The organism is Rubrivivax gelatinosus IL144 (assembly GCF_000284255.1).
GTDB lineage: Bacteria > Pseudomonadota > Gammaproteobacteria > Burkholderiales > Burkholderiaceae_C > Rubrivivax > Rubrivivax gelatinosus_A.
Map to the genome: position 1 here is coordinate 4,139,144 of NC_017075.1, position 113,609 is coordinate 4,252,752.

General features: G+C 71.5%; 106 protein-coding genes and 1 riboswitch (2 of these 107 running past the window's edge). Of the genes, 70 read left to right on the forward strand and 36 right to left on the reverse strand.

Annotated features, from left to right (window positions below; translation table 11 throughout):
• The 5 genes in view from rsfS to RGE_RS18835 are tightly spaced (each overlapping or abutting the next) and all read right to left on the reverse strand, a layout consistent with a single transcriptional unit that may run on beyond the window.
• Window positions 1-302: the beginning of a ribosome silencing factor gene (gene rsfS / locus RGE_RS18815; RefSeq protein ID WP_014430040.1), read on the reverse strand. It extends 370 nt beyond the left edge of the window; the window shows 302 of its 672 coding nt (coding positions 1-302); its start codon is at window positions 300-302; the stop codon falls past the left edge of the window.
• Window positions 303-923 carry a nicotinate-nucleotide adenylyltransferase gene (gene nadD, locus RGE_RS18820; RefSeq protein ID WP_014430041.1) on the reverse strand — a complete coding sequence of 207 codons (621 nt, stop codon included), beginning with the start codon at window positions 921-923 and terminating at the stop codon, window positions 303-305.
• Window positions 920-1,846: an oxygen-dependent coproporphyrinogen oxidase gene (gene hemF, locus RGE_RS18825; protein WP_014430042.1), complete on the reverse strand. Its 927-nt coding sequence runs from the start codon at window positions 1,844-1,846 to the stop codon at window positions 920-922. The genes nadD and hemF overlap by 4 nt, the downstream gene beginning before the upstream one ends.
• Window positions 1,843-3,096, reverse strand: a complete 1,254-nt coding sequence (gene purD, locus RGE_RS18830) for a phosphoribosylamine--glycine ligase (RefSeq protein ID WP_014430043.1) — start codon at window positions 3,094-3,096, stop codon at window positions 1,843-1,845. The genes hemF and purD overlap by 4 nt, the downstream gene beginning before the upstream one ends.
• Entirely contained in the window at window positions 3,093-3,818 is a 726-nt protein-coding gene (locus RGE_RS18835) for a YebC/PmpR family DNA-binding transcriptional regulator (protein ID WP_014430044.1), read from the reverse strand. Before RGE_RS18835 ends, purD begins: the two co-directional genes overlap by 4 nt.
• Window positions 3,819-4,028: 210 nt before the next feature.
• On the opposite strand from RGE_RS18835, the gene RGE_RS18840 reads away from it, so the two are divergent.
• Window positions 4,029-5,543: a helicase HerA-like C-terminal domain-containing protein gene (locus RGE_RS18840; RefSeq protein WP_014430045.1), complete on the forward strand. Its 1,515-nt coding sequence runs from the start codon at window positions 4,029-4,031 to the stop codon at window positions 5,541-5,543.
• Window positions 5,544-5,553: 10 nt separating this feature from the next.
• Here the strand turns inward: RGE_RS18840 and RGE_RS18845 are convergent, their stop codons facing one another.
• Genes RGE_RS18845 through RGE_RS18855 form a run of 3 tightly spaced genes read right to left on the reverse strand, consistent with a single transcriptional unit; the run spans window position 5,554 to window position 7,830 of the window.
• Window positions 5,554-5,970: a BLUF domain-containing protein gene (locus RGE_RS18845; RefSeq protein ID WP_014430046.1), complete on the reverse strand. Its 417-nt coding sequence runs from the start codon at window positions 5,968-5,970 to the stop codon at window positions 5,554-5,556.
• Between the two features lie 34 nt (window positions 5,971-6,004).
• On the reverse strand, window positions 6,005-6,802 hold the full coding sequence (locus RGE_RS18850; protein ID WP_014430047.1) for a MipA/OmpV family protein: 798 nt from the start codon (window positions 6,800-6,802) through the stop codon (window positions 6,005-6,007).
• Window positions 6,799-7,830, reverse strand: coding sequence for a chorismate transformation enzyme, FkbO/Hyg5 family (locus tag RGE_RS18855; RefSeq protein WP_014430048.1), 1,032 nt, complete (start codon window positions 7,828-7,830; stop codon window positions 6,799-6,801). Before RGE_RS18855 ends, RGE_RS18850 begins: the two co-directional genes overlap by 4 nt.
• 169 nt (window positions 7,831-7,999) lie before the next feature.
• Between RGE_RS18855 and RGE_RS18860 the strand changes: the two genes are divergently transcribed.
• The 3 genes from RGE_RS18860 to RGE_RS18870 all read left to right on the forward strand — a co-directional run bounded on the left by RGE_RS18860 (window position 8,000) and on the right by RGE_RS18870 (window position 10,822).
• Entirely contained in the window at window positions 8,000-9,784 is a 1,785-nt protein-coding gene (locus RGE_RS18860) for a glutamine--tRNA ligase/YqeY domain fusion protein (RefSeq protein WP_014430049.1), read from the forward strand.
• Between the two features lie 86 nt (window positions 9,785-9,870).
• Window positions 9,871-10,365, forward strand: a complete 495-nt coding sequence (locus RGE_RS18865; RefSeq protein ID WP_014430050.1) for a DUF3016 domain-containing protein — start codon at window positions 9,871-9,873, stop codon at window positions 10,363-10,365.
• A gap of 16 nt (window positions 10,366-10,381) precedes the next feature.
• Window positions 10,382-10,822, forward strand: coding sequence for an FKBP-type peptidyl-prolyl cis-trans isomerase (locus RGE_RS18870; RefSeq protein WP_014430051.1), 441 nt, complete (start codon window positions 10,382-10,384; stop codon window positions 10,820-10,822).
• 13 nt (window positions 10,823-10,835) lie between these two features.
• Here RGE_RS18870 and RGE_RS18875 read toward each other — a convergent pair whose 3' ends face one another.
• Complete coding sequence (locus tag RGE_RS18875; RefSeq protein WP_014430052.1) at window positions 10,836-11,753, reverse strand: DUF808 domain-containing protein; 918 nt, start codon at window positions 11,751-11,753, stop codon at window positions 10,836-10,838.
• Between the two features lie 59 nt (window positions 11,754-11,812).
• Complete coding sequence (locus RGE_RS18880) at window positions 11,813-12,031, reverse strand: hypothetical protein (RefSeq protein WP_043784284.1); 219 nt, start codon at window positions 12,029-12,031, stop codon at window positions 11,813-11,815.
• 208 nt (window positions 12,032-12,239) lie between these two features.
• Here RGE_RS18880 and RGE_RS18885 point away from each other — a divergent pair, with 208 nt between their 5' ends.
• Entirely contained in the window at window positions 12,240-13,136 is an 897-nt protein-coding gene (locus tag RGE_RS18885; RefSeq protein WP_014430054.1) for an HDOD domain-containing protein, read from the forward strand.
• On the opposite strand, the gene RGE_RS18890 is transcribed toward RGE_RS18885, so the two are convergent.
• A complete protein-coding gene (locus RGE_RS18890) occupies window positions 13,111-13,902 on the reverse strand; it encodes a ParA family protein (RefSeq protein ID WP_014430055.1) in 792 nt (263 codons plus the stop codon). The two genes, RGE_RS18885 and RGE_RS18890, sit on opposite strands and share 26 nt — an antisense overlap.
• A gap of 82 nt (window positions 13,903-13,984) precedes the next feature.
• Window positions 13,985-15,394 carry an aminotransferase-like domain-containing protein gene (locus tag RGE_RS18895; protein WP_014430056.1) on the reverse strand — a complete coding sequence of 470 codons (1,410 nt, stop codon included), beginning with the start codon at window positions 15,392-15,394 and terminating at the stop codon, window positions 13,985-13,987.
• Between the two features lie 156 nt (window positions 15,395-15,550).
• Here RGE_RS18895 and RGE_RS18900 point away from each other — a divergent pair, with 156 nt between their 5' ends.
• Window positions 15,551-15,895, forward strand: coding sequence for a hypothetical protein (locus RGE_RS18900; protein WP_014430057.1), 345 nt, complete (start codon window positions 15,551-15,553; stop codon window positions 15,893-15,895).
• Window positions 15,853-17,001: an aminotransferase class V-fold PLP-dependent enzyme gene (locus RGE_RS18905; protein ID WP_014430058.1), complete on the forward strand. Its 1,149-nt coding sequence runs from the start codon at window positions 15,853-15,855 to the stop codon at window positions 16,999-17,001. The genes RGE_RS18900 and RGE_RS18905 overlap by 43 nt, the downstream gene beginning before the upstream one ends.
• Window positions 17,002-17,014: 13 nt before the next feature.
• Here the strand turns inward: RGE_RS18905 and RGE_RS18910 are convergent, their stop codons facing one another.
• The 5 genes from RGE_RS18910 to RGE_RS18930 all read right to left on the reverse strand — a co-directional run bounded on the left by RGE_RS18910 (window position 17,015) and on the right by RGE_RS18930 (window position 20,188).
• Window positions 17,015-18,223, reverse strand: a complete 1,209-nt coding sequence (locus RGE_RS18910) for a GGDEF domain-containing protein (protein WP_148280236.1) — start codon at window positions 18,221-18,223, stop codon at window positions 17,015-17,017.
• 202 nt (window positions 18,224-18,425) lie between these two features.
• A complete protein-coding gene (locus tag RGE_RS18915; RefSeq protein WP_014430060.1) occupies window positions 18,426-18,812 on the reverse strand; it encodes a VOC family protein in 387 nt (128 codons plus the stop codon).
• Between the two features lie 36 nt (window positions 18,813-18,848).
• Complete coding sequence (locus RGE_RS18920) at window positions 18,849-19,055, reverse strand: hypothetical protein (RefSeq protein WP_014430061.1); 207 nt, start codon at window positions 19,053-19,055, stop codon at window positions 18,849-18,851.
• A 108-nt stretch (window positions 19,056-19,163) separates the two neighbouring features.
• The gene (locus RGE_RS18925; RefSeq protein ID WP_148280237.1) at window positions 19,164-19,445 is read right to left on the reverse strand and encodes a hypothetical protein; all 282 of its coding nucleotides are present in this window, start codon (window positions 19,443-19,445) and stop codon (window positions 19,164-19,166) included.
• A gap of 92 nt (window positions 19,446-19,537) precedes the next feature.
• Window positions 19,538-20,188, reverse strand: a complete 651-nt coding sequence (locus RGE_RS18930) for a uridine kinase family protein (RefSeq protein ID WP_014430063.1) — start codon at window positions 20,186-20,188, stop codon at window positions 19,538-19,540.
• Between the two features lie 44 nt (window positions 20,189-20,232).
• Here RGE_RS18930 and RGE_RS18935 point away from each other — a divergent pair, with 44 nt between their 5' ends.
• Window positions 20,233-20,511, forward strand: coding sequence for a hypothetical protein (locus RGE_RS18935; protein WP_014430064.1), 279 nt, complete (start codon window positions 20,233-20,235; stop codon window positions 20,509-20,511).
• 49 nt (window positions 20,512-20,560) lie between these two features.
• Here RGE_RS18935 and RGE_RS18940 read toward each other — a convergent pair whose 3' ends face one another.
• A complete protein-coding gene (locus RGE_RS18940; protein WP_014430065.1) occupies window positions 20,561-21,031 on the reverse strand; it encodes a GNAT family N-acetyltransferase in 471 nt (156 codons plus the stop codon).
• 154 nt (window positions 21,032-21,185) lie between these two features.
• On the opposite strand from RGE_RS18940, the gene RGE_RS18945 reads away from it, so the two are divergent.
• Window positions 21,186-21,506 (forward strand): hypothetical protein, encoded by a 321-nt coding sequence (locus RGE_RS18945; RefSeq protein WP_014430066.1) that lies wholly within the window; start codon window positions 21,186-21,188, stop codon window positions 21,504-21,506.
• Between the two features lie 25 nt (window positions 21,507-21,531).
• Here the strand turns inward: RGE_RS18945 and RGE_RS18950 are convergent, their stop codons facing one another.
• Window positions 21,532-22,152, reverse strand: a complete 621-nt coding sequence (locus tag RGE_RS18950; RefSeq protein WP_148280238.1) for a hypothetical protein — start codon at window positions 22,150-22,152, stop codon at window positions 21,532-21,534.
• A 549-nt stretch (window positions 22,153-22,701) separates the two neighbouring features.
• Between RGE_RS18950 and RGE_RS24455 the strand changes: the two genes are divergently transcribed.
• Window positions 22,702-23,508, forward strand: a complete 807-nt coding sequence (locus RGE_RS24455) for a transposase (RefSeq protein WP_198408832.1) — start codon at window positions 22,702-22,704, stop codon at window positions 23,506-23,508.
• Complete coding sequence (locus RGE_RS24460) at window positions 23,391-23,855, forward strand: transposase (protein ID WP_198408833.1); 465 nt, start codon at window positions 23,391-23,393, stop codon at window positions 23,853-23,855. The genes RGE_RS24455 and RGE_RS24460 overlap by 118 nt, the downstream gene beginning before the upstream one ends.
• Before the next feature lie 236 nt (window positions 23,856-24,091).
• Here RGE_RS24460 and RGE_RS24155 read toward each other — a convergent pair whose 3' ends face one another.
• A complete protein-coding gene (locus RGE_RS24155) occupies window positions 24,092-24,691 on the reverse strand; it encodes a hypothetical protein (protein ID WP_148280239.1) in 600 nt (199 codons plus the stop codon).
• Window positions 24,692-24,879: 188 nt separating this feature from the next.
• Between RGE_RS24155 and RGE_RS18960 the strand changes: the two genes are divergently transcribed.
• Window positions 24,880-25,896 (forward strand): IS110 family RNA-guided transposase, encoded by a 1,017-nt coding sequence (locus tag RGE_RS18960; RefSeq protein WP_014427406.1) that lies wholly within the window; start codon window positions 24,880-24,882, stop codon window positions 25,894-25,896.
• Between the two features lie 615 nt (window positions 25,897-26,511).
• Here the strand turns inward: RGE_RS18960 and RGE_RS24160 are convergent.
• The 3 genes from RGE_RS24160 to RGE_RS18965 form a co-directional block, all read right to left on the reverse strand.
• Complete coding sequence (locus tag RGE_RS24160; protein WP_148280240.1) at window positions 26,512-27,453, reverse strand: hypothetical protein; 942 nt, start codon at window positions 27,451-27,453, stop codon at window positions 26,512-26,514.
• Between the two features lie 53 nt (window positions 27,454-27,506).
• Window positions 27,507-28,373: a hypothetical protein gene (locus tag RGE_RS24165; RefSeq protein WP_014430071.1), complete on the reverse strand. Its 867-nt coding sequence runs from the start codon at window positions 28,371-28,373 to the stop codon at window positions 27,507-27,509.
• 541 nt (window positions 28,374-28,914) lie between these two features.
• Window positions 28,915-31,353 (reverse strand): YgiQ family radical SAM protein, encoded by a 2,439-nt coding sequence (locus tag RGE_RS18965; RefSeq protein ID WP_014430072.1) that lies wholly within the window; start codon window positions 31,351-31,353, stop codon window positions 28,915-28,917.
• Between the two features lie 182 nt (window positions 31,354-31,535).
• Between RGE_RS18965 and RGE_RS18970 the strand changes: the two genes are divergently transcribed.
• On the forward strand, window positions 31,536-31,901 hold the full coding sequence (locus RGE_RS18970; RefSeq protein WP_232504957.1) for a hypothetical protein: 366 nt from the start codon (window positions 31,536-31,538) through the stop codon (window positions 31,899-31,901).
• 12 nt (window positions 31,902-31,913) lie between these two features.
• Here RGE_RS18970 and RGE_RS18975 read toward each other — a convergent pair whose 3' ends face one another.
• Entirely contained in the window at window positions 31,914-33,770 is a 1,857-nt protein-coding gene (locus RGE_RS18975; protein ID WP_014430074.1) for an ABC transporter ATP-binding protein, read from the reverse strand.
• Between the two features lie 224 nt (window positions 33,771-33,994).
• On the opposite strand from RGE_RS18975, the gene RGE_RS18980 reads away from it, so the two are divergent.
• Both RGE_RS18980 and RGE_RS18985 read left to right on the forward strand, forming a co-directional pair.
• Entirely contained in the window at window positions 33,995-35,581 is a 1,587-nt protein-coding gene (locus tag RGE_RS18980; protein WP_014430075.1) for a GMC family oxidoreductase, read from the forward strand.
• The gene (locus RGE_RS18985) at window positions 35,581-36,606 is read left to right on the forward strand and encodes an LLM class flavin-dependent oxidoreductase (RefSeq protein ID WP_014430076.1); all 1,026 of its coding nucleotides are present in this window, start codon (window positions 35,581-35,583) and stop codon (window positions 36,604-36,606) included. Before RGE_RS18980 ends, RGE_RS18985 begins: the two co-directional genes overlap by 1 nt.
• Here RGE_RS18985 and bluB read toward each other — a convergent pair.
• On the reverse strand, window positions 36,549-37,628 hold the full coding sequence (gene bluB, locus RGE_RS24465; RefSeq protein WP_014430077.1) for a 5,6-dimethylbenzimidazole synthase: 1,080 nt from the start codon (window positions 37,626-37,628) through the stop codon (window positions 36,549-36,551). The genes RGE_RS18985 and bluB overlap by 58 nt on opposite strands.
• Window positions 37,629-37,824: 196 nt before the next feature.
• On the reverse strand, window positions 37,825-39,174 hold the full coding sequence (locus RGE_RS18995) for a metallophosphoesterase family protein (protein WP_014430078.1): 1,350 nt from the start codon (window positions 39,172-39,174) through the stop codon (window positions 37,825-37,827).
• Window positions 39,175-39,371: 197 nt separating this feature from the next.
• Between RGE_RS18995 and RGE_RS19000 the strand changes: the two genes are divergently transcribed.
• Entirely contained in the window at window positions 39,372-40,211 is an 840-nt protein-coding gene (locus tag RGE_RS19000) for a GNAT family N-acetyltransferase (protein WP_014430079.1), read from the forward strand.
• Between the two features lie 500 nt (window positions 40,212-40,711).
• Here the strand turns inward: RGE_RS19000 and RGE_RS19005 are convergent, their stop codons facing one another.
• Window positions 40,712-42,265: a UbiD family decarboxylase gene (locus RGE_RS19005; protein ID WP_014430080.1), complete on the reverse strand. Its 1,554-nt coding sequence runs from the start codon at window positions 42,263-42,265 to the stop codon at window positions 40,712-40,714.
• A 275-nt stretch (window positions 42,266-42,540) separates the two neighbouring features.
• On the opposite strand from RGE_RS19005, the gene RGE_RS19010 reads away from it, so the two are divergent.
• From RGE_RS19010 to tolA, 19 genes are all read left to right on the forward strand, one after another.
• Window positions 42,541-43,410, forward strand: coding sequence for a lytic transglycosylase domain-containing protein (locus tag RGE_RS19010; protein ID WP_014430081.1), 870 nt, complete (start codon window positions 42,541-42,543; stop codon window positions 43,408-43,410).
• Between the two features lie 54 nt (window positions 43,411-43,464).
• Window positions 43,465-43,583: riboswitch (ZMP/ZTP riboswitch) on the forward strand.
• 54 nt (window positions 43,584-43,637) lie between these two features.
• Window positions 43,638-44,888: a serine hydroxymethyltransferase gene (gene glyA / locus RGE_RS19015; RefSeq protein ID WP_014430082.1), complete on the forward strand. Its 1,251-nt coding sequence runs from the start codon at window positions 43,638-43,640 to the stop codon at window positions 44,886-44,888.
• Window positions 44,889-44,904: 16 nt separating this feature from the next.
• On the forward strand, window positions 44,905-45,348 hold the full coding sequence (gene nrdR / locus RGE_RS19020; RefSeq protein ID WP_014430083.1) for a transcriptional regulator NrdR: 444 nt from the start codon (window positions 44,905-44,907) through the stop codon (window positions 45,346-45,348).
• A 99-nt stretch (window positions 45,349-45,447) separates the two neighbouring features.
• The gene (locus RGE_RS19025; protein ID WP_014430084.1) at window positions 45,448-45,984 is read left to right on the forward strand and encodes a GspH/FimT family pseudopilin; all 537 of its coding nucleotides are present in this window, start codon (window positions 45,448-45,450) and stop codon (window positions 45,982-45,984) included.
• 91 nt (window positions 45,985-46,075) lie between these two features.
• Window positions 46,076-46,561, forward strand: coding sequence for a type IV pilin protein (locus RGE_RS19030; RefSeq protein WP_014430085.1), 486 nt, complete (start codon window positions 46,076-46,078; stop codon window positions 46,559-46,561).
• Window positions 46,558-47,157, forward strand: a complete 600-nt coding sequence (locus tag RGE_RS19035; protein ID WP_014430086.1) for a prepilin-type N-terminal cleavage/methylation domain-containing protein — start codon at window positions 46,558-46,560, stop codon at window positions 47,155-47,157. Before RGE_RS19030 ends, RGE_RS19035 begins: the two co-directional genes overlap by 4 nt.
• Window positions 47,151-47,900, forward strand: a complete 750-nt coding sequence (locus tag RGE_RS23400; RefSeq protein ID WP_014430087.1) for a PilW family protein — start codon at window positions 47,151-47,153, stop codon at window positions 47,898-47,900. Before RGE_RS19035 ends, RGE_RS23400 begins: the two co-directional genes overlap by 7 nt.
• Entirely contained in the window at window positions 47,897-49,279 is a 1,383-nt protein-coding gene (locus RGE_RS19045) for a PilX N-terminal domain-containing pilus assembly protein (RefSeq protein ID WP_014430088.1), read from the forward strand. The genes RGE_RS23400 and RGE_RS19045 overlap by 4 nt, the downstream gene beginning before the upstream one ends.
• Window positions 49,276-50,460 (forward strand): type IV pilus modification PilV family protein, encoded by a 1,185-nt coding sequence (locus RGE_RS19050; protein ID WP_014430089.1) that lies wholly within the window; start codon window positions 49,276-49,278, stop codon window positions 50,458-50,460. The genes RGE_RS19045 and RGE_RS19050 overlap by 4 nt, the downstream gene beginning before the upstream one ends.
• 41 nt (window positions 50,461-50,501) lie before the next feature.
• Complete coding sequence (ribD, locus tag RGE_RS19055) at window positions 50,502-51,623, forward strand: bifunctional diaminohydroxyphosphoribosylaminopyrimidine deaminase/5-amino-6-(5-phosphoribosylamino)uracil reductase RibD (RefSeq protein WP_014430090.1); 1,122 nt, start codon at window positions 50,502-50,504, stop codon at window positions 51,621-51,623.
• Between the two features lie 92 nt (window positions 51,624-51,715).
• On the forward strand, window positions 51,716-52,513 hold the full coding sequence (locus RGE_RS24725; RefSeq protein ID WP_014430091.1) for a PEP-CTERM sorting domain-containing protein: 798 nt from the start codon (window positions 51,716-51,718) through the stop codon (window positions 52,511-52,513).
• A 104-nt stretch (window positions 52,514-52,617) separates the two neighbouring features.
• The gene (gene ribBA, locus RGE_RS19065) at window positions 52,618-53,715 is read left to right on the forward strand and encodes a bifunctional 3,4-dihydroxy-2-butanone-4-phosphate synthase/GTP cyclohydrolase II (protein ID WP_014430092.1); all 1,098 of its coding nucleotides are present in this window, start codon (window positions 52,618-52,620) and stop codon (window positions 53,713-53,715) included.
• An 8-nt stretch (window positions 53,716-53,723) separates the two neighbouring features.
• Window positions 53,724-54,188 (forward strand): 6,7-dimethyl-8-ribityllumazine synthase, encoded by a 465-nt coding sequence (gene ribH, locus RGE_RS19070; protein WP_014430093.1) that lies wholly within the window; start codon window positions 53,724-53,726, stop codon window positions 54,186-54,188.
• On the forward strand, window positions 54,185-54,664 hold the full coding sequence (gene nusB, locus RGE_RS19075; RefSeq protein ID WP_014430094.1) for a transcription antitermination factor NusB: 480 nt from the start codon (window positions 54,185-54,187) through the stop codon (window positions 54,662-54,664). The genes ribH and nusB overlap by 4 nt, the downstream gene beginning before the upstream one ends.
• Entirely contained in the window at window positions 54,664-55,845 is a 1,182-nt protein-coding gene (locus tag RGE_RS19080) for a pyridoxal phosphate-dependent aminotransferase (protein ID WP_014430095.1), read from the forward strand. The genes nusB and RGE_RS19080 overlap by 1 nt, the downstream gene beginning before the upstream one ends.
• Window positions 55,846-55,905: 60 nt before the next feature.
• A complete protein-coding gene (gene ybgC, locus RGE_RS19085) occupies window positions 55,906-56,310 on the forward strand; it encodes a tol-pal system-associated acyl-CoA thioesterase (protein WP_014430096.1) in 405 nt (134 codons plus the stop codon).
• The gene (gene tolQ, locus RGE_RS19090; protein ID WP_014430097.1) at window positions 56,307-56,990 is read left to right on the forward strand and encodes a protein TolQ; all 684 of its coding nucleotides are present in this window, start codon (window positions 56,307-56,309) and stop codon (window positions 56,988-56,990) included. Before ybgC ends, tolQ begins: the two co-directional genes overlap by 4 nt.
• 1 nt (window position 56,991) lies before the next feature.
• A complete protein-coding gene (locus tag RGE_RS19095; protein ID WP_014430098.1) occupies window positions 56,992-57,432 on the forward strand; it encodes an ExbD/TolR family protein in 441 nt (146 codons plus the stop codon).
• A gap of 4 nt (window positions 57,433-57,436) precedes the next feature.
• Entirely contained in the window at window positions 57,437-58,339 is a 903-nt protein-coding gene (gene tolA, locus RGE_RS19100; RefSeq protein WP_014430099.1) for a cell envelope integrity protein TolA, read from the forward strand.
• On the opposite strand, the gene pcp is transcribed toward tolA, so the two are convergent.
• Complete coding sequence (gene pcp, locus RGE_RS19105) at window positions 58,340-58,993, reverse strand: pyroglutamyl-peptidase I (RefSeq protein ID WP_014430100.1); 654 nt, start codon at window positions 58,991-58,993, stop codon at window positions 58,340-58,342. It lies immediately after the preceding gene.
• A 41-nt stretch (window positions 58,994-59,034) separates the two neighbouring features.
• Between pcp and RGE_RS19110 the strand changes: the two genes are divergently transcribed.
• Both RGE_RS19110 and RGE_RS19115 read left to right on the forward strand, forming a co-directional pair.
• Window positions 59,035-60,678, forward strand: coding sequence for a phosphoethanolamine transferase (locus RGE_RS19110; protein WP_014430101.1), 1,644 nt, complete (start codon window positions 59,035-59,037; stop codon window positions 60,676-60,678).
• A gap of 1 nt (window position 60,679) precedes the next feature.
• Window positions 60,680-61,357, forward strand: a complete 678-nt coding sequence (locus RGE_RS19115; RefSeq protein WP_014430102.1) for a phosphatase PAP2 family protein — start codon at window positions 60,680-60,682, stop codon at window positions 61,355-61,357.
• Here RGE_RS19115 and RGE_RS19120 read toward each other — a convergent pair.
• Window positions 61,339-64,944, reverse strand: a complete 3,606-nt coding sequence (locus tag RGE_RS19120; protein WP_014430103.1) for a hydantoinase B/oxoprolinase family protein — start codon at window positions 64,942-64,944, stop codon at window positions 61,339-61,341. The genes RGE_RS19115 and RGE_RS19120 overlap by 19 nt on opposite strands.
• Before the next feature lie 223 nt (window positions 64,945-65,167).
• Here RGE_RS19120 and RGE_RS19125 point away from each other — a divergent pair, with 223 nt between their 5' ends.
• The 5 genes from RGE_RS19125 to RGE_RS19145 all read left to right on the forward strand — a co-directional run bounded on the left by RGE_RS19125 (window position 65,168) and on the right by RGE_RS19145 (window position 70,997).
• A complete protein-coding gene (locus RGE_RS19125; RefSeq protein ID WP_014430104.1) occupies window positions 65,168-67,672 on the forward strand; it encodes a GspE/PulE family protein in 2,505 nt (834 codons plus the stop codon).
• Window positions 67,673-67,807: 135 nt separating this feature from the next.
• Complete coding sequence (locus RGE_RS19130) at window positions 67,808-68,530, forward strand: ABC transporter ATP-binding protein (protein WP_014430105.1); 723 nt, start codon at window positions 67,808-67,810, stop codon at window positions 68,528-68,530.
• Window positions 68,527-69,411: an ABC transporter permease gene (locus RGE_RS19135; protein WP_014430106.1), complete on the forward strand. Its 885-nt coding sequence runs from the start codon at window positions 68,527-68,529 to the stop codon at window positions 69,409-69,411. Before RGE_RS19130 ends, RGE_RS19135 begins: the two co-directional genes overlap by 4 nt.
• Window positions 69,412-69,473: 62 nt before the next feature.
• Entirely contained in the window at window positions 69,474-70,511 is a 1,038-nt protein-coding gene (locus RGE_RS19140; RefSeq protein ID WP_014430107.1) for a substrate-binding domain-containing protein, read from the forward strand.
• Between the two features lie 78 nt (window positions 70,512-70,589).
• Complete coding sequence (locus tag RGE_RS19145) at window positions 70,590-70,997, forward strand: hypothetical protein (RefSeq protein WP_014430108.1); 408 nt, start codon at window positions 70,590-70,592, stop codon at window positions 70,995-70,997.
• Here RGE_RS19145 and RGE_RS19150 read toward each other — a convergent pair.
• Window positions 70,994-73,150, reverse strand: a complete 2,157-nt coding sequence (locus RGE_RS19150) for a TonB-dependent receptor family protein (RefSeq protein ID WP_014430109.1) — start codon at window positions 73,148-73,150, stop codon at window positions 70,994-70,996. The genes RGE_RS19145 and RGE_RS19150 overlap by 4 nt on opposite strands.
• Before the next feature lie 262 nt (window positions 73,151-73,412).
• Here RGE_RS19150 and RGE_RS19155 point away from each other — a divergent pair, with 262 nt between their 5' ends.
• The 7 genes from RGE_RS19155 to RGE_RS19185 all read left to right on the forward strand — a co-directional run bounded on the left by RGE_RS19155 (window position 73,413) and on the right by RGE_RS19185 (window position 80,245).
• The gene (locus RGE_RS19155; protein ID WP_014430110.1) at window positions 73,413-73,880 is read left to right on the forward strand and encodes a (2Fe-2S)-binding protein; all 468 of its coding nucleotides are present in this window, start codon (window positions 73,413-73,415) and stop codon (window positions 73,878-73,880) included.
• Between the two features lie 10 nt (window positions 73,881-73,890).
• Window positions 73,891-76,236 (forward strand): xanthine dehydrogenase family protein molybdopterin-binding subunit, encoded by a 2,346-nt coding sequence (locus tag RGE_RS19160; protein WP_014430111.1) that lies wholly within the window; start codon window positions 73,891-73,893, stop codon window positions 76,234-76,236.
• Between the two features lie 10 nt (window positions 76,237-76,246).
• Window positions 76,247-77,044 carry an FAD binding domain-containing protein gene (locus tag RGE_RS19165; protein WP_014430112.1) on the forward strand — a complete coding sequence of 266 codons (798 nt, stop codon included), beginning with the start codon at window positions 76,247-76,249 and terminating at the stop codon, window positions 77,042-77,044.
• 6 nt (window positions 77,045-77,050) lie between these two features.
• Window positions 77,051-77,962, forward strand: a complete 912-nt coding sequence (locus RGE_RS19170; RefSeq protein ID WP_014430113.1) for an AAA family ATPase — start codon at window positions 77,051-77,053, stop codon at window positions 77,960-77,962.
• 23 nt (window positions 77,963-77,985) lie between these two features.
• A complete protein-coding gene (gene sodC, locus RGE_RS19175; protein WP_014430114.1) occupies window positions 77,986-78,507 on the forward strand; it encodes a superoxide dismutase family protein in 522 nt (173 codons plus the stop codon).
• On the forward strand, window positions 78,494-79,672 hold the full coding sequence (locus RGE_RS19180) for a vWA domain-containing protein (protein ID WP_043785754.1): 1,179 nt from the start codon (window positions 78,494-78,496) through the stop codon (window positions 79,670-79,672). The genes sodC and RGE_RS19180 overlap by 14 nt, the downstream gene beginning before the upstream one ends.
• Before the next feature lie 96 nt (window positions 79,673-79,768).
• Entirely contained in the window at window positions 79,769-80,245 is a 477-nt protein-coding gene (locus RGE_RS19185; protein ID WP_232504958.1) for a hypothetical protein, read from the forward strand.
• 216 nt (window positions 80,246-80,461) lie between these two features.
• On the opposite strand, the gene RGE_RS19190 is transcribed toward RGE_RS19185, so the two are convergent.
• The 3 genes from RGE_RS19190 to RGE_RS19200 are packed head-to-tail and all read right to left on the reverse strand — an operon-like array spanning window position 80,462 to window position 83,447.
• The gene (locus RGE_RS19190) at window positions 80,462-81,658 is read right to left on the reverse strand and encodes an SUMF1/EgtB/PvdO family nonheme iron enzyme (protein ID WP_014430117.1); all 1,197 of its coding nucleotides are present in this window, start codon (window positions 81,656-81,658) and stop codon (window positions 80,462-80,464) included.
• A complete protein-coding gene (locus RGE_RS19195) occupies window positions 81,655-82,290 on the reverse strand; it encodes a response regulator (RefSeq protein WP_014430118.1) in 636 nt (211 codons plus the stop codon). Before RGE_RS19195 ends, RGE_RS19190 begins: the two co-directional genes overlap by 4 nt.
• A 23-nt stretch (window positions 82,291-82,313) precedes the next feature.
• On the reverse strand, window positions 82,314-83,447 hold the full coding sequence (locus RGE_RS19200; protein WP_043784294.1) for an ATP-binding response regulator: 1,134 nt from the start codon (window positions 83,445-83,447) through the stop codon (window positions 82,314-82,316).
• Between the two features lie 215 nt (window positions 83,448-83,662).
• On the opposite strand from RGE_RS19200, the gene RGE_RS19205 reads away from it, so the two are divergent.
• The 9 genes from RGE_RS19205 to RGE_RS19245 all read left to right on the forward strand — a co-directional run bounded on the left by RGE_RS19205 (window position 83,663) and on the right by RGE_RS19245 (window position 98,235).
• A complete protein-coding gene (locus RGE_RS19205; RefSeq protein ID WP_014430120.1) occupies window positions 83,663-84,124 on the forward strand; it encodes a hypothetical protein in 462 nt (153 codons plus the stop codon).
• Between the two features lie 54 nt (window positions 84,125-84,178).
• Complete coding sequence (locus RGE_RS19210; RefSeq protein ID WP_014430121.1) at window positions 84,179-84,541, forward strand: response regulator; 363 nt, start codon at window positions 84,179-84,181, stop codon at window positions 84,539-84,541.
• Window positions 84,542-84,581: 40 nt separating this feature from the next.
• Window positions 84,582-86,729 carry a chemotaxis protein CheA gene (locus RGE_RS19215; protein WP_014430122.1) on the forward strand — a complete coding sequence of 716 codons (2,148 nt, stop codon included), beginning with the start codon at window positions 84,582-84,584 and terminating at the stop codon, window positions 86,727-86,729.
• 122 nt (window positions 86,730-86,851) lie between these two features.
• Window positions 86,852-88,465, forward strand: coding sequence for a methyl-accepting chemotaxis protein (locus tag RGE_RS19220; protein ID WP_014430123.1), 1,614 nt, complete (start codon window positions 86,852-86,854; stop codon window positions 88,463-88,465).
• Between the two features lie 58 nt (window positions 88,466-88,523).
• The gene (locus RGE_RS24950) at window positions 88,524-90,305 is read left to right on the forward strand and encodes a methyl-accepting chemotaxis protein (RefSeq protein ID WP_014430124.1); all 1,782 of its coding nucleotides are present in this window, start codon (window positions 88,524-88,526) and stop codon (window positions 90,303-90,305) included.
• Between the two features lie 40 nt (window positions 90,306-90,345).
• Window positions 90,346-91,968, forward strand: coding sequence for a methyl-accepting chemotaxis protein (locus tag RGE_RS24955; RefSeq protein ID WP_014430125.1), 1,623 nt, complete (start codon window positions 90,346-90,348; stop codon window positions 91,966-91,968).
• Between the two features lie 93 nt (window positions 91,969-92,061).
• The gene (locus tag RGE_RS19235; protein WP_014430126.1) at window positions 92,062-92,619 is read left to right on the forward strand and encodes a chemotaxis protein CheW; all 558 of its coding nucleotides are present in this window, start codon (window positions 92,062-92,064) and stop codon (window positions 92,617-92,619) included.
• A 293-nt stretch (window positions 92,620-92,912) separates the two neighbouring features.
• Entirely contained in the window at window positions 92,913-94,844 is a 1,932-nt protein-coding gene (locus RGE_RS24875; RefSeq protein ID WP_014430127.1) for a methyl-accepting chemotaxis protein, read from the forward strand.
• An 85-nt stretch (window positions 94,845-94,929) separates the two neighbouring features.
• Window positions 94,930-98,235 carry a PAS-domain containing protein gene (locus RGE_RS19245; protein WP_014430128.1) on the forward strand — a complete coding sequence of 1,102 codons (3,306 nt, stop codon included), beginning with the start codon at window positions 94,930-94,932 and terminating at the stop codon, window positions 98,233-98,235.
• A gap of 7 nt (window positions 98,236-98,242) precedes the next feature.
• Here RGE_RS19245 and RGE_RS19250 read toward each other — a convergent pair whose 3' ends face one another.
• Window positions 98,243-100,774 carry an ABC transporter permease gene (locus RGE_RS19250; protein ID WP_043784295.1) on the reverse strand — a complete coding sequence of 844 codons (2,532 nt, stop codon included), beginning with the start codon at window positions 100,772-100,774 and terminating at the stop codon, window positions 98,243-98,245.
• Window positions 100,775-100,858: 84 nt separating this feature from the next.
• On the opposite strand from RGE_RS19250, the gene RGE_RS19255 reads away from it, so the two are divergent.
• Together RGE_RS19255 and RGE_RS19260 are read left to right on the forward strand one after the other, a co-directional pair.
• Window positions 100,859-101,701, forward strand: coding sequence for a dioxygenase family protein (locus RGE_RS19255; protein WP_014430130.1), 843 nt, complete (start codon window positions 100,859-100,861; stop codon window positions 101,699-101,701).
• 46 nt (window positions 101,702-101,747) lie between these two features.
• Complete coding sequence (locus tag RGE_RS19260; protein WP_014430131.1) at window positions 101,748-102,104, forward strand: hypothetical protein; 357 nt, start codon at window positions 101,748-101,750, stop codon at window positions 102,102-102,104.
• Here the strand turns inward: RGE_RS19260 and RGE_RS19265 are convergent, their stop codons facing one another.
• Window positions 102,105-103,118: an adenosine deaminase gene (locus RGE_RS19265; RefSeq protein ID WP_014430132.1), complete on the reverse strand. Its 1,014-nt coding sequence runs from the start codon at window positions 103,116-103,118 to the stop codon at window positions 102,105-102,107.
• A gap of 138 nt (window positions 103,119-103,256) precedes the next feature.
• Between RGE_RS19265 and urtA the strand changes: the two genes are divergently transcribed.
• The 7 genes from urtA (at window position 103,257) to RGE_RS19300 (ending at window position 109,524) form a co-directional block, all read left to right on the forward strand.
• Entirely contained in the window at window positions 103,257-104,540 is a 1,284-nt protein-coding gene (urtA, locus tag RGE_RS19270) for an urea ABC transporter substrate-binding protein (RefSeq protein WP_014430133.1), read from the forward strand.
• A 64-nt stretch (window positions 104,541-104,604) separates the two neighbouring features.
• Window positions 104,605-106,176, forward strand: coding sequence for an urea ABC transporter permease subunit UrtB (gene urtB / locus RGE_RS19275; RefSeq protein ID WP_014430134.1), 1,572 nt, complete (start codon window positions 104,605-104,607; stop codon window positions 106,174-106,176).
• Entirely contained in the window at window positions 106,173-107,300 is a 1,128-nt protein-coding gene (gene urtC, locus RGE_RS19280; protein WP_014430135.1) for an urea ABC transporter permease subunit UrtC, read from the forward strand. Before urtB ends, urtC begins: the two co-directional genes overlap by 4 nt.
• The gene (gene urtD, locus RGE_RS19285) at window positions 107,297-108,175 is read left to right on the forward strand and encodes an urea ABC transporter ATP-binding protein UrtD (RefSeq protein WP_014430136.1); all 879 of its coding nucleotides are present in this window, start codon (window positions 107,297-107,299) and stop codon (window positions 108,173-108,175) included. Before urtC ends, urtD begins: the two co-directional genes overlap by 4 nt.
• 4 nt (window positions 108,176-108,179) lie before the next feature.
• Complete coding sequence (gene urtE / locus RGE_RS19290; protein ID WP_014430137.1) at window positions 108,180-108,872, forward strand: urea ABC transporter ATP-binding subunit UrtE; 693 nt, start codon at window positions 108,180-108,182, stop codon at window positions 108,870-108,872.
• Window positions 108,873-108,925: 53 nt separating this feature from the next.
• Window positions 108,926-109,201: a ribbon-helix-helix domain-containing protein gene (locus RGE_RS19295; RefSeq protein ID WP_014430138.1), complete on the forward strand. Its 276-nt coding sequence runs from the start codon at window positions 108,926-108,928 to the stop codon at window positions 109,199-109,201.
• Window positions 109,198-109,524 (forward strand): type II toxin-antitoxin system RelE/ParE family toxin, encoded by a 327-nt coding sequence (locus RGE_RS19300; protein ID WP_014430139.1) that lies wholly within the window; start codon window positions 109,198-109,200, stop codon window positions 109,522-109,524. The genes RGE_RS19295 and RGE_RS19300 overlap by 4 nt, the downstream gene beginning before the upstream one ends.
• A 14-nt stretch (window positions 109,525-109,538) precedes the next feature.
• On the opposite strand, the gene RGE_RS19305 is transcribed toward RGE_RS19300, so the two are convergent.
• Window positions 109,539-109,988: a MarR family transcriptional regulator gene (locus RGE_RS19305; RefSeq protein WP_014430140.1), complete on the reverse strand. Its 450-nt coding sequence runs from the start codon at window positions 109,986-109,988 to the stop codon at window positions 109,539-109,541.
• A gap of 89 nt (window positions 109,989-110,077) precedes the next feature.
• On the opposite strand from RGE_RS19305, the gene RGE_RS19310 reads away from it, so the two are divergent.
• From RGE_RS19310 to RGE_RS19320, 3 genes are all read left to right on the forward strand, one after another.
• Window positions 110,078-111,721, forward strand: a complete 1,644-nt coding sequence (locus RGE_RS19310) for an MFS transporter (protein ID WP_014430141.1) — start codon at window positions 110,078-110,080, stop codon at window positions 111,719-111,721.
• 53 nt (window positions 111,722-111,774) lie between these two features.
• On the forward strand, window positions 111,775-112,533 hold the full coding sequence (locus tag RGE_RS19315) for a hypothetical protein (RefSeq protein WP_014430142.1): 759 nt from the start codon (window positions 111,775-111,777) through the stop codon (window positions 112,531-112,533).
• A 73-nt stretch (window positions 112,534-112,606) separates the two neighbouring features.
• Window positions 112,607-113,609 carry the 5' portion of an alkaline phosphatase gene (locus RGE_RS19320; protein ID WP_014430143.1) on the forward strand. 809 nt of this gene lie beyond the right edge of the window, so 1,003 of the gene's 1,812 nt are visible here — the first part of the coding sequence; the start codon lies at window positions 112,607-112,609; its stop codon lies off the right edge, out of view.

Sequence of the window (113,609 nt, forward strand, 5' to 3'; positions counted from 1 at the left end):
TCGAGGTGGTAGTACTCGCGGATGGCCGGCTGCATGATGTGCGCGACCGCCTGGCCGCAGTCGACGATGATCCACTCGCCGTTGTCCTCGCCCTCGGTGGACAGGACTTCCATGCCGCGCGACTTGACGGTCTCGCGCACGCTGGAGGCCAGCGCCTTGGTCTGACGGTTGCTGGTGGCCGTCGCGATGATCACGCGCTCGAACAGCGGCGACAGCGCCTCGGTGTTGAAGACGGCGATGTTCTGCGCCTTGACGTCTTCCAGGCCATCGACGATGGCCCGTTGCAGCTTGCGAATGTCCATTCAACTCCCGGGTGCGGCCCGATACAGGGCGTGCTGGTCAATATAGCGTGCCACCTGCGGTGGCACCAATTCGGTGATGTCCAGGCCGCTGGCGGCCCGGCGACGGATTTCGGTGGCCGACACGTCGACCGCCAGCGGCACCAGCGCCAGCGCGTGCGGATGCCGCGCCAGCTCGGCGTCGGCCACCGGCGCGACGCCCGGCCGTGCGGCGACGGCCAGCTCGACACGCGCCAGCAGCTCGCGCCAGCCGTTCCAGGTGTGCAGCCCGGCGTACTGGTCGGCGCCGATCAGCAGCACCCAGCGCATGTCGGGCTCGCGCCGCTGCAGCTCGCGCACGGTGTCCAGCGTGTAGCTGGGCCCCGGGCGGTCGAGTTCGATGCGGTCGACGGCGAAACGCGCTTCGCCGTCGATCGCCGCTTCCAGCATCGCGACGCGGTGCTCGGGCGCCGACAGCGCCCTCGCCTTCTGCCACGGCTGGCCGACCGGCACCCAGCGCACACCGTCCAGCGCCAGGCGGTCCATCGCCTCGTGCGCCAGCGCGACGTGGCCACGGTGCACGGGGTCGAAGCTGCCGCCGAACAGCCCGATGCGGCGGCCGGCGGCGGCAGGTGCGGTGTTCACTCGGCGAGCCAGTCGCGCGGGCGCAGGAAGTCGGTGTACAGCCGCGCTTCCGGCGTGCCCGGCTCGGGCTTGGCGTCGTAGCCCCAGTGCACGACCGGCGGCATCGACATCAGGATGCTCTCGGTGCGTCCGCCGCTCTGCAGCCCGAACAGCGTGCCGCGGTCCCAGACGAGGTTGAACTCGACATAGCGCCCGCGGCGCAGGCACTGGAAGTCGCGTTCGCGCTCGCCGTAAGGCGTGTCGCGGCGGCGTCGCACGATGGGCAGCCAGGCGTCGAGGAAGGCCTCGCCGACCGAACGCACCATCGCGAAGTCGGCGTCGAAGCCGCCTTCTGCGAAGTCGTCGAAGAAGACGCCGCCGATGCCGCGCGGCTCGTCGCGGTGCTTGAGGAAGAAGTACTCGTCGCACCAGCGCTTGAAGCGCGGGTACTTGTCCTCGCCGAAGGGCGCCAGCGCGTCGCGGCAGACGCGGTGGAAGTGGCGCGCGTCGTCCTCGACGCCGTAGTACGGCGTCAGGTCCATGCCGCCGCCGAACCAGCTGACCGGCGCGCGGCCGGCGGGGAAGGCGGCGAACAGGCGCACGTTCATGTGCGTCGTCGGCACGTGCGGGTTGCGCGGGTGCATGACCAGCGACACGCCCAGCGCCTCGAAGGGCGAACCGGCGAGCTCGGGCCGGTGCTGGGTGGCCGTCGGCGGCAGCGCCGCGCCCTTGACGTGGCTGAAGTTGCAGCCGCCGCGTTCGATCAGCGGCCCGTCTTCGACGAGCTGGGTCAGCCCGTCGCCTTCGAGCCGGCCGCCGGCCGGGCGCTGCCAGGCGTCACGCAGGAAAGGCGTGCCGTCCTCGGCCTCGACCGCGGCGACGATGCGCGATTGCAGCTCCAGCAGCCAGCGGCGCATCGCCGCCGTGTCGACGGCGGCGCTCAATGGCGGATGGCCCGGTGGCCGATGTCGTTGCGCCACTGCGCGCCGTCGAAGGCGATCGCACGCACGCCTTCCAGCGCCCGCTGCTGCGCCAGCCGCACCGAGTCGCCCAGCGCGGTGACGCAGAGCACGCGCCCGCCGCTGGTGACGGTGCGGCCGTCGACGGCCTTGGTGCCGGCGTGGAAGACGACGAGGTCCTCGCGTTCGGCCGGCAGCCCGCGGATGACGTCGCCGGCACGCGGTTCGGCCGGGTAGCCGGCGGCGGCCATCACGACGCCGAGCGCGACGCGGCGGTCCCACTGCAGCGCGACGTCGGCGAGCTTGGCTTCGGTGGCCGCGAGCAGCAGTTCGACCAGGTCGGTCTTCAGGCGCATCAGGATGACCTCGGCCTCGGGGTCGCCGAGCCGGCAGTTGAACTCCACCGTGCGCGGCTGGCCCTGGGCGTCGATCATCAGCCCGGCGTAGAGGAAGCCGGTGAACGGATGCCCGTCCTTGGCCATGCCCGCCAGCGTCGGCTGGATGATCTCCTGCATCACCTTGGCGTGCACGTTGGGCGTGACCACCGGGGCCGGCGAATAGGCGCCCATGCCGCCGGTGTTGGGGCCGCGGTCGCCGTCGAAGATGCGCTTGTGGTCCTGGCTGGTGGCCAGCGGCAGCACCGTCGTGCCGTCGGCGACGACGATGAAGCTGGCCTCCTCGCCTTCCATGAACTCCTCGATGACGACACGGCCGCCGGGCACGCCCAGCATCGTGTCGATCGCGGCGTGGGCCTCGTCCAGCGTCATCGCGACGACGACGCCCTTGCCTGCCGCCAGGCCGTCGGCCTTGACGACGATCGGCGCGCCCTGCGCAGCGACGTAGGCGTGCGCCGCGGCGGCTTCGGTGAAGCTCTCGTAGCGCGCCGTCGGGATCGCGTGGCGCTTCATGAAGTCCTTGGCGAAGGCCTTGGAGCTTTCCAGCTGCGCCGCCGCACGCGTCGGGCCGAAGATGCGCAGCCCGCGCGCGCGGAAGACGTCGACGACGCCCGCGGCCAGCGGCGCCTCGGGGCCGACGACCGTCAGCGCCACCTTCTCGGCGACGACGAAGTCGGCCAGCGCCGCCGGGTCCGTGATCGCGACGTTGCGCAGCCGTGCGTCCGCCGCCGTGCCGCCGTTGCCCGGCGCCACGTAGACGTGCTGCACGCGCGGGGACTGCGCGAGCTTCCACGCCAGGGCGTGCTCGCGGCCGCCGCCGCCGATCACGAGAACCTTCATGCTTCGATTTCCGCGTTGTGGAAGACGTCCTGCACGTCGTCGAGGTCCTCGATGACGTCCAGCAGCTTCTGCATGCGCGCGGCGTCTTCGCCGGCCAGCGCGATGGTGTTCTCGGCGCGCATCGTGACCTCGGCGATCTCCGCCGTCAGCCCCTTGGCTTCGAGGGCCCCCTTCACGGCCTGGAAGTCGGCCGGCGAGGTGAGCACCTCGATCGAGCCGTCCTCGCCGGTGACGACGTCTTCGGCGCCGGCTTCGAGCGCGGCTTCCATCACCGCGTCCTCGTTCGTGCCGGGGGCGAAGATCAGCTGGCCGCAGTGCTTGAACTGGAAGGCCACCGAGCCTTCGGTGCCCAGGTTGCCGCCGTACTTGCTGAAGGCGTGGCGGACCTCGGCGACCGTGCGCACGCGGTTGTCGGTCATGCAGTCGACGATGATCGCCGCGCCGCCGATGCCGTAGCCTTCATAGCGGATCTCCTCGTAGTTGACGCCTTCGAGGTTGCCGGTGGCCTTGTCGATGTTGCGCTTGACGGTGTCGGCGGGCATGTTGGCCGCCTTGGCCTTGTCGACCGCCAGCCGCAGCCGCGGGTTGGCGTTCGGGTCACCGCCGCCTTGGCGGGCGGCGACGATGATCTCGCGGATCACACGGGTCCAGACCTTGCCGCGCTTTTCGTCCTGGCGGCCTTTGCGGTGCTGGATGTTGGCCCATTTGGAATGTCCGGCCATGGGGGGAATCTCCTGTAGCGCCGTTCGGGGTCGGGGTGACGGAAAGTCGGCGCGCTTCCTCAGCGAAGGGCGCGATTTTAGCGGTGGCCCCCGGGTGCCCCCGGCCCCCGGACGCAAGGGTGGGCGTCGGGCCCGTTGCTAGACTCGCGCGACCCGTGCCGGCGCCCTGCCGGCCGCCTAGACACGAGACCAAGAACCGGGGGATCCACGATGTCCGAACCGATCCTCGTCGCCCGCCACGGCGACGTCGTCTGCGAGTTGCTGCCCGCGCTCGCCAACCGCCACGGCCTGATCACCGGCGCCACCGGCACCGGCAAGACGATCACGCTGCAGACGCTCGCCGAGAGCTTCAGCCGCCTGGGCGTGCCGGTCTTCATGGCCGACGTGAAAGGTGACCTGACCGGCATCACGCAGCCCGGCACCGTCTCGCCCAAGCTCGCCGCGATCCTCGCCGAACGCGGCCTGGACACGCCCGAGCCCAAGGCCTGCCCGGCGACGCTGTGGGACGTCTTCGGCGAGCAGGGCCACCCGGTGCGCGCCACGGTCTCCGACATGGGGCCGCTGCTGCTGTCGCGCATGCTGGCGCTCAACGAGACCCAGCAAGGCGTGCTGAACCTCGTGTTCAAGATCGCCGACGACCAGGGCCTGGCGCTGCTGGACATGAAGGACCTGCGTGCGATGCTGCAGCACGTCGGCGAGAACGCACGCGAGTTCACCACCGAGTACGGCAACGTCAGCAGCGCCAGCATCGGCGCCATCCAGCGCGGCCTGCTGCAGATCGAGGAACAGGGCGGCGACCGCTTCTTCGGCGAGCCGATGCTGGCCATCGACGACTTCATGCAAACGGTCGACGGCCAAGGGGTGGTCAACATCCTCGCCGCCGACAAGCTGCTGAACGCGCCGCGCCTGTACGCCACCTTCCTGCTGTGGATGCTGTCCGAGCTGTTCGAGGCGCTGCCCGAGGTCGGCGACCTGGACAAGCCCAAGCTCGTCTTCTTCTTCGACGAGGCGCACCTGCTGTTCAAGGACGCGCCGGCGGTGCTGGTCGAGCGCATCGAGCTCGTCGTGCGCCTGGTGCGCAGCAAGGGCGTCGGCGTCTATTTCGTCACCCAGAACCCGCTGGACGTGCCCGAGACCGTGCTCGCGCAGCTGGGCAACCGCGTGCAGCACGCGCTGCGCGCCTTCTCGCCGCGCGACCTGAAGGCGGTGAAGGCGGCGGCCGAGACGATGCGCGCCAACCCCAAGCTCGGCGACCTGACGACGGCGATCACCGAGCTCGGCGTCGGCGAGGCGCTGGTCAGCTTCCTCGACGCCAAGGGCCGGCCCTGCGTCACCGAACGCGTCTTCGTGCTGCCGCCGGGCAGCCGCATCGGCCCGGTGACGCCGGCCGAGCGCCAGGCGCTGATCGCCGGCTCGCTGGTCGCCGGCGTCTACGAGAAGACCGTCGACCGCGAGTCGGCCTACGAGCGGCTGAGGGGCCGCGCGACCGCGGCGCCCGCCGGCGGCGCGCCGGGTGGCGCGGCCCCGGCCGGCGACGCCGGCGGCGGCCTGATGGACGGGCTCAAGGACGTGCTCTTCGGCAGCACCGGCCCACGCGGCGGCAAGCGCGAAGGCCTGGCCGAAGCCGCGGCGCGCTCGGCGATGCGCAGCATCGGCTCGGCCGTCGGCCGCGAGCTGATCCGCGGTGTGCTCGGCTCACTGGTCGGCGGCAGCCGGCGGCGCTAGACGCGGCCCTTCAGCCGACGTCGCTGCCTTCGACCAGTTCGCGGAAAGCGGTGAGCTGGGCCAGCGCCGGCGCCTGCGCCGAGACCAGCCGGGCACCGACTTCCTCCTCCTCGGCCCAGCCGCAGACCCAATGCTCGAACAGGCGCGGGAACGCACCTTCGAGGCGCAGGCGCACGTCGACCTCGGCATGGCGCGCATCGGCCTCGATGCGCGCGGCCAGCGGGAAGACCACCGCGGGATCGCCTTCGAGCAGCTGCGCGAAGTGCTCGCCGTCGAACAGCAGCGCCCCGGTGATGCCGTGCTGGCGGTTGAAGGCGCGCGAGACGCGCAGCAGTTCCGCGATGACGGTGACCGGTTGCCCGGGCGCCAGGCGGCTGACGTAGAAGAAGCGGCAGCCGACGGTGGGCGTGACGAGCGATTCGGGCATGGCGCGCCCGAGGGCAAGCGGCGCGCCCGGTGCGTCAGCGCGACTCGGCCGCCTCGCGTTCGGAGCGCGCGAACACGCGCACCAGCGCGATGCCGGCGCCGACGTTGGTGTCGCGCCGCACCAGCGGGCTGTCGGCGAAGACCGCGCCGCCCACGCTGTCGGCACGCACGAAGGCCGCGAACCACCACGGCCCGGCACGGCGCGACAGCGCCGCAGTCGCCTGCCAGCCGGCGTAGCCACCGCGGGCCGCATACGCCGGGCGGCCGGGCGCCGCTTCGTCGGGCCGGACCTCGTAGTAGTGGCGGTGCAGGCGCCGGTCGCCCCAGATCGGCCCGGCCTGCAGGCCCCAGCCGAAGCCGGCACGTTCGCCGTCGACGGCCAGCGCCGGTGCGGCGGTCCAGCCCAGCAGGCTGGGCGAGCGGTCGACGCCGATCACCGCGCGCAGCGGCAGCCGCAGTTCGGTCTTCCAGTCCGCACCCTTCGCGAGGGCGACGCGCAGCCGCGGGCCGACTTCGACCGTCGGCTCCAGGTCGTCCATGCCGCGGCGCGCCTCGTCGTCGTCGCTGCGCGTCGGCGTGCCGGCGGCAAAACCCAGATCGAGGTCGACGCGCTCGGTCTCGAACAGGCGCGCGCGGGCGCCGTCGCGGTCGGCGCGCAGCACCTCGCCGCGGTAGACGAACCAGGGCAGCGGCAGCACCCAGGTGCTGGAATCGGCGGCGCCGCGGTAGTGCGGCAGGCGCAGCACGGTGGCACCGGCGCCCAGCTCCCACAGCGGCTCGGCGGCGGCAGGCACGACCGCCGCGGCGAGCAGCAGCGCCGCCAGCGGCTTCATCGCGCCAGCACTCCGGCCAGCAGCGCGTGGCCTTCGATCTCGACCAGCAGCTCGCGCCGGCAGACGTCGGCCTCGACGTAGACCGCGCGCCGCGCGGCCGCCGAGTCGGCGCCGACGGCGGCCTCGAAGGCCGTGCGCACCGCGGCGTAGTCCTCCGGGTGGCGCAGGTAGACGACGCAGTCCAGGTCGGCCGGCGACACCGCGGCGGCGCCGTGGGCGCGGGCCTGCGCGCACAGCGCCTCCAGGTTGCGCAGCGTCTCGGCCAGCTGGGCCAGCACGTCGCCTTCGTGCATCGAACGTTCGCCGACGATGCTGGCCGTGCCGCTGACGAAGAAGGCCAGCCGGCCGCCCGCCGCATCGGCCAGCGCGGCGCGCGAGAAGTTCGGGCTGCGCGGGCCGAAACGCTGCGAATAGCGGTACGGCGGCACCTGGCGCGGGTTGTCCAGCGGCCGCACCGCGCCGCGCGAGGCGAGGAAGCGGATCGCCAGCGTGCCTTCGTGCGGCCCCAGCGCGCAGGCCGCCGGCGCGCCTTCGAAGGCGTCGAAGCCGGCTTCGGAGAACGCGCGGAAGCGGCCGACGTTGAACTGGCGGTAGCGCTCCAGCCCGCCGCCATCGTCGTTGATGCGTGGCAGGAAGTTCCAGACCTTGACCAGCGGCGGCCGGCCGCGCGCGTCCAGCACCTCGAACAGGTCGCGGTAGGCCTGCCAGGCGGCGTCGGTCAGGTCGGCCACCGCGTCGGGCAGGTCCAGCCAGCCGTAGAGCCAGTGGCCGTCGTCGCGCCAGCGCACCGGGCCGTGCGTGCCGCTGGCCGCCGCGCCGGCGGTGAACAGGTCGACGACCGGCTCCGCGGGCGCCACCAGGCGCGCGGCCAGGCCCGGGGCGGCGCTGCTCGCGCCCGCACCCCAGGCCAGGCCACCGAGCGCGGCAGCGTCCAGCAGCGCCGCCTCGGCGGCGGGCAGGCGCAGCAAGCGCAGCGGGGTGGCGGTGCGCGACGGCGTCGCGGCGGCGGACAGGGTCGCCTCGGGCATCGGGTCGGGGGCGCGGGCGGCGGACGCCGCGGCAGGAGGGGAAGGCCGGCCGATTATTCCAAAGCGGGCCGCCGGCGCCGCACGGCCCCGGCGAAAGGCCGTCGATAGAATGGCCCGTTGGCCGCGGCAGCGCCCGCGGCCTCTTCTCCGCAGCTCCCGACACCGCCGCATGGCCCACGATCCGACTACCCCCGACGCCCCCAAGCCGAGCAACTTCCTGCGCGGCATCATCGAGCGCGACCTCGAGGCCGGCACCTGGAGCCAGCGCCACTTCGGGGGCAGCCCGGGCGACGGCGCGCACCACCGCGCGGGGCCGTTGGATCCGGCGAAGATCCGCACCCGCTTCCCGCCCGAGCCCAACGGCTACCTGCACGTCGGCCACGCCAAGAGCATCTGCCTGAACTTCGGCCTGGCGCGCGACTACGGCGGCGTCTGCCACCTGCGTTTCGACGACACCAACCCCGAGAAGGAAGAGCAGGAGTACGTCGACGCGATCATCGAGGCCGTGCGCTGGCTGGGCTTCGACTGGGAAGCCAACGGCACCGCCCACCTCTACTGGGCGAGCGACTACTTCGACTTCATGTACCGCGCCGCCGAGGCGCTGATCGAAGCGGGCCTGGCCTACGTCGACGAGCAGAGCGCCGAGGAAATGCGCGCCAACCGCGGCGACTTCACGACGCCGGGCACGCCCAGCCCCTTCCGCAGCCGCACGCCGGCCGAGAACCTGGCGCGTTTCCGCGAGATGCGCGACGGGAAACACGCCGACGGTTCGATGGTGCTGCGCGCCAAGATCGACATGGCGTCGCCGAACATCAACCTGCGCGACCCGACGCTCTACCGCATCAAGCACGCCACGCACCACAACACCGGCGACAAGTGGTGCGTCTACCCGATGTACACCTTCGCGCACCCGATCGAGGACGCGCTGGAGAACATCACCCACAGCATCTGCACGCTGGAGTTCGAGGATCAGCGCCCGTTCTACGACTGGCTGCTGGACCAGCTGGCCACACTCGGCCTGCTCGCGCGCCCGACGCCGCGCCAGCACGAGTTCGGCCGGCTCAACCTCAGCTACGTCATCACCAGCAAGCGCAAGCTGAAGGCGCTGGTCGACGAGAAGATCGTCGAAGGCTGGGACGACCCGCGCATGCCGACGATCTTCGGCATGCGCCGCCGCGGCTACACGCCGGAAGCGATCCGCGCGATGGCCGACGGCTCGGGCGCGAGCAAGACCAACATCTGGCTCGACTATTCGGTGCTCGAAGGCTGTCTGCGCGAGGACCTGGAAGGCAAGGCCGCGCGTGCGATGGTCGTGCTCGACCCGCTGCCGTTGAAGCTCGTCAACTGGGACGAGGTCTTCGGCGCCGGCCACATCGAGCCCTGCCACGCGCCGGCGCACCCGCACCACCCCGAGCTGGGCGAACGCCGCTTCGGCCTCGGCCCCGAGGTCTGGATCGAGCGCGACGACTTCGCCGAGACACCGCCCAAGGGCTTCTTCCGCCTGTTCCCGGGCAACAAGGTGCGGCTGAAGTACGGCGTCGTCGTCGAGTGCACGGGCTGCGAGAAGGACGCCGACGGCAAGGTCACCGCGGTGCTCGCCAAGGTCGTGCCCGACACCAAGAGCGGCACGCCGGGCGCCGACGCGATCAAGGTCAAGGGCACGATCACCTGGGTCGCACGGCACGACGCCGTCGCCGCCACCGTGAACCTCTACGACCGCCTGTTCACCGAAGCCCAGCCCGACGCCGCCGGCCGCGACTTCCGCGAGGTGCTCAACCCCGACAGCAAGCGTGTCGTGCAGGCCTGGCTGGAGCCGTCGCTGGCGTCGGTTGCGGCCGAGACGCGGCTGCAGTTCGAGCGCCACGGCTACTTCGTCGCCGACCGCGTGCTGCACCGCGCCGAGGCGCCGGTGTTCAACCGCATCACCACGCTGCGGGACAGCCGCACGAAGTAAGGTTGCGGCAGGTAATGTTTCGTCGCCGGTGCTGGTGCCCGGCGGCGTTCCGTGCCAGATTGACGGCTCCCCTTTCAGGAGGCCTCATGTCGCACTCCCATGCTTTCCGCCGCGCGGCCCTGGGTGCCGCGCTGGCCCTGGCGGCGCTGGCCGGCAACGCCCACGCCGCCGGTGTCCTGACGGTGAACTTCGTCGAGCCCGAGCACTACAGCGACGTCGGCTTCGGCAGCGTCGAGCGCGAGCGCACGACGGCCCGGCTGGCCGCGATCTTCAAGGACCTCGGCCGGCGCCTGCCCGACGGCCAGACGCTGAAGGTCGACGTGCTCGACGTCGACCTCGCCGGCCGCGTGCCGCCGAACGCCGTGCACGACACGCGCGTGCTGACCGGCGGCGCCGACTGGCCGCGCATCAAGCTGCGCTACAGCCTGGATGCCGGCGGCACGGTGCAGACGCGCGAAGAGACCGTCTCGGACATGAGCTATCTGCAGACGCCGATCCTCGGCAGCCGCGCCGACGAACCGCTGGCCTACGAGCGCCGCATGCTCGAACGCTGGTTCGAGGAACGTTTCCTCACCCCCTGACCTCCGGAGAACCCTCTTGTCCCTGCACCGCCTGTGCCTGCTGGCCGCCGTCGTGGCCGCCGCTCCCGCCTTCGCCGCCGCGCCGGCCGACCCGCTGAAGGCCGCCGCCGCCGAACCCGGCGCCGTCGTCACCGCCAGCGGGCTGATCTACCGCTCGCTGAAGGACGGCAACGGCGCCAGCCCGACGGCCACCGACACGGTGCGCGTGCACTACCGCGGCACCTTCCCCGACGGCAAGGAGTTCGACAGCTCCTACCGCCGCGGCGAACCGATCGAGTTCCCGCTGAACCGGGTGATCCCGTGCTGGACCGAAGGCGTGCAGAAGATGAAGGCCGGCGGCAAGGCCAAGCTGACCTGCCCGAGTGCGATCGCCTACGGCGAACGCGGCGCCGGCGGCGTGATCCCGCCGAACGCGACGCTGCAGTTCGAGGTCGAACTGCTGGGCATCCGCAAGTAAGGCATCCGGTCGTTCAAGCCGGCGCGCGGCCGAAGAGCTTGCGCGCCAGCGTCACCCCGGCCAGCACGACGGCGCCGGCCGCGACGCCCAGCAGCGCGTTGGCCAGGGCCGGCAGCAGCGCGCCGGCCAGGCCACCGAAGCCGCCCAGCGTGTGCTCGATGGCCTCGGCCATCGGGTGCACGCCGTGCACCAGGATGCCGCCGCCGACGAGAAACATCGCCGCGGTGCCGGCCACCGACAGGAATTTCATCAGCCAGGGCGCCGCGGCCAGGATGCCGCCGCCGATCGAGCGCACGGCGGCGCTGCCCGCGCGCTGCAGCCGCAGGCCCAGGTCGTCGAGCTTGACGATGCCGGCGACGACGCCGTAGACGCCCACCGTCATCAGCAGCGCGACGCCGGACATCACCAGCAAGCGCGTCATGAAGTCGGCCTCGGCCACCGTGCCCAGCGTGATCGCGATGATCTCGGCCGAGAGGATGAAGTCGGTGCGGATCGCGCCCTTCACGCGGTCCTTCTCGAAGGCGACGAGGTCGACGTCGGGCTTCTCCAGCGCCGCGCGCAGCTCGGCCTCGTGCGGCTCGTCGTCGCCGCCGCGGTGCAGGAACTTGTGCGCCAGCTTCTCGAAGCCTTCGTAGCAGAGGAAGGCGCCGCCGATCATCAGCAGCGGCGTCACGGCCCAGGGCGCGACGGCGCTGATCGCCAGCGCGGCCGGCACCAGGATCGCCTTGTTCAGCAGCGAGCCTTTGGCCACTGCCCACACGACGGGCAGCTCGCGTTCGGCGCTGACGCCGGTGACCTGCTGCGCGTTGAGCGCCAGGTCGTCGCCGAGCACGCCCGCGGTCTTCTTCGCGGCGAGTTTGCTGAGCAACGCGACGTCGTCGAGAACCGTCGTGATGTCGTCGATGAGAGCGAGGAGACTGCTGGTGGCCACGCGGGCGATTGTCACCGCCCGCAAGCCGCCGGCGCCGAGGCCCCGCCCGACCCGGTGGTTCAGGACGCGAGGTCGGGCACCACGGCCGGCGTCGCGTACTCGCGGCCGACGACGGCGCGGGCGTAGAGGTAGTTGCAGCGCGCGCGCTCGCTCAGGTCGTCCATCGGCACATGGCCTTGCGCGTCGCACGGGAAGGCCAGCGCCCGGCCCTGCTGGAACAGGGACTGGAAACGCAGCTGGAAGCGGCCCGTGGCGGCGACGGCGGCGAGAGTGCTCATGTTCACGACCCCTGTTGGCGTCCTCGATGATCTGAAAGGTAGTCGGCCGCAGCCGGGGCCGCCTTCGGTGGGGCGCCATGCGCGGCGTCGGACGGCGGCTGCAGCGCGTGTCGGAAGAGCGCTGACGCAGCACAAGCGCATCGGTAACACGGCACTACAGTCCGCCACGCCACGGCCGATAAGACGTGTGGACGCGCCCGCCCCTGCCATGACCGCCATCGCCGCACCGCTCCCCACCGACACCTCGCGCACTGCCGCCATCGCCCGTGAAATCGATCACGCCCGCACCCGCGGTGCGCTGCAGCACATCGTCGTGCCGCCGTGCCCGGCGCTGCTGGCGCGGCTGCAGGCGGTGATGCTGGAGGCCGAACCCGACCTCAACGAAGTCGCGCGCATCGCCGCCAGCGACGTCGCGATGTCGGCGACGCTGATCCGCAACGCCAACGGCCCGCTGTACGCGGTGGGCCAGCCGGTGCAGACCGTCGGCCAGGCGATGAACCGCCTGGGCCTGCGCCAGACGGCGGCGGTGATGACCGGCTTCCTGGTGCGCAACGCCATCGTCGCCGACAACCGCCACCTGCGCCGCTTCTGGGAACGCTCGGCGCAGCGTGCGATCGCGATGACCTTCATCGCGCGCCAGTTGGTCGGCCTGTCCTCGGACGTCGCCCACACCTACGGCCTGTTCTGCCACGTCGGCATGCCGGTGCTGCTGCAGAGCGTGAAGGGCTACGGCTCGACGATGGTCGAGGCCGCGGCGCGCATCGACCGCAGCTACGTCGCCACCGAGAACGCCAACCACCGCACCGACCACGCCGTCGTCGGCGCGCTGGTGGCGCGCGTCTGGCGCCTGGCACCCGAGGTGATGGCCGCGATCCGGCTGCACCACGACCTGGAGTCGCTGGGCAGCGAGGAAACCGAGCCCGAGGTGCAGACGCTGATGGCCGCCGGCCTCGTCGCCGAGCACCTGGTGCGCCGCCAGGAAGCGCAGCTGCCCGAGCGCGACTGGACCGACCACTCGGCCGCGGCGCTGGCCTGGCTGCAGGTCGACGAAGCCGAGGTCGCCCAGTGGGGCGAGGAGCTCAGCGCTTCGCTGAGCGCTTTCTAGGCTTGGCGATCGCCTCGTAGAGCGCGACGAACTGCTGCGTCAGCTTGTGCCCGGGGTCCAGGTGGATCATCGGGCGCGCGAGTTCGTGCGACTCCTTCACGCGCACGCTGGCACCCAGGTAGGGTTCCAGCACCGGCAGGCCTTCGTCGACCAGCTCCTGCACCGTGCGCCGCGGCAGGCTGGCGCGCGCCTGGAACTGGTTGACGACGATGCCCTCGACGGCGAGCTTGTCGTTGTGGTCGGCGCGGATCTCTTCCACCGCCTCGAGCAGGCCGTACAGCGCGCGGCGCGAGAACTCGTCGCAGTCGAACGGGATCAGGCAGCCGTCGGCGGCGATCAGCGCCGAGCGCGTGTAGAAGTTCAGCGCCGGCGGCGTGTCGATCCAGATCTCGTCGTAGGTCCCGGCGAACTCGGCCAGCGCGTCGCGCAGCTTGAAGATCTTGTAGCGGCTCTCCAGCTTGGCGTGCAGCTCCTCCAACGCGGCGCTGGCGGGCATCAGGTCCAGCCGCTCCCAGGGTGTGGCGGTGACGAAGTCGGCGGTGGCCGTGGGGCGCACGCTGAACTTCAGCGTCGACTCGAAGAACTCGGCCGCGCCCGGGCGCGGGTCGACGGCGGCTTCGCCGAGCAGGTAGTGCGTCGAGTTGGCCTGCGCGTCCAGGTCGACAAGCAGCACGCGCCGCCCCTTGGCGGCCGCGATCGCGGCCAGGTTGCTGGCGATGGTGGACTTCCCGACCCCGCCTTTCTGGTTGAAGACGACGTGCCGCATCGGAGCGCTCCGTGGAAGGACGGTGCATTGTGCACCGCAGCACTGGAGGCGGAACCCTAGATTCGGCGGGCCCGTCCGGCGCTCAGACGAGCGTGCCCAGCGTGCGCAGCGCCGCGGCCAGCGTGTCGTCGGGCGGGCGGCCGACCCCCAGGCGCACGAAGCCGTCGAAACGTGCGCCGGTGCTGAACATCGAACCCGGCGCGATCTTGATGCCGCGCTCCAGCGCCGCGGCGAACAGCCGGTCGCCGCTGGCGCCGTCGGGCAGCTGCAGCCACAGCAGCAGGCCGCCGTCGGGCAGCGTGACTCGGGTGCCCGACGGGAAGTGCGCCGCGACGAGGTCGGCGTAGGCATCGCGGTGCACGCGCAGCTGCTCGGCCAGCCGGCGGCGGTGGCGGTCGTAGGCCGGGCTGTCGACGTACTCGGCGACCACCGACTGCGGCAGCTCCTCCGGGAAACGGCTCTGCGTGTACTTCAGCATCTCCACACGCGCCTGCCAGCGCCCGGCCAGCATCCAGCCCAGGCGCAGGCCCGGCGCCAGCAGCTTGTTCAGCGAGTTGCAGTGGATGACGCCGCCATCCTGGTCCCAGGCCTTCAGCGGCCGCGCCGGCTGCGCCGTCATCTCGCCGTAGATGTCGTCCTCGATCAGCGCCACGCCATGCGCCGCGCACAGCGCCACCAGCTCGGCCTTGCGCTCGTCGGGCATCGTGCAGCCCAGCGGGTTGTGCAGCGTCGGCTGCACGACGACGGCGCGGATCGCCGTGCGCTGGTCCAGCGCGAAGGCCAGCGCCTCCAGCGACAGCCCGGTCTTCGGGCTGGTCGGCAGCTCGATCGCACGCAGGCCCAGCGCCTCGACGATCTGCAGCAGGCCGTAGAAAGTCGGCGACTCGACGGCCACCGTGTCGCCCGGCTGGGTGACGACGCGCAGCGCGAGGTTCATCGCCTCGGTGCAGCCCTGCGTGACGACGATCTGCTCGGGCGCCGCGGCGACACCGCGCTCCAGCGCGCGCCGCGCCAGCGCCGCCCGCAGCAGCGGGTGGCCGTGGCGGCGCGTCATCGTCGTCAGCACCTGCGGCGCCAGGCGCAGGCGGCGCTGCATCGCACGCGCCAGCGCCTCGGCCGGGTACATCGCCGGCGGCGCGACGGCCAGCGCCAGGTTCAGCTCGACGGCATGGCGCTGGCCGCGCGCCAGGATGCCGGAGATGTGCTCGGAGATGCCGACGTAGGCGGCGGCGTCGATCGCGCGCGGCGCCGCTTCGGACGCCGGCGGCAGCGCCGCACGGCGCGGGTGGCGCACGAAGTAGCCCGAGCGAGCCCGCGCTTCGAGCAGGCCGTCGTCCTCCAGCCGGCGGCAGGCCTGCAGCGCGGTCGACAGGCTGACCTCGTGGCGGCGCATCAGCTCGCGCACCGACGGGAAACGGTCGCCGCTGCGCAAGGCGCCGGCCTGGATGGCGCCGCGGTAATGCTCGGCGATGCGGTGGTACAGCGTGCTCATGGGCAAGGACCACTATGCCGCGCGCCCCGGCACCAAAACAGATACAGAAACCCGGGACGGACACCGAAACAGTTGCCCGCCGCCGCCGCTGTTGTGCCCCGCCGCGTGCGCCGCTGTGGCTGCCGCCGCCAGGCGCGGCGCCGCACAGTGGCCGCCATGGACACCCGCACGATCGAACTCGCCGCCGGCCAGACGCTGGCCCTGGCGCTGCGCCGCGGCGACACGCTGCAGCTGGCACACGGCCGCCTGCAGGTCTGGGCGCCGGCCACGGAACTGGCCGGCACGCAGCACCGGCCGATGCAGCGCTGGGACGAAGGCCAGGCCCTGCTCGCCGACGACTCCGGCACCTGGCAGGCCCAGGCGCTGACGGCGGCGACGCTGCTGCTGCAGCGGCACGCGCCGGCCTGGCGCCGCCGGTGGCCGGCCCCGCCCGCCCCGGCCGGCTCTAGACTGGCCCGATGCGCGACCTCTTCCTGCTCGCCCCCGACCTCGTCTTCCTGAACCACGGCTCTTTCGGCGCCTGCCCACGCGAGGTGCTGGCCAAGCAGCAGCGCTGGCAGCTGGAGATGGAGCGCAACCCGGTCGAGTTCCTCGGCCGGCGCTCGGCCGAGCTGCTGCATCAAGCGCGCACGGCACTCGCCGGCGAAGTGGGTGCCAACCCGGAGCACCTGGTCTTCGTGCCCAACGCGACCACCGGCGTCAACGTCGTCACGCGCTCGTTCGCACTGGCGCCGGGCGACGAGGTGCTGTCCACCGACCTGGAGTACGGCGCCTGCGACGCCGCCTGGCAGCAGGCCTGCGCCGCGCGCGGTGCTCACTACCGGCGCGTTGAAATCCCCCTGCCCTTCGAGCGCGAGCGTTTCGTCGAGCGCCTGATGGCCGCGGTGACGCCGCGCACGCGGCTGATCTACGCCAGCCACATCAGCTCGACGACGGCGCTGACGCTGCCGGTGGCCGAGCTGTGCCGCGCCGCGCGCGAGCGCGGCATCCCGACGCTGATCGACGGCGCGCACGCGCCGGGCCAGATCGCGCTGGACCTGGACGCCATCGGCGCCGACTTCTACGTCGGCAACTGCCACAAGTGGCTGTGTGCGCCCAAGGGCAGCGGCTTTCTGCACGCCCGGCCGGATCACCACGCGCAGCTCGACGCGCCGGTCATCAGCTGGGGTTATGCCGAAGGCACCGGCGGTCACGCCGGTTTCGACGCCTACCTGGGCCGCACGCTGTTCGAGCGCCGCATGCAGTGGCAGGGCACCCGCGACCTGTCGGCCTGGCTGGCGGTGCCGGCGGCGATCGACTTCCAGCGCCGCCACGGCTGGCCCGCGGTGCGCGAGCGCTGCCACGCGTTGGCGCGCGAGGCGCTGCAGGCGCTGACACGCCGCCACGGCCTGGCGCCGGTGGCCGCCGACGGCGACTGGGCGCAGATGGTCGCGATTCCCGTGCCGCAGCAGGACCCGGAGGCGCTGCGCCGGCGGCTGTACGACGAGAGCGGCATCGAGGTGCCGGTGACGACACACGCCGGCCGCACCTTCGTGCGCATCTCGGTGCAGGGCTACACCGAGCGCTGGGAGATAGCGCGCCTGCTCGACGCGCCGGCGCTGCGCTGAACGCGCGCCGCGCTCAGCCGCAGACGATGCGGTTGCGCCCCTGCTGCTTGGCTTCGTAGAGCAGGCGGTCGGCTTCGAGGAACAGCGTCTGCACCGTGTCCGCCGGCTGCGGCACGCGCACCAGCGCGCCGATCGACACCGTCAGCATCGGCGCCGTGGCGCTGCGGCTGTTGGGGATGGCCAGCGCCTGGACGTCGCGGCGGATGGCCTCGAACAGCTCGTGCCCGCGGCCGCTGGGGCTGGAGCTGCAGGCCAGCAGCGCGAACTCCTCGCCGCCCAGGCGGAAGGCGTAGTCGCCGGCACGCCGGCAGTGCTCGCGCAGCGCCCCGGCCACCGTCACCAGCGCCGCGTCGCCGGCGACGTGACCATAGGTGTCGTTCAGGCGCTTGAAGTGGTCCAGGTCCAGCAGCACCAGCGTCAGCGCCGAGCCTTCGCGGCGCGCGCGCGCCAGCTCGGCCGCGAAGACGGCGTCGAAGTGGCGGCGGTTGAACAGCCCGGTCAGGTCGTCGGTGATCGCCGACTCCTCCAGCCGCCGGTTGGCCGCTTCGAGGTCGACGTAGGCCTGGCGCAGCTTCTCCTCGGCCTCGACACGCGCACGGCGCTCGCGCAGCAGGTTCAGCGTGCGGCTGGACAGGCTTTCGTACATGCCGAGCACGGTGTCGATCAGCAGGCGCACCGACGACGCGCCCATCTTGCGCTCGGCCTTCAGCTTGGCCTCGTCCAGCGGCACGCCGGCCTGGACCTCGGCGACGACGAGCGCGAAGCGTTTGTCCTCGACGATGATGTGGAAAGCCAGCCAGCGGATCAGGAACTTCACCATGCCTTCGATCTGCTGGTACAGCGCCTGGCCGCTGCCCGGGCGCTTCAGGTCCTGCACCTTGGGCAGGAAAGCGCCGTGCGCCGCGAGGTGGTTGTGCAGCCAGGGGTCATCGGCAAAACACTCCGACCAGATCTCCTCCTCGGCCGAGAAGTGGTAGTCGGCGTAGGCCGCCAGCTCGGTGAACGCGGCCTCGACCTCGCATTCCCGGTTGCTGACCAGCGTGCCGGCCAGTTGGTTCAGCAAGTCCACCAGGCGCTTGTGCTGCTCGTCGATCAGCGCATTGCCGGTGTTGAAGTTGTCGTTCCAGGGGAAGACCTCGAACAGGTGCGCGCCGCCGGTGTGTTCCGGCTGCGCCAGCAGGTCCATGAAGTCGGCGGCACTCGTGTCGGTCGTGCTGTTCATCGTCATCCAAGGCGCGCCGTGGCAGCGCCGATGGCCCGCCTGTCACCCGATGCACCGCGCACGCTGGCGGCGATCGCCGGGCGGAGCGGAGGGCGGAGCAGCCCGTTCACCCGGTCGCCCGATCATGGCACAGCGATTTCAGCAGTTCGTTTTAGACAAGCGTCTTGGCGGGAGGACCACACGGAAAAGCCGAGCACGTTGCTCAGGCATACGCCAGCGCGGCGAACGCGAGCACGTGACCGTCGGGATCGAGCGAGTAGGCCGCGACGTGGCCCCAGTTGCGCGGCTGCAGCGGCGACAACTGCTGCGCCCCGGCGGCCAGCGCCCGGGCGTGGGCCGCCGCGGGGTCGTCGACCAGCAGGTACAGCTCGGCGCGCGGCACACCACGCGCCGCGGCCGGGTCGGGCAACGCGGCACCGAGCAGCGCCTTGATGCCGAGCTCCGGCATCAGCCCGAGCACCGCGCCGCCGGGCAGCTCGAACTCGGTCATGCCGGGCACGTCGAGCCGGGGAGCCCGGGCCAGCGCCTGCTCGTAGAAGCGGCGGCTGGCGGGCTGGTCCGAGACGTAAAGGATGAAGTGGGTGGTCATGGTTCGGTGGGGCGTGGCCGGCGACCACCCCAGGCTTCAGCGCCGGGACCGGCGACGCGACACGACCAGCGCGACCGCGACCAGCCCGACGAGCGCCATCGCCGTCGGCAGGAACCAGGGCTGGCCGGCGACGCCCAGCAGCCGCGGCGCCAGCGGTTGTGCGAGCACCGCAACGCCCATCGTCGCCAAACCGGCCGTCAGCAAAGCGGCAAGAACGAGGACGGTGGTGCGGAGGATGGGCATCGTGGAGTCTCCGAAACGGGGACGAAGGGAGCGGAGAGCGTTGTTATAGCAAGCCGCCACCGGCCGTCGGCACGCGACATCGCGGCCCGCGCCGCTGGGTTCGTGCCTTCAACGGTCCTTCATTTCGATCGTGTCGTCGTACTCGTCCAGCTTGGACATGACCGCGCTGTTCTTCGCGTACTTCGACTTCAGCGCCGCCAGGCGGGCATCCGTTCCCGTGCAATAGATCTTTGCCTGCTCGAGGACTTCCTTCATGCGCTCAGGGTCCGGAGGATCAGGAACTTCTCCGGCGAAGTGCTCGCAAGCGTCCCTGTCCGCCACGAACTTGTGGAAGTCGGCGAGGTCTTCTTCGGGCTGGGCGCTGCAAGCTGCCGTGAGGACGATGGACACCGCGGCCGTCAGCCTCGCGGCGCCACCGTCATTTCGCCGGAGCCGCCCCATGCGGCCAGCCGATCCTTGTCGCGCCACTCTTGATGACCTCATCAGCCAGCACTCAGCCGTTCCGACCTGAGCTCGCGATACCCGAACTCCAGGTCGACCTGCACGACGATGTCGGCCCGCTCGCGGCGCGGAAGCACCCAGGCGCAGTAATCCCGCCACTCGCGCTCCACCCGGGCCGCCGCCTCGTGCGCCGACATGCCGCGCTTGCGCTGGTTGGCGCGCACACGCAGCTCGCGGGCCGTGGCCTCGTCGGCGTCGATGAAGACCTTCAAATGCGTATGCGGCGCGAGATCCGGATGAAGCGCATGGATGCCCTCGACGACGAGCACGTCTGCGGGCGAGACCGTGCTCGCCTCGGCGCTCTTCATGCCGGTCCTGTTGTCGTAACGGCGCACGCCGAACGCCTGGCGCGCGAGGAAACGAACGAGTGCGGCCCGCAGCGCCGCCATGTCGATCGACCGCAGGTCGTAGCCGCTGATGCCGATCGCGTCGCGTTCGGCGCGGTCGCGCATGAAGTCATCGGTGGAAATCGCGTCGGCGGCGAGGCCGAACTGCCGCAACGCCGCCACGAGTTGCGCGGCCACCGTCGACTTGCCGGTGTCGGCCCAGCCGCAGAGCGCGATGACGAACGGCTCGTCGCGGCCGGGCATCGAGGCGTGGACGCGGGCGGCCAGGGCTTCGGGGAGGTTCACATTCGGCATGAGAGTGCAGCAGAGCCGCAAATACAACCAGCCTTATGAAGGCTCACGCACTGCGCACCAGCCAGTCGGCGCTGGGCACGTACTACCGGCGCTCGTGCGCCCGCATGGACAAGGCCAAAGCCGTCACGGCCGCCGCGCACAAGCTCGCCCGGCTGATCTACAGCCTGCTGAGCAAGGGCCAGGAGTACACCGATCAAGCTCAGGCCTACTACGAGGAGCGATACCGCCAGCGCGTGCTGCACAACCTGCAGCGCAAGGCGCAGCGGCTCGGCATGTCGCTCGTACCGGTCACGCCTGACTCAGCCACCGTCTAGAAAACTTCGCCTGCATCAATCACTTGGGAGGATTTCTTGAGAGGCCGCACTATGCCCACGGGTGCGGTGCTGGTGGCCGCCAGTCTGAAAGGTAAAGCCGCAGCGTGGGGTTGTCCCACTCGTTGCGTTGGTTTCTCGGATCCATATAGTCCTCGAACCCGCGGCGTTTGCAGAGCATTTCGCCTTCCTCCGAGGTGCACTCAACGTCTATGTACTTCGCTCCGGCATTGCGCAACGTCTCGATGGAGGCGAGAAGTAGCCTCGACCCGAGCCCTTGACCCCTGGCGCCTGGTTTGACTTCGACAATATGAACATCGCCGCTGTCTGTGAACATCTGGAAAATGGCAAAGCCGACGATCCGTCCCTCGGAAAAGGCGCATAGCCCTTCACCTCTTGCGAAGGACTTCGCGATCACGTTGCGATTGCAGTAGAAGCCCGTGCCGGAGTCTTCCTCTTCGGCCTTGAGCCATTCCAGGACATCGGGGAGATGGTCGGAGGTGGCGGGTTGAATCTCGATCACCAGGACAGCCCCCTTGTGCGGCCAAACAAATGAAAGGGACATCCCCATTGCGTCCCACCCACCCGAGGTTATTCCTCAGGCAAGGACGGCTGCCCGGCATGACGATGGGGTTGCGAAATCTCATCCTCCACCCGGCTGACGCTTCGCCTCCTGGATGGGGCTGTGCCCGGGCACCAAGATCACCGGCGGCAAGGTCATGAGCGGCAAGACCCGTCCCACGGCCAACCGCGCCGCCCAGGCGCTGCGGCTGGCGGCGGCGGCGCTGCGCACCAGCCAGTCGGCGCTGGGCGCGTACTACCGGCGTTTGTGCGCCCGCATGGACAAGGCCAAAGCCGTCACGGCCGCCGCACACAAGCTCGCCCGGCTGATCTACAGCCTGCTGAGCAAGGGCCAGGAGTACACCGATCAAGGTCAGGCCTACTACGAGGAGCGATACCGCCAGCGTGTGCTGCATAACCTGCGGCGCAAGGCGTAGCGGCTCGGCATGTCGCTCGTTCCGGTCACGCCTGACCCACCCACCGCCTAGAAAACTCCGCCTGCATCAATGACTTGGGAGGAGTTTCTTGAGAGGCGCCACTCGCAACACCTTGCCCTGCGTCACGTAGTCCCTGCAGCAGTGCCATGTTGAACGAGAGGAATGCCTTCGTCACTGACATCACTTCGTCTGGCTGGAGTTCCTTGAGAAGGTTGACCTGCATCCGCAGGTCCTTGCCATAGTGCCCGGCGACCTGATTCCGGAACGTGGACCACTTCTTCAGTCGAGCAAGATCATGCTTCCACTGGGATCGCGCGGCCTTCACAGACGCTCGGTCAAACGGTATCCCTCTTCGTCCGGCAAGCGCAATCAGCCGCGGTATGAAGCTGGTGTTCATCAGGTCGTCGTACTCGTAGAGCCTGAGCACCAAGCCTTTCAGTGCAACTGACGCGGCAAAGCCAGTGGGTTTGTTCCTGGTGAAGTTCAGCATCTCTGCGCACACGTCGTACTGAAAGATGGTCGCCTGCAGCTTTAGGTCCAAGAACTCTCGTGCCACGTCCGATGGCGCCTGCTCATACTGACGCAAGGAGTCTTCCAAGTTCCTCGCAGCTTTCCGATGAACGGCGGAGAGGCTCGGTTGCTTCATGGTGGCGCCTAACGAAGCTGTAGAAAAACCCCGCCGCGGCGGCAGCCGGTCTGCGCGGTGCGGCATGCCGCACCAGCGCCGTTGATCCGCCTTTTCATGCGCCCCCCTCGGCGTCCTGTGTTCGCCGCAGCCTATCGACGGGGCATGACGCTTGCAAGCTCTGCCGTCATCCTCCCGACCGTTAACGCGATAACCGATACCGCCCCGTCGACAACCAGCCGTGTTTCCTGCCGGTGGTGCTGGCCGAGCAGTTGCTGCCCGGCTCCTTCGAGTTCGCGCTCAATCATCTGGTCGACTCGGGTGCGGTGCCGCTGGACGCGTTCGACGCCTTCTATCGCAACGACGAGACCGGAGCGCCTGCGGTCTCGCCGGCCGTGCTGCTCAAGGTCGTGTTATTCCCGCGGCCCGGTCTCCAGCCGCGCCATCGCCTCGGCCTGCGAGCGCCACGTCACCTTCATCGCGCTGTGCGGTACCGACGCGCCGCACTTCACCACCATCGCGCGCTTCGTCTAGCGCCTGGCCGAGCCCATTGCCGAGGTCTTCCAGTGGGTGCTGCTGGTCTGCGACGCGCAGTGGCTCATCGGCCGGCAGATGTTTGCCATCGACGGCGTCAAGCTGCCCGGGAACGCGAGCAAGCGCCACAGCGGCACGCGCTCGGAGCTGGCCCAGCGCGCAGCCAAGATGCAGGACGCAGCGCAGGCGATGCTGCGCCGCCATCAGGCCGCGGATGACGCCCCGGAGCCGACGCTGCCGGTGCGCGAGCAGCGTCACATCCAGAAGCTGGCGCACGAGGCCCAGCGCATCACGCGCTTCCTGGCCGAGCACCGCCACGACAAGACCGGCGCACGCGGCGCCGTGCGCAAGAGCAACGTCACCGACAACGACTCGGCCAAGATGGCCACCGACAAGGGTGTCATCCAGGGCTACTGCGGCGTGGCGACGGTGGACGCCGAGCATCAGGTCATCGTCGACGCCCAGGCCCACGGCACGGGCTCCGAGCAGGCGCTGCTGCTGCCGGCGGTGCGCGCCGCGCAGGCGCACATGAGCGCGGACACCGTCGTCACCGCCGACGCGGGCTACCACTCGGAGAGCAACCTGAAGGCGCTGGCCGAGATGGGCGTCGACGCTGTCATCGCCGACAACCAGCGCCGCCAGCGCGACCCGCGGCTGGCCGACCAGGGCAAGCACCGCACGGGGGTCGACCCGCTGCACGCAAGACCCGCAAGCCGGGCAAGACCGTGCTCTTCAGGCCCGAGGACTTCCGCCACGACGCGCTGCGCCGCTGCTGCACCTGCCCGGCGGGGCACACGGCGCAAGGCGGCCACGAGGCGCAGCAGCGGGGCTATGTCTCGCTGAGCTACCGCTTCCAGGCCGCGCAGTGCGGGCCGTGTGCGCTGCGCGGCCAGTGCCTGAGGAAACCCGAGACGACCGCAGCGCGGCAGGTGGCGTTCTTCCAGGCCAACACCGGCAGCGCGCACGCGTACACCCAGCGCATGCGCGCGCTCATCGACAGCGAGGCCGGGCGCGAACTGTACGACCGGCGCATGGGCACGGTAGAGCCGGTCTTCGCCAACCTGCGCCACAACAAGGGGCTGCGCCGCTTCACGCTGCGCGGAGAGACCAAGGTCGACGCCCAGTTCAAGCTCTTCTGCCTGGTGCACAACGTCGAGAAGCTGGCCAAGGCGGAGTACGGGACGGGGTGAAGACGCTGGGCGAAGCCCTTCTCAGGGCTCGCGGGCGGCGACAGCCGCGATAACAGGGCTCGGAGTCGATTTCGGCAGCTTGATCGGAGGAAACGGCTTTGCCAACAGAAACAGCGCCTGAAGAAGCGCCGTTTTGTGTTGGGGCTGCAAAACAGGGTTTTGCTACAGCTTCAACGATTGAACTCAGCGGCAGCCGTAGCCGGTCCGCGGGAATGATGGGCTAGATCTTCGGCGCACTACGAGAGGGCCGCGAACAGCTTGAAAAAACCTCCAGCAATGTTCGCAACAGACGACGCGTAGAGTAAACAAACCAACAGAATCGACAGCTCCAGGAAGGCAAACTGCGCAAACGACGTCACCTTTGGCTCCTTGAAGACTAGCAACTGCTTGAGTCCTTGCCGTGGGAGTTGATAGATGAGCTCCTCAAATTGAAGATTTCTAAAAACTCGGATGACGGCAAAGGGAACAGCCACAAGAAATAGCACAACAGAGAGAGCTTGAAGCAGTGAAGCTGATTTATCCAATCCCGGAACGACATTCTTGGAAAATACGCTTGCAGATGAAACCAGCGCAACCTGAAGAAAGAACGCTAGCCCGAGCAGCGTGACACCCCAGGACCCAAGAACGACTGCGATGCGCACACTGCGCTTCCGATAGACAGGTGGCAGCTTACTGTAAGACCGCTGAGACTCAATGAATATCAGGAGAAAGAAGGCCGTAACGACGGTTAACGCCCAATCGAAGTAGGCGACACCGGTTTTGGTAACAAAAAAAGCCCCGACTAAAGCCACTGCGCGGGACAGCACCTTCCATGAAAATCGCTTGTCTTCAGACAAGCTCGTCCAAATTGATTCTGTTAGGCCTAAGCATCTGCGCATGTTGACTTGAAGATCTAACGAACGAAAGGGACATCCCCATAGCGTCCCACCCGCCCGAGGTTATCCCTCAGGCACAGACGGCCGCCCGGTACGACGATGGGGTTGCGAAATCTCATCCTCCACCCGGCTGACGCAAGGAGATGTCCATGACGATTCTGTTTCTCGGCATCGATCTGGCCAAGAACGTGTTTGCCCTGCACGGTGTCGACGAGCGCGGCAAACCTGCGCTGGTGCGCCCGGCCGTGCGTCGCGACCAGTTGCTCGAAGCGGTGGCCAAGTTGCCGCCGTGCACCATCGACATGAAAGCCTGCTCGGGCGCGCACCACTGGGCGCGCCGCTTCCAGGAGTTCGGCCACACGGTGCGGCTGATGGCGCCCAAGTTCGTCGTGCCCGCCCGGATGAGCGGGCGCCGCGGCAAGAACGACGCGGCCGACGCGGCCGCGATCTGCGAGGCGTTGCAGCGCCCAGCGATGCGCTTCGTGCCGGTCAAGTCAACGCAGGCGCAGTCGCGCCTGGCGGTGCATACGGCGCGCCAGGGCTGGGTGTGCGCCCGCACGGCGGTCATCAACCGCCTGCGCGGCGTGCTCAGCGAGTTCGGCATCGTGCTGCCGCTCAAAGCCGCCACGGTGCGCAGCCGCGCCGGCGAGCAGCTCGACACCGTGCCCGGCTGGGTGCAGACCGTGTGCCGCGACCTGCTGGCCGAACTGCAGCGCCTGGACGAGCGCGTGGCCGCGTACGACGAGCACATCCGGCTGATGGCCCAGGCCGACGACCGCGCCCGCGCTCTCATGGTCATGCCCGGCATCGGCCCGACCACCGCCAGCGCGCTGCTGGCCAGCATCGGCTACGGCCACGACTTCGCCAACGGCCGCCAGCTCGCCGCCTGGATGGGCTTGGCACCCGACCAGTACAGCTCGGGCGGCAAGAACCGGCTCGGGCGCATCACCAAGGCCGGCGACGCCTACCTGCGCACGCTGTTCATCATGGGAGCGCGCGCCGTGCTGGCCGCCGCAGCCAACAAGCACGACCGGCTGAGCCGCTGGGCCACCGCGCTGGCCGAGCGCCGCGGCTATTGGAAGGCCGTGGTCGCCATCGCCGCCAAGAACGTGCGCATGGCCTGGGCGATGCTCGCCAAGGGCGAAGAGTTCAAGCCCATGGCCTGAACACAAGCCGCGCCGCCCAAGCCAACCGCCAACCTCATCGGAGAAAGGCGCCCTCGAATCCGTTTCTGCCACCGCGTGACGCCTGCGTTGATGGATCAAGGTTGGACCTGCGCGGGGAGTGCTCGTTTAACTCCAGGCGGCGCCAGTGATGGCGACCGCGGCTAACGAATGGCCCTTGCAGGCCGCGCCGGGCCAGTAGCCCGGCCCCTCGTGTGGTGCAGGCCGGCCACCGGCCGCCCTGCGTCCGAACTCGGCCCCCGCGCGAATCTTTCATCAGGGCCCGCGGCATCGAACGCTGCATCAAAGGCCGGTTGTAGTTGCGCAGTCCGCACCTTGGTTCTTTTGCCGTCAGGTGGCGCAATGGCAGCACACCGTCGAAGTACCTTGATGAATCGGTGATCGATTCATCAAGGATTCGTTTTGCTTGAAAGACGGGGATGCCCTTGTAGCCGTGGTTAACCGGCACCGGAGCACGAAGCACGGAGGGCACCAACATAAGTCATGAGAATGCCGAAGGCATGGCTTATGTTGGCGTTCGCGTTTAACCGCCAGTTAGGCCAGGCTGCCGACTTTCAGTGGTGTGCATCGCTAGTTCCACTCCTCCCGCTTGCCAATTCATTTGTGAAGGCGGTTACGGGTTTCGAAGACGTAAGCCATTTCGTGGCCTGACTGCCAATGCTTCATATCATGGCGCTTCTCAGCGACGTTTAGCGCCACCTTGCCCAACTCAATTGCGGCGGCGCTAAGGAGTCCAACCTCTATGCCGCCAAAAAAGCCGGCTAGAACACCAGCGCCAGCAGAAGCTTGAAGTGACTTGGCATCTAGCAGCATGCCAAGAGAGGAGGTGAGCGTAGTGAAGCCAAATTTTTTGGTGGTTAGCTCGTAGTCTTCGACTCGACGAAGCAGATCGTCCTCGATGAAGGTGGCGGGTTTGCCTTGAAAGTCCTCGTGCAGAAAGAGGCGCAGACGAGCCAACTTCCTCCGCGATGTGTCGTCCTTGCGAACGTCTAGGATTTGACGCCAGTCAGCAGAGGCTGCATCGATCAACTGCAGGTTTGAGAGCATCAGACTTGGATCGGCTTCATTCCCGCCTACAGCGGTAGGTAGGGCGACGGAGAAGTTCTGTACGCCAAGCGCATTGGCGTATTCGCTAAGTGCTTGGCGTATTGGTGCTCCGCCATTAATGTGGGCGTCCGATAGGTACGCAGTTAGTAGCTTCTGGTGCTCTTCTTGCGGGTCATGCTGCTTTTCGCCACGCGGGTCCGGCGCCCACAATTGCGCATATGGAGATACCTTCTTTGCGAACTCAACCCACTTGTCTGCAGTGAATTCCATGACCCGAGTGGCATGGCTATAGGTAACCGTATTTCCCTCGACTCCATCTATTAGGTGCGAAAGCGCAGCTGACGGAATAGACTCGGGGTAGCCGACGAGAATGTCGCCGATATCCGGGTCACCCTGCATCCGCCCCATATTGAGTGGCAGGACTTGGTCAAAGTACAACGCTGCTTCCTTGAAGTTCTGAAAGCAAAGAATTGCGCTGCTGCGGCGATACATAATTTATTTTGGTGTAGAGGCCTAACGTTCAAATTAACAGGCGCTGCGCGGCTTCATCGCGCAGCGTCCTGTTGACTGCCGGGTTGGGCGCGACGGGCCTCCGCTAGCGCAGCTTTAACATCGCTTGCATATAGCTCGAAGCCAGTCTTCCCATCGAATAGCATGGCGCACATGTCTTGAAACCGCGTGTCTGGTGCTGTTGTGGCCACTGGCACAAACTTCATTGCCGTTTCACCGAACTTGAACAGACGCGCAGGGAACACCTTCATGAAGTTCGGAGTATTCGGGCTTGCCTTGCTTAACTGCCGCGCCTTAGGTATCCCCATGAATGCAAGGCAAGTCCGGACCTCTGGGGACACGACATCATCAAGGGTTCCGGTTGTGAGCGTTTCAGCGTAGCTGCAAATGACTTCGGGAAGGTATCTTTCTTCACCTTCCGAGTACGGTTGAAGCCTAATCGCGACATCAACGATGAAGTAAGGTGGAGCCACCACCCAGGCATGTGCCGCAGTGAATTGTCCAGCGTCGACAGACCAGAAAAACTTAGGTGCGATTTTGGCTTCTCTTGGAAACTCGATGGTCAAAGAACCTTTCACAACAAAGTTCCAGATGCCTTCCATTTCAAGTGCGCGAGATATCATCCCTGAAATGTCGACACATGCACCAAGACGCCCATTTGCCTTTAGGTGTTCATGAAATACACGAGCAACGATAGGCACGGTCTGCCTGACGTGTTCATCATAGGCAGGAGTGCGCTGACGATCGTGAACGTATCTGGCGTAGTTGTTTAGGTAGCACGGGTTAGCTCTTTCGACTTCCATGAAATTCGGATGATCGTAAAAGCCCGGAGAATCAAGAGGGACTCGGCGAGCCAGGAAGTCACGTTCGATCTCAGCAAATGGTGCGTCGAAGTTTGTCATGGTAGTAGTTAAGCCCAACCACTGTTATATGCAGCACCCAGACGCCGCATAACAAATCCAACGCTCGCGTAACAGAAACCCTGGACGACAACTCAAGCCCTTGTCGCGCTTAAGATTTCCGTCGCCGAGCAATCTTCTCCACAGGCGTAAAAAGACGCCGAAAACGGCGTCGGCCGCGCACGATTCTGAGCCGCCCGATCATGGCCGCCAAGCCCACCGCCCGTCTTCGGGGGGAGGCCGCCAACCCGAGCGAACAAACCCCGCCCCGGCCTGCCGCGGACGCCGGGTGGCCGGTGGAGTGAAGTAAAGGAGGAGGCCCGGCGCAGCCGGGCCGGGGGACATGAACGGAACCGGCCACCCGGTGGCCGCGGCATGCGCAGGCGGTGGCGCACTCGGCCAGCCGAGCGCAGCCTGGCTCAAGCCATCAAGAGAATGGAGCGGCGATTAACGACGACGTCGGCGCCGTCTCAGCAGTGGTGCCAGAAGCGGTGCGAGCAGCGGCAGCCGTTGCCGCCTACGCCGCCGCCAGCCCGCCCCAAGCTCAGCGCTTGCGCCCCTTCGCCACCGAGCCCGGCTTTCCACCGCCGCCCACCGCCGGCCGCACACGCGCCGATCCGGCCGACGCAGAGGCCGACGACGCCGGCCTGCCACCAGCCCCCCGCCCCGGCGCCGCGCCCCGCGCAGCCGCGCCACCCGCCACTCCCGCGGATGGCCCCCGCCCGCACGGCAACCCCGCCCGCGGCGGCAGCCCCGTGTGCTGGGTCAGCACCGTGCCCTTGGACGGCGTGCTGTTCTTGCGCCGCGCGCTCTGGTAGCTGCCGTCGGTGGCGGGCTGGTAGGTCGGGATCAGGTGGTGCTTGCCGTTGCCGATCAGGTCGGCACGGCCCATTTCCTTCAGCGCCTCGCGCAGCAGCGGCCAGTTGTTCGGGTCGTGCCAGCGCAGGAAGGCCTTGTGCAGCCGGCGGCGGCGTTCGCCGCGCACCACGTCCACGCGTTCGCCCCGTTCGTCGCGGTGCACGCCCTTCAGCGGGTTCAGGCCCGAGTGGTACATCGCCGTCGCGGTGGCCATCGGGCTGGGGTAGAAGGTCTGCACCTGGTCGGCCTTGAAGCCGTTCTGCTTGAGCCACAGCGCGAGGTTCATCATGTCCTCGTCGGTGGTGCCCGGGTGCGCGGCGATGAAGTACGGGATCAGGTACTGCTTCTTGCCCGCCTCGGCGCTGAACTGGTCGAACAGCTGCTTGAAGCGGTCGTAGCTGCCGATGCCCGGCTTCATCATCTTGGACAGCGGCCCGCGCTCGGTGTGCTCGGGTGCGATCTTCAGATAGCCGCCGACGTGGTGCGACACCAGCTCGCGCGTGTACTCCAGGCTCTTCACCGCCAGGTCGTAGCGCAGGCCCGAGCCGATCAGCACCTTCTTGATGCCCGGCAGCGCACGCACGCGGCGGTAGATCTTGACCAGCGGGCCGTGGTCAGTGCGCAGGTTCTGGCAGATGTCGGGGTAGACGCAGCTCGGCTTGCGGCAGGCGGCCTCGATCTCGGGGCTCTTGCAGCCCAGGCGGTACATGTTGGCCGTCGGCCCGCCCAGGTCGCTGACGACACCGGTGAAGCCCGGCATCGTGCGCATCTGCTCGACCTCGCGCACGATGCTGTCGGCGCTGCGGCTCTGGATGATGCGGCCCTCGTGCTCGGTGATCGAGCAGAAGGTGCAGCCGCCGAAGCAGCCGCGCATGATGTTCACGCTGAAGCGGATCATCTCCCAGGCCGGGATCTTGGTCGCGCCGTCGTGGCGGCCGAACTCGTCGGCGTAGCGCGGGTGCGGGCTGCGCGCGTACGGCAGGTCGAAGACGTGGTCCATCTCCGGCATGCCCAGCGGCAGCGGCGGCGGGTTGATCCAGACGTCGCGCTCGCCGTGGCGCTGCACCAGCGCGCGCGCGTTGCCGGGGTTGGTCTCCAGATGCAGCACGCGGCTGGCATGGGCGTAGAGCACCGGGTCGGCCTTGACCTGCTCGTACGAGGGCATGCGGATCACCGTGCGGTCGCGCGGCGGCGGTGCCGGGCGCGCCGCGCGGCGCGGCACGATGGCGATCGGCTGCTCGGAGACAGCGGCCGCGGCCGCCGCCGGTGCGGCCGGCTCGGCGTCGATGACGGTCGGGTCGGCGACCTCGGGGCCTTCGATCGCGTTGCCGCCGGCATGGTCGGGCGGCTCGTAGGGGTTGGGCAGCGCGTCGACGCGGCCCGGCAGGTCGACCTCGCTGGAGTCGATCTCGATGAAGCCCTGCGGCGCGAAGCCGCCGCGCACCAGGAAGGCGGTGCCGCGGATGTCGGTCATCGTCTCGATGGGCTCGCGCCGCGCCAGGCGGTGGGCGATCTCGACGATGGCGCGCTCGGCGTTGCCGTAGACCAGCAGGTCGGCCTTGCTGTCGGCGAGGATCGAGCGCCGCACCTTGTCCTGCCAGTAGTCGTAGTGGGCGACGCGGCGCAGGCTGGCCTCGATGCCGCCAATGACCACCGGCACGTCCTTGTAGGCCTGCTGGCAGCGCTGGGTGTAGACCAGCGTCGCGCGGTCGGGGCGCTTGCCGGCCGCGGCGCCGGCCGTGTAGGCGTCGTCGCTGCGGATGCGGCGGTCGGCCGTGTAGTGGTTGATCATCGAATCCATGTTCCCGGCGGCGATGCCGAAGAACAGGTTCGGCCGGCCCAGCGCCTGGAAGGACTCGACGGCGTTCCACTCGGGCTGCGGGATGATGCCGACGCGGAAGCCCTGCGCCTCCAGCACGCGGCCGATGACGGCCATGCCGAAGCTCGGGTGGTCGACGTAGGCGTCGCCGGTGACGATGACGATGTCGCAGGAGTCCCAGCCGAGCGCCTCCATCTCCCGCCGCGTGGTCGGCAGGAAGGGCGCGGGGCCGAAACGCTTGGCCCAGAACGGCTTGTAGCCGGTGAGGGCGCGCGCCGGGCGCGGCGGAGTGAGGGCGTGGGACACGGCGTGCTCTCGGGTGGGGACAACGGGGCGAACCGGCGATTGTCGCCGCGGCGGGGTCGCCCGGGTGGCGGCAGGGCTGCCGCGCGGCGGCGGGGGCCGCGGTCCGTGGCATCCGTCGCAGGACGCAATGGCGATTTGCGCGAATGCTCAAGTCGCGGCGCGGCGCCGTCGATAGGCCGGCGATGGACGCTTACTGGCCCCCACTGCTTGCCGCCGCACTGGTGTTCGCGGTGTTCAGCGTCGCCGCGGCCTGGTGGCACCGGCGCCGCGTCGCCCATCTGAAGAAGCTGCTCGCCGATTCGGAAGACTCGCGTTTCGAGGCCGAGGCCGAAGCGCGCGACCTCAAGCGCCGCCTGCACACCGGCCCGTCGGCGGTGGTGCACGACCTGGCCGAACGCCGCGCCGCGCTGGAACGCGCGCTGGCGCCCCAGGAGGCCACCCGCACCGGCACCGACGCCGGCTGGGCCGAGACGCAGCCGATGTCGCTGACGCCGGAACAGCAGGGTTTCGCGCCGACGCAGCCGATGCCGGAGCCGCCGCCGCGCTAGCCGCGCGCGGCCTCAGCCGGCCACCGCCGCCGCCTCGTCGGCGTCGTCCTCGCCGAGGAAACCGCCGCTCTGGTGCGCCCACAGCCGCGCGTACAGGCCGCCGGCGGCCAGCAGGCTGCGGTGGTCGCCGACTTCGACGATGCGGCCGCGGTCCATCACCACCAGCCGGTCCATGGCCGCGATCGTCGACAGCCGGTGCGCGATCGCGACCACCGTCTTGCCTTCCATCAGCTTGTACAGGCTGTCCTGGATCGCCGCCTCGACCTCGCTGTCCAGCGCGCTGGTGGCTTCGTCGAGCAGCAGGATCGGCGCGTCCTTCAGCATCACGCGCGCGATCGCGATGCGCTGGCGCTGCCCGCCCGAGAGCTTGACGCCGCGTTCGCCGACGTGGGCGTCGTAGCCCTGGCGGCCCTTGGCGTCGGCCAGGCCGGCGATGAACTCGGCGGCGGCGGCACGTTCGGCGGCGCGGTGCATGTCCTCGTCGCCGGCGTCGGGCCGGCCGTAGAGGATGTTGTCGCGCACCGAGCGGTGCAGCAGCGAGGTGTCCTGCGTGACCATGCCGATCGCCGCGCGCAGGCTGGTCTGGGTGACGCCGGCGATGTCCTGGCCGTCGATCAGGATGCGGCCGCCGTCGATGTCGTACAGCCGCAGCAGCAGGTTCACCACCGTGCTCTTGCCGGCGCCGGAGCGGCCGACGAGGCCGATCTTCTCGCCCGGGCGGATGACGAGGTCGAAGTCGTCGAGCACCGGCTTGCGCGCGTCGTAGGCGAAGCGCACGCGCTCGAAGCGGACCTCGCCGCGCGACACCTCCAGCGGCTTCGCCTCGGGCTTGTCGAGCACGCTGCGCGCCTTGGACAGCGTGCCCATGCCGTCGTGCACCGTGCCGATGTGCTCGAAGAGCTGCGCCATCTCCCACATCACCCAGTGCGAGATGCCGTTCAGGCGGAAGGCCATCGCCGTGGCCGCGGCCACCGCGCCCACGCCAACCTGGCCTTGCGACCACAGCCACAGGCAGACGCCGGCGGTCGAGGCGACGAGGCCCACGCTCAGCGCCTGGTTGGCGATCTCGAAGCCGCTGACCAGCCGCATCTGGCCGTGCACCGTGCCCATGAACTCCTGCATCGCGCTGCGTGCGTAGCGCGCCTCGCGCTGGGCGTGCGAGAACAGCTTGACGGTGCCGATGTTGGTGTAGGCGTCGGTGATGCGCCCGGTCATCAGCGAGCGTGCGTCGGCCTGCTGCTGGCCGACCTTGCCCAGCCGCGGCACGAAGAACATCAGGCAGCCGATGTAGCACAGCAGCCAGCCGGCGAAGGGCAGCACCAGCCACAGGTCGAAGCCGCCGACGATGCCGACCAGCGTCGCGAAGTAGATCAGCACGTAGACCAGGATGTCGGCGAAGATCATCCAGGTGTCGCGCACCGCCAGCGCGGTCTGCATCACCTTGGTGGCGATGCGGCCGGCGAACTCGTCCTGGTAGAAGCCCATGCTCTGCTCGAGCATCTGGCGGTGGAAGTTCCAGCGCAGCCGCATCGGGAAGTTGCCGAACAGCGCCTGGTACTTGACCAGCGCCTGCACGCCGGCGAGCACGATGCTGCCCAGCAGCACGCCGCCCAGCAGCATCAGCGTGCGCCCTTCCTGCTGCCACAGCCGGCCGGGCTCGACCTTGGCGAGCACGTCGACGACGTGGGCCATCATGCTGAACAGCGCCGCCTCGAAGGCGCCGATGCCGGCGGTGAGGATCGTCAGCGCGAGCAGCAGCCCGCGCATGCCACGCGAGCATTCCCAGAGGAAGGCGATGAAAGTCTTGGGCGGCGTGGGCGGCAGCGCATCCGGATAGGGATGCACCAGCCGTTCGAAACGCTGGAACACGGCGGGTCTCCAAGGCGCCTGGTGGGCGCGGCCGCGGCGGCGCGACGGGCCGGCGGCAAAGGCGGCCGGGTCGGCCGCGGGGCTGGCGATTATGGGCAAGCCGCGTGACACGCGCCGCGAGTGCCCGCTGCAGACGCGGGGGTGACAGCGCCAGGCGGCTCTGGGGCGATCTCTCCAATCGTGCTGGCTAAGATCGTCCGACAAGCACAACACCGGAGACAAGCGTGTACGACTACCTCATCGTCGGCGGGGGGTCGGCGGGCTGCGTGCTCGCCGCGCGCCTGTCCGAAGACCCCGGCGTGCGCGTCGCGCTGCTGGAAGCCGGCGAGCCCGATCGCAGCGCGCTGATCCACTGCCCCGCCGGCATCGCGCTGATGGCGCGCACCGGCCAGGCCAACTGGGCCTTCGAGACAGTCGCCCAGGCCGGGCTGGGCGGCCGCGCCGGCTACCAGCCGCGTGGCAAGGTGCTCGGCGGCTCCAGCTCCATCAACGCGATGATCTACATCCGCGGCCAGCACGAGGACTACGACGGCTGGGCCGCCGAGGGCAACCCGGGCTGGGGCTGGGCCGACGTGCTGCCGTACTTCCGCAAGTCCGAGCACAACGAACGCGGCGCCGACGCCTGGCACGGCGCCGACGGCCCGCTCAACGTGATGGACCTGCCCGAGCCCAACCCCTGGTCGGAGCGTTTCGTCGAGGCCGGGCGCCAGGCCGGCTTCGTCGAGAACCGCGACTTCAACGGCGAGCGCCAGGAAGGCGTCGGGATGTACCAGGTGACGCACCGCGGCGGCGAACGCTTCAGCGCCGCCAAGGCCTATCTGACGCCGGCGCTCGGTCGGCCCAACCTGGAAGTGATCACCGGCGCGCAGGCGCTGAAGGTGGTGCTGGAAGGCAGGCGCGCCACCGGCGTCGAGGTCCTGCAAGGCGGTGCGCGGCGCGTGCTGTCGGCGCGGCGCGAGGTCATCCTCTCGGCCGGCGCGCTGCAGTCGCCGCAGTTGCTGCTGCTGTCGGGCATCGGCCCGGGCGCCGAGCTGCAGGCGCAGGGCCTGCAGGTCGTGCACGAGCTGCCCGGTGTCGGCCGCCATCTTCACGACCACCCCGACGTCGTGCTGCTGGTCGACGCGCCGGGCGCGGCCGAGACGGTGGGCGTGTCGCTCGGCGGCGCGCTGCGCGTGCTGGGCGGCGTGCAGCAGTGGCGCCGCCAGCGCCGCGGCATGCTGACGACCAACTTCGCCGAGTCGGGCGCCTTTTTGCGCACGCGCGCCGACGAGACGCGGCCCGACGTGCAGCTGCACTTCGTCATCGGCAAGCTGGTGGACCACGGCCGGCGCACGGTCTGGGGCCACGGCTGGTCGGCGCACGTCTGCGTGCTGCGGCCCAGAAGCCGCGGCCGCGTGACGCTGCTGAGCGCCGACCCGCTGGCGCCGCCGCGCATCGACCCCGGCTTCCTGAACGACCCCGACGACCTGCGCCGGCTGATGGCCGGCGTGCGGCTGACGCAGCGCATCCTCGAGCAGCCGGCACTCGCCGGCGGCGGGCGGACCGCGGTGGCCGGGCTGGACGACGCCGCGCTGGAGCGCTGGGTTCGCCAGCGCGCCGACACCATCTACCATCCGGTCGGCAGCTGCCGCATGGGGCCGGGCCCGGGCGACGTCGTCGACGCCGAGCTCAAGGTCAAGGGGATCGTGGGCCTGCGGGTTGCCGACGCTTCGATCATGCCGAACATCGTTTCAGGAAACACCAACGCCCCGACCCTCATGATCGGCGAGAAAGCCGCCGATCTCGTGCGCCGCGCCGCCGCGCTCGCGTGATGCGGCTGTCGGTGCTGGACCAGTCGCCGGCGGTGGCCGGCCGCGGCGAGGACGAGGCCATCCGCGCCAGCGTCGCGCTGGCCGAACACGCCGAGGCCCTGGGCTACGAACGTTTCTGGGTCAGCGAACACCACAACCTCGAGGCGCTGGTCGGCACCGCGCCCGAAGTGCTGCTGGCCGCCGCCGCGGCGCGCACACGCCGCATCCGCCTGGGCAGCGCCGGCGTCATGCTGCCGCACTACGCGCCGCTGAAGGTGGCCGAGCAGTTCCGCGTGCTCGACGCGCTGGCGCCGGGCCGCATCGACCTGGGTGTCGGCCGCGCCCCGGGCGGCGACCTGCGCACCGCCGCGGCGCTGAACCCCAACGCGGCGCTGGCCGCCGAGAGCTTCCCGCAGCAGGTCGCCGAGCTGCAGGCCTGGGTGGGCGGCGCGCGCCACGGCGGCATCGTCGCGCACCCGCGTGCGCCGGCCGGCGCCGGGGTCGCGCGCACGCCGGAGGTCTGGATCCTCGGCAGCTCGACCTACGGCGCGCAGCTCGCCGCCCAGCTCGGCCTGCCCTACGCCTTCGCCTACTTCTTCTCCGACGGCCAAGGCGTCGAAGCCGCGCTGGACCTATACCGCGGCCTGTACCGGCCGAGCGAACGCCACCCCAAGCCCGAGGCCACGATCTGCGTCTGGGCGCTGGCCGCCGACGACGGCGAGACCGCGCGCCAGCAGGCGCTGCCGCGTGAACGCTGGTGGCTGGACCGCCGCCGCGGCCGCATCGCGCCGCTGCAGTCGCCCGAGGAGGTGGCGCTGGCCGGCTTCACGCCCGACGAGCTGGCGCTGCTGGCCGGCGCACGCGAGCAGGCGCTGGTGGGCAGCGCCGCCGAGGTCGGCGCGCGGCTGCGCGCGCTGGCCTCGCGGCTGGCGCTGGACCACGTCGTCGTCAACACCTGGACCTACGACGAAGCCGTGCGCCGGCGCTCCTACGCCTTGCTGGCCGCCGAGTTCGGGCTGGCGGGCTCGCCCCAGGCGTTCTCGTAGACCGCGTCCTGCCAGGGGCGGCGCGAGCGCCAGCCTTCGATCTCCAGCATCGGCGCCGGGTAGAAGGCCTCGACCGGCCCCAGGCAGAGGATGGCCAGCGGCATCGCGCCGGCCGGCATCGCCAGCAGCTCGGCCAGCGGCTGCGGCTCGAACATCGACACCCAGCCCAGGCCCAGGTTCTCGACGCGCGCGGCCAGCCAGAGGTTCTGGATCGAGCAGGCCAGCGAGCAGACGACCATCTCGCGCGGCATCGTGCGCCGGCCGAAGACCGTGCCGTCGTCGGGCGGCAGCGCGGCGACCAGCAGCTCGGCGCATTCGCGGATGCCTTCGACCTTCAGGCGCAGGAACTCGGCGGCGCGTTCGCCCATCGCGTCGGCGGTGGCGTCGCGCTCGCGGGCGACCAGCGCGGCGATCGCTTCGCGGCGCGCCGGGTCGCTGATGCGCAGGTAGCGCCAGGGCTGCATCATGCCCACCGAAGGCGCGTGGTGCGCCGCCTGCAGCAGGCGCTGCAGGGTCTCGGGCGTGATGTGTTCGCCGCGGCGGAAGTGGCGCATGTCGCGCCGCCCGGCCAGCAGGCGCTGCAGCCGGCGGGCGTCGGCCGGGCCGTAGTGTTCGCCGCCGGGGGCGGCCGGCGCCGCGGCCGGCGCGGCTTCGTAGTGCCGCGACAGGCGCACCGTCTCGCCGACGACCAGCGTGCCGGCGCCGGCGGCCAGCGACGCCAGGCCGGTGGCGACGACGGCCTCGCCGTCGATGCGCGCGGCCGGGGTGTCGGCGGCCAGCCCGTGGCGTTGCAGCTCGGCGGCGATGCGCGCCGCCTGCGGGCCGCCGTCGGCGAAGACGCACGTCTGGCCCGGCTCGGCCAGCGCCGACCAGTCGGCCGTGTCCAGCGCCCCGGCGTCCAGCAGCACGCAGCGCGAGGCCAGCTCCGGCGCGGTCAGCGGGATGCCCGCGGCAAACACCGCGGCCAGGGCCGGCGGCAGGCCGGCGCAGGCGGGATCGGGACGGATTTCGGAGCAGGACATCGGCAGCGGAGACGGGCACGCCCAGGCGGCGCGCCGCGATGATAAGGAGCGCCGCAGCCGCCGCCCAGCGCGCGCGGCCGTGCTCAAAAACGAGGCAATCCAAAAAAACCCATTGCCTGGCGCGCACTTGCGCGCCGGCCCCACGGCTTGTCCACAGGGATGCCAACGTCGGCCGGGGACATCCGGCCGGTGCCGGTCAGAGTGTGATCGACAGCGTGTTGTCGCCCGGCTGCGGGTCGTTCCACAGCCCGAGCACGAAGCCGCCGAGCATGGCCGTCATCGGGTCCGTGCTCTGCGCCATGGCCTGCAGCGTGGCCTGCACGCTGGCGTCGCTCAGGTGCTCGTCGCCGGCGTAGTGCGCGACCATTGCCGGCACGATCAGCGGCACCAGCATCGCGATCGTCGGCGCCGGCAGCGAGTACGGCGCCGAGCCCAGCAGCCCGGCGACCAGCGTCTGCAGGCCGGTCTCCAGGTAGTTTCTGGACCAGGCGACGAAGTCGTTCGGGTGGCCGGCTGTCGCCTTGACGGTGCCGCTGGTGATGGCCAGCGTGCCGGCGTCGCGGTCGATCGTCACCAGGCGGTAGGGGCTGGGCGCGGTGACCGTCGAGCCGGTCTCGACGTCGTGAACCATGACGCCGCCGTAGCTGGCGCGCACGATGTCCTGGGCGTGATAGTGGCCGGTGAAGACCACCGTCAGCCCGGCCGCAGCGAAGGCGGCGGCCAGGGTCTGGCGGTCCTCGACGAGGTACTCGGGGAAGAAGCTCGACTGGCCGGGGAAGTGTTCGATCAGGCCGTGGTGCATGGTGCCGACGGCGGCGATGCCGCGTTCGCGCGCGATGCCCAGCCAGTGCTGCAGCCAGGCGAGCGTGTCGGCGCGCACGCGGCCGGCGGTGATCGGCGCGCTCGGATTCGCGCTCTCGGCATAACGGCAGGAGTCGATGGCGAAGAGCCAGACGCCCTCGCCCAGTTCGGTGACGTAGCTCAGCGAGGCAGGGTCGCGCGCGACGGCGTCGCCGTAGCCGCAGCGGGCGTAGATCGAGGCGAAGGCGGCGGCGTCGACGGTGGCCGCGGCGGTGGCCGGCACGCTGCGGAAGTCCTTGGCGTCGGGGTTGGCGACGTCGTGGTTGCCGGGGATCACGTAGGCGCGCACGCCCTGGGCGCGCAGCGCCTGCAGCTTGGCGGCGAGCAGTTCGTGGTTGACGCGTTCGCCGTCCTTGGTCAGGTCGCCGGAGATCAGCAACGCGTCGGGCTTGGCGGCGACGATCGCGGCCAGTGCGGCGTCGAAGATCTCGACGCTCTCCTTGATCATCTTGCGGTCCTGCAGCAGGTAGGCGTCGAGCTCGCTGCTGGTGCCCAGCGCCGTGGCGTCGTAGAGGTGCACGTCGCTCAGCACCGCCAGGCGCACCGGGCCGTCGTCGCCGCTGCCGCCGCAGCCGGTCAGCCAGGACGGCAGCGTGATGACGGTGGCCAGGCCGGCGGCGGTCTGCAGGAAGCGGCGGCGCGGCGGCGCCGGATGACGGGTGTTGTCGTTCGAAGAGGAAGTCATGGCGGTCCTGTGGTGTTCGTGCTCACGGCACGACGGCGGGCATTGCAGGCGCCGGGCGTGATCGCCGGATGACGGCCGCACGACATCCCGCCGGGCTTTGCGCCCCGTCAGGGCAGCGGGCATGCCGGCGCGGCCGCCACGGCTTCGTCATACACGCTTCACCCGGGCGTCACCCCGGGCCGCAACGATGACGGTCCATGCCCGACACGACCCTGACCCCGCCGCTCGCCGCCGCCCCGATCGAGGACCGCGCCGGTGCCCTGAGCCCCCGTGCCCCGCTGACGGCGGCGCCCGCCGCCGAGGCCGCGCTGCTCGTCGCCTGGGCACGCGACGAGGACGAGGTGCGCGAGGCCCAGCGCCTGCGCCACGAGGTCTTCGCCGGCGAGATGGGCGCGCGGCTGGAGGTGCCGGCCGGCACGCCGCCGGGGCTGGACGTCGACCGTTACGACGCCTTCTGCGAACACCTGCTGGTGCGCGCCCCGGGCGAAGCCGACGAGCCCGGTCCGGTCGTCGGCACCTACCGCGTGATGACGCCAGCGGCGGCCGCACGCGCCGGCGGGCTGTACAGCGACAACGAGTTCGACCTCGGCCCGCTGACGCCGCTGCGCGCGACGATGGTCGAGCTCGGCCGCTCCTGCGTGCACCCGGACTGGCGCTCCGGCGGCGTCGTCATGGCGCTGTGGGGCGCACTCGCCGCCTTCATGGTGCGCAACGGGCTGGAGACCATGGTCGGCTGCGCCAGCGTCGGCATGCGCGACGGCGGCCATGCCGCCGCCAGTCTGTGGCGCCGTCTGGAAGCGACGCACCTGGCCGCGCCCGAATGGCGCGTGACGCCGCGGCTGGCGTTGCCGGTCGACGAACTGCGCCAGGACCTGCCGGTCGACGCGCCGCCGCTGCTCAAGGGCTATCTGCGCTGCGGCGCGCGTGTGCTCGGCGCGCCGGCCTGGGATCCCGACTTCAAAACCGCCGACCTGCCGGTGATGCTGCGCCTGGCGGACCTGCCGGCGCGTTATCGCCGGCACTTCATCGGGGCCTGAGGCCGGCGGCGGCCTGTCCGCCCGCACGGCCCCGGTGCGCGCCGTCGGCGCGCGTCGCAGGCTGCCACAAATTGTGGCAATCCGATGAAAAGCCCCGTGAATCAAGCACCTGGCGACGCCGCGCACGAGTTGTCCACAGAGATGCCAACGTCAGGCGTGGAAATTCACACGGAAGACGCCGCGACCCGGCGCACCGAGGCCGGGCACCGGGCGAACACCGCTTGCACCGAGGCGGCGCAGAGGGTGTCAGGCAGGGGAAACTGAGCAAGCTTCGGGCCTGCGGAGGCACAAAAGCCGGCCCAAAAAGCGAAACCCCCTCCGGCCCAGGGGACCGGAGGGGGCGGGTGACCACTGGTCACCGATGGAGCTCCAGAGGAAAGTGGTCCGGGGCTCCCGACGCGCAGGAATTGCGCCGTCTTCCTAGATGCCTGCGTTCAGGCATCTCGAAGTTAGGCGACGCGCCGCGCAGGTTCAAGGCGGATTTTCACGCCGCGTGCACGTCAAGGGGGCGAGATCAAACGTTCGGCAAGAGAGCGCACACGCTGCTCGACGGCGGCGTCCATCGTGATCGGCCGGCCCCACTCGCGCGAGGTCTCGCCGGGCCACTTGTTGGTCGCGTCCAGGCCCATCTTGCCGCCCAGGCCGCTGACCGGCGAGGCGAAGTCCAGGTAGTCGATCGGCGTCTCGGAGACCAGCGTCGTGTCGCGCACCGGGTCCATGCGCGTCGTGATCGCCCAGATGACTTCGCGCCACTCGCGGATGTTCACGTCCTCGTCGGTGACGACGATGAACTTGGTGTACATGAACTGGCGCAGGAAGCTCCAGAGCCCGAACATCACGCGCTTGGCGTGGCCCGGGTAGGCCTTGCGGATCGAGATCACCGCCATGCGGTAGCTGCAGCCTTCGGGCGGCAGGTAGAAGTCGGCGATTTCCGGAAACTGCTTCTGCAGGATCGGCACGAAGACCTCGTTCAACGCCACGCCCAGCACCGCCGGCTCGTCGGGCGGCTTGCCGGTGTAGGTGGAGTGGTAGATCGGGTCGCGCCGGTGCGTGATGCGGTCGACCTGGAACACCGGGAACCAGTCCTGCTCGTTGTAATAGCCGGTGTGGTCGCCGAACGGGCCTTCCAGCGCATGCAGGTAGCCGCCGCGTTCGCAGAGCTTGACGCCGCGGTCGGACTCGCCGGTGAAGCCGGCAGGCGCCGGCGGGATGTGGCCTTCGAGCACGATCTCGGCGCTGGCCGGCACCTGCAGCGCCCGGCCTTCGCCGACGCCGGAGTCGACGAGTTCGGTGCGGCTGCCGCGCAGCAGGCCGGCGAACTGGTATTCGGACAGGCTGTCGGGCACCGGCGTCACGGCGCCGAGGATGGTCGCCGGGTCGGCGCCCAGAGCCACCGCGATCGGGAAGGGCTTGCCGGGGTTGGCGAGCGCGAACTCGCGGAAATCCAGCGCGCCGCCGCGGTGCGCCAGCCAGCGCATGATCAGCTGGTTGCGGCCGATCAGCTGCTGGCGGTAGATGCCCAGGTTCTGGCGCAGCCGCGGCGTGGCCACGGCCTGCGGGCCGCGCGTGACGACCAGGCCCCAGGTCAGCAGCGGGCCAGCGTCGCCGGGCCAGCAGGTTTGGATCGGCAGGCGGCCGAGGTCGACGTCCGGGCCCTGGAGCACCACCTCCTGGCAGGGCGCGCTGCGCTGCACCGAAGGCTTCATGTCCCACAGCGCCTTGGCCATCGACAGCAGCTTGCCGGCGTCCTTCAGGCCCTTGGGCGGCTCGGGCTCCTTGAGCCCGGCCAGCAGCCGGCCGACGTCGCGCAGCTCGGCGGTCGACGAGGCCCCCATTCCGAGGGCTACACGTTGGGGGGTGCCGAAAAGATTCAGCAGCACCGGGATCGAAAAACCGGTCGGGTTGCGGCACAGCACCGCCGGGCCGCCGGCACGCAGCAACTGGTCGCCCAGCGCGGTCATCTCGAGCACCGGAGACACCGGATCGGTGATGGTGCGCAGCTCTCCGCGGGCTTCGAGCTGGGTGATGAAGTCCCGCAAGTCTCGGTAGATCATTCTTCCTAGATATAAGAGGGAGACCTCATATTCTTGACCGGATATGAGAGCCTTCCTAAAATTCGTGCTGCCCTTGGATCTGAATCAGGGCAGACCCGTACCGTCCGCATCGTAATCACCAGGATCACCAGGACGGTCGCTGCAGTCCCGCTCCGCGCGGCCCGTTCGTCGGTCGCTTGCGGTAGTCGGTCGATTATCGCCGTCGCCCTGCCCCAGCGCCCCCTTCGGCGCCGCGGCCTTCGGGCATCCAGGACGGCGTTTTGAAGAGGGATGCGATGAAAGCCATTGCCGTGCTGCGCACCGCGCAGCAAGCCACAGGGCGCTCGCTGACGGTATTCGCTCGTGACGTCGGTCACGGCTTGCTCGAGATCGGGCACAACACCCTGGCCGTAGTCGGCCTTGCGGTGGTGGCGGTGCTCGTCTTCGTGGCCGGTCGGGAAGACCTGCGTCAGCAGGCCGAAACGAGGGCCTTCGAGTGGTTGCAGACGCGCCATGAAGTGCGCGTCGCCGCGACCACCGAGGCCGAGCTGGTGCCGGCCGAGCCGGAAGCCGTCAACCGGGCCACCGCGGCCGACCCGAAGGCGCTGACGCGCCAGCAGGCGGCCGTCGCGAGCTGGATCTCGCGCCGCTACAAGGTGGCGCCGGAGCCGATCAGCGCGCTGGTGCAGGAAGCCTGGGCCATCGGCCAGAAGGCCGGTCTGGACCCGACGCTGATCCTGGCCATCATGGCCGTCGAGTCGAGCTTCAACCCGTTCGCCCAGAGCTCGGTCGGGGCCCAGGGCCTGATGCAGGTGATGACCCGCATCCACGACGACAAGTACCAGGCCTTCGGCGGCACGCACGCCGCGTTCGACCCGATCAGCAACCTGCGCGTCGGCGTCCAGGTCTTGAAGGAGTGCATCACGCGCGCCGGCGGCCTGCAGGAAGGCCTGAAGCACTACGTCGGCGCCGCGCTGCAGGACAACGACAACGGCTACGTCGACCGCGTGATGACCGAGCAGGACTACCTGAAGCGTGTAGCTGCCGGCAGCCGCGTGCCGGTCACCGCGCCGATCAGCGTGCCGCGCGAGGCGGCGCCGATGCCGCTGCCCGCGGCACAGCCGGCGCCGCCGCGCGCCGAACAGCTGGCGATGCTGCGCCGCTGAATCCCGGCGTTTGACTTCGCCGCGGCGGCGGCTGCGGCCGCTGCCGTTACACTCCGCCTCCTGCGCGACTGGCGATGAGGGGCGGCACGACTGCCGGCCCCGAGGTGGATCGACCACCGGGAAGCGCAGGCCGGCCACCCGGCCGGCGTCCGCCGTTCGCCTGGGCAGCCCTCGACGACGCTCCGCCGCGGGGCGCTCGAAGGCCCTTCACTCCGAAGAGGACTGCCGTGTTCGACCGTTCCATTTCCACCCTCGCCAACGTCGACCCTGAAATCTGGGCGACCATCCAGGACGAGAACCGCCGCCAGGAAGAGCACATCGAGCTCATCGCGTCGGAGAACTACACCAGCCCCGCGGTGATGGCCGCGCAAGGCTCGCAGCTCACCAACAAGTACGCCGAGGGCTACCCCGGCAAGCGCTACTACGGCGGCTGCGAGTACGTCGACGTCGTCGAACAGCTGGCGATCGACCGCGTCAAGCAGCTCTTCGGCGCCAACTTCGCCAACGTGCAGCCCAACTCGGGCTCGCAGGCCAACCAGGCCGTGTTCTTCGGCCTGCTCGAGCCGGGCGACACGATCATGGGCATGAGCCTGTCCGAAGGCGGCCACCTGACGCACGGCATGCCGCTGAACATGAGCGGCAAGTGGTTCAAGGTCGTCAGCTACGGCCTGGACGCCAACGAAGCCATCGACTACGACGCGATGGAACGCCTGGCGCACGAGCACAAGCCCAAGCTGATCATCGCCGGCGCCTCGGCCTACAGCCTGCGCATCGACTTCGAACGTTTCGCCAAGGTCGCCAAGGCCATCGGCGCCTACTTCATGGTCGACATGGCGCACTACGCCGGCCTCGTCGCCGCAGGCGTCTACCCGAACCCGGTGCCGCATGCCGACGTCGTCACGTCCACCACGCACAAGAGCCTGCGTGGCCCGCGCGGCGGCATCATCCTGATGAACGACGAGGCGATCGCCAAGAAGATCAACAGCGCGATCTTCCCCGGCATCCAGGGCGGCCCGCTGATGCACGTCATCGCCGGCAAGGCCGTCGCCTTCAAGGAAGCGCTGGCGCCCGAGTTCAAGGCCTACCAGCAGCAGGTGGCGGCCAACGCCAAGGTGCTGGCCGAGACGCTGATCTCGCGCGGCCTGCGCATCGTCAGCGGCGGCACCGAGAGCCATGTGATGCTCGTCGACCTGCGCCCCAAGGGCCTGACCGGCAAGGAAGCGGAAGCCGTGCTGGGCAAGGCCCACATGACCTGCAACAAGAACGGCATCCCGAACGACCCGCAGAAGCCGATGGTCACCAGCGGCATCCGCCTGGGCACGCCGGCGATGACGACGCGCGGCTTCAAGGAAGACGAGGCGCGCCGCACCGCGCACCTGATCGCCGACGTGCTCGACAACCCGCACGACGAGGCGAACATCGCCGCGGTGCGCGAGAAGGTCGCGGCGCTGACGCGCGACTTCCCGGTCTACCGCTGAGCGGGAGCGGCGGCGCATGCGTTGTCCGTACTGCGCCCACGGCGAGACGCAGGTCGTCGAGACCCGCGAGTCCGACGAGGGCGGCGTCGTGCGCCGGCGCCGCCGCTGCCTGAAGTGCGAGAAGCGCTTCACGACCTACGAACGCGCCGAGGTCGCGATGCCCGCCGTCGTCAAGAAGGACGGCGCGCGTGTCGAGTTCGACCCCGAGAAGCTGCGCTCGTCGATGATGCTGGCGCTACGCAAGCGCCCGGTCGGCGTCGAGAAGATCGACGCGGCGATCGAGCGCATCCAGGAGCAGCTCGTCGCCGGCGGCGCGCGCGAGGTGCCGAGCACGCGCGTCGGCGAGCTCGTGATGCGCGAACTCGAGAAGCTGGACAAGGTGGCCTATGTGCGCTTCGCGTCGGTCTACCGCAGCTTCGAGGACGTCGACGAGTTCAGCCAGCTGATCCGCGACATCTGAGTCGCTGATCCCCCGCGCGGGGGCGCCCGAAGCTCCCGCCGCGAGGGGAGCGCGCGGCGTCTTGCGTCTTCCTAGAGTGCCCCGGCACCGGAGGACGACATGGCCCGCGACCCGCTGCCCCAGCCACCGAACACGCCGCGCCCGCGCGGCCTGACGCTGATCGAGAGCGCCGTCACGCTGGCGCTGGCCGCGCTCGTCGTCGGCCTGGCCGTGCCGGGCTTCGCGACGATGCAGGAGCGCGAGCGCCTGCGCGGCGTCGCCGCCCAGCTCGAGACCGACATCATGTATGCGCGCAGCCTGGCGACGGCACGGTCGGACGGCGTGCGGCTGGAGTTCGCCGGCCCACGCTGCTGGCTGCTGCACGACGGCGCGCCCGGCTGCAGCTGCGACGGCCCCGTGCCGATCTGCGAGGGCCGCCGCGTGCTGCGCTACGTGAACCTCGGCGACACGCACCCGGTGCAGCTGCTGTCCAACAGCGGCTCGCTGCTCTTCGACCCGACCCGCGGCACCGTCACGCCCACCGCGACGGTGCGGCTGTCGCTGCCGTCGGGACCGCGGCTGCACCTCGTCGTCAACCTGATGGGCCGGGTGCGGCGCTGCTCGCCCGACGGCCTGCCCGGCGAAGCGCCCTGCTGATCCCTCGAACGCGGGGCAAGGGCCGCGACGAGCGGCGCCCACGCCACGACGAACGGTGCCGGCGGGGCCGGCGCTGCGAATAATCGGTCACATGTCCATCCGGTGCCGTCGGTGTTCCGCTGGGGGGCCAGCGCAGGGCTTCACGCTCATCGAACTGGCCATCGTGGTCGTCGTGCTCGGCGTGCTCGCCGCGGTGGCGCTGCCGTCCTTCATGGACAGCATCCGCAAGGGCCGCCGCTCCGACGCCTATGCCGCGGTGGCCGCGGTGCAGCAGGCGCAGGAACGCTGGCGCAGCAACCACGCCCAGTACACGACCTCGCTGACCGACTTGGGGCTCAGCAGCAGCAGCTCGTCGGGCCACTACACGATCGAGATCGGCAGCTCGGGCGCCGCCGGCGACACGCTGTCCAGCGCCTACGTCGTCACCGCCCGCGGCAACCGCGGCAGCAGCCAGGCCTCGGACAGCCAGTGCCGCAACATGAGCATGCGGCTGCGCGGCGGCAACCTCGAATACGCCGGCTGCGGCAGCTGTGGCGACTTCAGCTACGCGGTGACCAACGCCTGCTGGCCCAAATGACGCCGCCCCGCCGCCTCCGCCGCCGCGGCCTGACCCTGGTCGAGCTGATGGTCGTCGTCGCGCTGCTGGGCGTGCTGCTGGCGCTGGGCGCGCCGTCGCTGTTCGACTACATCCGCGTGCAGCGCCTGAAGAGCATCAGCGCGCAGCTCGGCACCGACGTCCAGTTCGCGCGCGGCCAGGCCGTGGCGCACGGGCTGCGCTCGTTCGTGCTGTTCCCGGCCGCCGGCACGGCGGTGTCCTGCTACACGATCTACGAGCTGCGCCCCGGCGCCGACGCCACCAAGCTGTACTGCGACTGCACGCTGGGCCCGGGCAATGCCTGCTCGAACCCGGTGTCGGTCGAACTGCGCACCGTCATGCTGCCTGCCGACGGCGGCGTGCACCTGCAACTGGCGGTCGGCGACCGCGGCTTCGGCTTCGACCCGCTGACCGGCGGCCTGCTGACGCACAGCTCCGACTGGCTGCCCGAACCGCTGGACGCCTTCGTCATCAACACGGTGCTCGACGGCACCCGCAGCCTGCGCACCACGGTCGGCCGCGCCGGCCGGCCCACGGTCTGCGGCACGCAGGCCGCGCTGGGAGCGCAGACGTGCTGAACGCCGCACGCCGCAGGCCGGCGCGTCGCCAGCGCGGGCTGTCGATCGTCGAGCTGATGGTCGGCGTGACGATCGGCCTGCTGGTCGTCGCCGCGTCGGCGCTGCTGGTCTCGGGCCAGCTCACCGAGAACCGCCGGCTGCTGCTGGAGACGCAGCTGCAGCAGGACCTGCGCGCCACCACCGACATCATCGTGCGCGACCTGCGCCGCGCCGGCATCTGGAACGACGCGCAGAACAGCGGCCCGTGGTCCACCGAGAACACCGACCCGCAGTGCAACCGCTACGCGACGGTGCGCATCGCCGACACCCAGGACTCGGTCGTCTACCGCTACTACCGCAACGGCGACAACAACAGCGCCACCGGCATCAAGCTCGAGAACGGCGTGCTGAAGTCCGGCATCCAGGGCGCGGCCGTCGTGGCCGGCAGCACCTGCGCCCAGAACGCGAACCCGCCGAGCTGGCAGGAACTGACCGACAGCCGCACGCTGCGCATCACGAAGTTCCAGGTCAGCTGGCAGGACGACGGCTCCACGCCCCAGCCCCTGCCCTGCGCCAAGCTCTGCGCCGACGGCAGCACCAGCTGCTGGCCGGTGCTCGACGTGCGCCTGGTGAAGATCGAGATCGAAGCCGCTTCGGTCGCCGACCCGAGCGTGACGCGCGCGATGCAGGCGACGGTGAAGCTGCGCAACGACTTCATCGACTACCGCGACGCCGCGCACCCGACGCGCGTGTGCCCGACATGAAGCGCGGCACCGCCCCGGCGCCCCGTCGCCGCCAGCACGGTCTGGCGGCGCTGGCCGTGGTGCTGCTGCTGTTCTTCGTCGTCTCGCTGGTCGCCGCCTACACCAGCCGCAATCTGATCTTCGAGCAGCGCACCGGCGTCAACCAGTACCGCTCGACGCAGGCGATGGAGACCGCCGAGGCGGGCCTCGAGTGGGCCCTGCTCAAGCTCAACGGCGGCCGCATCGACGCCAGCTGCGCACCGAGCACGACGATCACGGACACGCCGTTCCGCGAGCGCTACCTGGTCACCGACGCCGACACCGGCTTCGTCGGCGCCAAGCTCGACGCCAGCGGCAACGTCGCCTTCGCCACCTGCGTGCGCGACGGCAGCGGCTGGAGCTGCCGCTGCCCGGCAAGCGGCACCGAGCTGCCCGACCCTCCCGCCGGCGACGGCCCGCATCCGGCCTTCCGCGTCGCAATCGTCGGGTCGGCCCTGAGGCCCGGGCTGGTGCGCATCTACGCCAACGGCTGCACCCGGCTGGCCGAGGAGTGCCTGAGCTTCTCGGCAAACATGTCCAGCCTGCCGCTGGTGCGCGCGATCGCCCCTGCCGGCGAAGGCTTCGCGGCCATCTCCACCTGGGCCGCGATGGCCGGGCGCACCGCGGCGGTCGAACGCGACAGCAGCAAGACGGTGGTGACGGCGCTGCCGCGCGACACGCTGATCGTGCGCGGCAACCTGACGACCGACGGCGGCGGCACGCTGCGCGTGGCGCGCACCGGCTCGGCCAGCGGCTACTCGGTGCGCGTCGGCGGCAGCAGCATCCCGAGCGCGATCGAGGCGCTCGGCGCGCCGGGCTCGCCGGCCGACGGCAGCGCGACGCTCAGCCCGGACCCGTCGCTGCGCGACATCGTCGGCACCGGCGACACGCCGGTCAGCACGCGCATGTTCGCCTCGGTCTTCATGATGCGGCCCGAAACCTTCCGCGACCAGCCGGGTGCCGTGCTGCTCGACTGCGCCACCGTCAGCTGCGACGGCAGCACGCTGGCCACCAAGGTCGCGCGCAACCCCGGGCGGCCGATCTGGGTCGAGGGCAACCTCGTGCTCGACGGCAGCGGCGACATCGGCAGCGCCGCGGCACCGGTGCTGATCGTCGTCACCGGCAACCTCGACTTCGACGCCGGCGGGCGCCCGGTGCACGGCCTGGTCTACGGCCGGGCGACGAGCTGGCGGCTGAGCGGCACGGCGCACGTGCAGGGCGCGCTGATCGCCGAGAACGACCTGGTCGTGGCCACCACGACGGGCAGTTCGATCGACCACGACGCCGACACGCTGCGTCACCTGTCGACGCTGGTCGGCTCGTTCACGCGCGTCGCCGGCAGCTGGAAGGACTTCCCGTGAGCGCGCATCGGCTTCGTCGCAGGTCGCGCGGCGTCTCGCTGGTCGAGGCGCTGGTCGCGTTGGCCGTGATGGCCATCGGCCTGCTCGGCGTCGTCGGGCTGCAGGCCACGCTGCGCGCCACCGCCGACGTCTCGCGCCAGCGCAGCGAGGCGGTGCGCATCGCCCAGGAACGGCTGGAGCAGCTGCGCGGCTACAGCTCGCTCGACGGCACGGACGGCCAGACCTACGAGTCGATCACCACCGCCCCCGGGCAGCGGGTCGACACCCCGCTCGCGAACACCGAGTTCACGCTGCGCCAGACCGTGACCGACACCGCGGCCGACGCCGGACGCGCGAAGATGGTCGCGATCCAGGTCGCCTGGCGCGACCGCCGCGCGGAGACGGACAACCAGTGGGTCGACTTCGCGGCCTTCATCACCGGCACGCCGCCCGACCTGGCCGGTGCGCTGTTCCTGCCCGCCGACGCCACCACCCTGGCGCAGCCGAAGTCGCGCCACGCGGCGATCCCGGTGCAGGCCAGCGACAACGGCGACGGCACCAGCAGCTTCCGCCCGCTGGGCAGCGACCAGGTCGCCTTCACCTTCAACAACCTCACCGGGGTCATCACCAGCATCTGCATCCCGGCCACCAACTGCACCAGCGTCAACGCCTACCTGCTGTCGGGCTACGTGCGTTTTGCCACCGGCGTGCAGCCGACCCCGGCGCTGGCCGAAGTGCCGCCGCCCTTGTCGCCCGACGACCTGGCGTCGATCCCGGCCTGGCCCACGGCCTTCGTCAGCGTGCAGCGTACCGGCTCGCCGACGCCGGCGCCGGACACCTGCGTGCACCTGGTCTACCCCGCCTACGTCGCCTATTACTGCGCCGTGCCGGTCTCGACGGCCACCAAGATGTGGTCCGGCCGCTCGTCGGTCTGGCCGACGAACCTGGCGACGACGACGCCCGACACGACGACTTCGGCCAGCCGCGTCAAGGTCTGCCGCTACGCGCCGACGGCCAGCCCGACGCGCAACGTCGACCACCCGGCCAACTACAGCAACGTCGGCGGCCCGCTGACGAACCAGAACTTCCTCGTCATCACCGCCGGCACCGGCAGCGACACCGTGCCCGGCACGGCCTGGACCTGCCCCGGCGACGACACCGCCACGCCCATCGTCTCGGCCACCTGGCAGCACCAGCCGTAGCATCGGCGTCCCGCCCGAGCCGGGCCGCCGCCTGCCCACCGATGCCGATCTCCCCGCTGGACCGCAGCCGTCTCCTCGAAGCCCTCGCGCTCGCCGAAGGCTCGATCGGCCTCACCGACCCGAACCCGCGTGTCGGCTGCGTCGTCGGCCACGAAGACGGGCGCGTGCTCGGCCGCGGCGCGACGCAGCGCGCCGGCGAGGCCCATGCCGAGGTGATGGCCTTGCGCGACGCGGCCGCCGCCGGCCACGACCTGCGCGGCGCCACGGCCTGGGTCACGCTCGAACCCTGCGCCCACCACGGCCGCACGCCGCCGTGCTGCGACGCTCTGGTCGCCGCCGGCATCGCCCGCGTCGTCGTCGCGCTCGGCGACCCCTTCCCGCAGGTCGCCGGCGCCGGCATCGCGCGGCTGCGTGCCGCCGGCGTGGCCGTCGAGATGGCCGACGCCGAGGTCGCCGAGGCCGCGCGCGAGCTCAACATCGGCTTCCTGTCGCGCGTGCAACGCGGCCGCCCCTGGGTGCGCATGAAGATCGCCGCCTCGCTGGACGGCCGCACCGCGCTGGCCAACGGCGCCAGCCAGTGGATCACCGGGCCCGAGGCGCGCGCCGACGGCCATGCCTGGCGCCGGCGCGCCGGCTGCGTGCTGACCGGCATCGGCACCGTGCTCGACGACGATCCGCGGCTGGACGTGCGCCTGGTGCCGACCGCGCTGCAGCCGATGCGCGCGGTGCTCGACTCGCGGCTGCGCACGCCGCCCGGCGCGCGGCTCATCCCGGCGCCGGGCCGCTGCCTGGTCTACACCGCCAGCGACGACGAAGGCGCGGCGCAGGCGCTGCGCGCGGCCGGCGCCGAGGTGCGCCGGCACGCCGACCCGCACGGCCGCGTCGACCTGCCCGCGGTGCTGGCCGACCTGGCGGGCCAGGGCGTCAACGAACTGCACGTCGAGGCCGGCGCAGGGCTCAACGGCGCGATGCTGGCGGCCGGCCTGGTCGACGAACTGCTGGTCTACGCCGCGCCGCTGCTGCTCGGCGAGGGGCGCGGCATGGCCGCGCTCGGGCCTTTCGAAACGCTCGCGCAGGGGCTGCGCTGGCACTACGTCGACGCGCAGCGCATCGGTCCTGACCTGCGGCTGCGCCTGCGCACGGAGAGCGCTGCGGCCATGTGAATGGGGGGACGCCACCTAGGGGGGCCGTCGCTATGATCGTTTCAAAGGGTTGCACGCGCTCCTGCGTGCGACGCGCGAGGAGGTCTCGAACGATGGTTTCCATCCAACGCTGGGGTCGTGTCGCCCTGGCCACCGGCTCGGTGGTCTTCGCGGGCGCCGTGTTCGCCGCGCCGACCACGTATTACGGCTTCGACGCGAGCCCGCAAAGCCAGGTCCCCGCCAACGGTGCGTCCAAGGCCGAACACGACGCCTTCCTCCTCGCGCTCGGCGGCGGCAAGGTCGCCACCGAGAGCTTCGAGAGCTACGCCTACCTGTCGACTCCGGCGGCGCTGTTCTCGTCCACCGCGTCGCTGTCCATCGCCGACCAGGCTGGCCGCAGCCGCATCGGCAAGGAGTCCTTCGACGACGGCGGCAACAGCGCCGGCCGCTTCAACACGACGCCCGACGGGCAGTACTTCTGGGAAAGCTCGCGTTCGTTCACGCTGAGCTTCGACACCGCGATCAACGGCTTCGGCTTCTATGCCACCGACGTCGGCGACTTCAAGGGCGTGCTGACGGTGACGATCAACGGCGAGGACTACGTGGTCTACGACGGCAGCGAAGGCGGCAGCACGACCAGCCGAGCGGCCGGCACGAGTTCCGAGCCCACCGCGACCAACGGCAGCCTGCTGTTCTGGGGCATCACCGACTTCGACACCGCGTTCAAGCAGATCGTCGTCACCGTGTCGCAGCCCAGCGGCGCGGACAGCGACGCCCTGGGCTTCGACGACATGCTCGCGGCCGTGGCCGCCTCGACGCCGCCGAGCGAAGTGCCCGAGCCCGCGTCGCTGGCGCTCGCCGGCCTGGCGCTGGCCGGTGCCGCGGCCACGCGCCGCCGCCGCCAGGGCTGAAGCGCCGCCTCGGGCGGCTCGATTTCACGGGCGGACGCCGCGAGGCGTCCGCCCTTTCGTTTGCCCGTCCGGGAGGCGCCGGGAGCGACGCCTACAATTCCACGATGCCGATTTCCCCTGTCCCCGAGCTGGTCGCCGAACTGGCGGCCGGCCGCATGGTCATCCTCGTCGACGAGGAAGACCGCGAGAACGAGGGTGACCTCGTGCTCGCCGCCGAGCACGTCACCCCCGAGGCGATCAACTTCATGGCCCGCTACGGCCGCGGCCTGATCTGCCTGACGCTGACGCGCGATCGCTGCGAGCGCCTGCAGCTGCACCCGATGGCCGCGCGCAACGGCACCCGCATGGGAACCGCCTTCACCGTGTCGATCGAGGCCGCCTCCGGCGTCACGACCGGCATCTCGGCAGCCGACCGCGCGCGCACCGTGCAGGCCGCCGTCGCCCGCGACGCCAAGGCCAGCGACCTGGTGCAGCCCGGCCACATCTTCCCGCTGATGGCCCAGGACGGCGGCGTGCTGATGCGCGCCGGCCATACCGAAGCCGGCTGCGACCTCGCCGGCATGGCCGGGCTGACGCCGGCCGCGGTGATCTGCGAGATCATGAAGGACGACGGCACGATGGCGCGCCTGCCGGACCTGGAGATCTTCGCCCGCGAGCACGGCCTGAAGATCGGCACCATCGCCGACCTGATCCACTACCGCAGCCGCAACGAGACGCTGATCCAGCGTGTCGGCCAGCGCCGCGTGACGACGCCGCACGGCGAGTTCGACTGCATCGCCTACCGCGACAAGGGCGGCGGCCTGCACCTGGCGCTGACCCACGGCCGCTGGACCCCGGCCGACGAGGTGACGGTGCGCGTGCACGAGCCCTTCACCGTCTTCGACGTGCTCGACGCCTGCGGCGGCAGCCACTCCTGGCCGCTGCCGGCGGCGCTGGCGGCGCTGCAGGCCGCCGAACGCGGCTGCGCGGTGCTGCTCAACTGCACCCACGACATCGACACGCTGCTGCCGCAGCTCGTGCCGCCGGAGCAGCGCGAGGCCACGCCGCGCACGCCGGCCGACCTGCGCACCTACGGCGTCGGCGCGCAGATCCTGCGCGAGCTGGGCGTGCGCCGCATGCGCCTGCTCGGCAACCCGCGCCGCATGCCGAGCATGCCGGGCTACGGCCTGGAGATCACCGGCTTCGTCGCCGCGCACGCCTGAGGACCACCATGCAGAACGCAGAACAGGGCCAGGCGACCGATCTCGACGGTCGCGGCCTGCGCATCGCCATCGTGCGGGCGCGTTTCAACGACTCGATCACCGCCGCGCTGGCCGATGCCTGCCGCGCCGAGCTGGCGCGCCTGGAGGTCGACGCGGCCGACGTGCGCGAAGTCACCGTGCCCGGTGCGCTCGAGGTGCCGGTGGCGCTGGCCGCGCTGGCCGCCTCGGGCGGCTACGACGCGCTGGTCGCGCTGGGCTGCATCATCCGCGGCGAGACCTACCACTTCGAACTGGTGGCCAACGAAAGCGGCGCCGGCGTCACGCGCGTCGCGCTGGACCACCGCCTCCCCATCGCCAACGCCATCCTGACCGTCGAGAACGAAGCCCAGGCCTGGGCCCGTGCCGAGGACAAGGGCCGCGACGCCGCGCGCGTCGCCGTCGAGATGGCGAACCTGCTGGAAGACCTGTCGTGAGCACCGAACCCACCGCCGCACGCAAGCGCGCCGCGCCCAAGTCCGCCCGCCGCCGTTCGCGCGAGATCGCGCTGCAAGGCCTGTACGAATGGCTGATCAGCGGCGCCGACGCAGGCACCATCGACGCCCACATGCGCGAGCAGGACGGCTTCGACAAGTGCGACCGCGCCCACTTCGACGCCCTGCTGCACGGCTGCATCGCCGAAGCCTCGGCGCTGGACGCGGTGCTCGCGCGCCACGTTGACCGCCGCACCAACCAGCTCTCGCCGGTCGAGCACGCGGTGCTGATGATCGGCGCCTACGAGCTGACGCACTGCATGGAAGTGCCGTACCGCGTCGCGATCAACGAAGCCGTCGAGCTCGCCAAGAGCTTCGGCGGCACCGACGGCCACAAGTACGTCAACGGCGTGCTCGACAAGGCGGCCGGCGACCTGCGCCCGGCCGAGGTCGCGCAGCGCCGCGCCCAGGGGGCCTGATGCGCGTCGCCAGCCGGGTCGCACGCATCGACCCGTTCTACGTCATGGAATGCGCCAAGGCGGCCGACCGCATCGCCGCCAGCCCCGCCTGCGACCCCGCACGCGGCGGCGAGCCGATGATCTACCTGAACATCGGCGAACCCGACTTCACGGCGCCGCCGGGCGTGCAGCGCGCCGCCGAGGCCTGCCTGGCCGCCGGCCGCACGCAGTACACGCCGGCGCTGGGCCTGCCCGCGCTGCGCGAACGCATCGCCGGCTGGTACCGCACACGCTGGGGCGTCGACGTCGACCCGGCGCGCATCGCCGTCACCGCCGGCGCGTCGGCGGCGCTTCAGCTCGTCTGCCTGGCCTTGTTCGAGGCCGGCGACGAGGTGCTGATGCCGGACCCGAGCTACCCCTGCAACCGCCATTTCGTCGCCGCCGCCGGCGGCACGGCGCGGCTGGTGCCGGCGGTGCCCGCGGCGCGTTTCCAGCTCGACGCCGGCTCGGTGGCCGCGCACTGGACGCCGGCCACGCGCGGCGTGCTGCTGGCCTCGCCGAGCAACCCGACCGGCACCTCGATCGCGCCGGCCGAGATGGCCGCCATCGCCGAGACCGTGCGCGAACGCGGCGGCGTCACGATCGTCGACGAGATCTACCTCGGCCTGGGCTACGACGAGGCCTTCGGCCACACGGCGCTGGCGCTGGGCGAGGACATCGTCTCGATCAACAGCTTCTCCAAGTACTTCAGCATGACCGGCTGGCGCGTCGGCTGGGTGGTGCTGCCGACGGCGCTGGTCGGCGCGGTCGAGAAGCTGGCGCAGAACCTCTTCATCTGCCCCTCGACGGTGGCCCAGCACGCCGCGCTGGCCTGTTTCGAGCCCGAGGCCATCGACGAATACGAACGCCGGCGCGAGGAGTTCCGCCGCCGCCGCGACTTCATCGTGCCCGAGTTGCAGAAGCTGGGCCTCGCGGTGCCGGTCGTGCCCGACGGCGCGTTCTACGCCTGGGCCGACTGCTCGCGCTATTCGCCCAGCAGCTGGGACTTCTGCATGCAGATGATGGAGCGTGCCCACGTCGCGATGACGCCGGGCCGCGACTTCGGCCCGGCCGCCGCCGAGCGCTACCTGCGCCTGTCCTTCGCCAACTCGATGGCCCAGCTCGAAGCCGCGATCGCGCGCCTGGCGCGCGAACTCCGATGAGCCCGCGGCAGCCCCGCCGGCCCGGGGGCCGTTGCTGCGCTGCCGCATAATCGCCCGCCGATGTCCGAGACCGCCGCTTTCCGCCACCGCGTCCGCGTCTACTGGGAAGACACCGACGCCGGCGGCGTCGTCTACTACGCGAACTACCTGAAGTTCTTCGAGCGTGCCCGCACCGAGTGGCTGCGCTCGCTGGGCATCGGCCAGGAAGCCGGGCGCGTCGCCACCGGCACCGTTTTCGTCGTCGCCGACGCCACCGTCTCCTACCGCCGCCCGGCGCGGCTGGACGACGAGATCGTCGTCACCGCCAGCGTGCGCGAGCTCTGCCGCGCCTCGCTCGTCTTCGCCCAGCAGGCCTGGCGCGGCGAGGAGCTGCTGGCCGAAGCCGAGGTCCGTGTCGGCTGCGTCGACGCCGCGACCTTCCGCCCCGTGCGCATCCCGCTCCAGATCTTCGACGCCCTCCGATGAACCAGGATCTTTCGATCGTCTCCCTCGTGCTGCAGGCGAGCGCCGTCGTGCAGCTCGTGATGGCCGGCCTGGCGCTGGTCTCTCTGGCCAGCTGGACCGTCATCTTCGGCAAGCTCTTCGGCCTGCGCACCGTGCGCAGCCGCAACGAAGCCTTCGAACGCGAGTTCTGGTCGGGCCGCAGCCTGACCGAGCTGAACCAGGCGGCCACGAACAAGACCGACGCGGCGCCGATCGAACGCATCTTCGCCAGCGGCATGCGCGAGTTCCTGAAGCTGCGCGAACGCCGCCTGGACGCCGGCGCCCAGCTCGACGGCGCACGCCGCGCGATGCGCGCCAGCTTCCAGCGCGAGCTCGATGCGATCGAGAGCCACCTCAGCTTCCTCGCCTCGGTCGGCTCGGTCTCGCCCTACGTCGGCCTGTTCGGCACCGTCTGGGGGATCATGCATGCCTTCGTCGGCCTGTCCAACCTGCAGCAGGTGACGCTGGCCACCGTCGCGCCGGGCATCGCCGAGGCGCTGGTGGCCACCGCGATCGGCCTGTTCGCGGCGATCCCGGCGGTCATCGCCTACAACCGCTTCGCGCGCGACATCGACCGCATCGCGATCCAGTTCGAGACCTTCATCGAGGAGTTCTCGAACATCCTGCAGCGCAACGCGTCGGGCCCGGCCGGGAGCGTCTGAGATGCCTGCCGTGGCTTCCCGCGGCGGCCGCGGCCGCCGCCGATCGGTCAACGAGATCAACATGGTCCCGTTCATCGACGTGATGCTGGTGCTGCTGATCATCTTCATGGTCACCGCGCCGCTGATCACCACCGGCGTCGTCGACCTGCCCTCGGTCGGCAAGTCGCAGCAGCGGCCGAGCGCGGTGGTCGAGATCGTCGTCGGCAGCGACGAGACGCTGAAGCTGCGCCTGATCGACGGCAGCAAGGCCGGCGAGCCCGAGGCGGTCAAGCTGCCGCAGCTCGTGGCCCGCGTGCGCGAGGCGCAGGACGGCAAGGCCGAGGTGCCGGTCGTCATCAGCGCCGACCGCAACGTCAAGTACGAGAGCGTCGTGCGCGTGATGGACACGCTGCAGCGCGCCGGCGTGCAGCGCGTCGGCCTCTCGGTCAAGCAGGGAGCCTGAGCCCGTGGCGCATGACGCGCTGCAGCCCCGCCCGGCCGACAGCCTGCTGACCGGCGCCGGGCTGGCGCTGCTCGTTCACCTGCTGCTGATCGTCGGCCTGACGGTCGCCGTCGACTGGCACTCGGCCGAACCCGAGACGGTCAGCGCCGAGCTCTGGGCCGCCGTGCCCGAGACCGCCGCGCCGCCGCCCGCGCCCGAGCCGCCGGCCCCGGCACCCGAACCGAAGCCCGAACCCAAGCCCGCGCCGGAGCCCAAGCCGGCGCCGCCGCAGGCCGCGCCCGACCGCGACGCGCAGATCGCGATCGAACGCGCCGAACGCCGCAAAAAGGAAGAGGAGCGCGAGAAGCGCGAACTCGCCGAGAAGCAGGCGGCAGAGAAGAAGGCCGCCGAGAAGAAGGCACGCGAAAAGGAAGAAGCCGACAAGAAGGCGCGCGAGAAGGAAGAGGCCGACAAGAAGGCCAAGGCCGAAGCCGACGCGAAGAAGAAGGCCGATGCGCAGAAAGCCGCCGACCAGAAGGCCGAGGCCCAGCGCCTGGCCAAGCTGCGCGACGACCAGCTGAAGCGCATGCAGAACTCGCTCGGCGGCACCGGCACCGGCTCGCCGACGTCCACCGGCACCGGCGCACGCGACGCCGGGCCCTCGGCCTCCTACGGCGGCAAGCTGCGCCGGCTGATCAAGGACAACACGATCTTCAACGAGTCGGTGAACGGCAATCCGCAGGTCGAGATCGAGGTTCGCGCCGGCCCGACCGGCACGATCATCGCCCGCCGCGTCACCAAGCCCAGCGGCCTGCCCTCATGGGACGACGCGGTGATCCGCGCCATCGACCGCATGGGCACGCTGCCGCGCGACGTCGACGGCCGCGTGCCGCCGGTGATCGTCATCACCGCCCGGCCGCACGACTGATCAGCACTCGGCGCCGCCGGCCACGCGCAGGTCCTGCGTGTGCGCCCAGGCGGCGGCCAGCGCCACGCGCACGCCCTCGACCTGCGTCGCCAGCGGCAGGCTGGGCCCCGGCCGGCGCGCCGCCTGCGCCGGCAGCAGCGGCAGGTGCATGAAACCGCCGCGCACGCCCGGCCGCGCCGCCAGCCGGTGCATCAGGCCGTAGAAGACGTGGTTGCAGACGTAGGTGCCGGCGGTCTGCGACACCGAGGCCGGCAGGCCGGCGCCCTGCAGCGCCGCGACCATCGCCTTGATCGGCAGCGTCGAGAAGTACGCCGCCGGGCCGCCCGCCACCACCGGCGCGTCGACCGGGCAGGCGCCCAGGTTGTCGGGCAAACGCGCGTCGTCGACGTTGATCGCGACGCGCTCGACGCTGAAGTCGGCGCGCCCGGCGGCCTGGCCCAGGCACAGCACCAGCGCCGGCGCGTGCTGCGCCAGGCCGGCGTCCAGCGCGTCCAGCGCGACACCGAAGGCACAGGGCAGGCGCAGCGCGGCGACGCGCGCGCCGCCGAGTTCGCTGCCGTCCAGCGCGGCGCAGACCTCCCACGACGGGTTGAGCTCCTCGCCGCCGAACGCGTCGAATCCGGTCACCAGCAGGACAGGTTTGCTTGCATTCATCGGATTAATGTCACTTTAAGTCAGACCGAAGACAGTGCCGCGTGACTTCGATCTCTCCCGCCGACACTGAACCACCACGCTGGACGATAAGCGCCAGCGTCGAGACTCTGCTGCTGGGCGCCAGCCTGTTCTGGGCCGTCGCCGTCAACCAGCGCTTCTTCGCCGGCGCGCTGGCCGGCCACCCGGGCGACAACCTCGGCTTCACGCTCGCGCTGGGGCTGGCGCTGGTGGCGCTGAACTTCCTGCTGCTGGCGCCGTTCGCCACGCGCCACAGCGTCAAGCCGCTGCTGGCGCTGATGTTCGTCGCCACCGCCTTCGCCGCGCACTACATGAACCGGCTGGGCGTCTACCTCGACCCGTCGATGCTGCGCAACGTGATGCGCACCGACGTGCGCGAAGCCAGCGAGCTGTTCACGCCCTCGCTCGTGCCCGACCTGCTGCTGCTGGCGGTGCTGCCGCTGGTGGTGCTCTGGCGCGTGCGCATCGTGCGCCGCGCCGGCTGGGCGACGGCACTGGGCGTGCGCATCGCCGGCATCGGCATCGCCGCCGCGGTGCTGGTCGGCACGGTGGTCGCGCAGTACCAGCCGCTGGCCTCGCTGATGCGCAACCAGAAGGAACTGCGCTACCTGATCACGCCGGCCAACTACGTCTGGTCGCTGGCCAGCGTCTTCGGCCGCGACGCGCGCGCCAGCGGCCCGAAGAAGGTGCTGGGCGCCGACGCCCGCCCGGGGCCGAGCTGGAAGACCGACACCCGCCCGCGCGTCGTCGTCTTCGTCGTCGGCGAGACCGCACGCGCCGCCAACTGGGGCCTGGACGGCTACAGCCGCCAGACCACGCCCCAGCTCGCGTCGCTGCCGGTCGTCGCCTTCCGCGACGTGACGAGCTGCGGCACCAACACCGAGGTCTCGGTGCCGTGCATGTTCTCGGCGCTGGGCCGGCGCCACTACGACGAGGACACGATCCGCGGCAGCGAGTCGCTGCTGAACCTGCTGGCGCGTGCCGGCGTCGGCGTGCGCTGGCGCGACAACCAGTCCGGCTGCAAAGGCGTCTGCGACGGCGTGCCGACCGAGACCGCGGCCGAGGTCGCGCCGCCGGCACTGTGCCCGGATGGCGCCTGCCTCGACGAAGCGCTGCTCGCCGGCCTGGACGACTGGCTGAACAAGGTCGACGGCCGGCAGATCCTGGTGCTGCACCAGCTCGGCAACCACGGCCCGGCCTACTTCCGCCGCTACCCGCCCGAGTACGAACGTTTCCAGCCGGCCTGCCGCAACGAGGACCTGCGCAGCTGCACGCGCGAACAGATCGTCAACGCCTACGACAACGCCCTGCTCTACACCGACCACGTGCTGGCGACGCTGGTACGCACGCTGCAGGCCCACGCCGACCGCGTCGACGCGACGATGATCTACGTCTCCGACCACGGCGAGTCGCTGGGCGAGAACAACTTCTACCTGCACGGCCTGCCCTACGCGATCGCGCCACAGGAGCAGAAGAAGGTGCCGATGGTCGTCTGGGCCAACAGCGGCGGCCCGCTGGACACCGGCTGCCTGGCGCGCAAGGCCGCCGAGCCGGCCAGCCACGACAACCTGTTCCACCTGATGCTCGGCCTGCTCGACGTGCAGACCTCGCTGTACGAACCCGAGATGGACCCGAGCCACGGCTGCCGCCGCGAGCCGGGCGCCTGAGATGGCGCCGTCCCTCTTCAAACGCGATCTCGGCATCGCGGTGGCCGCGCTGGTACCGGTGGTCGCCTGGGACGCCTCCGGGCTGGACCTCGCGGTGCAGCGGCTGTTCGGCAGCGCCGACGGCTTCGCCTGGCGTTCGCACTGGTTCACCAGCCTGGTGCTGCACCAGGGCGGGCGGGCGCTGGCCTGGGTCGTCGTCGCGCTGCTGGCGCTCAACGTCGTGAAACCGCTGCTGGGCTGCGCGCTCGCGCGCGGCGAGCGGCTGCGCTGGCTGCTCGTCACGCTGGTGGTGTTCGCCGTCGTGCCGCTGGTCAAGGACGCCAGCGCGACGAGCTGCCCCTGGTCGCTGGCCGAGTTCGGCGGCAACGCGTCCTACGTGTCGCACTGGCGCTGGGGCGTCGGCGACGGCGGCCCGGGCCGCTGCTTCCCGTCGGGCCACGCGACCTCGGCGGCGGCCTTCTTCACCGGCTGGTTCGCGCTGCGCCGGCAGCACCCGCGCGCGGCGCGGCTGTGGCTGGCGGCGGTGCTGATGCTGACGGTGCTGCTCGGCGGCGCCCAGGTGATGCGCGGCGCGCACTACGTCAGCCACGTGCTCTGGGCCGCGTGGCTGTGCTGGGGGGTCGCGACGCTGACCGCGCCGCGCCCCGTCGTGCAGCCGGCCTACGTCGCCACGCCGTAGCCGCCACCGCCGGGCGTCTCGACGACGAATACGTCGCCCGGCGCCATCGGCACCGACCCGATGTGGCCCAGCGGCTCGACGCGCCCGTCGGCGCGTTCGACGCGGTTGATGCCCAGCGCGCCCGGCTGGCCGCCGGCCAGGCCGAAAGCCGGCACCTCGCGGCCGTTGCTGAGGATGGACGCGGTCATCGCCTCCAGGAAACGCACGCGGCGCACGCCGCCGTCGCCGCCGCGCCAGCGGCCGGCGCCGCCCGAGCCGGCGCGCAGCGCGTAGCTCTCCAGCAGCACCGGGAAACGGTGTTCCAGCACCTCGGGGTCGGTCAGGCGCGAATTCGTCATGTGCGTCTGCACGACCGCCGTGCCGTCGAAGCCCGGGCCGGCGCCGGAGCCGCCGGAGATCGTCTCGTAGTACTGGTGGCGCTCGTTGCCGAAGGTGAAGTTGCTCATCGTGCACGGCCCCGATGCCATCACGCCGAGCGCGCCGTAGAGCGCGTTGGTGACGCACATCGAGGTCTCGACGTTGCCCGCGACCACCGCCGCCGGCGGCCGCGGATTCAGCATCGAGCCTTCGGGCACGACGATCTTCAGCGGTTTCAGGCAACCGGCGTTCAGCGGGATGTCGGCGTCGACCAGCGTGCGGAAGACGTAGAGCACCGCGGCCATCGTCACCGCCTTCGGGGCGTTGAAGTTGTTCGCCAGCTGCGCGCTGGTGCCGGAGAAGTCGATCGTCGCCTCGCGCGCGGCGGTGTCGACGGTGACCTGCACGCGGATCACCGCGCCGTTGTCCAAGGGCAGCTCGAAGGCCCCGTTCTTCAGCGCCCCGATGACGCGGCGCACCGACTCTTCCGCGTTGTCCTGCACGTGGCCCATGTAGGCGGCCACCGTCTCGCGGCCGTACTGGGCGACCATCGCGCGCAGCTCGTGCACGCCCTTCTCGTTGGCGGCGATCTGGGCGCGCAGATCAGCCAGGTTCTGCTCGGGGTTGCGCGCCGGGTGCGGGCCCGAGCCCAGCAGCGCACGCATATCCGCTTCGCGCAGCCGGCCGCCTTCGACCAGCAGCACGTTGTCGAGCAGCACGCCTTCCTCGGCGATCGAGGTCGAGAACGGCGGCATCGAGCCCGGCGTGATGCCGCCGATGTCGGCGTGGTGACCGCGGCTGGCGACGAAGAACGCCGGCTTCACATCGTCGTCGGCGAGGTAGACCGGCGTGACGACGGTGACGTCGGGCAGATGCGTGCCACCGTGGTACGGGTCGTTGAGCACGTAGACGTCGCCCGGCTTCATGGCCGGGTTGCGCACGATGACGCTGGCGATGCTCTCGCTCATCGAGCCCAGGTGCACCGGCATGTGCGGCGCGTTGGCGATCAGCCGGCCCTCGGCGTCGAACAGCGCGCAGGAGAAGTCCAGCCGCTCCTTGATGTTCACCGAGTAGGCGGTGTTCTGCAGCCGCGAGCCCATCTGCTCGGCGATGCTCATGAAGAGGTTGTTGAAGACCTCCAGCAGCACCGGGTCGGCATCGGTGCCGACGGCGTGCGCGGCCACACGCGGCGCGATGCGCTCCAGCTCCAGCGAGGCGTCCGGGCGCACCCGCGCACGCCAGCCGGGCTCGACGACCGTCGTCGCGTTGCGCTCGGCGACGATCGCGGGGCCGTCGACCGTCGCGCCGGCGGCGAGCGTCTCGCGCACGTGCAACGCGGCGTCGTGCCAGCCGCCGTGATACAGGCGAACGTGCGCCGCCGGCTCGGGCGTGAACGGCACCGGCTCGGCCGCGGTGTCGGCGACGCCGAAAGCTTCGCCGGCGGCCACGGCCTCGACGCCGACCGCCTCGACGACCAGCGCCCGCCCGGGCATCGTGAACGCGAAGCGGCGGCGGTAGGCGGCTTCGAAAGCCGGGGCCAGCGCGTCGGCGTCGGCGTTCCAGGCGAGTTCGAGCGCGGTGTCGGTGCCGGCGTAGCGCAGGTGCAGGCGCTCTCGGCATTCGATCGCCTCGCGCGCCACGCCTTGCGAGGCCAGCTCGCCGGCCGCCACCGCGGCCAGTTCGTCGAGCCGGGCGCGCGCCGCGGCCAGGCCGGCGGCGTCCAGCGGTGCTTCCAGCGAGGCCTCGCGCATCACGATGCGGTCGGCCAGTCCCATGCCGTAGGCCGACAGCACGCCGGCCAGCGGGTGCACGAAAACCCGGCCCATGCCCAGCGCGTCGGCCACCGCGCAGGCGTGCTGGCCGCCGGCACCGCCGAAACACTGCAGCGTGTAGCCGGTGACGTCGTAGCCGCGCGCCACCGAGATGCGCTTGATCGCGTTGGCCATGTTCTGCACCGCGATCGCCAGGAAACCTTCGGCCAGCGCCTCGGGCGTCGTCGGCCGGCCGGTCGCGGCCTGGACCTCGGCGGCCAGCGTGGCGAAACGTGCGGCGACGCCGTCGGCGTCCAGCGGCTCGTCGGCGCCGGGGCCGAAGACCTTGGGGAACCAGGCCGGCTGCACGCGCCCGAGCAGCACGTTGGCGTCGGTCGTCGCCAGCGGGCCGCCGCGGCGGTAACAGGCCGGGCCCGGATGCGCGCCGGCGCTCTCGGGGCCCACCCGCAGCCGGGCGCCGTCGAAGGCCAGGATCGAGCCGCCGCCGGCGGCCACGGTGTGGATGCTCATCATCGGCGCGCGCATGCGCACGCCGGCGACCTGGGTCTCGAAGGCGCGCTCGAACTCGCCGGCCCAGTGGCTGACGTCGGTGCTGGTGCCGCCCATGTCGAAGCCGATCAGCCGGCGGTGGCCGGCGGCCGCGGCGGTGCGCACCATGCCGACGATGCCGCCTGCCGGGCCGGAGAGGATGGCGTCCTTGCCCTGGAAGCGTGTCGCCTCGGTCAGCCCGCCCGAGCTCTGCATGAACAGCAGCCGCACGCCGGGCATCTGGGCGCCGACGCGGTCGACGTAGCGGCGCAGGATCGGCGACAGGTAGGCGTCGACGACGGTCGTGTCGCCGCGCGGCACGAACTTCATCAGCGGGCTGGTCTGGTGCGAGGCGCTGACCTGGCTGAAGCCGGCCTCGTGCGCCAGCCGCGCCGCGGCCGCCTCGTGCGCCGTGTGGCGCCAGCCGTGCAGGAAGACGATGGCGCAGGACCTGAACCCGGCCTCGCGCGCCGCGGCCAGCGCGGCGGCCAGCGCCGCCTCGTCCAGCGGCTGCAGCACCGTGCCGTCGTCCTGCACGCGTTCGTCGGCTTCGACGACCCGCGTGTAGAGCAGTTCGGGCAGCACGATGTGACGGTCGAAGAGCCGCGGCCGTGCCTGCCAGGCGATGCGCAGCGCGTCGCGGAAGCCGCGCGTGGTGACCAGCAGCGTCGGCTCGCCCTGGCGCTCGAGCAGCGCGTTGGTGGCCACCGTCGTGCCCATCTTCACGCAGTCGACGAGCTCCGGCGTGATCGCCTGCCCCGGCGCCAGGCCCAGCAGGCGGCGGATGCCCTCGACGGCGGCGTCCTCGTAGTGCTCCGGGTTCACCGACAGCAGCTTGAGCGTATGCAGCGCGCCCTCGGGGTCGCGGCCGACGACGTCGGTGAAGGTGCCGCCACGGTCGATCCAGAACTGCCAGAGCCTCTTCGTCACGCCTTGCTCCTCGACGCCGCCGATCGCGGCGCTGCCGAGTCTAGAAGCGCCGCCGCCGCGCCGCCCCGGGGTCGACCCTGCGGCGGCAGGGGCGGCGGCGCCATCTGGCCCGCATTCCTTGCCCTGTTCGGGCCATCGCCGACGGGGGGCGGGCCTAGCATCGAGGCGCGACGCCATGGTCCGGGCCCGGGCCTGCGCGTGCCGTCAGAGAGACCACCACGCGATGACCGACCTGTCCTTTCCCCCGCTGCCCGGTGACGGCGCCGGCGAACCGGCGCCGCTGCCACGCCACGAGCCTTTCGCCTGGCCGTCGCCGCCGCTGCCGGGTTACCCGCCGCCCGCGCGCGCGACGCAGCCCGAAGCCTGCGAGGTCGAGGGTCTCAACGGCAAGGGCATGGTCGGCCGGCTGATGTACTTCCACCCCGCCGACGGGCTGCTGAAGCTGCGCGTCGCGGCGTCGCGCATGACGATGACGCTGCGCTTCGACCAGTTCCGCCGGCTCAAGCTGCTGGCGCCGCTGGCCCCGCTGGGCGGTGCCGACGGCGACACCGTGGCCGACGGCAGCGACGCGCGCCCGGCCGAACCCTTCGCGCTGCTGTTCAAGGACGGCACGACGGTCGAAGGCCTGACGATGGGCTGCGAGGAGACCGACCAGGGCCTGTACGTCTTCGAACCGCTGGACCTGGCCGGCTCGGTGCGGCGCAGCTTCTTCCCGCGCGCCAGCTTCCACCGCGCCTCGCTGGGCGGCAGCGCCTGGGCCGAGACCGATGCCGCCGTGCTCGACGAAGCGCCGCCGCCGACCGCGGCGCCCGCTGCCGCGCCGGCGGTCTGCCAGACCCTGGGCGTGCGCCCGGTGGCCAGCGCCGAGGACCTGGCCCAGGCCATCGACGACCAGGCGCGCATGCCGATGGTGCGCATCGGCGAGGCGCTGATCGCGCTCGGTTTCATCACCCCCAAGGCGCTGGAGACCGCGCTGGAGCAGCAGAAGAAGGAGCGCGGCGTCGCGCTCGGCCAGCTGCTGGTGCGCAACGGCCTCGTCTCGCAGGCCGACCTGCAGACCGCGCTGGCGCGCAAGATGCGCTACCCGGTCGTCGATGCCGCGAACTTCCCGGTCGAAGCGCCGGCGCTGCAGCGCCTGCCGTTCGCGATCGCCTCGCGGCTGACGGCGCTGCCGCTGATGCTGCACGGCGGCCGCCTCGTCGTCGCGCTGGAGGACCCGTCGCAGCGCCTGACGATCGACGAGATCGAGTTCGCCTCGCAGTGCAAGGTCGTGCCGGTGCTGGCGCGGGCCGGCACGCTGGCCGCCGCGCTCGCCATCGCCTACGAGAAGGTCGGCGCCGTCGACCCGGGCGCGCGCCGTGGCGGCGACGGCCTGACGCTGGTCGACTTCGAGCCCGAGGACACCGGCAAGCTGCTGGCCTCGCTGGAGCAGACGACCGAGGCCAAGAGCGCCGAGGACGACGGCCCGGGCATCGAGCAGAGCGACAACTCGTTGGTGCGGCTGATCAACACGATGATCCTCGAGGCCCAGGCCCAGGGGGTCAGCGACATCCACGTCGAGACCCAGCCCGGACGCGAGAAGGTGCGCATCCGCTTCCGCAAGGACGGCCAGCTGCGCCCCTACCTGGAGCTGCCGCACACCTACCGCAACGCGCTGCTGGCGCGGCTGAAGATCATGTGCGACCTCGACATCAGCGAGCGCCGCAAGCCGCAGGACGGCAAGATCAACTTCGCCCGCTTCGTGCCCGGCCAGCGCCTGGAGCTGCGCGTCGCGACCATTCCCACGCACAGCGGCCTGGAAGACGCGGTGCTGCGCCTGCTGACCAGCGCCAAGCCGCTGCCGCTGGACAAGCTGGGGCTGAGCGCCAGCAACTTCGAGCGTTTCAAGGCCGTCGTCGCGCGCCCCTACGGCATGGTGCTGTGCGTCGGCCCCACCGGCTCGGGCAAGACGACGACGCTGCACTCGGCGCTGGGCTCGATCAACACGCCCGAGCGCAAGATCTGGACCGCCGAGGACCCGATCGAGATCACCCAGGCCGGGCTGCGCCAGGTGCAGGTCAACCCGCGCATCGACTGGACCTTCGCCAAGGCGCTGCGGGCTTTTCTGCGCGCCGACCCGGACGTCATCATGGTCGGCGAAATCCGCGACCAGGAGACCTCGCAGGTGGCGATCGAAGCCTCGCTGACCGGCCACCTGGTGCTGTCGACGCTGCACACCAACAGCGCGCCGGAGACGGTGACCCGGCTGCTGGACATGGGCATGGACCCGTTCAACTTCGCCGACGCGCTGCTCGCGGTGCTGGCCCAGCGCCTGGTGCGCCGGCTGTGCCCCGACTGCCGCCAGCCGCACGAGGCCACGGAAGCCGAGGTCCGCGAGCTGCTCGCCGACTACCGCCATGCGATGGGCGACGCCGAGGGCACGCCCGGCGACGACGAGGTGCTGGCCGACTGGCGCCGCCGCCACGCCGGGCCCGACGGCCGCTACAAGCTCTACCGCCCGGTCGGCTGCCCGAAGTGCGGCGGTGGCGGCTACCGCGGCCGCGCCGCGATCCACGAGCTGATGACCGTCTCGCGCGCGATGCGCCAGCTGATCCAGACCGGCGCGCGCGCCGAGGAACTGCAGCGCCGCGCGCTGTCCGAAGGCATGCGCACGCTGCGCCAGGACGGCATCGAGAAGGTGCTGGCCGGCGTGACCACGCTGGACGAGGTGCGCGCCGTCTCGAACTGAGCGCGCCGCCCCAGACCTGAGCCCGCCCGCGCGCCGGGTGGGTGGAATCGCCGATGCGGCCGCCGTGCCGCATCGCGCAGACTGGGGCGTGACTTCCTCCAGCCCGCCCGCCGCCCGCCCCGCGGCCTCCCGCCGGTGACGGCGCGTGCCGCCGTGCGCGGCCTCGTCAAGCGTTATGGCGAGCGGGTCGCGCTCGCCGGCCTGTCGTTCACGCTCGAGCCCGGCCAGCGCGTCGTGCTGCTGGGGCCCAACGGCGCCGGCAAGTCGACGCTGTTCCAAGTGCTGACCGGGCTCTTCGCCGCCGACGAAGGCGACGTCGAGGTCGCCGGCCACTCGCTGCGCCGGGCGCCGGCCCGCGCGCTGGCCGAGATCGGCGTCGTCTTCCAGCAGATGTCGCTGGACCTGGACCTGTCGGTGCGGCGCAACCTGCGTTTCCACGCCGCGCTGCACGGCCTGCCCTCGCGCCTGGCCGACGCGCGCATCGCCGAGGACTGCGCCGCACGCGGCCTGGGCGCCGACCTGGAACGGCCGGTGCGCGAGCTGTCGGGCGGCAACCGGCGCAAGGTCGAGCTGGTGCGCGCGCTGCTGCACCGGCCGGCGCTGCTGCTGATGGACGAGCCCACCGTCGGCCTGGACCCGAAGTCGCGCCGCGAGCTGCTGACGGCCATCGACGCCGACGTGCGCACGCGCGGCAGCACCGTGCTCTGGGCCACCCACCTGGTCGAGGAGGCCGACGGCGCCGACCGCGTGCTGGTGCTGCACCGCGGCCGGCTGCTGGCCGACGGGCCGCCGCCGGCGGTCAGTTCGGCGCTGGGCGGCGGTTCGCTCGAAGACGCCTTCCTCGCCGCCACCGCATGAACGACAGCCAGGCCACCACGCCCGCCGCCGCCGAGGCGCTGCCCGAACGCCGCCGCGGCGCGGCGCACGCGCTGCAGGCGATGGGCGCGATCGTCATGCGCGAGCTGCTGAAGTTCTCGCGCCAGTACGGCCGGCTGGTGTCGGCGCTGGTACGGCCGCTGCTGTGGCTGGCGGTGTTCGCCGCGGGTTTCCGCAACGTCTTCGGCGTCGCCATCGCGCCGCCCTACGACACCTACATCCCCTACGACGTCTACATCGCGCCGGGGCTGGTCGGCATGGTGCTGCTGTTCAACGGCATGCAGAGCAGCCTGGCGATGGTCTACGACCGCGAGATGGGGCTGATGCGGCTGCTGCTCACCGCGCCGCTGCCGCGGCCCTGGATCCTGCTGTCCAAGCTGCTGGCCACCGCGGTGCTGTCGCTGGCCCAGGCGGCGGCCTTCGTCGCCGTCGCCGCGCTGCTGGGCACGGCGCTGCCGGTGTTCGGGCCGCAGACGCCGCAGGTGCTGCTGGCCGCGGTCTGCTCGGCGCTGATGCTGGGCGCGCTGGGGCTGCTGCTGTCGGTGCACATCCGCCAGTTGGAGAACTTCGCCGGCACGATGAACTTCGTCATCTTCCCGATGTACTTCATGTCCACCGCGCTGTACCCGCTGTGGAAGCTGCAGGAATCGGGCGCCGAGTGGGTCTGGCAGATCGCACGCTTCAACCCGTTCACGCACGCCGTCGAATGGATGCGTTTCGCGCTCTACGGCCAGGACCCGGGGCTTTCGCCCTGGATCGTCGTCGGCACGCTCGTCGTCTGCTTCGTGCTGGCGAGCTGGGGTTACGACCCGCAGCGCGGCTTCGGCGCGCTGGCCAAACGCCCGGGCGGCGCCGCAAGCTAGGGAGCGGGCAGCCCCACGGCACGCGGGGCCCGCATGACGCAGGTTAAGGTGGCCCGAACACGATGCGTCCCAACGGCGTCCACCTTCACCACGGCCTCGAAAGCGGGCACCAGCACGGCGGCGAGCTCGCGCATCCGCTGTTCGACCTGCTGTCCGCCGTGCAGGCCTCGGGCTCGATCCAGCGTGCCGCGGCCTCGCTGGGTGCGTCCTACCGCCACGTCTGGGGTTCGCTCAAGCGCTGGGAGTCCGAGTTCGGCCGGCCGCTGGTCACCTGGACCCAGGGTCACCCGGCGCAGCTGACGCCGCACGCCCAGGCGCTGCTGGCGCGCGAGCGCCTGCTGCGCGCCCGCCATGCGCCGCAGATCGCCGCCTTGCGCGCCGACCTGGAACGGCTGTTCGAATACGCCGCCGGCGACGAGACGCCGGTGCTGGAACTGCCTGCCGTGCCCGACCTCGCGCTGGCCCTGCTGCGCGACGCCGCGATCCAGCGCCACGGCCTGCACCTGGCACTGCAGCCGCGCTGCAGTGCCGACGCGCTGGCGGCGCTGGCCGACGGCCGCAGCCCGGCGGCGGCTTTCGCGCTGCCCGAGGACGCACGCGCCGAGCCGGCGCTGGCCGCACCGCTGGCGGTGCTGGGCGGCGGCGGTTTCGTCGTGCTGCTCGTGCTGCGGCGCACGCTGGGGCTGATGGCGCCGGCGCAGGCCCTGCCCGGCGGCATCACCGCGGTCGTCGAGGCCGGCGTGCGCATCGTCGGGCGGCCGCCGGGCTCCTCGGCCGAGATCGTCTGGCGCCAGCTCTGCCGGCGCGAAGGTTTTGCGCCACCGCCGCCGGCCCGCATCGAGCCGACGCACGAAGCCGCCGCCACCGCCGTCGCCCAGGGCCTGGCCGACGCCGCGTTCGGCTGCGAAGGCGCGGCCGCGGCGCAGGGGCTGGCCTTCCGGCCGCTGGCGCACGACCGCCTGCTGCTCGCCGCCACCGCCGAGGCCGCCACCGGCCCGGCCTTCGCCCCGCTGCGCAGCGCCCTGGCCGACGCCACCTGGCACCAGGCGCTGTCGGCACTGCCGGGCGTCGAGCGGCTGCCGGCGGCACTCGTGACCTAAGCTGGTGAAATAGGGGCTGATGTCACAGCCCTCGGTCTTCAGATGATCCCCCAAGCCCGGGTCGCCCTCGCCCAACTCTTGCTCGGCCTGCTGCTCACGATGGCATTGCCAACAGCGCAGGCGGGTGGCGAAGACCGAAGTCACGACGAGCTCGGACACTCGATCACGACCGAGTTGCACCAGCGCCTGGTCGCTGCCGGGCTTTGCCCGGACATCAATGAGTGCCGAGGCCAGAGCCGCGTCCTTTTTGTCTCCAGCCGCAACGGCCTTCACTTCGAGCTCTATGACGTCACGCAGGCCGAGGCGATAGGCGCCGCTTTCGAGGTTCTGGGCCGAAGAGGCCGGGAGTTGCCTGCGGGCAAGCGCCTCAAGGCCACGTTCATCAGCCATTCGAAGGCGGCTGACTTGCGGCGTGCGCGCTTCAGCAAGCAACCGGTCCACGCCAAGATCGAGGTCGAGGGTGCAGCTCTGTCCGCGAGCCGCTAAAGCGCTCCCACCCAGCGCAGCGCCAGCAGCGCGCTGCGCGGCGAGCCGGTCTCGAAGTAGCGGCCGTTGGCGTCGTTGACGATCAGGCTGCCGGCGTAGTCGCGGTCGAAGACGTTGTCGACCCGCAGCAGCAGCTCCAGGCGCTGGCCGTCGGCGACGGCCAGCGTGCGGCTCCAGCGCAGCGCCGCCAGCGCGTAGCCGCCGGCGAAGTCGGTGTTGCGGTCGTTGGCCGCGGTGCGGCCGGCGGCGCGCCATTCGAGGCCCCATTCGCCGGCCGTCGCGCTGCGCCAGGCGGCTTCGGCGAAGGCGCTGACACGCTGGGTGCCGGCGATGCGGTTGCCCGAAGGCACCGTGACGTCGGGCGCCGGGCACGGGATGCCCGAGCAGGTGCGGAAGTCGTCGCGGTAACGCGCGTCCAGCAACGTCAGCGCGCCGCGCAGCCGCCAGGCCGGCGCCGGGCGCCAGCCGGCCGACAGCTCGGCGCCGCGGCGCAGCGTGCGGCCGACGTTCTGGTACGAGGCGCGACCGCCGGCGTTGCTGGCGATGCCGATCTCGTCGTCGACCAGGGTCTCGAACAGCGCGACATCCAGGTCCAGCGTGTCGCCGGCGCGCCATTTGGCGCCGAGTTCGAGCTGGCGGCTCTTCTGCGGCTGCAGCGCTTCGTTGAAGCCGCTGGCGCCGTCGGGGCGGTAGGCCAGTTCGCCCAGCGTCGGCGCCTCGAAGCCGCGCGCCGCCGAGGCGTGCAGCGCCAGGCTCGGCGCCGCCTGCCAGCGCAGGCCGATCACCGGGTTGGCGTAGCCGAAGGACAGGTCGCCGGAGTCGTCGCCGTTGCTCAGGTAGCGGTCGTCGGCGGACAGCGTGACGCGGCCGGCGCGCAGCCCGGCGCTGGCCGCCCAGCGCGGCGCGAAACGCCACTCGGCCTGGGTGAAGAGGTCGCGCGTGCGGGCGCGGTCGATCTCGTCGCGGCGCAGCGTGCCGATCGTGCCGTAGACCGGCTGGCCGTCGGCGTCGAGCACGTAGTTGTCGTAGCCGCGGCGGTCGTCGCGCTGGTCCTCGATCGAAGCGCCGGCCATCAGGTCCACCGCCTCCCAGGCCCAGCGCCACTGCGCCTGGGCGCCGCGGTAGTCGCGATCGAAGTCGGCGACGCCGCCGCCGTGGCGCGGGTTGTCCTGCGTGCCCTTGGCGATCGCCAGCCATTGCGTGACGCTGCGCTGTCCGGCATAGGCGCTGGCCTCGAACTCGCGCAGCACGCCGTCGGCGAAACGGTGGCGCCAGTTGATGCCGAGCTGGTCCTGCCTGGAGCGTTTGCGCGTGTCGTAGGTCTCGGCCTCGGGCGTGGTCTGGCGCGGGTCGGCGTTGAACTGGGCGCGCTTCAGGCCCAGCGGGTCGTCGGCCGGCTGCTCGTAATGGCTGGCGCTGGCGATGACGGTGTCGGCCTCGCCGCGCCAGCCGACACGCAGGTTGGCCAGGCGGCGCTCGGCTTCGCTGTGCGGGCGAAAACCCTCCCAGTCCATCGCTGAACCCGAGGCGCGGATCTCCCAGCCGCCGGCCAGCGGCGCCTGCACCGCGGCGCGCAGCTGGCGCAGGCCGTAGCTGCCGAGGTCCAGCCCGACCTCGGCCTCGGCGCGGCGCACCGGCGCGCTGACCACCGAGATCACGCCGCCCGAGCTGTTGCCGTACAGCGCCGAGAACGGCCCGCGCAGCACCTCCACGCGTTCGGCGCCGGCCAGGTCGATGTGCGAGACCTGGCCCTGGCCGTCGGGGCCGCTGGCCGGGATGCCGTCGGCCAGCAGGCGCAGGCCGCGCACGCCGAAGCCGGCGCGCGCGCCGAAACCGCGCGAGCTGATCTGCAGGTCCTGGGCGAAGTTGCTGCGGTTGGCGACGACGAGCCCCGGCACCCGCGCCAGCGCCTCGCTGAGGTTGATCATCGGCCCGGCCCGGCGCAGATCCTCGGCGCCGACGACGCCGATCGCATACGGCGCGTCGAAGGCGCGGCGCTCGGCCACCGAGCCGGTGACGACGATGGTCTCGGTTTCGGTCTCGGTCTGCGCCGCCAGCGGCCCGGCGCCGAACGCGGCCAGCGTCGCCAGGGCAACGCGAGCGCGCGGCGCGCGGCGGTGGAAGGCGGACGGCAGGCGGCGGGCGTGGACCATGGCGCGGGGGCAAGGCAGTCGGGATGCCCGATCAGGCCGGGCCGCCGCCGGCAAGCGCAGCCGAAATAACCCTCGAACGAAGCGCCGGCGCATCGGTCTGGCGGCGGGCGCTCGCGGCGATCATGAATCGGGCCCCGGGAAGCCACTTATGTACGAAGCTTCCTAAGCGTTTGCGGTATCCAGCCCGGCTGCCGGCCGCCCGCAACATCCGTCGGTCGAGGCGCCGCCGCCGCGCCCCGCGCACAACGACGAAGGAGACGCGATGCCCACGATCTCGCTGACGGTCAACGGACGCGCTGTGACGCGCGACGTCGAGCCGCAGACCACGCTGGTGCAGTTCCTGCGGGAGACGCTGCAGCTCACCGGCACCCACGTCGGCTGCGACACCGCGCAATGCGGCGCCTGCACCGTGCACCTGGACGGCGAGGCGGTGAAGAGCTGCAACCTGCTGGCCCACCAGGCCGCCGGCCGCGCGGTGACGACGATCGAGGGCATCGCCGCCGCCGACGGCACGCTGCACCCGATGCAGCAGGCATTCAACGACTGCCACGGCCTGCAGTGCGGCTTCTGCACGCCGGGCATGGTGATGAGCGCGATCGACCTCGTGCAGCACCACGACTGCTCCAGCGACGAGAAGATCCGCGAAGGCCTGGAAGGCAACCTCTGCCGCTGCACCGGCTACCAGAACATCGTCAAGGCCGTGGCCCAGGCGGCCAAGGCCATGGGCTGAGGGGAACACGATGAACGCACGCCAGGGTTTCATCGGCCAGAGCGTCAAGCGCCGCGAGGACGCACGTTTCCTCACCGGCCGCGGCCGCTACACCGACGACATCGTGCTGCCCAACCAGGCCTACGGCGTCTTCGTGCGCAGCCCGCACGCGCACGCGCGCATCCTGCGCCTGGACACCGCGGCCGCCGCCGCGGCGCCGGGCGCGCTGGGCATCTTCACCGGCGAGGACTTCAAGGCCGTCGGCGGCCTGCCCTGCGGCTGGCTGATCCACAACATCGACGGCTCGCCGATGAAGGAGCCCAAGCACCCGGTGCTGGCCGACGGCAAGGTGCGCTACGTCGGCGACCGCGTCGCGCTGGTCGTCGCCGAGACGCTGGAAGAGGCCAAGGCCGCCGCGGCGCTGGTCGAGGTCGAGTACGAGGAGCTGCCGCCGGTCATCGACACCGCCGCCGTCGAGGACGCCGGCGCCGCGGTGCACGACGAGGCGCCCGACAACCGCTGCTTCGTCTGGCAGATCGGCGACGCCGCCGGCACCGACGCCGCGTTCGCGCAGGCCGCGCACGTCACGACGCTGACCTTCCGCAACAACCGCCTGGTGCCCAACGCGATCGAGCCGCGGGCGGCCAACGCCAGCTACGACCCGGCCGGCGACGACTACACGCTGTACGTCGCGAACCAGAACCCGCACGTCGAGCGCCTGCTGATGTGCGCCTTCGTGCTCGGCATCCCCGAGCACAAGATGCGCGTCGTCGCGCCCGACGTCGGCGGCGGCTTCGGCTCCAAGATCTTCCTCTACGGCGAGGAGACGGCGCTGGTGCATGCCACCAAGGTGCTGCGCCGCCCGGTCAAGTGGACGGCGGAGCGCAGCGAGGCCTTCCTGTCCGACGCCCACGGCCGCGACCACCTGACGACCGCCGAGCTGGCGACCGACGCCGACGGCAAGTTCCTGGCCCTGCGCGTCGACACCACGGCCAACGTCGGCGCCTATCTCAGCACCTTCGCGTCCTGCGTGCCGACCATCCTCTACGCGACGCTGCTCGCCGGCCAGTACGCGACGCCCAAGATCTGCGCCACCGTGAAAGCGGTGTTCACCAACACCGCGCCGGTCGACGCCTACCGCGGCGCCGGCCGGCCCGAGGCCACCTACACCGTCGAGCGCATCGTCGAGACCGCGGCCAGGGAGCTGGGCCTGGACCCGGCCGAACTGCGCCGGCGCAACTTCATCCGCACGTTCCCGTACGCGACGCCGGTCGGCCTGACCTACGACATCGGCGACTACGACACGACGCTGAACCGGGCGATCGAGCTCGCAGACGTCGCCGGCTTCCCGGCGCGGCGCGCCGCCAGCGAAGCCAACGGGCTCAAGCGCGGCCTGGGCTACGCCTGCTACATCGAGGCCTGCGGCATCGCGCCGTCCAGCGTCGCCGGGGCGCTGGGCGCCCGCGCCGGGCTGTTCGAGGCCGGCGAGGTGCGTGTGCACCCGACCGGCAAGGTGACGGTCTTCACCGGCAGCCACAGCCACGGCCAGGGCCACGAGACGACCTTCGCCCAGGTCGTCGCCGACCGCCTGGGCATCCCGCTGGAGGACGTGACGATCGAACACGGCGACACCGGCAAGGTGCTGTTCGGCATGGGCACCTACGGCAGCCGCTCGCTGGCCGTCGGCGGCACGGCCATCGTCAAGGCGCTGGACAAGGTGGTCGCCAAGGGCCGCAAGATCGCCGCCCATCTGCTGGAGGCCGCCGACGGAGACGTCGTCTTCGAGGACGGGCAATTCAAGGTCGCCGGCACCGACCGCGCGATCCCGTTCGCGCAGATCGCGCTGACGGCCTACGTGCCGCACAACTTCCCGCACGACAAGGTCGAGCCGGGTCTGAACGAGAACGCCTTCTACGACCCCAGCAACTTCACCTACCCGGCCGGGACCTACATCTGCGAGGTCGAGGTCGACCCGGCCACCGGCACGGTGCGCGTCGAGCGTTTCACCGCCGTCGACGACTTCGGCAACGTCGTCAACCCGATGATCGTCGAGGGCCAGGTGCACGGCGGCCTCGCGCAGGGCATCGGCCAGGCGCTGATGGAAGGCTGCCGCTACGACGAGGCCAGCGGCCAGCTGCTGACCGGCAGCTACATGGACTACACGATGCCGCGCGCCGACGACCTGCCGCGTTTCGTCGTCGAGACCGTGCCCGGCACGCCCTGCACGCACAACCCGCTGGGCGTGAAGGGCTGCGGCGAAGCCGGCGCGATCGGCTCGCCGCCGGCGGTGATCAACGCCATCTGCGACGCGCTCGGCGTCAAGGACGTGGCCATGCCCGCCACCCCGCACACCGTCTGGCAGGCCGCGCGCGCCTGAAGGAGACACGATGCAGACCTTCGCCTACGACACCCCGGCCACGCTGGCCGAGGCCGCCGCCGCGCTGCGGCGCGAAGACGCCCGCCTGCTGGCCGGCGGCCAGAGCCTGCTGCCGGCGATGCGCCTGGGCCTGGCCGCGCCCTCGGCGCTCGTCGACCTGGGCCGGCTGGCCGAGCTGCGCGGCATCCGCGTCGAGGCCGACACGGTGACGATCGGCGCCGCGACGACGCACGCCGAGGTCGCCGCGCACGCCGGGCTGGCCGCGGCGATCCCGGCGCTGGCCGACCTGGCCGGCCGCATCGGCGACCGCCAGGTGCGTTACCGCGGCACGATCGGCGGCAGCCTGGCCAACGACGACCCGGCGGCCTGCTACCCGGCCGCGGTGCTGGGCCTGGGCGCCACGGTCGTCACCGACCGGCGCCGCATCGCCGCCGACGACTTCTTCGTCGGCATCTACACGACGGCGCTGGAAGAAGGCGAGATCATCGGCTCGGTCGGCTTCCCGCGGCCGCGGCGCGCGGCCTGGCAGAAGTTCAAGCAGCCGGCCTCGCGTTTCTCGCTGGTCGGCGTCTTCGTCAGCGAGGGCCCGGCCGGGGTGCGTGTGGCGGTCACCGGCGCCGGCGCAAACGGCGTGTTCCGCGCCACCGAGCTGGAGGCTCGCCTGGCCGCCGACTGGTCGCCGCAGGCGCTGGCCGGCGCCAGCGTCTCGCCCGACGAACTGGTCGACGACCTGCACGGCAGCGCCGAGTACCGCGCCGCGCTGATCCCGGTGCTGGCCGCGCGCGCCGTCGCGGCGACGCTGGGCTGAGAGCGGGTGGCGTCCGCCCTGCCCGCCAGCATCGACGAAACCGCGGCCCGCCTGCTCGCGCTGGACTACGTCGCCGAGCGTGCGCTGGCGACGACCGCCTTCCTGGCGCTGAAGCTCGAGCGCCCGCTGTTCCTGGAAGGCGAGCCCGGCACCGGCAAGACCGAGATCGCCAAGGCGCTGGCGGCGATGCTGGGCCGGCCGCTGGTGCGCCTGCAGTGCCACGAGGGGCTGGATCTCGCCGGCGCCGCCTACGAGTGGAACTACGCGCGCCAGATGCTGGAGATCCGCCTCGCCGAAGCGACCGGCGCCGACCGCGAGCGCCTGGCGGCCGAGCTCTTCGGCGAACGGTTCCTGATCCGCCGCGCGCTGCTGCAGGCGCTGGACCCGCCCGACGGCCTGCCGCCGGTGCTGCTGATCGACGAACTCGACCGCGCCGACGAGCCTTTCGAGGCTTTTCTGCTGGAAGTGCTGTCGGACTTCCAGATCACGATCCCCGAATACGGCACGGTGCGCGCCACGGCGCCGCCGGTGGTCGTGCTGACCAGCAACCGCACGCGCGAGATCCACGACGCCGTCAAGCGCCGCTGCCTGTACCACTGGGTCGGCTTTCCCGACGCCGAACGCGAGCGCGCCATCCTCGCGCGGCGCGTGCCCGGCGCGCCCGAGGCGCTGTCGCGAGGCATCGTCGACTTCGTGCAGGCGCTGCGTGCGATCGAGCTCTACAAGCTGCCGGGCATCGCCGAGACGATCGAATGGACCCGCGCGCTGATGGCGCTGGACGCCGTCGAGCTGGACCCGGCCACCGTCGACGACACGCTGGGCGTGCTCTTGAAGTACCAGGACGACATCGCCCGCGTCCAGGGCGCCGAGGTCGCGCGCCTGCTCCAGGAGCTGCGCCAGGCCGCCGCGCCGCGCTGAACCCGCCACCGCCGAGGACTGCCATGAAACGTCTTGCCTGCCTGTGCACCCTGCTCGCCCTGGGCTGCGGCACCGCCGCCGCGGCCGAGGCCCAGGTCACGCTGAACCGCGCCGAAGCTTCCGGCCCCGGCGCCGAAGTCGGCCGCGTGCGCCTCGTCGAGACCCGCTACGGCCTCGCCTTCTACCCGGCGCTGCAAGGCCTGGCGCCCGGCGTGCACGGTTTCCACGTGCACGAGAAACCGTCCTGCGCGCCGGCCGAGCAGAACGGCAACGTCGTGCCCGCGGGCGGCGCCGGCGGCCACTACGACCCGGCGGGCAGCAAACGCCACGGCGAACCCTGGGGCGACGGCCACCTCGGCGACCTGCCGGCGCTGTACGTCGCCGCCGACGGCAGCGCGACGCAGCCGGTGCTGGCGCCGCGGCTGAAGCTGGCCGACGTGCGCGGCCACGCGCTGATGGTGCACGCCGGCGGCGACAACCACGACGACCACCCGGCGCCGCTGGGCGGCGGTGGCGCGCGCGTGGCCTGCGGTGTCATCGACTGAGCTGCCGGGCCGGCTGGCGGCCAACGTGCTGCACTTCGGCCGCGTGCTGCGCGCGGCCGGGCTGCCCGTCGGCAGCGACCGCATCGTGCTGGCGCTGCAGGCTCTGCAGGTCGCCGGGCTGGAGTCGCGCCGCGACTTCCACGACGTGCTCGCCGCCTGCCTGGTCGACCGCGTCGAGCACCGCGAGCTGTTCGACCAGGCGTTCGCGCTGTTCTGGCGCGACCCCGACCTCGCCGGCCGCATGCTGGCGATGCTGCTGCCGCAGGTGCAGGCGCCGCGCCGGCCGCAGGACCGGCCGCGCGAGAACCGCCGCCTGGGCGACGCGCTGTTCCCGTCGCGCCCGCCGCCGCCGGCCGAACCGCCCGAGGCGGTGGAAGTCGATGCCCGCCTGGCCTGGAGCGAGCAGGAACTGCTGCGCAAGGCCGACTTCGAGACCATGAGCGCCGACGAATGGCGGCGCGCGCTGGCGCTGGTGCACCGCCTGGCGCTGGCCTCCGAGCCGCTGGCGACGCGGCGCTGGCGCCCGGCGGCCCGGCCCGGGCGCCCGGACCCGCGTGCCACGCTCAGTGCGCTGGCGCGCCACGGCGGCGAGCTGTGGCAGGTGCGCTGGCGCCGCGTGCGCGAGCAGCCAGCGCCGCTGGTCGTGCTGGCCGACATCTCGGGCTCGATGAGCCGCTACTCGCGCATGCTGCTGCACTTCGTGCACGCGCTGGGCCACGCCGAGGCGCGCGTCGAGAGCTTCGTCTTCGGCACCCGGCTCACGCGCACCACGCGCGCGCTGCGCCAGCGCGACCCGGATCTCGCGATCGCGCGTGTCGTGCACGAGGTCGACGACTGGTCAGGCGGCACGCGCATCCGCGACTGCCTGCACGAGTTCAACCGGCGCTGGGCGCGGCGCGTGCTCTCCAGCCGCACGACGGTGCTGCTGATCACCGACGGCCTGGAGCACGGGGACGGCGGCGCACTGGCCTTCGAGATGGACCGGCTGCACAAGAGCTGCCGCAAGCTGGTCTGGCTGAACCCGCTGCTGCGTTACGCCGGCTTCGAGCCGCGGGCCGCCGGCATCCGCGCGATGCTGCCGGCGGTCGACGCCTTCCTGCCGGCGCACGACCTGGCCAGCCTGGAAGACCTGGGCCGCGTGCTGGCCGGCGCGCCGCGCCGCTGAGCGCCGGCCGGCGGGGAACTTCGGGCCCGCCGCAGGCTCCTTCATCGTGGTCGGCCCGGCCACGATGGCGTGGCGGCCGCCGCGAAGGAGAACTCGATGACGACCCAAGACCGACGGCCGCCACGAACCGCGGCTGCCCACGCCCTGGCGATGATGGTCGCGGCCAACGGCCACGCCGACCCGCGCGAGCTGCAGGCGCTGGAAGAACTGGAGGCTTTCTCCCGCCTCGGCGTGCCGCGCCACGCCTTCGAGGTCATGGTGCAGGAATGCCTGGAAGGCGCCGGCATCGGCCTGGCCGCCAGCTCCTGGCTGCACGCGCGCGACCAGGCCCACGTCGACCGCCTGCTCGACGCCGTCACCGACCCGCAGGAACGCCTGCTGGTCTGCCGCCTCGGCGCCGCCGTGATGATGGCCGACGGCTGCCTGTCCTGGGACGAGCGCCTGGTCTTCGACCACGCGCTGGCGCGCTGGCACATCAGCCGCTCGATGCTGACCCAGGCGATCCTGCACGACCGCACCCCGGCCGCCGGCCGCCATGCGCGGCCGTTGGCTGCACGGCCTGTCGCAAGCTGAGCCCCCTGGCGCGGTCAGAGAGCGGCTGAAGCCCCCTCACCCTCCGCGATCAAGCTTCCCGCCACAGGCCGGCTTTGCCGGCCTGTCGGCGGACGGCCCTGCGGGCCGCGCCGGACCAGGGACCCGGCCCTTCGCCAGACGCACCCCGTCCACCGGACGGGCTGCGTCCGGGCTCAGCCCCCTCGGGGGGTGGCGAGCGCCAGCGAGCCCGGGGGCTCACATCCCACAGGAGCGGAAGCCGCAGAACATCGTGTCGGCTTCGACCGGCGCAAACCGCCGCGCCTTCGCATGCACCTGGCGCAGCCGCGTCATCCACGACGCGCCGCGCAGCACGCCGGCCGGCTGCGCGGGCAGCGCGTCCAGCGCCGAGGCGCCGGCGGTGTAACCCGGCCAGGGCCGGGCGCTGCCGGCGACCCACTCGAAGACCTGGCCCCAGGCGAAGCCGCGGCCGCTGGCCTGCAGCGCGGCGCATTCCCATTCGGGTTCGGTCGGCAGGCGCCGGCCGGCCCAGCGGCACCAGGCCTCGGCCTCGTGGCGGCTGACGTGCAGCGCCGCCTGGCCCGGTGCGGCACGGCGCAGCTCGCCGTGGCGCTGCACCAGCACGCCGCCGCGCAGCTGCTCGACGTGGCGCGGCGCGCGCCGACCCTCGGCCTGCAGCCAGGCCCAGCCGGCTTCGCTCCAGCACTCGCGGCGGTCGTAGCCGCCGTCCTCGGCGAACTCGACGTAACGCGCCCACGACACCGGCTGGGCGTCGATCTCGAACTCGGGCAGCGCCACCTCGTGCGCCCAGCGCTCGTTCTCGGGCACCGCGCCGCCGCCGGGCGGCGAGCCCAGCATCAACCGCTGCGCCGGCAGCCAGACCGGCGCGCGCTCGGCGAACGCCGGCGGCTCGCGCCAGGGCAGCGGCGGCTCGCCGCCGGCGTGCAGCTGCAGCGCCGCGGCGCGTTCGGCCAGCGCCTCGCCCAGCCGGTCCTCGTGGCGCAGCGCGGTGCGGAAGACGTGGAGCCCGTCGTCGTCGCCGTGCGCCGCCGACAGCAGGTCCAGCGTCGTCTCCAGCGTCTGCGCCAGCCAGGCGCGCAAGGCGTCGGCGCGCGGGGCCGGCGCGGCGCCGGCCAGCCAGGCGTCGATCGCCGCGTCGGCCGGCGGCAGGCGCAGCGCCGAAGGCTCGGCGGCTTCGCCGCACTGGCGGCGCACGTTGCGCGCGATCCAGCGGTCCTGCCAGGCGCCGGCACGCGCGGCCAGTGCCAGCGGCGCCGGGCCGCCGTCGGTCGCGAGCAGCGCGCCGCGCGCCTCCAGCGCGGCCAGCCAGCGCAGCGTGTGGTTGCGCGCGTCCATCAGCGCCAGCGACAGCAGGTCGGCGCCAGCGCGGCGCATCGCCGCCGCGTCGTCCAGCGCGGCGGCGCGGGGCTTCACGAGCCGACGAGCCCGTTGCGGATCGCGTAGACCGTCAGTTCGGAGTTGTTCGCCAGCTGCAGCTTCTCGAGCACGCGGGCGCGGTAGACCGACACGGTCTTGGGGCTGAGCATCAGCTCCTCGGCGATGTCGGCCAGGCGCTTGCCCGAGGCGATCATCACCAGGGTCTGCAGCTCGCGGTCGGAGAGCTTCTGGTGCGGCGTCTCGAGCACCGGCGCGGTCAGGCTCTCGACCAGCATCTGCGCGATCTCGGGCGTCACGTACTTGCGGCCCTGGGCGACGGTGCGCACCGCGTCGACGATCTGGCGCGGCTCGCCGCCCTTGTTGACGTAGCCGAAGGCGCCGCCGCGCAGCGCGCGGATCGCGTACTGGTCCTCGGGATACATGCTGACGATCAGCACCTTGACCGCCGAGCCCTCGTCCTTCAGCGCGTGCAGCGCGTCCAGGCCGCTGCGGCCGGGCAGGTTGATGTCCAGCACCAGCACGTCGCAGCTGGTGCCGCGCATCAGCGTGCGCAGCTCGCCGTAGTCGCCGGCTTCGCCGACGACGCGGATGTCGGGGGCGTCGGCCAGCGTGTCGCGGATCCCGCGGCGGATCAGCGCGTGGTCGTCGCAGAGGATGACGTCGATCATCGGGCGCTCCGTGACTGCGGGCCTTACAGCGAGGCCCAGGCCGAGGGGTCGTGCTCGCGGTCGTCGCGCGGGTCCAGCAGCGCGCCGCCGCCCGGAGTCAGCGGCACCGAGAGGATCAGCGTCGTGCCGCCCGGGCCGCTGCTCAGGTCGATCCAGCCGCCGACGGTGGCCGCGCGCTCCTTCAGGCCGCGGATGCCGAAGCTCTGCGCCTTGGCCAGATCGGCGGCCGACAGGCCGCGGCCGTTGTCGCTGACTTCCAGCGACATCACGCCGCCGGTCAGCGACAGGTCGATGGACACGCGCGTCGCCTGCGCGTGCTTGGAAATGTTGGTGAGCGCTTCCTGCGCCGTGCGATACGCCACCAGCGGCACGCCCAGCGGCAGCTGCGGCTTCTCGTAGCTGGTGCGGAAGGCGCAGGGCACGCCGCTGCGGCGCTCGAAACGCCCGGCCAGCCACTGCAGCGCCGGCACCAGGCCTTGCTCCAGGATCGCCGGCCGCAGGTTGTGCATGATGCGCTGGCTGGCTTCGATGGCGTGCGTGACGGTGTCCAGCGCGCTCTGCACGCGGGTCTTCAACTCGGGTGTCGTGACGCGTTGCCCGATCCAGTGCAGGTCGAACTTCAGCGCCGTCAGCGAGCCGCCGACATCGTCATGGATCTCGCGCGCGATCGCGTTGCGTTCGGCCTCGACCGACAGCTGCAGATGCTGCGCCAGCTCGGACAGCCGTTCCTGCGAGGCCTGCAGCTCGTGGTCGGAGCGCAGCTTGGCGCGCCGCGTCTCGGCCGCGGCGATCGCGTGCTCGATGGCCGGCGCCAGGCGCGCGAGGTTGTTCTTCAGCAGATAGTCGCTGGCGCCGTTGCGCATCGCCTCGACCGCCACGTCCTCGCCGATCTCGCCGGACACCAGGATGAAGGGCACCAGGCAGCCGGTCTGGCGCACGATCTCCAGCGCCTGCAGCCCGGTGAACGACGGCAGGTTGTAGTCGGAGAGGATCAGGTCCCAGGGGCGTGCCAGCGCCTCGACGAAGGCCTCGCGGCTGTCGACGCGTTCGACCTGGACCTGCAGCCCGGCACGGCGAAGCTGCGCCATCGCCAGCGCGTGGTCGGCTTCGGAGTCTTCGAGGTGCAGCAGGCGCACCGGGGCCATGGGGGCGCTCATTCGTGAAGTATCGCGCACCCGGGCCGACGGCCCCTTCCACGCAAGGGCGCGCCGACGCAGAAATATGACGCGAATCGCCGCGTCTTCCGCTCAATGTTTGCAGGCCCCGTGCCGAAAATGGTTCGGAAGAGGCCCGGCGGGCCGTCCCGGCATGCACTCGTCTGGTGCACCGAAGGCCCGCCATGCCATCGAAACACCGAACACCCGGAGCCCGGATGCTCACCCAGGAATCACACGACACGGCAGCCGAAGGCACGATGCCGTTGCTGGCCGCGGCGGATCTGCAGGACCACCTGCTCGTCGCGAGCAACGACCTCGACCGTCTGCAGCGGCTGCTGAGCGACGCCTGCGACGCGCTGCTGGTGCACTTCTACGGCGCCACCAGCGAGCTCAAGCAGTTGCTGCACTCGGCCGCCCCGCACCCGGAGCTCGACAGCCACCAGCTGCACGTGGCGATGGAGCACATGGCCGGCGCGATCACGGCGATGCAGTTCCAGGACATGGCTTCGCAGCTGGTCCATCACACGGCGAAGCGGCTGCGCAACTGCGCCGACCGCATCGCCCGCGACACGATGGGGGACGACGAGGACGGCGAGACGCTCGTCGAGGAGGCGCCGCTGCGCCCCAACCCCGTGACCCAGGACGAGATGGACGCCGGGTCCATCGAACTCTTCTGACCGCCCGGCGCCCCCGCATCCCAGAACTCCAACCTTCCCCCCGAGAGACCACCCATGCACTCGATCCTTGCCGTTGATGACAGCGCCTCGATGCGCCAGATGGTGTCGTTCACGCTGAAGAACGCGGGCTTCCAGGTCGTCGAGGCCGTCGACGGCCAGGACGCCTACGAAAAGGCGAACCAGCGCGACTTCAATCTCGTGCTGACGGACCAGAACATGCCGCGCATGGACGGCATCAGCCTGACCAAGAAGCTGCGCGAGAACCCGAAGTTCAAGGCGACGCCGATCCTCATCCTGACCACCGAGTCCAGCGACCAGATGAAGCAGGCCGGCCGTGCCGCCGGCGCCACCGGCTGGCTCGTCAAGCCCTTCGACCCCGCCAAGCTCGTCGAGGTCATCGGCAAGGTCATTCGCTGAGATCCCGGGCGGGATCCCAGCAGGCAAACGGAGCACGACCATGGCCGATACCCAACAAGAAGGCGCCCACCTGTCCGCCGGCATCGATCTCTCGCAGTTCTTCCAGGTCTTCTTCGAGGAAGCCGGCGAGAACCTCGAGACGATGGAGCAGATGCTGCTCAACCTCGACATCGAGAACGCGGACGACGAGGAGCTCAACGCGATCTTCCGCTGCGCGCACTCCGTCAAGGGCGGCGCGGCGACCTTCGGCTTCACCGACATCGCCGAACTGACGCACGAGATGGAGACGCTGCTGGACAAGCTGCGCCGCCACGAACTCGCGCCGACCGCCGCGATGGTCGACGTGCTGCTGGCCTCGGGCGACGCGCTGAAGGCGCAGCTCGCGCGCCACCAGGGCAACGGTGCCGACCCGGTCGACACGCGCGAGCTGCTGGTCTCGATCCGCGCACTGGTCACCGGCCAGGCCGCCGCCGCGCCGCTGGCCGCCGCGCCGGCGCCGACCGCCGCCGCACCCCAGCCGGCGGCCCCTTCCGCGGCGCCGAGCGCCGCGCCGGCCGCCGGGGGGACGGCCGCGCGCGCGCTCGAGCTGACGGTGGGCCCGCTGCCGGACCCGGCGATGGCCGACAACCTGGTAGAGCTCTTCAAGGAGATCGCCGACCTGGGCACGATCGAGCCGCTGGACGCCGGCCGCGACGCCGACGGCATCCGCCGCTTCAAGGTCGTCACGACGACCCCGGACAACGACCTGCTGGACCTGTTCACCTTCCACGTCGCACGCGAGCAGCTCAAGCTCGGCCCGCTGGGCCCCGGCTACGGCTTCCACGAAGGTGCGCCCGGCGCGCCCGAGCCGAGCAAGACCGAGCCCGACCCCGGCTACGGCTTCTTCGACGACGCCCCCGGTGCGCCGCAGGCGGGCGCCGCGCCCGCGCCGGCCGCCGCCGCCGAGCCGGCCCGCCCCGCGGTCGCCGCTCCGGCCGCCCCGGCGCGCGTCGCGCCGAAGGCCGAGAAGGCCGCGGCGAGCCCCGAGTCGAGCACACTGCGCGTCTCGGTCGAGAAGGTCGACCAGCTGATCAACCTCGTCGGCGAACTCGTCATCACCCAGGCCATGCTGGCCCAGAACAGCAAGGGCGTCGACGCCGCGCTGTACCAGCAGATGTCCTCGGGCCTGGCGGATCTGGAACGCAACACCCGCGACCTGCAGGAAGCGGTGATGTCGATCCGCATGATCCCGATGTCGCTGGTGTTCAACCGCTTCCCGCGCATGCTGCGCGACCTGGCCGCCAAGCTCGGCAAGAAGGTCGAGCTGGTGCAGGTCGGCGAGGCGACCGAGCTCGACAAGGGCCTGGTCGAGAAGATCACCGACCCGCTGACCCACCTGGTGCGCAACAGCTGCGACCACGGCATCGAGCTGCCGGAAGAGCGCCTGGCCAAGGGCAAGCCCGAGACCGGCACGATCACGCTGATCGCCAGCCACCAGGGCGGCTCGATCGTCATCGAGGTGCGCGACGACGGCAAGGGCCTGAACCGCGAGAAGCTGCTGAAGAAGGCCCGCGAACGCGGCCTCGACGCCCCGGACACGATGACCGACCAGGAGGTCTACGGCCTGATCTTCGCGCCGGGCTTCTCGACCGCCGACGTCGTCACCGACGTCTCCGGCCGCGGCGTCGGCATGGACGTGGTGAAGAAGAACATCACCGCGCTCGGCGGCACGGTCGAGATCGACTCGGCCGAAGGCTACGGCATGACGGTGCGCGTGCGCCTGCCGCTGACGCTGGCCATCATGGACGGCATGAGCGTGGGCGTCGGCGAGGAGTGCTACATCCTGCCGCTGTCCTCGGTCGTCGAGTCCTTCCAGGTGCAGCCGGGCATGATCAAGACGATCGGCGGCACCGGCCGCGTCGTCGAGGTGCGCGACGAGTACATGCCGGTCGTCGACCTGGAGCGGGTCTTCGACGTGCCGCGCTTCGACTTCGAGCGCGTCAGCAACATCATGGTCGTCGTCGAGGCCGAGGGCGGGCGCGTGGCGCTGCTGGTCGACGAGCTGCTCGGACAGCAGCAGGTCGTCGTCAAGAACCTCGAGTCCAACTACCGCAAGGTCGACGACGTCTCGGGCGCCACGATCATGGGCGACGGCCGCGTCGCGCTGATCCTGGACATCGGGTCCTTGGTCCGCCGCTCTAGACATTGAGGGACTTGTGCCCCCGAGCTCGCTTGCGCTCGCTACCCCCCAAGGGGGCCGTCCGCCGACGGTCCGGCAAAGCCGGCCCGTGGCGGGAAGCTTGATCCGATCTGTCCCTGGAAGTTAGCGCAATGAATGCACTGCTGGCCCTGATGCGCGGATTCACGATCCGCACCCGCATGCGCGGCGCCATCGCCGTGGTGCTGCTGTCGTTCGCGATCGTCGCAGTGACCGGCCTCGTCGGCGGGCTCAAGCTGCGCGAGCTGAACCAGAAGATCCTGGAACAGTCGCGCGGCGAGCAGGCGACGACCTCGGCGATCGGCGACCACCTGGCCGCTGTGCGCCTGCACGAGAAGGGCATGGTCATCAATTACGAGGACCCGGCCAGCATGCAGGCCGAGCACGACGCCTGGAAGCGCGAGCTCGACGCCACCGTCACCAGCCTCAAGCGCATGCTCGAGGGTGAGGAGGACGAGGACAACCCGATCGCGCGCGCCGCGATCACCCGGATGGCCGACTACGAGAAGGCCGCCGAAGTCCCGCTCCGCCGCGCCAGCGACGGCGTCTACGACAACGCCCGCGTGCTCGACCGCATGCTCGCCCGCGCGCACGAAAACATCGATGCCGTCGAGAAGATGACGGTCGACATCGAGAAGATCGTGCTCGGCGAGAGCGCCGAGGCCGCGCAGCAGTTCGACGACACGATGCACCAGGCGCTGGTCGTCTTCGTCGGCCTGATCGCCGTCGTGATGCTGGTCATCACGCCGATGACGCTGGCCAATTCGCAGTCGATCACCACGCCGATCGACCACGCGCGCCACGTCGCCCAGGCCATCGCCGACGGCGACCTGACGCGCCCGATCCAGCTCCAGGGCCGCGACGAGGCCAACGACCTGCTGGCCGCGCTGGCGCGCATGCAGGAGTCGCTGCAGCGCATGGTCGGCCAGATGCGCAGTTCGGCCGACAGCATCGAGCAGGCCAGCCGCGAGGTCGCCGCCGGCAACGCCGAGCTGTCCAGCCGCACCGAGCAGACCGCCGGCAGCCTGCAGCAGACGGCCAGCGCGATGGAACAGATCACCGGCACCGTGCGCCAGAGCGCCGACGCCGCGCGCGAAGCCAGCCACCTCGCCGGCACCGCCGCCGAGGTCGCGCAGCGCGGCGGCGAGGTCGTCGGCCAGGTCGTGACGACGATGGACGAGATCAACGCCAGCTCGCGCCGCATCGGCGACATCATCGGCACGATCGACGGCATCGCCTTCCAGACCAACATCCTGGCGCTCAACGCCGCGGTCGAGGCCGCGCGCGCCGGCGAACAAGGCCGCGGCTTCGCGGTCGTCGCCGGAGAAGTGCGCTCGCTGGCCCAGCGCAGCGCCGAGGCCGCGCGCGAGATCAAGGCGCTGATCGGCAACTCGGTCGAGAAGGTCGACACCGGCGCCCGCCTCGTCGCCGACGCCGGCAGCACGATGGGCGAGATCGTCGCCAGCGTGCAGCGCGTCAACCAGATCATCGGCGAGATCAGCCGCGCCGCCGTCGAGCAGAGCTCGGGCCTCAGCCAGGTCAACGGCGCGGTCTCCGAACTCGACGGCATGACGCAGCAGAACGCCGCGCTCGTCGAGCAGTCGGCCGCCGCCGCCGAATCACTGAAGGAACAGGCCGAACGCCTGGGCGCGATCGTCGCCGCCTTCCGCACCGCAGCCGGCTCGTCAGCGCCGGCCGCCCAGGAGCTCACCACCCCGGTGGTCTGACGAGGCCGCAAGGCCTCCCCGGACCTCACGGGCGGACGCTCGCCCTCAGGAGAAAACGATGAAATCCCTGTCCAACCTCCGGATCGGCACCCGGCTCGGCCTGAGCTTCGCGGCCGTGCTCGGACTGATGACGATCACGACGGCGGTCGGCATCTACGAACTTCGCCGCATCGACGCGCTGAGCGCCGAACGCGACGCGGCGATCGCGCGCTCCGACCAGTTCCACGAATGGCAGTCCAACGTCAAGCTGAACCTCGCGCGCGCGGTCGCGGTGGCGGCCTCGGGCTTCCAGGCCGGAGCGGTGGCGGTCATCGAGCCGCAGATGAAGGCGACGACCGAAGACATCAGCAAGCTGCAGAAGACGCTGGAGGCCGCCGCCGACGAGGGCGAGAAGACCGCTTTCGCCGACGTCGCCACGAAGCGCAAGGTCTACATCGACCTGCGCAAGAAGGCCGCCGAAGTCTTCAAGGAAGGCAGCATCGCCGAGGGCGACAAGCTGGTCGCCGGCCCGATGACCGAAGCCGCGACGGCCTACCTCGGCGCGATCGCGGCGATGAAGAAACACGCCGACGACGCTGCGGCCGAACGCGCCGCCCAGGTCGACGGCGCGATCAGCGAAGGGGTCGCGGTCTGCGCCAGCCTGCTGCTCGCGGCGCTGGCCGCCGGCGCGGCGCTGGCCTGGACGATGACGCGCTCGGTCACCCAGCCGCTGGCCGAGTCGATCGAGGCCGCGCAGCGCATCGCCGCGCACGACCTGACGCAGACCGTGCCCGACACCGGTCGCGGCGACGAGATCGGCGCGCTGCTGCGCGCGCTGCGCGACATGCAGTCCAGCCTGACGACGATGGTCGAGCAGATCCGCAGCGGCACCGGCTCGGTGGCCGGCGCCAGCAGCGAGATCGCCGCGGCCAGCACCGACCTGTCGCACCGCACCGAGCAGACCTCGGGCTCGCTGCAGCAGACGGCCAGCACGATGGAGGAGATCACCGCCACCGTCGCCCAGACCGCCGACTCGGCGCGCCAGGCCAACCAGCTGGCCAGCAGCGCCAGCAGCGTCGCCCAGCGCGGCGGCCAGGTCGTCTCGCAGGTCGTGCAGACGATGGAGCAGATCAACGCCAGCTCCAAGAAGATCGCCGACATCATCGGCACCGTCGACGGCATCGCCTTCCAGACCAACATCCTGGCGCTGAACGCGGCCGTCGAGGCGGCACGCGCCGGCGAACAGGGCCGCGGTTTCGCGGTCGTCGCCGGCGAGGTGCGCTCGCTGGCCCAGCGCAGCGCCGAGGCGGCGCGCGAGATCAAGACGCTGATCGGCGGCTCGGTCGAGAAGGTCGAGTCCGGCGCGCGCCTGGTCGCCGACGCCGGCAGCACGATGAACGAGATCGTCGCCGGCGTGCAGCGCGTGGCCGACATCATCGGCGAGGTGATGGCCGCGGCCACCGAGCAGAGCCAGGGCATCGGCCAGGTCAACACCGCGATCGCCGGCCTGGACCAGATGACGCAGCAGAACGCCGCGCTGGTCGAAGAGAGCACCGCCGCCGCCGAGTCGCTGCGCGAGCAGGCCGACCGCCTGGCCGCGCTGGTGGCCACTTTCCGCGTGCCGGGTTCGGCCGGGTTCTCGGCGCCGGCGGCGACGCCCACCAAGCCGGCCCCGGTGCGCGCCCAGGCCGCCCCGGTGGCCGCCGCCGTCATCGCCCGCGCCCGCGACAGCGCGCGCCCGGCGGCGCCGCCGGCGCCCAAGGCCGAGGCCCCGGCCGCGGCGCCGGCGCGCCCCGCCACTCCTGCCACGCCGCCTGCGGCCCCGTCGAACCGGGCCGACGACGACTGGGAAACCTTCTGACCCTCGCCCAGGACGTCGTCCGCCCGACGACGAAAGCAGTATGAACATCGACTTCAACGACCGCGCGATGCTCGCCTCGATGGCGCTCGTCGTGCTCGGCGCCGTGGCCTACGGCGCCGTCAACGACGGCATCGGGCTCGCGCTCGGTGCCGGCGCGCTGCTGATGGGCGCAGCAGCCGCACTCGCCGGCCTGGGCGGCGGCAGCCGCTCGGCCGCCAGCTTCATCGGCCTGCCGGTGCTCGGCATGGCCGCCGTGGCACTGCTGATCCACGTCGCGCACGGCGCCGCCGAAGCGCACTTCGCGGTCTTCGCGCTGCTCGCCGCCACCGTCGTCTACCGGCGCTGGGAAGCCGTCATCGTCGGCGCGGCGACGATCGCCGTTCACCACCTGAGCTTCAACTACTTCCAGCAGTGGGGCTGGGGCCCGATCTGCTTCACCGAGCCCAGCCTGCCGCGCGTGCTCGAACACGCCGCCTTCGTCGTCGGCGAGGCCGGCGTGCTGGTGATGCTGGCGCTGCGCAGCCGCGCCGACTACGCGACGACCGACGAGCTGGTGGCGATCGCCGACGGCCTGGTCGACGCCAGCGGCAACGTCACCTTCGCGCCGGCGCACAACACCGCGCACTCGGCGGCCACGCACCGCCTGCAGCAGGCCCTGCGCCACATCGAGAAGACGCTGGCCGAGGTGCGTGCGAGCGCCGACTCGATCCGCACCGCCTCCGACGAGATCGCCACCGGCAACCTCGACCTGAGCCAGCGCACCGAGCAGACCGCCAGCAGCCTGCAGCAGACCGCCAGCTCGATGTCGCAGCTCACCGGCACGGTGCAGCAGAGCGCCGACTCCGCGCGCCAGGCCAACCAGCTCGCCGGCAGCGCCGCCGACACGGCGCAGCGCGGCGGCGAGGTCGTCGCCCAGGTCGTGTCGACGATGGACAAGATCAACACCAGCTCGAAGAAGATCGCCGACATCATCGGCGTCATCGACGGCATCGCCTTCCAGACCAACATCCTGGCGCTCAATGCCGCGGTCGAGGCCGCGCGTGCGGGTGAACAGGGCCGCGGCTTCGCGGTGGTCGCCGGCGAGGTGCGGGCGCTGGCCCAGCGTTCGGCCGCCGCGGCACGCGAGATCAAGACGCTGATCGGCGACTCGGTCGACAAGGTCGAGGCCGGGGCCCGCCTGGTCGGCGACGCCGGCAGCACGATGCAGGAGATCGTCGCCAGCGTGCAGCGCGTCACCGACATCATCGGCGAGATCAGCGCCGCGACGCACGAGCAGAGCAGCGGCATCGGCCAGGTGAACTCCGCCGTCAACCAGCTCGACCAGATGACGCAGCAGAACGCCGCGCTGGTCGAGCAGTCGGCCGCCGCCGCCGGCTCGCTGCGCGAGCAGGGCACGCGGCTGGCCGAGCTGGTGGCCACCTTCCACCTGACGCAGACCGCCAGCGCGGCGCCGGTGCTGGCCCAGGCGGTCATCGCCCGCGCCGCCGACAGCGCCCGCAAGACCGCGCCGGCGCCGGCCGCCAAGCCCAAGGACACGAAGGCCCAGGAGCCCAAGGCGCCGGTGCGTGCCGCCGCGGCGCCCGCCGCCCCGGCGCCCAAGCCGGAACCGGCGCGTCCCGCGGCCCCGGCGGCCCGCGACGACAACGATTGGGAAACGTTCTGACCCGCGCGGCGTGGCACATGCCACGCCCCGAGCCCTCAACTCCGCTGCGCGACGGCCGATAAACGGTACGACGCCTTCCAGAAGGACCACGACATGGACATGCTGACCGAAGTTGCCCCCTCCGCCCGCTCCGAGCGCACTCGCGCGGCCACCGCCTCGCAGGCCTCCGCGGCCGCCGAGGGCCAGGCCGGCGGTGAGTTCCTGACCTTCCGCCTCGGCGGCGAGGAATACGGCATCGACATCCTGCGCGTGCAGGAGATCCGCTCCTACGAGCCGCCGACGCGCATCGCCAACGCGCCGTCCTTCATCAAGGGCGTCGTCAACCTGCGCGGCGTGATCGTCCCGATCATCGACCTGCGCCTGAAGCTCGGCTGCGACAACGCCGAGTACAACGGCTTCACCGTCGTCATCGTGCTCAACGTGCGCGGCCGCGTCGTCGGCGCCGTCGTCGACTCGGTGTCGGACGTGCTCGAACTCAACCGCGAGCAGATCAAGCCGGCGCCCGAGCTCAGCTCGAGCATCGAGGCGCACTACATCACCGGCATCGGCGCGGTGAAGAACGGCGACGCCGAGCGCATGCTGATCCTGGTCGACATCGAAGCGCTGATGAGCAGCGCCGACATGGGCCTGATGGACAGCATCGCCCACTGACCGCCGGGAACCGAGCGGCCCCGCGCCGCCTGCCCGCATGACGACCGCCCGCCACGTCCATCGCATGGCCGGCAGGTCGTTTCGCTGCCGCCTCGTGCGGCAGCGCCGTTTGCAGCCGCCCCCGGCGCTGATGGCCCGTGCCGGGCTGGCCGGCCGCTGCCGGCCGCGCAGCGAGCCGCCCGCCCGCCATCGGGTGCGGGGTGGACGGCACGCGGCGACGGCGACACGCGCCGGCCTGGCCGCGCGCAGAACGACACCTTGCTGAACCGTCAGACGAGGGACACCGCGCACCGATGACGACGCCTTCCTCCCCCCGCCACGGCTCGATCGCCCGCCGCATCTCGCTGGCCGGCGGCCTGGGCCTCGCGCTGGCGCTGGGCGCCGCCGCCGCCTTGCAGACCTGGGTCACCGTGCGCAACGCCAACGAGGCCAATGCCGAGCGCTACGGCGAACGCGCGCAGGCCGTCGCCGACATGGCCGAGGCCTTCGACGGCGCCGCGCGCACGATGGCCGACAAGCTCTACGGCGCCTTCGCCGCCGACCTGCCCGGCCCTTACGTGCTGCGGGGCGAGAGCCTGTCGGCGCAGGGCCAGCCGCTCAACGGCCAGTTCGCCCAGGTCGACCACTTCGCCGAGCTGACCGGCGGCGTGGCCACCGTGTTCGCCGCCCAGGGCGAGGACTTCGTGCGCATCACGACCTCGCTGAAGAAGGAGGACGGCTCGCGCGCCGTCGGCACGCCGCTGGGCACCCAGCACCCGGCCTACGCCGCGCTGAAGGCCGGCGGCTCCTACGTCGGCCCGGCGCAGCTCTTCGGCAAACCCTACATGGCGCGCTACGAGGCGCTGCGCGACGGCCAGGGGCGCGTCGTCGGCGTGCTCTTCGTCGGTTTCGACCAGAGCGCCTACCGCGCCGCGCTGCGCAAGCTCGCCGGCGATGCCCGGCTGGCGGACACCGGCGGCATCGTCATCGTCGACCCCAAGGCCAAGGCCGAGGACGCGGTCTTCGTCGCCCACCCCAAGGCGCCCGGCGCCAAGGTGCTGGAGACGCTGCCGGCGGCCGCCCCGCTGCTGGCCGCGCTGCCGCAGGCCGACGCCGGCGAGCGCCTGCCCTCGCCCGGCCTGGTGGACGCCGCCAGCGGCGACACCTGGGTCGTCGCGCGCAAGGTGCCGGCCACCGGCTGGTATGTGCTCGCCGAGGTCTCGCAAGGCCACGCGATGGCCGCCACCTGGGCCGGGCTGCGGCCGTTCTGGCTGCTGCTGGCGCTGGTCGCCGCGGGCCTGTCGGCCTCGCTGTTCTTCGCGCTGCGGCGCTGGGTGGCCGAGCCGCTGCGCGATCTGGCGCGCGCCGTCGAGGCCGTCGCCGCCGGCGACCTGACGCGCCACGTCGAGAGCCGGCGCGACGACGAGGTCGGCGAGCTGATCCGCGACGTCGAGACCATGCGCCTGCGCCTGGGCGGCACGCTGGCCCAGGTGCGCCAGTCGGCCGAGTCGATCGACACCGCCTCGGGCGAGATCGCCGCCGGCAACACCGACCTCAGCCAGCGCACCGAGCAGACCGCCGGCAGCCTGCAGCAGACCGCCTCCAGCGTCGGCCAGCTGGCCGGCAGCGCGCGCCACAGCGCAGAGGCGGCCTCGCAGGCGCGCGAGCTGGCCGGCGCCGCCGCCGGCAACGCGCGCCGCGGCGGCGAGGTCGTCGGCCAGGTCGTCGCGACGATGGACGAGATCAACACCAGCTCGCAGCGCATCACCGAGATCATCAACGTCATCGACGGCATCGCCTTCCAGACCAACATCCTGGCGCTCAACGCCGCGGTCGAGGCGGCGCGCGCCGGCGAGCAGGGCCGCGGCTTCGCAGTGGTGGCCGGCGAGGTGCGCAGCCTGGCGCAGCGCAGCGCCGAGGCGGCGCGCGAGATCAAGGCGCTGATCGGCAACTCGGTCGAGAAGGTCGAGGCCGGCTCGCGCCTGGTCGGCGACGCCGGCCGCACGATGGACGAGATCGTCGCCAGCGTCGAACGCGTCGTCGCGACGATCGCCGAGATCTCCGCCGCCACCGCCGAGCAGCACGGCGAGATCGGCAGCATCAACGACTCGGTCGCCGCGCTGGACCGCATGACGCAGCAGAACGCCGCGCTGGTCGAGCAGTCGGCGGCGGCCTCGGAATCGCTGCGCGAGCAGGCGCGCCAGCTGTCGCAGGCGGTCGCCGCCTTCCGCGTCAACGGCCCCTGAGCCGAGCCCCACGAACCGGGCTCCCCCCAAGAACATGAGCCCGCGCCTGCGACCACAATCCGGCTCCGAACAGACGCCACGCCCCGTGCCCCTGCCGAAGCCACCCGCCGAACCGGAGGACGACGGCATCACCCGCGCCGTTCGCACGTCGCAGGTCGCCGAGCACGCCTCCGCCGTCGCCTTCGCGGCGCTGGGAAGCGCCAGCGTCGGCGCGTTCGTCGCCTGGGCGCTGCACACGGTGGTCGCCACCGGGCCGCTGCTGGCCTGGTGCGGCGCGCTGGCGCTGCTGCTCGTGCTGCGGCTGTGGACGCTGCAGCGCTACCGCGCCCAGGCCGGCGCCGCCGAGCCCGAGCGCTGGCTCGCGCGCTTTCGCGCCGGCATCTTCGCCAGCGGCGTGCTCTGGGGCAGCGCGGCGCTGCTGCCGATGTCCGACGTGCACCACGGCCTGACGGTGCTGACGATCGCCGCCGCCGCGCTGTCGACCGCGGCGATGGTGCTGGGGCACTTCGACCGCCTGACCGGCGCCCTCTTCGCGCTGCCGACGGCGCTGCCGGTGGCCGCGCGCATCGTCATCGAGGACCTGCCGCCGGCCCCGGCGGTGATGCTGGGCCTGGCGGTGGCCACGCTGCTGGGGCTGTACGGCGTCGTCGCCGCCGAGCGCAACTGGCGCCAGCGCCTGGCATTGGCCGCGGCGCGGCGCGACGAACAGCGCAGCCTGGCCGCGGCCCAGGAGAGCGAGGCGCTGCTGCGGCTGATCTTCGACCACGTCGACGAGGGCCTGCTGGTCGTCGACGCGGACCTGCGCGTGCGCACGATGAACCTGCGCTTCGCCGAGGTGACGCGGCTGGACCCGTCGCTGGTGCACCCCGGCACGCCGGTGCGCGAGCTGCTGGAGGCCCAGGCCCGCGCCGGGCGCCTGGGCGGCGGCAACCAGCAGACGCTGGTCGAGCACTGGATGTCGCTGCTGCGCGCCGGCGGCCACGCGAGCAGCGTGCGCACGCTGGCCGACGGCCGCACGATCGAGCTGCGCCGCAACGCCACGCCCGACGGCGGTTTCGTTGCCGTCGCGCTCGACATCAGCGAACGCCGCGCCGCCGAGGCGGCGCTGGCCGAGAAGCAGCGCATGCTGGCGCTGCTGCTGGACAACACCACCCAGGGCTTCTGGTTCGTCGACAACGAGCTGCGCACCACCGACGCCAACCCGGCGATGTGCCGCATGCTCGGCGTCCAACGAGGTGCACTGATCGGGCGCTCGGTCTGGGAGTACGTCGACGAGGACCAGGCGGCCGTGCTGCGCGAGCAGATGCGCCGCCGCAACGCCGGCGAAGCCAGCCTGTACGAGATCCGGCTGCGCCGCGCCGACGGCTCGCCGCTGTGGTGCATGAACCAGGGCACGCCGATCTGCGACGCCGAAGGCCGCAAGATCGGCGCCATCGGCCTGTTCTCGGACATCGGCGAGCTGCGCCGCGCCACCGAGCTGCAGCAGCGCACCAGCCGGCTGCTCGAAGAAAAGTCGCGCCTGCTGGAAGCGACGCTGGAGAGCCTGCCGCAAGGCGTGCTGACGCTGGACGAACAAGGCCGTACGGCGGCCTGGAACCGCCGCCTCGTCGAGCTGACCGGCGTACCCGAGGACCTGCTGCGCAGACGGGCGACGCTCGGCGAGTTCGTGCGCTGGCAGATCGATCACGGCCGCGTCGGCCCGGCGCCGGGCGAGCTCGACCCCGACGCGCGCGAGCACATCCAAGCCGCGCTGCAGGGCCGCATCGACCTGCTGCCGGCGAGCTACCAGCGCACCGCCGCCGACGGCCGCACGATGCGCATCGAGACCTTCCGCAGCCGCGGCGGGCCGGTGGTGCGCACCTTCACCGACGTCACCGACGCGCTGCGCGCCGAGCAGGTGCTGCGCGAGAGCGAGTCGCGCTTTCGCTCGCTGGCCGACGCGGCGCCGGCGCTGGTCGTCGTCTGCGACGCCGACGGCCGCCCGACCTGGATCAACCAGCGCTGGCTGGCTTTCACCGGCTGCGGCGCCGGACAGGCGCTGGCCGAGCCCTGGCCGGCGCGCCTGCACGCCGACGACGTCGCCGCCGCCGGCGCCGCGCTGCAGACGGCGCGCACGACGGCGCAGAGCTTCGCGGTCGAGTACCGGCTGCGCCGCGCCGACGGCCGCTGGGGCTGGATCGCCGAGACCGGCGTGCCGCGCACCACGCCCGACGGCCGCCTCGAGGGCTGGATCCGCTACGGCTGGGACATCACCGCGCGCAAGGCCGCCGAGGCCGCGCTGATCGCCGCGCGCGACGACGCCGAGCGCGCCAACCGCGCCAAGAGCGACTTCCTGTCGCGCATGTCGCACGAACTGCGCACGCCGCTGAACGCGGTGCTGGGTTTCGGCCAGCTGCTGGAGTCCGACCCCGCCGAGCCGCTGTCGCCGGCCCAGCACGAGCGCGTGCAGCAGGTGCTGCGCGGCGGCCGCCACCTGCTGTCGCTGATCGACCAGGTGCTGGACCTGGCCGGCATCGACGGCGGCACGCTCAGCGTGCGGCTGGAGGCGGTGGACGCCGCGGCCGCGGTGGCCGAGGCCTGCCGGCTCGTCCAGGGCCTGGCCGAAGAACGCGGCATCACGCTGCAGCCGCCGGCCACGCCGCCGCCGGGGCGCGTGCTGGCCGACGCGGCGCGGCTGCGCCAGGTGCTGGCCGGGCTGCTGGCCAACGCGGTCCAGTACAACCACCGCGGCGGCAGCGTCAGCGTCGAATGGCGCGACGACGGCGAGCGCCTGCGGCTGGAAGTGCGCGACGACGGCCCCGGCATCGCCGTCGCCGACCAGCGCCGCATCTTCAAGGCCTTCGAGCGCCTGGACGGCGGGCGGGCCGCCGGCGGCGGCGCCGGCGTCGGCCTGGCGCTGGCCAAGTGGCTGGTCGAGGCGATGCACGGCCGCATCGGTCTGGACAGCGCGCCCGGCCTGGGCAGTTGCTTCTGGGTCAGCCTGGAACGCACGACGGCCGAGGCCGGTGCCGCGCCGGCGCGGCGCACCGTGCTCTACGTCGAGGACAACAGCGTCAACCAGATGCTGATGGAAGCGATGCTGGCGCGCCGGCCGGAGATCGAGCTGCTGCTGGCCGACGACGCCGCCTCGGGCCTGGCGCTGGCCGTCGCGGCGCGGCCGGCGCTGGTGCTGCTGGACATCCAGCTGCCCGACGCCGACGGCTTCGAGCTGCTGCGCCGGCTGCGCGCGCGGTCCGAGACCGAGGCCATCCCGGTCGTCGCCGTCAGCGCCGACGCGATGCCCGAGCGCATCGCCGCGGCGCGCGCCGCCGGCTTCGCCGACTACCTGACCAAGCCGCTGGAGCAGGGCCGGCTGCTCGAGGCCGTCGACCGCGTGCTCGACGCCGGCTGAGGCCGCGTCACTGCACCGTCGCGCGGCGCAGCGTCTCGACGACCGGGCGGCGCAGCACGTCGCGCAGGCCCCACCAGCCGGCGGCCAGCGCCAGCGCCGCACCGGCCGCCGCGCCGGCCAGCGGCACGAAGGGCGAGGGCCGCCAGTCGAACTCGAAGGCGTAGCGCGCCAGCGCCCAGCCGACGGCCATCGCCGCCAGCGAGGCCAGCAGCCCGGCCAGCGCGCCGACGCCAAGCAGCTCGGCTCGCTGCACCTGGGCCAGCAAACGGCTGCCGGCGCCCATCGCGCGCATCACCGCGAACTCGCGCGAGCGCGACTCGCGTGTCGCCGACACCGCGGCGAACAGCACCACCAGCCCGGCCACCAGCGTGAAGCCGAACAGGAACTCCACCGCCCGGATCACCTGGTCGAGCACGCCCTGCACCTGGGCGATCGAGGCCGAGACGTCGATCGCCGTGACGTTGGGGTAGGCGCGTGCCAGCGCGTTGTCGAAACCCGGCTTCGGCGGCGCGCGGAAGGCGCCGATGTAGCTCGCCGGCAGCTCGGGCAGCTCGGCGACCGGGAAGACGACGAAGAAGTTCACCCGCATCGAGCCCCAGTCGACCTTGCGCAGGCTGGTGATGCGCGCCTCCTGCAACACGCCGGCGACGTCGAAACGCAGCGTGTCGCCGAGCTTCAGCCCCAGGGTCTGGGCGATGCCCTCCTCGACCGACACCGCGCCGGCTTCGCCCGGCGTCCAGCGGCCGGCGACGATCTCGTTGTGCTCCGGGCGCTGCTCGGCGTGGCTGAGGTTGAACTCGCGGTCGACCAGGCGCGCCGCGCGGTCCTCGCTGAAGTCGTCGGGACTGACGGCGCGGCCGTTGATCGCCACCAGCCGGCCGCGGATCATCGGGTACCAGTCGTAGCGCGTGACGCCGGCGTCGGCCAGCGTCTGGCGGAAGGCCTCGGCCTGGTCGGGCTGCACGTTGATGACGAAGCGGTTGGGCGCGTCCGGCGGCGTCGCGCTGCGCCAGCTGGCGACGAGGTCGGTGCGCAGCAGCACCAGCAGCACCAGCGCCAGCAGGCCGACGGCCAGCGCCGAGACCTGCAGCACGGCGAAAGCCGGGCGGGCGGTGAGCTGGCGCGTCGCCAGCACCAGCCAGCGCGGCGCCCCGGCCTCGGGCACGGCGCGGCGCAGCAGCGCCACCGCCAGCCAGGACAGCAGGGCGAAGACGGCGATCGCCGCGGCGAAGCCGCCGACCGCGATCAGCCCGAGCTTGGGGTCGGAGGCCACGGCCAGCAGCAGCGCCGCGAAGCCGCCGGCGCCGGCGGCCAGCACCAGCAGCGAGGCGGGCTTCAGGCTGCCGACGTCGCGCCGGATCACGCGCAGCGGCGGCACACGCGCCAGCTGCAGCACCGGCGGCAGGCCGAAGCCCAGCAGCAGCGTCATGCCGACACCGACGCCGAAAGCCGCCGGCCACAGCGACGGCGCCGGCAGCGTCGTGTTGACCAGCCCGGCGAGCAGGAAGACGAAGACGTGGTGCACCGCCCAGCCGGCGGCGACGCCGGCCGCGCTGGCGGCCAGCCCCAGCGCCGCGAACTCCAGCGCGTAGGCGCCGGCGATGCGGCGCTGCGCCAGGCCGAGCACACGCAGCATCGCGCAGTCGTCCAGATGGCGGGCGGCGAAGTCGCGTGCCGCGATCGCCACCGCCACCGCGGCCAGCAGCGCCGCCAGCAGGGCGACGAGGTTCAGGAACTTCTCCGCGCGGTCCAGCGTCTGGCGCATCTCCGGCCGGCCGCTCTGCAGCGACTCCAGGCGCACGCCGCGCAGCGGCACGGCGTGGATGCGCTCTTCGGCCTGCTGCACGAACTGGCGCAGCGCGGCCTCTCGGCCTTGGGGCGCGGCGACCGCGAAACGGTAGTTCAGCCGGCTGGCCGGCTGGACGAGGCCGGTGGCCGGCAGGTCGGTCTCGTGCAGCATCACGCGCGGCGAGAAGCTGGTGAAGCCGGTGCCGCGGTCGGGTTCGACGGCGATCACGCGCGCGATGGTGAGCGTCGCGTCGCCCAGCTGCAGCGGCTGGCCGGGCGCGAGCTGCAAGGCGTCGAGCACCGCGGCGTCGACCCACACCGTGCCGGCGCGCGGGCCGCCGGCCACCGTCTCGACACCCTCGCCCTGCAGCGCCTTCAGTTGCAGCGCGCCGCGCAGCGGGTAGCCGTCGCTGACCGCCTTGACGGCGACCAGCCGGCTGGCGCCGCCGAGATCGTCGGGCGCACGCGCCATGCTCGGGAACGAGACGCTGGTGGCGCTGCGCAGGCCGGCGCGGGCGGCCAGCTGCACGAGTTCCGGCGGCGTCGGCCGGTCGCTGCTGACCAGCGCGTCGCCGCCCAGCAGCTGGCGCGCGTCGCGCGCGAGGCCGGCGTTGAGCCGGTCGGCGAAGAAGCCCACGGCCGTCAGCGCGGCCACGGCCAGCATCACGGCGAAGAACAGCAGGCGCAGCTCGCCGGCGCGGAAGTCGCGCAGCGTCTGGCGCCACGCGAGCGCGGGAGTCGAGGCATGCATGCCCGCACGGTACCCGAAAGCCCTTGAACGGCGCATGCAACCGGGCTGAACCCGGACCGCCGCACGGGCTGCTGAAATGAGGCCATGAACCCGCTGCCCCCGCTCTTCCTGTCCCACGGCTCGCCGATGACCGCGCTCGAACCGGGCGCCGCCGGCGAGTTCTTCCGCCGCCTGGGCCCGGCGCTCGACGCCGCCTTCGGCCGGCCGCGCGCCATCCTCGCGATCTCGGCGCACAGCCTGACGCGCGAACCGGTGCTGGTGGCCGGCGCGCGCCACGAGACGATCCACGACTTCGGCGGTTTCCCCGAGGCGCTGTACCGGCTGCGCTACGACGCGCCGGGCGCGCCCGAGCTCGCCACCCGCGTCCAGGCCCTGCTGGCCGAGGCCGGCATCCCCGTGCAGCGCCACGAAGGCGGCGGCCTGGACCACGGCGTCTGGACGCCGCTGCTGCACGTCTATCCGGCGGTCGACGTGCCGGTGCTGCCGCTGGCCTGGCCGCCGGGCTGGACGCCGGCGCAGCTGTTCGCGCTCGGCCGCGCGCTGGCGCCGCTGGCCGCCGAGGGCGTGCTGGTGCTGGCCAGCGGCAGCATCACGCACAACCTGCGCCGGGTCTTCGCCGCGCTGGGCGCCGGCCAGGTCGACGCGCCGGCGACGCCGGAGAGCACGGCCTTCCGCGACTGGTTCGCCGAGCGCGGCGCGGCGGCCGACTGGCCGGCGCTGCTGGCCTGGCGCAGCGAGGCGCCGCACGCGGGGCTGATGCACCCGAGCGACGAGCACCTGCTGCCCTTCTTCGTCGCCGCCGGTGCCGCCGGCGAGGCGCCGGTCGCGCGGCGCGTGCACGCCAGCCTGACCTACGGCGACCTGGGCATGGACGCCTACGCTTTCGGCCCGCAGGCGGCACGGCTGGCCGAGGCGCTGGCGGCTTAAGGCCCGCACGGATTGCGGCTTCGGCGGCGCGGCTATCGTCGCGCCCATGCTGACCGCCATCTGGATCATCGCCGCGCTGCTGCTGGCCCTCTGGTCGCTCGGCGCCTGGGGCCTGCACACGCTGCTGGCGGCCGACAGCGCCTGGGTCGGCGACCTGGGCGAACTGGTCGACCGCGTGCCCTACGCGGAGGTCATCGACCGCTGGTTCCCCGGCTGGCAGGCGTTGATGCACGCACTGCTGGACCTGGCGCAGAGCACGCTGGGCCTGCTCGGCGGCGCCGCGCCGCTCATCGTCTGGACGGCCTGGGCGGTCGGCGCGCTGGGCATCGCGCTGGTCGGCGGCTTCCTGACGCTGGTCGTCGTGCTGCTGCGCCGCGACGAGCGCGGCCGTGCCGCGGCCTGATCAGGCGGCGGCGAACACCGCGTCCAGATCGCGCTTCCAGCGCGCCTTCTGCTCGGCCGGCACGAAGCTCGCCTCCAGGCTGTTGGCCGCCAGCGCATAGGCGGCGTCGCGGCCCAGCGCCGGGTGGGCGTCGAAGACGGCGCGGTAGTTGTCCAGCAGATAGCCGCCGAAGTACGCCGGGTCGTCGCTGTTGACGGTGACGCAGACACCCGCGGCCAGCAGCTCGGGCAGGCGGTGCGCCGCCATGTCGGAGTAGACGCAGAGTTTGACGTTGGACAGCGGGCAGACCGTCAGCGGCACGCGTTCGGCGGCCAGGCGCGCGACCAGCGCCGGCTTGTCCAGGCTGCGCACGCCGTGGTCCACACGCTCGACCTTCAGCAGGTCCAGCGCCGTCTCGACGTATTCGGCCGGGCCTTCTTCGCCAGCGTGGGCGACGAGGTGCAGGCCGAGTTCGCGGCAGCGCGCGAACACGCGCGCGAACTTCTCCGGCGGGTGGCCGCGCTCGCTGCTGTCCAGGCCGACGCCGATGAACAGGTGCCGGTAGGGCAGCGCCGCTTCCAGCGTCGCGAAAGCGTCTTCTTCGCTGAGGTGGCGCAGGAAACACAGGATCAGCGAGGCGCTGATGCCCAGCTCGGCATGCGCGCGCTGGCAGGCGCGGTGCAGGCCGGTGATGACCGTCTCCATCGCCACGCCGCGCGCAGTGTGCGTCTGCGGGTCGAAGAACAGTTCGGCGTGCACGACGCCGTCGGCCGCGGCGCGCTCGAAGTAGGCCCAGGCCATCTCGAAGAAGTCGGCTTCCTTCAGCAGCACGCTGGCGCCGGCGTAATAGATGTCCAGGAAGCTCTGCAGGTCGCTGAAGGCATAGGCCGCACGCAGCGCCTCGACGCTGGCGTAGGGCAGCACGACGCCGTTGCGCTCGGCCAGGCGGAAGATCAGCTCGGGCTCCAGGGTGCCTTCGATGTGCACGTGCAGCTCGGCTTTGGGCATCGCGCGCAGCAGGGTGGGCAGGGTCATGGGGCTCTCTCGGTTTTGCGTTGGGGCGCGACTGTACGCCGCCGCCTACGACATCTGTCGTATTGGCCGGCACGGCCCTGCTCCCGACACTGCCCTCCAGTTCAACCGGCCGTCCGGCCACCTGGAGGGGTCCACCACATGGCTACTGCCAACCGCCGCAGCTTCGTCCTGCAAACCGTCACCGCCGCCGCCTTCGCCGCGTTCGGCATCGGCTCCGCCCACGCCGCCGACACCATCAAGGTCGGCGTGCTGCACTCGCTGTCGGGCACGATGGCGATCTCCGAGACGGTGTTGAAGGACACCATCCTGATGGCCATCGACGAGGTCAACGCCAAGGGCGGCGTGCTCGGCAAGAAGCTCGAGCCGGTGGTCGTCGACCCGGCCTCGAACTGGCCGCTGTTCGCCGAGAAGACGCGCCAGCTGATCAGCAAGGACAAGGTCTCGGTGATCTTCGGCTGCTGGACCAGCGTCTCGCGCAAGAGCGTGCTGCCGGTCGTCGAGGAACTCAACGGCCTGCTCTTCTACCCGGTGCAGTACGAAGGCGAGGAGCTGAGCAAGAACGTCTTCTACACCGGCGCCGCGCCCAACCAGCAGGCGATTCCGGCCGTCGAGTACCTGATGAGCAAGGACGGCGGCGGCGCCAAACGTTTCGTGCTGCTGGGCACCGACTACGTCTACCCGCGCACGACGAACAAGATCCTGCGCGCCTTCCTGCACAGCAAGGGCGTGGCCGACGCCGACATCCTGGAGGAGTACACGCCGTTCGGGCACTCCGACTACCAGTCGATCATCGCCAAGATCAAGAAGTTCGCCGCCGAAGGCAAGAAGACCGCGGTGGTCTCGACGATCAACGGCGACTCCAACGTGCCGTTCTACAAGGAACTGGGCAACCAGGGCCTGAAGGCGACCGACGTGCCGGTCGTCGCGTTCTCGGTCGGTGAAGAGGAGCTGCGCGGCGTCGACACCAAGCCGCTGGTGGGCCACCTGGCGGCGTGGAACTACTTCATGTCGATCAAGAACCCGACCAACGCCGAGTTCATCAAGAAGTGGTCGGCCTACGCCAAGGCCAAGAACATCCCCGGCCACAAGGACAAGCCGCTGACCAACGACCCGATGGAAGCCAGCTACATCGGCTTCAACATGTGGGTGCAGGCGGTGGAGAAGGCCAAGAGCACCGACACCGACAAGGTGATCGCGGCGATGGCCGGCCAGACCTTCAAGGCACCCAGCGGCATCGTGTCCAAGATGGACGAGAAGAACCACCACCTGCACAAGAGCGTGTTCATCGGCGAGGTGAAGGCCGACGGCCAGTTCAACGTGGTGTGGAAGACGCCGGGGCCGGTGAAGGCGCAGCCGTGGAGCCCGTACATCCCCGAGAACAAGGGCAAGAAGGATGAACCGGTCGTGGTCGCCAAGCCCTGACGACCGCTCCTGACGCGCGGGCGGCTCGCGCCGCCCGCGTCCGCACACTCCTTCCGGGCCTGCCGTGCTCCAACGACTTCTTCTCTGCCTTGCGCTGCTGCTGCCGCTGGCCGGCCACGCGCTGACGCCCGAGCAGGCGGCGCGCATCGCCGCGGGCGACGGCGACGAGCGCATCGCGGCGCTCGCCGAGGCCGTCGCCGCCGGCGACCCGGCGCTCGCGCCCTTCGTGCAGGCCTTGCTCGACGACGCCGTCAAGGTGGCCGGCGGCAAGGCCTACGTCTTCGACGGCAGCGAGACGCGCCTGGCCGGCACGGCCCAGGTCGTCGCGCTGCCCGACGACGCCGAGGACGTGGTCAACAACAACCGCATGCGCCGCGAGCTCGAAGCCGCGCTGGCCGGCCTGCGCCTGTTCTCGAAGGACCGCGCCGAACGCGCCGCGGCCATCGAGGCGCTGAAGGACGGCGTCGACGAGAGCCGTTTGCCGCTGCTGGAGAAAGCCGAGGCCGCCGAGCCCGACGCGGCGCTGAAGTCGCGCCTGGCGATGCTCAAGGCCAGCGCGCTGATCACCGCCGCAGACCCGGCCAAGCGCCTGGCGGCCGCGCAGCTGCTGGCCGACAGCCCCGAGCCGGCGACCAAGTCGCTGCTGCTCGAACGCCTGCAGGCCGAGACAGACGCCGGCGTGAAGGGCGCGCTCGTCGCCTCGCTGGACCGCGTCGAATCGCGCCTGGCCTGGGGCGAACGCCTGGGCGTCGTCTTCACCGGCATCAGCCTGGGCTCGATCCTGCTGCTGGCCGCACTCGGCCTGGCCATCACCTACGGGCTGATGGGCGTCATCAACATGGCCCACGGCGAGCTGATCATGATCGGCGCCTACGCCACCTACGTCGTGCAGGGCCTGTTCCGCGCCTGGCTGCCGGGCGCCTTCGACTGGTACGTCGTCGCGGCGATCCCGGTGGCCTTTCTCGCCAGCGCGCTGGTCGGCGCGGTGCTGGAGCGCAGCGTCATCCGCTTCCTCTACGGCCGGCCGCTGGAGACGCTGCTGGCCACCTGGGGCATCAGCCTGATCCTGATGCAGACGGTGCGCTCGCTGTTCGGCGCGCAGAACGTCGGCGTCGAGAACCCGGCCTGGCTGTCGGGCGGCGTGCAGCTGCTGCCCAACCTGGTGCTGCCCTACAACCGCCTCGCGATCGTCGTCTTCGCAGGCCTGGTGCTGGCCGGCGTGGCACTGCTGATCGGCAAGACGCGGCTGGGCCTCTTCGTGCGCGGCGTGACGCAGAACCGACGCATGGCCGCCTGCGTCGGCGTGAACACCGCGCGCATCGACACCTACGCGTTTTCGCTCGGCGCCGGCATCGCCGGGCTCGCCGGCTGCGCGCTCAGCCAGGTCGGCAACGTCGGCCCCGACCTGGGCCAGGGCTACATCGTCGACTCCTTCATGGTCGTCGTGCTCGGCGGCGTCGGCCAGCTCGCCGGCACGGTCTACGCCGGCCTGGGCCTGGGCGTGCTGAACAAGCTGCTCGAAGGCTGGCAGGGCGCGGTGCTGGCCAAGATCACCGTGCTCGTCTTCATCGTCGTGTTCATCCAGAAACGGCCCCAGGGCATCTTCGCCTTGAAAGGCCGGAGCGCAGAAGCATGAGCGCCGCCCGCACCGCCCCCGCCCTGCCCGCCGACGCCGGCCGCCCCCGCCTGCTCGGCCCCGCCGGCTGGACCGGCGTGCTCGGCGCCACCGTCGCCGTCGCGGCGCTGGTGCCGCTGCTGAACCTGGTCGTGCCCGAGACCAGCGCGCTGCACCTCAGCGACTACGCCGTCAGCCTGCTCGGCAAGATCCTCTGCTACGCGATCTGCGCGCTGGCGATGGACCTGATCTGGGGCTACACCGGCATCCTGTCGCTGGGCCACGGGCTGTTCTTCGCGCTCGGCGGCTACGCGATGGGCATGTACCTGATGCGCCAGATCGGCCGCGACGGCCAGTACCGCATGGACATGCCGGACTTCATGGTCTTCCTGAACTGGAAGGACTTCCCCTGGCACTGGGCCTTCAGCGACTCCTTCGTCTTCCAGATGGCGATGGTGGTGCTGGTGCCCGGGCTGCTGGCGCTGGTGTTCGGCTTCTTCGCCTTCCGCTCGCGCATCAAGGGCGTGTACTTCTCGATCATCACGCAGGCGCTGACCTTCGCCGCGATGCTGCTGTTCTTCCGCAACGAGACCGGCTTCGGCGGCAACAACGGCTTCACCGACTTCAAGCGCATCCTCGGCCTGCCGATCGCCACCTCGGGCATGCGCGTGGCGCTGTGCGTCATCAGCGGCCTGGTGCTGATCGGCTTCTTCGTGATGGCGCGCGCCATCGTCACCAGCAAGTACGGGCGCGTGCTGCAGGCCATCCGCGACGCCGAGAGCCGGGTGATGTTCACCGGCTACAACCCGCTGGCCTACAAGCTGTCGATCTGGACGCTGTCGGCGGTGATGTGCGGCGTGGCCGGCGCCTTGTACGTGCCGCAGGTCGGCATCATCAACCCCGGCGAGATGAGCCCGGCGGCGTCGATCGAGATCGCGATCTGGACGGCCGTCGGCGGCCGCGCGACGCTCGTCGGCCCGATCGTCGGCGCCTTCTTCGTCAACGGCGCCAAGAGCTGGTTCACCGTCGCCTTCCCCGAGTTCTGGCTGTTCTTCCTGGGCGCGCTGTTCATCGCGGTGACGCTGTTCCTGCCCGACGGGCTGGTCGGCCTGCTCAAGCGCCGGAAGAAGGAGACCCGCCGATGACCCCGGACCTGATGGCCGCCGGCGCCGAGCGCCTGGCGCGGCTGCAACAACGCGAGGCCGAACGCGGCGGCTCGGGCGGGCGCAGCGCCGCCTACGGCCGCGTCGCCGGCGCCGAGGCCGACTTCGCGCACGGCGTCGCGCTCTACGTCGAGGACGTCAGCGTCAGCTTCGACGGCTTCAAGGCGCTGAAGAGCCTGAGCCTGAGCATCGACGTCGGCGAGCTGCGCTGCATCATCGGCCCCAACGGCGCCGGCAAGACGACGATGATGGACTGCATCACCGGCAAGACGCGCCCCGACAGCGGCCGCGTCAGCTTCGGCAGCAACGTCGACTTGCTGCGCCTGTCCGAGGCCGAGATCGCCCAGGCCGGCGTCGGCCGCAAGTTCCAGAAGCCGACGGTCTACGAGGAGCTCTCGGTCTTCGAGAACCTGGAGCTGGCGCTGAAGGCCGACCGTGGCGTGCGCTCGGCGCTGTTCTGGCGCCTGAACGGCGAGCAGCGCGACCGCATCGCCGAGGTGCTGGCGCTGATCCACCTGCAGCACGAGCTGCAGCGCACCGCCGGCCTGCTGAGTCACGGCCAGAAGCAGTGGCTGGAGATCGGCATGCTGCTGATGCAGGACCCGAAGCTGCTGCTGCTGGACGAGCCGGTGGCCGGCATGACCGACGAGGAGACCGAGCGCACCGCCGAGCTCTTCCTGAGCCTGGAAGGCCAGCACAGCCTGGTCGTCGTCGAGCACGACATGAAGTTCGTCGAGCAGCTCACCGAAGGCCGCAAGAAGGTCACCGTGCTGCACGAGGGCAGCGTGCTGGCCGAGGGGCGGCTGGCCGAGGTCCAGGCCAACGAAAAGGTCGTCGAAGTCTATTTGGGACGTTAACGCGATGCTGAAGGTCGAGGGACTGAACCAGTACTACGGCGGCAGCCACATCCTGCGCAACGTCGGCTTCGAGGCCAAGGTCGGCGAGGTGACCGTCGTGCTGGGCCGCAACGGCGTCGGCAAGACGACGCTGCTCAAGAGCCTGATGGGCGTGGTGCCGGTGAAGACCGGCACGGTGGCGCTGGACGGCGCCGACCTGACGAAGGCGACGAGCTACGAGCGTGTGCGCCGCGGCGTCGGCTACGTGCCGCAGGGCCGCGAGATCTTCGGCCGCCTGACGGTCGAGGAGAACCTGCGCATGGGCCTGGCGACGAAGCCCGCCGGCACCGCGATCCCGGCCGAGCTCTTCGAGCTGTTCCCGGTGCTGAAGCAGATGCTGGCGCGCCGCGGCGGCGACCTCTCGGGCGGGCAGCAGCAGCAGCTGGCCATCGCGCGCGCGCTGGCCGCCGGCCCCAAGCTGCTGATGCTCGACGAGCCCACCGAAGGCATCCAGCCCAGCATCATCAAGGACATCGGCCGCGTCATCCGCATGCTGGCCGACCGCAAGACGATGGCCATCGTGCTCGTCGAGCAGTACTACGACTTCGCCGAGGAACTGGCCGACCAGTACCTGGTGATGGAACGCGGCGAGATCGTCGCCCGCGGCCGCGGCGCCGACATGCAGGCCGACGGGGTGAGGCAGCGGGTGTCGATCTGAGCGCCGGGCCGGCGGCCGGCGTAGGATTCAGTCCCACGCCACCGGAGACCGCCATGCGTTCGACCCAGCAGTTCAGCATCACGCTGCCGCACGAGATGGCGGATGCCGTGCGCGCCAAGGTCGCCTCGGGCCAGTACGCCACCGAGAGCGAAGTCATCCGCGACGGCCTGCGCGTACTGCTGGCGCGCGACTCGGCGGTGGAGAAGTGGCTGCGCGAGGACGTGGCCGCGGCCTACGACGCGCTCGAGGCAGATCCGACGCGTACGGTCAGCGTCGATGAAATCAGGGCCCATCTGGCCGCGCTGCACGCCTCGTCGAACGAACCATGATCCGCTACACCGTCGTCTTCTCGCACGAAGCGCGACGGCAGTTGGGTGACCTCCAGCGTTACCTCAGCCGAGAGGCATCTCCAGCGGTTGCCAAGCGATACACCGACGCGCTCGTCGACACCTGTACCGAGCTCGCGATGTTTCCGCACCGTGGTACGCCCCGGCCCGAGATCCGGCCAGAACTGCGGACGACGCATCACCGAGGACGCACCACGATCGCCTATCGGATCGTCGAGAGCCGAAAGGAAGTCGTCGTGCTCGGCATCTTCCACGGTGGGCAGGACTACCCGAGCGCTTTGGCGGCAGACCCCGGCGAAGGCTGAACGCCTCCGCGCCGTTACCTCCCCGCCTCCTCCCTCTCCGCCCTCACCAGCGCCGCGTTGAAACGCGCCAGCAGCGCGCCGAACTGCTCGCGTTCGGCTTCGGGCCAGTCGGCGAGCAAACGGTCCAGGCGCTCGCAGCGTGTGCGGCGCATCGCGGCCACCGCGGCGGCGGCTTCGGGCGTGGCGCGCAGCAGCATGCTGCGGCCGTCGCGCGGGTGCGGCACACGCGTCGCGTAGCCGCGCTCCTCCACCGCCGCCACCTGGCGCACGACGGTCGAATGGTCCAGGCCCAGCGCCTCGGCCAGCTCGGCGCTGCTCTTCTCGCCGTCGAGCAGCAGCGACAGCAGCAGGTAGTGCGCGCGCTCCATCGGGTAGCCGCGGCGGCGGTAGGTCATCTCCAGCCGCCGCACCAGCGAGGCCAGTTCGGGCTCCAGGCGGGCGACCGCATCGGTCCGTGCATTCATATCGTTCGTCTCCTGGTTTTAAGTGTATCGTGCACCTAGTTATGTGTACCATACATGCATTGGCCGGTCGTCGCGGCCGGGAGAACCGCATGTCGCACACCGCGCCCGCCGCCCCGGGCTTCTTCGACCAGCCGCGTGCCGTCTGGGCCACGGCTTTCGCCTGCATGGTCGGCTTCATGTCGATCGGCCTCGTCGACCCGATCCTGACCTCGATCGCCGCCGGCCTGCACGCCAGCCCGGCGCAGGTGTCGCTGCTGTTCACGAGCTACTTCTTCGTCACCTCGGTGATGATGCTGGTCACCGGCTTCGTCTCCAGCCGGCTCGGCGCGCGGCCGACGCTGCTGCTGGGCGCGGCGCTGATCGTCGTCTTCGCGGCGTTGTCGGGGCTGTCGGACTCGGTCACCGAACTCGTGCTGTTCCGCGGCGGCTGGGGCCTGGGCAACGCCTTCTTCGTCGTCTCCGCGCTGTCGGTGCTGGTGGCCGTCGCCAAGGGCGGCACCTCGCGCGCGGTGCTGCTGTACGAGGCGGCGATGGGCATCGGCCTGTCCGGCGGCCCGCTGCTGGGCGCGGCGCTGGGCCACCACTCCTGGCGCTGGCCGTTCTTCGGCACGGCGACGCTGATGGCGGTGGGCTTCGTCTCGATCGCGCTCTTCCTGCCGAAGCTGCCGCGGCCGGCGAAGAAGGTGTCGCTGACGGCGCCCCTGAAGGCGCTGAAGCACCCCGGGCTGCTGACGGTGGCCGTCGGCGCCTTCTTCTACTACTTCGCATTCTTCACGGTGCTGGCCTTCGCGCCCTTCGTGCTGGACATGGCGCCCACCGCCACCGGCGCGATCTTCTTCGGCTGGGGCGTGCTGCTGGCGCTGTTCTCGGTGTTCGTCGCGCCGCGTGCCGAAGCGCGTTTCGGCCTGATCCCGGTGGTCACCGTCTGCCTGGCCTTCATGGCCGTGCTGCTGGTCGTGATGGGCGTCGCGCCGCGCGAGGTGGTGGCCGGCTGCATCGTGCTGTCGGGCGCGGTGATGGGCGTGTGCAACACGCTGTTCACCGAGCTGGCGCTGGAGGTCTCGGACGTGCCGCGGCCGGTGGCCTCGGCGGGCTACAACTTCCTGCGCTGGTTCGCCGGCGTCATTGCGCCGTTCGCGGTGCCGAAGATCGCCGAAGCCGCCGGCGTACCGATGGCCTTCGGCGTCGCCGCCGTCGCGGCGCTGCTGGCGCCGGCGGTGTTCGCGCTGCGCCGCCGCCACATCGAGCGCCCGCACGCCGCCGCGCCGGCGGCCGGCCCGGCGCCGGTGCTGGCCGCGGTCGACGGCAGCGCGCTCGACGCCGCGGTGCTGGACCGCGCCGCCGCGCTGGCGCGTGCCGCCGGCCGCCCGGTGCTGGCGCTGCACCTGCGGCTGGACGAAGTGGCCGGCGACGAGCGCGTGACGCTGGAAGACGCCGCCACCGCCGAACGCATCGTCGGCGCCGCGCTGCAGCGGCTGCAGGCCGCCGGCGTCGACGCGCAGGCGCGCGTACTGACGGCCGCCGCCGGCGCCGCGGCACGCGAAGCGGCGGCGCTGGCCGACGCGCTGAAGGCGCCGCAGCTGGTGGTCGGCGCGCGTCACCGCCACGACCCCGACGACGCGCGCCACGGCAGCTTCAGCGCCGCGCTGGCGGCGCTGGGCCAGCCGCCGGGCCGGCTGGTCGTCGTCGGCGGCGAGGCCGCGCCGACGCCGTTGCGACCGCGCACCGCCTGACTCTCGGTGTTCCTGCGGCTGCCGGCGCGCCCCGCGCCGGCCCAGAATGCCGCATGGCCACACCCGACCTGCTCGCCCGCCTAGACGCCATCGGCCAGTCGCTTGCCGCCAGCGGCCAGGCGCTGGCCTTGATCGGCCTGGGCTCGGTGGGCCGCGAGGCGGCGCGGCTGGACGCCTGGTCCGACCTGGACTTCTTCGCCATCGTCGAGCCCGGCGCCAAGGCGCGCTACATCGAGCGCCTGGACTGGCTGGACGCCGCGCACCCGCTGGCCTGGCATTACCGCAACACCGTCGACGGCCACAAGGCGCTGATGGTCGACGGCGTGTTCTGCGAGTTCGCGGTCTTCGAGCCGCAGGAGCTGCCCGGCATCCCGTTCGCGCCCGGCCGCCTGGTCTGGGCGCGCGACGGCGTGGACCCGACGATCGTCGAACCGCGCCGCCCGCTGCCGGCCGCCACGCTGCCCGACGAGACCTGGATCGTCGGCGAGCTGCTGTCCAACCTGCTCGTCGGCCTGCAGCGCTGGCAGCGCGGCGAACAACTCAGCGCGATGCGCCTGGTGCAGGTCCATGCGCTGGACCGCCTGATCGAGCTGGACACGCTGCGCGCCGCGCCGGCGCCGGGCGACCCGTTCAACCGCGAACGCCGGCTGGAAGCCCGCCAGGCCGCGCTGGCCGCGGAGCTGCCGGCGCTGGCGCCCGGCTACACGCAGACGCCGGCCGCCGCGCTGGCGCTGCTGGCCGCGCTGGAGCGCCGCGGCGCGCTGCTCAACGGCGCCGTCGTCGCGCGCATCCACTCGCTGGCCGGCGGCTGAGGCGGACGTCATCAAGCTGCCGCACGCGGCGGCTACAAGCGAGGGTTTCCCGACCCTCCGCTTCCACGCGTCCATGCGCCACACCCCGTTCCATCTCGCAGCCGGCGTCGCCGCCGCGCTGCTGGCTTGCGCCGCCCAGGCGCAATCGATCTACCCGCTGAACCGCGCCGACATCCTGGCCGGCTCGCGTTTCGACTTCAAGGTCGAGTTCGACGGCGTCGTGCCGCGCGACCAGATGAAGGTCAGCATCAACGGCCAGGACTACGCCCAGGTCTTCGGCCAGAACGCCGAGTACATCGAGCGCGAAGACGGCAAGCCCGCGTCCAGCCTGCTGCTGCGCGGCGTGTCGCTGCCCACGGCCGGCCACTACGTCGTCAAGGCCAGCGACGGCACGCACGAGAAATCGGTGAACTGGACGGTCTACGGCACGCCGGCCAAGCGTGCGGCGAAGAACGTCATCCTGTTCATCGGCGACGGCTTCTCGATCGCCCACCGCACCGCGGCGCGCATCCTGTCCAAGGGCTACGACGAAGGCGGCAAGCTCAAGGGCAAGCTGGCGATGGACGACATGCCCTACATGGCGCTGCTGTCCACGCAGGGCACCGACTCCATCGTCACCGACTCGGCCAACTCGGCCTCGGCCTACACCACCGGCCACAAGTCCTGCGTCAACGCGCTGGGCGTCTACTGCTCGCGCGCCGCCGACACGCTGGCGCACCCGGCCGTCGAGACGATCACCAGCCTGGCCAAGCGCCGCGGCATGGCCGTCGGCGCGGTGACCAACTCCGAGGTCGAGGACGCCACGCCGGCCGCGATGGCCGCGCACACGCGCCGCCGGTCGGACTTCGACGACATCGTGCGCATGTTCCTGGACAGCCGCATCGACGTGCTGATGGGCGGCGGCTCGCCGCACTTCCTGCCCAAGTCCACGCCCGGCTCCAAGCGCAAGGACGACACCGACTTCATCGCCGCCTACCGCCAGGCCGGCTACCAGCTCGCGACGACCAAGACCGAGATGACGGCGCTGGCCGCCGACAAGAGCACGACCAAGCTGCTGGGCCTCTACAACACCGGCA

Coding starts and splice junctions, on each gene's coding strand:
- nrdR (WP_014430083.1), top strand. CDS start 44,905: ATGCGTTGTCCGTACTGCGCCCACGGCGAGACGCAGGTCGTCGAGACC.
- RGE_RS24955 (WP_014430125.1), top strand. CDS start 90,346: ATGAACATCGACTTCAACGACCGCGCGATGCTCGCCTCGATGGCGCTC.
- purD (WP_014430043.1), bottom strand. CDS start 3,096: ATGAAGGTTCTCGTGATCGGCGGCGGCGGCCGCGAGCACGCCCTGGCG.
- RGE_RS18880 (WP_043784284.1), bottom strand. CDS start 12,031: ATGAGCACTCTCGCCGCCGTCGCCGCCACGGGCCGCTTCCAGCTGCGT.
- RGE_RS18945 (WP_014430066.1), top strand. CDS start 21,186: ATGGGGCTGTGCCCGGGCACCAAGATCACCGGCGGCAAGGTCATGAGC.
- RGE_RS18885 (WP_014430054.1), top strand. CDS start 12,240: ATGACCGCCATCGCCGCACCGCTCCCCACCGACACCTCGCGCACTGCC.
- RGE_RS19200 (WP_043784294.1), bottom strand. CDS start 83,447: ATGAGCGCCCCCATGGCCCCGGTGCGCCTGCTGCACCTCGAAGACTCC.
- RGE_RS19205 (WP_014430120.1), top strand. CDS start 83,663: ATGCTCACCCAGGAATCACACGACACGGCAGCCGAAGGCACGATGCCG.
- RGE_RS18910 (WP_148280236.1), bottom strand. CDS start 18,223: ATGAACAGCACGACCGACACGAGTGCCGCCGACTTCATGGACCTGCTG.
- tolQ (WP_014430097.1), top strand. CDS start 56,307: ATGAACCAGGATCTTTCGATCGTCTCCCTCGTGCTGCAGGCGAGCGCC.
- RGE_RS19045 (WP_014430088.1), top strand. CDS start 47,897: ATGAAGCGCGGCACCGCCCCGGCGCCCCGTCGCCGCCAGCACGGTCTG.
- RGE_RS19260 (WP_014430131.1), top strand. CDS start 101,748: ATGCTGACCGCCATCTGGATCATCGCCGCGCTGCTGCTGGCCCTCTGG.
- RGE_RS19250 (WP_043784295.1), bottom strand. CDS start 100,774: ATGCATGCCTCGACTCCCGCGCTCGCGTGGCGCCAGACGCTGCGCGAC.
- RGE_RS19095 (WP_014430098.1), top strand. CDS start 56,992: ATGCCTGCCGTGGCTTCCCGCGGCGGCCGCGGCCGCCGCCGATCGGTC.
- RGE_RS19160 (WP_014430111.1), top strand. CDS start 73,891: ATGAACGCACGCCAGGGTTTCATCGGCCAGAGCGTCAAGCGCCGCGAG.
- RGE_RS19195 (WP_014430118.1), bottom strand. CDS start 82,290: ATGATCGACGTCATCCTCTGCGACGACCACGCGCTGATCCGCCGCGGG.
- RGE_RS18920 (WP_014430061.1), bottom strand. CDS start 19,055: ATGCCCATCCTCCGCACCACCGTCCTCGTTCTTGCCGCTTTGCTGACG.
- RGE_RS18890 (WP_014430055.1), bottom strand. CDS start 13,902: ATGCGGCACGTCGTCTTCAACCAGAAAGGCGGGGTCGGGAAGTCCACC.
- RGE_RS19080 (WP_014430095.1), top strand. CDS start 54,664: ATGCGCGTCGCCAGCCGGGTCGCACGCATCGACCCGTTCTACGTCATG.
- RGE_RS18895 (WP_014430056.1), bottom strand. CDS start 15,394: ATGAGCACGCTGTACCACCGCATCGCCGAGCATTACCGCGGCGCCATC.
- RGE_RS19125 (WP_014430104.1), top strand. CDS start 65,168: ATGACCGACCTGTCCTTTCCCCCGCTGCCCGGTGACGGCGCCGGCGAA.
- RGE_RS19010 (WP_014430081.1), top strand. CDS start 42,541: ATGAAAGCCATTGCCGTGCTGCGCACCGCGCAGCAAGCCACAGGGCGC.
- RGE_RS18900 (WP_014430057.1), top strand. CDS start 15,551: ATGGACACCCGCACGATCGAACTCGCCGCCGGCCAGACGCTGGCCCTG.
- RGE_RS24950 (WP_014430124.1), top strand. CDS start 88,524: ATGAAATCCCTGTCCAACCTCCGGATCGGCACCCGGCTCGGCCTGAGC.
- bluB (WP_014430077.1), bottom strand. CDS start 37,628: ATGTCCTGCTCCGAAATCCGTCCCGATCCCGCCTGCGCCGGCCTGCCG.
- RGE_RS19030 (WP_014430085.1), top strand. CDS start 46,076: ATGTCCATCCGGTGCCGTCGGTGTTCCGCTGGGGGGCCAGCGCAGGGC.
- RGE_RS19215 (WP_014430122.1), top strand. CDS start 84,582: ATGGCCGATACCCAACAAGAAGGCGCCCACCTGTCCGCCGGCATCGAT.
- RGE_RS19115 (WP_014430102.1), top strand. CDS start 60,680: ATGGCGCCGTCCCTCTTCAAACGCGATCTCGGCATCGCGGTGGCCGCG.
- urtA (WP_014430133.1), top strand. CDS start 103,257: ATGGCTACTGCCAACCGCCGCAGCTTCGTCCTGCAAACCGTCACCGCC.
- RGE_RS19005 (WP_014430080.1), bottom strand. CDS start 42,265: ATGATCTACCGAGACTTGCGGGACTTCATCACCCAGCTCGAAGCCCGC.
- RGE_RS19265 (WP_014430132.1), bottom strand. CDS start 103,118: ATGACCCTGCCCACCCTGCTGCGCGCGATGCCCAAAGCCGAGCTGCAC.
- pcp (WP_014430100.1), bottom strand. CDS start 58,993: ATGAATGCAAGCAAACCTGTCCTGCTGGTGACCGGATTCGACGCGTTC.
- RGE_RS18845 (WP_014430046.1), bottom strand. CDS start 5,970: ATGCCCGAATCGCTCGTCACGCCCACCGTCGGCTGCCGCTTCTTCTAC.
- RGE_RS19165 (WP_014430112.1), top strand. CDS start 76,247: ATGCAGACCTTCGCCTACGACACCCCGGCCACGCTGGCCGAGGCCGCC.
- RGE_RS19185 (WP_232504958.1), top strand. CDS start 79,769: ATGACGACCCAAGACCGACGGCCGCCACGAACCGCGGCTGCCCACGCC.
- sodC (WP_014430114.1), top strand. CDS start 77,986: ATGAAACGTCTTGCCTGCCTGTGCACCCTGCTCGCCCTGGGCTGCGGC.
- RGE_RS19315 (WP_014430142.1), top strand. CDS start 111,775: ATGGCCACACCCGACCTGCTCGCCCGCCTAGACGCCATCGGCCAGTCG.
- RGE_RS19295 (WP_014430138.1), top strand. CDS start 108,926: ATGCGTTCGACCCAGCAGTTCAGCATCACGCTGCCGCACGAGATGGCG.
- RGE_RS18860 (WP_014430049.1), top strand. CDS start 8,000: ATGGCCCACGATCCGACTACCCCCGACGCCCCCAAGCCGAGCAACTTC.
- RGE_RS24725 (WP_014430091.1), top strand. CDS start 51,716: ATGGTTTCCATCCAACGCTGGGGTCGTGTCGCCCTGGCCACCGGCTCG.
- RGE_RS18995 (WP_014430078.1), bottom strand. CDS start 39,174: ATGACTTCCTCTTCGAACGACAACACCCGTCATCCGGCGCCGCCGCGC.
- RGE_RS18835 (WP_014430044.1), bottom strand. CDS start 3,818: ATGGCCGGACATTCCAAATGGGCCAACATCCAGCACCGCAAAGGCCGC.
- urtC (WP_014430135.1), top strand. CDS start 106,173: ATGAGCGCCGCCCGCACCGCCCCCGCCCTGCCCGCCGACGCCGGCCGC.
- RGE_RS19000 (WP_014430079.1), top strand. CDS start 39,372: ATGCCCGACACGACCCTGACCCCGCCGCTCGCCGCCGCCCCGATCGAG.
- RGE_RS18970 (WP_232504957.1), top strand. CDS start 31,536: ATGGACGCTTACTGGCCCCCACTGCTTGCCGCCGCACTGGTGTTCGCG.
- RGE_RS18935 (WP_014430064.1), top strand. CDS start 20,233: ATGAAGGCTCACGCACTGCGCACCAGCCAGTCGGCGCTGGGCACGTAC.
- RGE_RS18840 (WP_014430045.1), top strand. CDS start 4,029: ATGTCCGAACCGATCCTCGTCGCCCGCCACGGCGACGTCGTCTGCGAG.
- RGE_RS19150 (WP_014430109.1), bottom strand. CDS start 73,150: ATGGTCCACGCCCGCCGCCTGCCGTCCGCCTTCCACCGCCGCGCGCCG.
- RGE_RS19255 (WP_014430130.1), top strand. CDS start 100,859: ATGAACCCGCTGCCCCCGCTCTTCCTGTCCCACGGCTCGCCGATGACC.
- RGE_RS18960 (WP_014427406.1), top strand. CDS start 24,880: ATGACGATTCTGTTTCTCGGCATCGATCTGGCCAAGAACGTGTTTGCC.
- RGE_RS19220 (WP_014430123.1), top strand. CDS start 86,852: ATGAATGCACTGCTGGCCCTGATGCGCGGATTCACGATCCGCACCCGC.
- RGE_RS18915 (WP_014430060.1), bottom strand. CDS start 18,812: ATGACCACCCACTTCATCCTTTACGTCTCGGACCAGCCCGCCAGCCGC.
- RGE_RS18985 (WP_014430076.1), top strand. CDS start 35,581: ATGCGGCTGTCGGTGCTGGACCAGTCGCCGGCGGTGGCCGGCCGCGGC.
- ybgC (WP_014430096.1), top strand. CDS start 55,906: ATGTCCGAGACCGCCGCTTTCCGCCACCGCGTCCGCGTCTACTGGGAA.
- RGE_RS24875 (WP_014430127.1), top strand. CDS start 92,913: ATGACGACGCCTTCCTCCCCCCGCCACGGCTCGATCGCCCGCCGCATC.
- RGE_RS19155 (WP_014430110.1), top strand. CDS start 73,413: ATGCCCACGATCTCGCTGACGGTCAACGGACGCGCTGTGACGCGCGAC.
- RGE_RS19310 (WP_014430141.1), top strand. CDS start 110,078: ATGTCGCACACCGCGCCCGCCGCCCCGGGCTTCTTCGACCAGCCGCGT.
- RGE_RS24165 (WP_014430071.1), bottom strand. CDS start 28,373: ATGACAAACTTCGACGCACCATTTGCTGAGATCGAACGTGACTTCCTG.
- ribD (WP_014430090.1), top strand. CDS start 50,502: ATGCCGATCTCCCCGCTGGACCGCAGCCGTCTCCTCGAAGCCCTCGCG.
- RGE_RS24160 (WP_148280240.1), bottom strand. CDS start 27,453: ATGTATCGCCGCAGCAGCGCAATTCTTTGCTTTCAGAACTTCAAGGAA.
- RGE_RS18950 (WP_148280238.1), bottom strand. CDS start 22,152: ATGAAGCAACCGAGCCTCTCCGCCGTTCATCGGAAAGCTGCGAGGAAC.
- RGE_RS19135 (WP_014430106.1), top strand. CDS start 68,527: ATGAACGACAGCCAGGCCACCACGCCCGCCGCCGCCGAGGCGCTGCCC.
- RGE_RS19140 (WP_014430107.1), top strand. CDS start 69,474: ATGCGTCCCAACGGCGTCCACCTTCACCACGGCCTCGAAAGCGGGCAC.
- RGE_RS19305 (WP_014430140.1), bottom strand. CDS start 109,988: ATGAATGCACGGACCGATGCGGTCGCCCGCCTGGAGCCCGAACTGGCC.
- urtE (WP_014430137.1), top strand. CDS start 108,180: ATGCTGAAGGTCGAGGGACTGAACCAGTACTACGGCGGCAGCCACATC.
- urtD (WP_014430136.1), top strand. CDS start 107,297: ATGACCCCGGACCTGATGGCCGCCGGCGCCGAGCGCCTGGCGCGGCTG.
- ribH (WP_014430093.1), top strand. CDS start 53,724: ATGCAGAACGCAGAACAGGGCCAGGCGACCGATCTCGACGGTCGCGGC.
- RGE_RS19025 (WP_014430084.1), top strand. CDS start 45,448: ATGGCCCGCGACCCGCTGCCCCAGCCACCGAACACGCCGCGCCCGCGC.
- RGE_RS18855 (WP_014430048.1), bottom strand. CDS start 7,830: ATGCCCGAGGCGACCCTGTCCGCCGCCGCGACGCCGTCGCGCACCGCC.
- RGE_RS19035 (WP_014430086.1), top strand. CDS start 46,558: ATGACGCCGCCCCGCCGCCTCCGCCGCCGCGGCCTGACCCTGGTCGAG.
- RGE_RS18865 (WP_014430050.1), top strand. CDS start 9,871: ATGTCGCACTCCCATGCTTTCCGCCGCGCGGCCCTGGGTGCCGCGCTG.
- RGE_RS19210 (WP_014430121.1), top strand. CDS start 84,179: ATGCACTCGATCCTTGCCGTTGATGACAGCGCCTCGATGCGCCAGATG.
- RGE_RS19300 (WP_014430139.1), top strand. CDS start 109,198: ATGATCCGCTACACCGTCGTCTTCTCGCACGAAGCGCGACGGCAGTTG.
- RGE_RS18850 (WP_014430047.1), bottom strand. CDS start 6,802: ATGAAGCCGCTGGCGGCGCTGCTGCTCGCCGCGGCGGTCGTGCCTGCC.
- RGE_RS19235 (WP_014430126.1), top strand. CDS start 92,062: ATGGACATGCTGACCGAAGTTGCCCCCTCCGCCCGCTCCGAGCGCACT.
- ribBA (WP_014430092.1), top strand. CDS start 52,618: ATGCCGATTTCCCCTGTCCCCGAGCTGGTCGCCGAACTGGCGGCCGGC.
- RGE_RS18905 (WP_014430058.1), top strand. CDS start 15,853: ATGCGCGACCTCTTCCTGCTCGCCCCCGACCTCGTCTTCCTGAACCAC.